The sequence below is a fragment of the Aminobacter sp. P9b genome, from assembly GCF_045345995.1.
In the GTDB taxonomy this organism is placed as follows: domain Bacteria; phylum Pseudomonadota; class Alphaproteobacteria; order Rhizobiales; family Rhizobiaceae; genus Aminobacter; species Aminobacter niigataensis.
Map to the genome: position 1 here is coordinate 1 of NZ_CP150083.1, position 115,343 is coordinate 115,343.

Below are 115,343 nucleotides of genomic sequence, written 5' to 3' on the forward strand. Positions count from 1 at the left end.
CAACCTGCGCTTGTGGAGGACCGGCTCGGTGTAGCCGTTGGGCTGGGCGCGGCCTTCGAAGACGAGGTCGCAGGCGGCACGGAAGGCGGTCGACTGGTCGAACTCGGGCGCCATCGGCTTGTAGAGCGGATCGCCGACATTCTGCCGGTCGACGATCGCCGCCATGCGCTGGAGAGAGTCCATCACCTGGATGTGCGAGCAGACGTCGTGGCGCAGCCAGTTGGCGATGTGCTGGGAGGAGATGCGCAAGGTGGCGCGATCTTCCATCAGGCCGACGTCGTTGATGTCGGGCACCTTCGAGCAGCCGACGCCCTGGTCGATCCAGCGCACGACATAGCCCAGGATGCCTTGCGCGTTGTTGTCGAGCTCGCGCTGGATCTCGTCGGGCGTCCAGTTGGGACGGACCACCACCGGCACCGACAGGATGTCGTCGAGACGCGCCTTGGGACGGCTCTTCAGCTGGTCCTGGACCTGGTGCACGTCGACCTTGTGGTAGTGGGTGGCGTGCAGGGTCGCTGCCGTCGGCGACGGCACCCAGGCGGTGTTGGCGCCGGCTTTCGGATGCGCGATCTTCTGCTCCAGCATCGCCGCCATCAGATCGGGCATCGCCCACATGCCCTTGCCGATCTGGGCATGGCCCGACAGGCCACACTCCAGCCCGGTGTCGACGTTCCAGGCCTCGTAGGCATTGATCCACGGCGCCTGCTTCATGTCGCCCTTGCGCACCATCGGACCTGCTTCCATCGACGAGTGGATCTCGTCGCCGGTGCGGTCGAGGAAGCCGGTGTTGATGAACACCACGCGTTCCTTGGCGGCGCGGATGCACTCCTTGAGGTTGATGGTGGTGCGCCGCTCCTCGTCCATGATGCCCATCTTGATGGTTTTCCTGGGCATGCCGACGAGGCGTTCGACGCGGTCGAAGATCTCGACGGCAAAGGCGACTTCGTCGGGGCCATGCATCTTCGGCTTGACGACATACATCGAGCCAGCGCGGCTGTTCATGCGGCGGCCATTGGCGCCGACGTCGTGCAGGGCGATCAAGGCGGTGATCGCCGCATCCATGATGCCTTCCGGCACCTCGTGGCCGTCGCGGTCGCGGATCGCAGGGTTGGTCATCAGGTGCCCGACATTGCGCACCAGCATCAGCGAGCGGCCGGGCAGCGAGACCGAAGCGCCGTCCGGGCCGGTGTACTCACGGTCGCCATTGAGCTTGCGGGTGACCGGCTTGCCGCCCTTGTCGAAGGTCTCCGACAGGTCGCCCCGCATCAGGCCGAGCCAGTTGCGGTAGACCACAACCTTGTCTTCGGCGTCGACCGCTGCGACCGAATCCTCGCAGTCCTGGATGGTGGTCAGGGCCGATTCCAGCACCATGTCCGAAATACCGGCCGGATCGGTCTTGCCGATCGCACTCTCCCGATTGACCACGACCTCGACATGCAGGCCATTCTTCACAAGAACCACCGCATCCGGGTTTTCCGCCGCACCGCGATAGCCAGCGAACTGCTTTGGCTCGCGAAGCGAAACCGAGCCATCAGCTGTCGCCAGCTTCAGCACCCCGCCCTCGACCGAAAGCCCGGTCACATCAGACCAGCTGCCAGACGCCAGCGGCGCCGACTGATCCAAAAACGCCTTGGCCCAGGCGATGACCTTTTGGCCGCGCTTCGGATTGTAGCCCTTGGTCTTCTCGGCGCCGTCGGCATCGGAAATGGCATCGGTGCCGTAGAGCGCGTCGTAGAGCGAACCCCAGCGCGCGTTCGCCGCGTTCAGCGCATAACGCGCGTTCATCACCGGCACCACCAGCTGCGGCCCGGCGACGGTGGCGATCTCGGGGTCGACATTTTCCGTCGTCACCGCAAAGGCCGGGCCCTCCGGCACGAGATAGCCGATCTCGGACAAGAACGCCTTGTAGGCCGCCATGTCGTGCGGCGCGCCATGCTTGCGGTACCAGGCGTCCAACTTGAGCTGGAAGTCGTCGCGCTTTTCCAAAAGCGCCCGGTTCTTCGGCCCGAGATCGTGCACGATCGCGGCAAACCCCTCCCAGAACGCATCCGCCTCGACACCCGTGCCGACCAACGCCTCCGACACCACGAAGTCGTGCAGCTCACGCGATATCGAAAGGCCATGAAGGGAAACGGTATCAGTGACCCGGCTCATCATGTTCATTGTCTCAACTCCAAGGGTCAGGCCGCAATCGCGGCATCGGTGCAGAACTCGCCCGAAATGGTCTCGGCGACCATCTGGGCGGTCGCGGCGGACAGGGTCCAGCCAAGGTGTCCATGGCCGGTGTTGTAGAAGACGCCCGGCTGCCGGCCCTTGCCGACCCGTGGCATCATGTTGGGCATCATCGGCCTGAGGCCGGCCCAGGGCACGACGCGATTGGTGTCGACGTCAGGGAACAACATCCGCGTCCAGTCGACCAGCGGCCTGACGCGGTCGTCGCGGATGTCGCGGTTCATGCCGTTGAACTCGGCCGTGCCGGCGACCCGGAAGCGCCCGGCGCCCAGACGGCTGGTGACAATCTTGGCGCGGTCGTCGAGCAGGCTGACCCAGGGTGCCGCCTTCTGGCTGCGCTCGTCGTCGAGATGCACGGTGATCGAATAGCCCTTGACCGGATAGACATTGACGCGGTCGCCCAGCATCGCCGCGAAGTGGCGGCTGGCGGCACCGGCGCAGACGACGACGCCATCGGCCTCGACGATCTCTTGAGCTGCCTCCGCCACGGACCCGCCGTGGGAATAGCCGATGCAGAACACGCCATCGCGGGCAATGCGGTTGACCGTGGCGTCGAAGACGAAACGCGCCCCGCGCCTTTCGCAGGCCTGGGCGAGGCCATAGGTGAATTTGTGGATGTCGCCGGTCGAATCCGACGGGGTGTAGAAACCGGCGTGGAAATCGCCATGCAAGGCCGGTTCGATCGACTTCACTTCTGCAGCCGTCACCGGACGACGGTCGAGGCCGCCTTCGACCAGCATCGAATTAACCTTTAGCGCATGCTGGAAGCTCGGCTTGTCCCAATAGACATGCAAGATGCCGCGCTGGACATGGTCGAAATCGATGTTCTCGCGCTCGGCAATGGCAAACAGGTGCTTGCGCGCGGCAATCGCCAGCCGCGTCGTCTCCACCGTATTGTCGCGATAGTTCATGATGTTGGAGACGAACTCCGCCAGCCAGGCGTATTTGTGCCAGGTCGGCGCCGGGTTCATCAGCAGCGGCGCGTCGCGCCTGAGCATCCACTTCATGCCCTTGAGCACGGTCGACCAGTGGTTCCAGACCTCGGCATTGCTGGCCGAAAGCTGGCCGCCATTGGCAAACGACGTTTCCATGCCGGCATAGCGCTGGCGGTCGATGACGGTGACGGAATAGCCGCGCTCCAGAAGCGCATAGGCAGTGGTGACGCCGGTGATACCGGCGCCGATAACGGCAATATGGGGCATTTCACTCTCCGCGATCAAAGTTGGGGGCGGGCCTAAACCCGCTGTTTTTCCCCAATCTGTCGCTGTACCTGAGAGCTTAACCGCGACGGCCTTGCCGGCGCGGCTTTCCCCTTCGGTGGGCACTCGAGGTGCCTCTCTCCAGATCGTTCAGCTGCATGGTCACTTTTGCCTGAGAGTTTCCTGGGGGGTTGCTCCGTCGGCGCCGGCCGGTGCCTTCAAGGATACGGCCGATCTCTCCCATGCAGCCTCTGAACGCATTTCTTCTACAGGCTGGCCAGTGCTTCCGCAACGTTAGATGCGGAAGCACTGCGCGTCAGTTTCCTTCGTCGTAGAGCGTAGTCGTCGTCTCGACGCCGTGTTCGTGCAGGCCGGCGCGCACTACCGCAGCTGCGGCCAGCTCGCGTGCCTTGCGGCGGATGCCCGGCTCGTCGACGCCCTGCACCTTGCCGTCGGCATAAAGCACCTTGCCGTCCACCCAGGTCTGGGTGATGGACGCGGTCGACGCCGAGAACACCAGCGCCTGCAGCGGATCGTAGAACGGCGTCCATTCGACATGGTCGAGGTCGAACAGGATGAAGTCGGCCTTCTTGCCGATCTCCAGCGAACCGATCTCGTCGTCCCACATCAAGGCGCGTGCGCCTTCGATGGTGGCGGCGCGCAACGCCTGGCGCGCGGTGAAGATGTCGGGCTGCATGCGGGCGTCCTTGAACATGCCGGCGACGACCAGCATCTGGCGCATCAGGTTCATGTTGCCTGCAGCCGACACACCGTCGGTGCCGAGGCCGACCTTGACGCCTGCCTTGACCATCTCAGGGTACTTGCCGATGGCCGTCGCACCCTTGCCGAGCTTGAACGACGAGCATGGGCAGAAGGCGACGCTGGCGCCACGCTCGGCCAAAAGCTTGACCTCCTCGTCCGACACCGCTGCACCATGAGCGATGACCAGGTTCTTGCCGATGCCGCCGGCGCGGTCGATCCGGGTGATCGGCCAGCAGCCATATTTGCTTTCGCAGACCTTGGCTTCCTCGATCGAGGTTGCAAGGTGGTAGGTGGTACCAACACCAAGCTTTTCGGCCAGCTTAACCGCACCGACATGCAGCTCGAGGCTGCAGGGTTCCTTGCCCTCGATGTTGACCCAGCAGCGGGCGCGGCCGTCGAGCGTGTTGTTGTAGCGGAGAACGTTTTCCTCAAGCACCTTCAGCGCCGACTGCGCATCGGGGAAGAAGTGGTGATCGGCCATCTCCTCGGTCCAGCCGCGCGGCAGCTCCGCCGGCCGGTTGTCGGCTGCGTGACGGCCGGTGATGCCGCGGATGCCGGTCTTGTCCATCGCCCGGATGACGATGCCGGGATCGTATTGCGAGCCCATGTCGAGGAAGCAGGTGGTGCCGCAGCGCAGCATCTCGGTGATGCCGAGCAACGCGCCCCAATACTCGTCTTCCTCGGTGATGTGGGCATAGAAGGGCTTGGCCCAGTGGAACACCCAGGCGCGGGTGTTGAGGTTATCCGGGAAGACCGCACGCGACAGCGTCTCCGACAGATGCACGTGGCTGTCGACGAAGCCGGGGCAGATGCCCAGCATCGTGCCATCGATCACCTTGTCGAAGCTCTTGCCATTGTGGCGCGCCGCCACCTCGCTCGCCGTGCCGATGTCGGCAATGCGGTCGTTTTCCACCACCATGCTGGCGTTGCGCAGCACCGTGTCGTTCTTGTCGACCGTAAAGGCGAAATTCAAATTCTCGATCAGCGTGCGCATGTGTCTCCACCCCATACTTCACTCACGGACCTTCAATCTCGTCCGGCCGGTCCGTGGCGGCGGGCGATATCTAGCTGTGCAGCCGGGCCACAAAGCACCCCGGCTGCCATTTCACAAGTCAAGTTCGCTCAGGCTACGGCCTTGACCTTGCTGCCCTGCTTGGCGGTGCCGCAAAGGATCAGCTTGTCGGTGTCGGCATAGTCGGACAACAGTTCCGAGCCGTTCGACGTCACCAGCAGCATGTCCTTGTTCTGCATGCCGTAACCGTAGCCGGTGTCGTAGCAGAGCGGCTCGAAGCCGAGCACCATGTTCTCTTCCAGCGGCGCGTCGCTGCCCGGCTTGCCGAGCACCGGCGTCAGGCCGAGATAGGGATCCTCGTGCAGGTGCAGGCCGATGCCGTGGCCGACGAACGAGATCGGCGGCAGGTTCAGCTTGGCGAGCTTGGCGATGAAGGCATCGTAGATTTCGCGGCAGCTGGCGCCCGGCTTGACCTTCTCCATGATCTCATACTTGCATTCGACCAGGTGCGCCCAGATCTTGTCGGCCATGGGCGGCGCCTCGCCGACGATGGCGGTGCGGCAAACACCGGCCTGGTAGCCGTTGATGACCGAGAATATCTCGACACGGCAGACGTCGCCGCGCTTCAGAACGCGTTCGGACGGGCCGACATTTGGCAGCACCGAACGCTCGCCGGTGGCCACGATCAGAAGCTTGAAGTGCTCGGCGCCGAGCGAATAGACGTTACGGGTCAGGTGACCGGCAATGTCCATCTCGGAGTCGCCGGCGTCGACAATGGCCAGCGTGTCGGTGATCGCCTGGTCGGCGATGCGCGACAGCTTGCGCAATAGGGCCACTTCTTCGGCCGTCTTGATCTGGCGCAGCCGCGCCAGGATCGGCTCGGCATGCTCGAAGCGCGCACCTGGCATCGCCGCGATCAGGCGGGCAAGATCGCCAGCCGGCAAATAGTCCATTTCGAGGCCGATGCGAGCTCCGGCAAGGCCGAGTTCGGAAAGCTGGTCGGCAAGCACCAGCATCGGATCGTCGGAGAATTCGGCCCAGATGCGCGTCGCCACGTTTGGCTGCTTCCGCTTGATGGTCGACGCCTCCATGTCGACGCCGAAGATCGCGGTGCGACCGTCAGCGGTGACGATGGTCATCGCATGGCGATGACGGATCAGCGGCTGCGACGGCACCACGAAGCCGGTGGTGTAGGCGAAGTTTTCTGGCGACGAGCAGATGATGGCATCGAGCCCGTGCTGGGCCATTGCCTTGACCTGCTTTGCGACGATTTCAGTCCGCATTCTTGTAGTTCTCCCCTAGATGGCTCGCGTCAGGCTCAATCGCGGACGCGGTATTTTTCGATCTTTGCGAGGTCGACATCAATGCCCATGCCGGGCCCGGTCGGAACGGCGATGGCGCCTTCGGAGAAGCGCATCGGCTCGACCAAAAGGTCGTCCTTGTAGTAGATGCCGCCGACCTGGCCGTGCTGCGCTTCGGCCGGCGTCGAGATCGGAATGACGCAGGACAGCGTCACCGCTGGCGAAGCCGCCGCGACCTGGACGTTTGCGAGGTTGCCAATGCCGGTCTCGATCGAACCGTTGACGTTGCAGATGATGCCAGCCGCACGGCAGACCGCGCCGACCTCCATCGCCTTGTAGAGGCCGCCTGCCTTGGTGGTGTAGATCGACACGATCTGCACCTGGCCGGCAGCAATGATCTGGATCGCATCATGGGCGTTCCAGGCCGACTCGTCGGCCATGACAGGGGCATCGATACGGCGCGCCACCTCGGAGATGCGCTCGATGCCCATCACCGGCTGCTCGACATATTTGAGCCGGTACTTTTCCATCTGGCGAACCGTCTGCACCGCCTCGCCCGGCGTCTTGTAGCCTTCGTTGGCGTCGACGCAGATTTCCATCGCTTCGCCGGCAGCCTCGCGCACGGCAGCGACCATCTTGATGTCGCGTGCGGGATCGACGCCGATCTTGACCTTGATCGTCTTGATGCCTTCCGCAGCCAGCTTGGCCGCCTCGACCTTGGCTTCGTCGATCGAAATCAGGCCGATCGAATGCGTAATGCCGACCTTGTCGCGCGCCTTGCCGCCCAGCAGGGTGTGAACCGGAACGTTGAGCCAGCGGCCCGTGAGATCGTAGGCCGCGAATTCGACGGCCGCCTTGGAATAGGGATAGCCGCGGATGATGGCATCCATGCGAGCATGCAGCTCGGCGAAATTGCCGAGTTCGAGGCCTATGACTGCGGGCGCCAGATAGGTTTCGATGACGCTGCGGGTGATTATGGCGGACTCGCCAAAGTAGCGGCCGAACTCGCCGCCCCAGTCCTTGAGTGCCGGCGCCTCGCCCCAGCCGACCCGGCCGTCGCTGTCGGTCATCTTGACCATGACATAGCGGCCGATGACCTCAGTGAGGCCGGCCCACTTGTGCTCGCGCCGCGTCGGCAATTGGACAATCAGCGTTTCAATGGACTTGATAGTAGGCAACGTTTTTCACCTTCTTCATTGTCACCGGCGATGCGTCGCGCTACATTTGCGATCATCTAGTGTGATCACACTTTATGATCATATTTTTGGAGCGTCAAGCACCCTGCCACATCGAATTTTCCGGACACGTCGACTGCATCGGAAATCATCGCAGGAGAGGAGAAAAAATGATCGTCGAAGCGACCAACTACTTCGCCAAGGACGGGCACGCTGGTGCTGTTCTCGAACAGCGCCGCAAGGCGACCGAGATCAGGAAGCAGCTGGGGCTCGATCCCGGGCGCATCCTCGTCAGGCTAGAGGGAGACGGGCCTGATGTACGCTGGGAATGCAGCTTCGTCTCGCGTCAGGCATATGACGCCGACATGAAGGCCAGGGGCGGCTCGCAGGCCTTCGCCGACGCCCGCAAGGCCATGCACACGCTGCTCGAACGCTTCGAGCGCCATATCTACCAAACAGGAGACTGACGCCCGTCAGTTGCCTCTCGTCCAGAAGCGCGGCAGGGAGGTCCTCGATCTTGCCATGCCGCACCTACACCCCGTGCCGGGAGTGGCTTGCCATGGAAGCCTCGCAGTCAAGCGCTTGGGCGTCGCGGCCGATGGCAGCAACGGCGACGATCTTGCCGTCCTTCCTGTAGCCGACCAGACAGTCGCGGTCGGCAATGCTCCCGTCGATTTCGATGGCGTCCCACGTCCTGGCATAGCCGACATAGCGGATCGACACGTCGTAGTGCTCGCTCCAGAAGAACGGAACGCTCAGGAATGGCTGTCGCCGGCCGAGCATGTTTTCCGCCGCGATCTGACCCTGCCGTTGCGCCACGACCCAGTGCTCGACGCGCCGTGCTTCGGCTGTGTCGAGGTCATGCCATTGCGCGATATCGCCGGCCGCAAAGATGCCGGCCACGCTGCTTTCCAGGAATTCGTTCACCAATACGCCGCGATCAACGGCAATTCCGGCGTCCGCTGCCAGCGAGATGCGCGGCTTCACTCCAACCCCGACGACGACAAGATCGGCATCGAGCACCTGGCCGTTGTTCAGCGTAACCGTCTGCGCGGCAATGCGTACAACCGTCGCGCCCATGTGAAAGACAACACCGTGTTGTTCATGCAGCGAGCGGATGAACGCGCCGAGTTCGGACCCGAGAACCGCGCCGAGCGGATAGGCCTCGGGCGCCACGACATGAACCGCGAGGCCACGGCTGCGAAGGGCAGCAGCAACTTCCAATCCGATGAAACCTGCTCCCAGCACGACGGCGGTCTGGGAGTTCCGGGCACGCTCGATGATGGCGCGGCTGTCGGCCAGCGATCGCAATGTGAACACTTGCTCGCGATCAGCGCCCTCGATCGGCAGGCGGACCGGTTCTGCTCCCGTCGCCACAAGAAGCCGGTCGAATGGGAATACCCTTCCGTCGGCTGCTATCACTGCGCGACCATCGACGTCGATACGTTCGACTGTCGTCCGCAGTTGGAGATCGATCTTGTTCCTGGCATAGAATTTAGGGCCGCGTAGCGGAATCCACGCCTCCGGAGCGTTTCCGGCGAGATAGTCCTTGGACAGGTTGGGGCGGTCGCAGGGCCCATCCTGGTCCGCGCTCAGCATGGTGATTTCGCCGGCAAACTGGCGGCGGCGGAGCATTTCAGCCGCAGCAAAGCCAGCGGCACCGCCACCAACAATGACAATGCGGCCTTGCTGGCCGGACGCGTCGTGCTGCGGGGCGGTTGCAGGCTGTTCGTCGGCGGCCATCTTGCCGGTCACGAACATCCGGTCCCCTCGGCGCTCCACTCTCCACCTCTGCAGCGGGTCGAAGGCGGGCGCGCCGAGCGCCTCGCCGGTGCGGAGACTGAAGCAGGCATGGTGCCAAGGGCATCGAACAGTATCGCCGACAACGATCCCGTGGGCCAGCTCTGCGCCATAGTGCGTGCACAACCCGCCGACGGCCAGCACCTCGTCGCCGACACGCGCCAGGAGCACCGCCTCGTCGCCGACATGCCCCTGAAGCAGCCCTTTGCCGTCAAACGTGGCCATCGGCACGCCAACTTCGAAATCGGGGCCTGTAACAGGATTTTTCTGCGCAGCCATCTTGGCTCTCCTTCACGACCTTTCCCGATCAGGCGTCGGATACAGAATAGATGTGTCACCCCTCCAAAGGTTCCCAGGGTCGTGCGCCGTCGACGGCCGGAACCATTTCATTCCTGCCGCATCCAATGGATCTCATACGAACGCCAGGAGAGACCCATGGACACGCGTGCGGAATTGCCGACCAGAGAATACACCCCCACCGACGCAACGCATACGGCATCTGGGCAATGCCTGTCCGGGTTGCTGCTTGCCGGCCGCCCCACCCGGCTGGAAGCCGAGGCCGCGGTTCGAACGCTGATCCGCTGGGCCGGCGACAATCCCGCCCGGCCCGGCCTCCTGGATACACCCGCACGCGTCGCACGCGCCTACGAGGAATGGTTCGGCGGTTACGATCAGGATCCCGTCGCCCTGCTCGAACGAACATTCGATGAAATCGGCGGATACAATCACGCAGTCGAACTTCGCGATATCCCGTTCAATTCGTTCTGCGAACACCACATGGCGGCCATTCGCGGCAAGGCGCATATCGCCTACATGCCCGTCAACCGGGTGGTCGGCATCTCCAAGCTGGCAAGGGTGGTCGACGCCTGCGCGCGTCGCCTGCAGATCCAGGAACGCCTGACCGACGACATCGCCATCGCGATCGAGGACGCCTTGCAGCCGGCTGGTGTCGCCGTGATCATCGAGGCGGAACACGGCTGTATGACCTCACGCGGTGTCCATGCCCACGGTACGCGCATGGTCACCAAACGCATGCTGGGTGTTTTCGAGACGGACGCAGACCTCAGGCGCGAATTCCTCTCCTCGCTCGGCCTGTGACGATTGTCGGCGCGCAACCGCGGCGAAAGCCATCGAGCACAGCTGAACACCGTTCAATTTCTCGGGAACGTTTTTCCCGGCGCCGCATCCAATGACTGTCAACTCAATCAAGTCCCGGCACCATTGGCGTCCCGGGCAGGAGGTTTCCCATGCGTATTCGCTCGACTGCCGCCCTGGCTGCGCTTTCCCTGCTGCTTGCCGCCCCCCTGGCCAGCGCCGCCGACAAGCCGACCGACCCTCAGATCGCTCACATCGCCTACACGGCCGGCGTGATCGACGTCGAAGCGGCAAAGCTTGCCATCTCGAAATCCAAGAACAAGGATGTCGTGGCCTTCGCCGAGGACATGGTGCGCGACCACGAGGCCGTGAACACCCAGGCGCTGGACCTCGTCAAGAAGCTCAATGTGACGCCGGAGGACAACGACACCAGCCGCGCCTTGACCAAGGCAGCGGCCGACGAACGCGCCAAGCTCGAGAAGCTGGACGGCGCAGCCTTCGACAAGGCTTATGTCGACAACGAGGTGGCCTACCACAAGCAGGTCAACGGCGCGCTTGAGAGCCTGCTGATCCCGTCTGCGAGCAACGCCGACCTCAAGGCCTTGCTTGAAACCGGCCTGAAGATCTTCCAGGGCCACCAGCAGCATGCCGAACACGTCGCGGCTACCGTCAAGTAAGGGTCAACAGATGTTGTCGAAAAGGCGTTTGTGGATCGCTGCAGCACTTTTTGTGGCGGCGTTTCCCGCACAAGCGGAAACCATCCAGGTCACGATCGAGAAGCTGGTATTCTCCCCAGTCGAGGTCAATGCAAAGGTCGGCGACACGATCGAATGGATCAACAAGGACGTCTTCGTTCACACCGCGACCGTGAAGGGCGGCTGGGAGGTGATGATCCCGGCGAAGAAGTCAGCAAGCATGGTCGTGGAGAAGGCGGGGCCTGTTGAATATTACTGCCGCTTTCACCCCAACATGAAAGGCCGCCTGACGGTCTCGCCCTGACAGCCCTCAGAACTCGGGGCCGCGGAACGCCCTTGCCGCGGCCTCGGACTTTTCAGTCGGCAGTCCAGCCGCCATCAACCAACAGCGACGAGCCAGTCACCAGCGACGACGCGTCCGATGCCAGGAACAGTATTGCGCCCATGAGGTCTTCCACCTGACCGATCCTGCCCAGCTTGATCTTTGCCGTGACGGCAGCCAAGGCGTCCGAGTTGAGACCATAGGAGCGCGTCATCGGCGTGTCGGTGAAAGTAGGCGCAATTGTATTGAAGCGAATGCCCTTCGGGCCGAGTTCGGTGGCAAGCGCCTTGGTCAAGCCTTCGATCGCGAATTTCGATGCGACATAGATCGACCGATTTGGCGCACCGACGTGCCCCAGCTGCGAAGAAATATGGATGATGGAACCCTTGCGACCTGCAGAGACGAGTGCATTCGTGACCGTCTGCGCCAGGAAGAAGGCAGCCCTGACATTGACGCCGAAAACGGCATCGAAATCGTCGGCACTGACATCGGCGAACGCAGCAGGACGATTGGCCCCGGCATTGCTGACGAGGATGTCGTATGGCTCCCTGCCGTCCAAAGCCCGATGGACAGCGTCAAGATCGGCGACATCCAACACCAAGGCTTCGGCTTTCCCTCCCGCCGTTCGGATGGCTTCTGCCGCTGCCTCGACCTCCGATGCCGTTCGTGCACACAAGGTGACGTTGGCGCCGGCTTCCGCCAGGCAAGCCGCGGCAGCAAGACCGATGCCGCGTCCGGCACCTGTGACCAGGGCGCGGCGTCCGTCGAGACGAAATGACGGCGTCGAAGGAAGCGCGAACGCACTCATCGTGAGCTTCAGCCCCCGAGCTTGTCGCGGAGCTGGCCAAGGGCCGTTGCGGCGTCCTCGACCTCGGCGACATCAAAACCTTCCGCGAGAGTACGGCTGTAGGTGGCGAGTGCCTTGCGAGCTGGTTCGGAATAGCTCACGCGCCCTGTTTCGGAAATGCTGACGCCGTCGGCGTTTTCGAACCCTCGGTTCCAGAGAATTGCTTCGTCACGAGAGACGCTCTTGGGAAGGTCAAGGGATACCTGGCCTTCCACCACCCGCACGGGGTATCCGCCCGGCAGTCCGCCCGGACCCGGCACATGCGCCCGGACATCGCCAAGTCCGGCCAGGGCGAGAAGCACCGGCACGGCGGATGCGCCGGAGATGACATTGAGGTCCCTGTAGGGAAGCACGATATGACGTGTCCGCTCGTCGACATCCGCCATTTCGTCATCGCCGATCCAGGCGCGGACCGGAGCGCCTGAGCGCTCGTTGCCGATCTTACGCCACTGCACGAGATGCTGATGATGCGCCAGAACGCGCACCGACGCGCGCTGTTCAGGCTCCAGCATGCCGGCAATCACGGCAGAGAAGATACCGACGTTGCCCACGCCGGTCGTGATCGGCAAGCCGGCCGCATGCAGGACCTGGTTCACACCGTCGGGGTAGCACGTGTTGACGAAGGAAATGCCGCTGTCCACCTGCCGGATTGCAGCGGCTGTTCGCCTCGGAAGTACGGAATGGAGGGCGAGTGTCAGGCCGAATCCACCCTCCGCGACCAGACGCGACCATTGCGAGTCCGCGCGGTCGACTTTCCAGGGCGACTGCAATGACGCGGAATGGACGACAACCCGTGGACGTATCGCATCGAGATTTTCGGCGATTCCCGAAGACGAGGTGAAATCGACCTTCACGATCTCGAACGTCACGGGCCTCCCGAAGATGGCTGCCCGGGCACGGCCAGCCTCGGCCAGCCACTGAAGCCGCTCTTCATTGCGGCCCCCGATCGCGACACGAAGCCGTCCTGTTGCGGTGGAAGCCAGGTCACCGATCATGACCTCGGCGTAGTAGCCGGTGCCAATGATGAAAATGTCGGCTGTAGTCATGTCTGACCCCACATCAACGGCCCGGGAGGCCACTATTTCAGGAACTGATTTGTGAACGCCTTGGACACGTCGATGCTGGTCTTCAAAAGCCCCATCTCGACGAGCTGCTTTTGGAGTTCGTCCCAACCTGCGAGCGTAGACGAGCCCAATCCGTTGGCACTGACGTCCGGCGACTGGGTGAGCTTCAGCACTTCCGGCAGCTTCAGCTTGGCATAGACCTTGTCCGTGCTGGGATTGGCCTTCACGAAGGCTTCGTAGGCCTCGTCGGGGTTCGCAACGGAGTATTCCCAGCCGCGCACAAATGCCTTGGTAAAGCGCGCCACCAGATCGGGATTCTCCGCGATCAGCTCGGCATTGGTCAGCAGCGTCGTGGAGTACATTTTCATGCCGAGTTCTTCGAGGAGGATCCAGCTGACATCCTCGCCGGTGGCCTTCAGCTTCAGCGCGTCGTTGAAATAGAAGCCGACGCCGACATCGATGCGATCGGCAGCGATAAGGGACACCAACGCGCCATCCGCCGGCACCTCGGTCAGCTTGGCTGGATCGAGATTAAGCGTCTTCTTGATCGCGTCCCACTGGCGGCCGGTGCTGCTCTTGAGCTGGATGCCGAGCGTCTTGCCGTAGAGATCCGTCTCCACGTTCTTGATGTTCTGCGACGTCTTGAAAATGAACGCCGTCGGGTTCTGCTGGAGCAGCACCGCCGTCGCAACGACGGGCAGGTCGCGCGAGGCACCGAGCAGCACCTGATCGGCCGACGCGTAGCCGAAGTCGGCATCCCGGTTGCCGACCAGTTTCGTGGTGACCGACGAACCCTCGCCCGGGAGGAGTTCGACCTCGATGCCCTCTTCCTTGAAGAACCCCTTCTCAAGCGCCAGGAAAATAGGCGCATGTTCCGATCCGAACACCCAGTCGAGGCGCAGCTTGACCGAATCCGCCGCATCGGCCGAGGTGCCGATAGCCACGAAGCCCAACGCCGCGATCGCAGTACGACAAATCCACGACCCAAAACTGTTTGACATCTTCATCTCCCTTTTTGCGTAACCCATTCCAAAAGCAGTCATCGCTCACCCGTCTCCTTACATGGTCGCTGATGCCCCTGAGGCGTCGTCCTGAGCGTTGACCACGATCAACCGCTCGGCTGCAACGATGACGAGAAAGAGCAGGATACCGAGCACGCTCATGCAGACGATGGCCGCAAACATGAGTTCGGTATCGAGCGAGATGTTCGAGGCATTGATGATGTAGCCGAGGCCTTCACCGGCAGCGACGAACTCGCCGACCACGGCACCGACGATGGCCAGGGTGATGGAAATCTTGAGCGCTGCGAAGAAGTAGGGCATGGCCCATGGCAGGCTGATCTTGGTGAATTTCTCCCAGCCACTGGCGCCGAGCGAATCCATGTACTGCAGCAGTTCCTTGTCGACCGAAGTCAGGCCCTTGGCCGTGTTGATCACGACCGGAAAGAAGGCGATCAGTGCGGCAATGACGATCTTCGGCGTCAAACCGAAGCCGAACCAGATGAGGAACAGCGGCGCAAACGCGATCTTCGGCAGAATTTGCGCGGCGACGAGGAACGGATAGGTCAGTTCACGGATGATCCTCGAATAGGCGATGCCAATCGCAATGACGAAGCCCGTTGCGACCGCATAGAGGAAGCCAAGCGTGATGGCGACGAAGGTCGGCCATGTGTTGACCAGCAGCAACTCGCGGTTTTCCCATGCCGATACAGCGATGCGGCTTGGGGGCGGCAAGATCACCGGCTTGATCTGGAGGAGGTGCACGAGCACCTCCCAAGCGGCAAAAAACACGATGAAGACCATAGCTTGGCCGGCGGCGACACTGAGGCGGTACATGTGTGGTCCCCTATCAAGCGGTTACTGGATCGCGGTGACGCAGGAGACCGCGGATATGGCTGGCGAGCGCCAGGAACTCGGGTCGCTCGCGGGTCTCTTCGGTACGCGGCCGCTCGAACGGCACCGGAATGCGTTCAAGAACACGGCCGGGACGGGCCGACATGACCACGATCTGTTCCGACAACAGCACGGCTTCGGGAATCGAATGCGTGATGAAAACCACAGTGGTTTCGGTCTGCGCCCACAGCAGCAGCAGCTCTTCCTGCAACGTCTCCCGCGTGATCTCATCGAGAGCGGCGAAAGGTTCATCCATCAGGAGAATTCGCGGCTGAAACGCCAGGGCGCGGCAGATCGAGACTCGCTGCTGCATGCCACCCGACAATTCGTGCGGAAAACGCTCCTCGAAGCCTTGAAGGCCGGCGATCTTGAGCCAGCGCCGTGCCTCGGCCTCACGCTCGGCGCGGCTCATGCCGCGGCGGGCCACTTCCATCGTCAGCATGACGTTGTCGAGAGTGGTTCGCCATGGAAGCAACAGCGGTCGCTGAAAGACGTAGCCGACCTGGCCCTGGGTCTTGAGCCGGCTGAGCGGCTCGCCATCAAACAGCACCGTGCCACTTGTGGGCTGAAGGACACCTGAGAGAATCTTGAGCAGCGTGGTCTTGCCGCAGCCCGAAGGCCCGACGATGCTCAGGAACGATCCCGGTGCAATGTCGAACGAAACATCATCGAGAGCCGTGACTGTGCTGGTCTTTGTCCTGAATGAAACCGAGAGATTCTTGATCGAAATGCCGGGGGCCTTGCTCATGACTGGTCGAACCGACCTGTCTGGCTGCGATCCGAACGTTCCGACAAAAGCTCCGCACTGGCGACGACAACTCTTCGCATTCACTCCCCCACTTTGTGACAACAATATGTGATCACGTACTGTGATCTGTGTCAATTGAGCCAAGCGAAAGTCAGCTTGAGAACCAGCGGGAGATGCACACCAGGCGATCGGCAAATCTAGATGTACGCACCGCCCGCCCCAACCTTCGAGCGAACTGAGGCCACGCCGCGTCAAATGGCGAAGCGACTACAAACATCTTGGCGGGACCTGCTCCGGCGGAGCTCGCAAGCATGACCCGGGAAGCAGCTATTCGCGCTGAGCCCGCGAAACGCCGCCCCTAAAGATGCTGCCGGCGCTGGTTTGCGCGAAGGCCTCGTCACGCGACAATCTCTCGGGGCTTCCGATGCCGCCGCGCCGCGTCGAACTCGCCTGTCATCTCGTCGAGCGCTCTTCGACCGGTCCAGCTCGCTTGGTGACCTGAAGCCGAACCCGACACGCGCCGAAAATCAAACCGGTTCCAGGTGGAGGCCTTCAACCCCAGGCGGCACCGTCAAGGGCGCCGAGGGGGAATTTCAGATAACGTGTGCCGTTGGCTTCCGGCTCCGGAAGCTGTCCGCCATTGATGTTGATCTGCAGCGCATGCAGGATCAGCTTCGGCATCGGCAAGGTGCTGTCGCGCTCGTTGCGGAAAGCCACGAATTCATCTTCCCGGCCATAGCGCGTCAGGTGAATGTTCTCGGCCTTCTGCCGGGCGACGGTGCTTTCCCAGCGCGGTTCGCGGCCGCCCGGCTGGTAGTCGTGGCCGACGAAGATGCGCGTGTCGCCGGGCAGAGCGACGATGTCCTGGATCGTCGACCACAATGCCCTGGCGCTGCCGCCGGGAAAATCCGCCCGCGCGGTCCCGCCATCCGGCATGAAGACGGTGTCATGCACGAAGGCGGCGTCACCCACGACATAGGTGATCGAGGCGAGCGTATGGCCGGGCGAGAACATCACGCCGGACTTGATGCCACCGATGTCGAAGCTGTCGCCTTGCTCGAACAGCCTGTCCCATTGCGAGCCATCGGTACGCAGGCTCGGCCAGTTGTAGATGCAGGCCCAGAGTTTCTGCACATCGACGATGCGCGCACCGATGGCGGTCGGTGCGCCGGTCCTGGCCTTCAGATAGGAGGCCGCCGAGAAATGGTCGGCATGCGGGTGCGTGTCGAGGATCCACTGCACCTCAAGGTTCTGGTCGCGGACGAAGTCGAGCAGCCGGTCGGCATTGGCTGTCGCTGTGGCACCCGACTTTTCGTCGAAATCAAGAACCGGATCGATGATGGCGCACAGCTTCGTCTGCGGATCGCTGACCACATATTGCACCGACCAGGTGCGGGGATCGAAGAAGGCGGCGACGTCGGGCCTTGCCATGATTTACGCCTCGGCCAGTTCGGCAATGCGCGGATAGAAGATCGCGCGGCTGGCATCGAAATCATATTGCGGCACGTATTGGGCCGCGTCGGCGGCGATCCGTGCAACCGAATCCAGGATGAACTTCACCTTCTCCTCGGGCAGCAGGACGCTGAAATTGAGCCTGATAAAGCCAGGCTTCTTCATTTCCTCGCCGGCCTTGATCGCCGCGCGCATCTGCTCGGATTCCTCCGCGCCGATGCCGAGCAGCCGGTGGACATAGGGCCCGGCGCAGGCACAGCCGCCGCGCGCCTGGATGCCGAAGCGGTCGCTCAGCATGCGCGTGACGAGTTGCTGATGCACATGGCCGCCCTTGCCGTCGCGGACCCGGAACGAGAAGATCGGCAGCCGCTGCGCTTCGAGCGACCCCAGAAGCTCCAGCCGGTCAATACCGCGCCAGGCAGCCATCGCCCGAAGTGTGAGTTCGGCATTCCGCGCCTGCATGGCCTCGGCACCCAGCGCATCCTTGACCAGGAAGGCGAGCGCCGCACGAATATCGCCGACGACGTTGGGTGTACCTGCCTCCTCCCGCGCCTCGATGTTGTCGCTGTAGTCGTGGCCGGTCGGAGAGACGAACTTGACCGTGCCGCCGCCCGGCCATGACGGCTTGGTCGTGACCACGGCATCGCGGCGAACGATCAGCACGCCCGAGGCGCCCGGACCGCCAATGAACTTGTGCGGCGACACCACCAGCGCGTCGGTCTCGACGCCTTCCGCCGGCGTCATGGCGATGGGAAGATACGGACCGGCGCCGGCATAGTCCCAGACGGCCTTGGCGCCCGCAGAGTTGATGCGGCGGGTGACGGTGGCGACATCAGTGACGATGCCGGTAACGTTGGAGGCAGCCGAGAAGGCACAGACGGTGAGGTCGGCCGGAACCGCGAGCGCCGCATCGAGCGCTGCGAGATCGGGACCGCCTGCTGCACATTCGGCGATCTCGACCATCTCGGCGCCGCTCTCGCGCCAGGGCAGGATGTTGGAATGATGCTCGTAGGGGCCGATGATGACGCGGACGCGCTTGCCGGCGGCCACTGCGTCGGTGACGCCGAGCAGCTTGACCAGCCGGTTGAGGCCGGCGGTGGCGCCCGACCCGGCGAAGATCACCGCATGGTCCCCGGTGGCACCGCAACAAGTGGCGATTGCGGCGCGCGCCTCGCGGCGCAGCCGGGTCATGAAGCCGCCGCAGTAGGACGCCTCGGTGTGGCTGTTGGCGTAGTAAGGCAGGACTTCCTCGAGGATGAAGCGCTCGATCTGCATCAGCGCGCGGCCCGAAGCGACATAGTCGGCATAGACCAGAGCCTTGCTGCCGAACGGGCCCTCGATCCTGGCGTTCTGGCCGACCAGCCCGGCCTGCAGCGCAGCGACCGTGTCGCCGGCGAGGCCCCGCCTGAAACCCTGCAGCAAACCGGCGTTGGCGGACATCTTCGCGCTCCTCTGACAGCAAAACTTTTCCAGATCGGAATAGGCGAAGAGTCTAATCGCGTTTCGGTGGAGAAACCTCATCGTTTTCTCGCGACAGCAGCGCCAAATTGGGTCATATGATCCCGATCATGGAAAAGATCGACGAAATTGATCGCAAGATCCTGGCATGCCTTCAGAAGGACGGCTCGATCTCGCAGCGTGATTTGGCCGAACGTGTCGGGCTGTCGCAGAACGCCTGCTGGCGCAGGCTGCAACGGCTGAACACCACCGGCCTGATCCGTGGCACCCACGCCGACATCGACGTGGCAGCCCTTGGCTACGACCTCACCGTCTTCGTGATGATCCGCACCCGCCACCACTCCAAGGAATGGGCCGACGATTTCCGCAAGCATGTCGATCGCCTGCCCGAGGTCATCGACTTCTACCGCATCGGCGGCGACTGGGACTACCTGATCAAGGTGGTGACCAGGGGCATGTCGGGCTACGACGCCTTCTACCAGAAGCTCATCACCAATTTCGACCTGGCGACGGTGACCGGCTTCTTCTCCATGGAGGCGATCATCGACAACAGGGCCGCGGATCTAAGCCGCCTGCGTTGACCAGTTGACCAAAGGGGCTTTCGCCGCCCTGGCGACCCGGTGGCAATCCTTCACGCCAGGCCGAGATAGCCGGCAAGTTCCCTTGCCGCCGCCCCGCCGGCCCGGTTGGCTCCCACCGTGGAGGCGGAAGGGCCGTAGCCGACGAGGTGGATGCGCGGGTCCTTGGCAACTTGCGTCGCCAGCTTGCCGGACATGACGATGCCGCCATTGTCCTCGCGGATTTGCAGCGGCGCCAAGTGGTCGAGCGAACTGCGAAAGCCGGTGCACCACAAGATGACATCGGCCTTTTGTTCCGTCCCATCAGCCCAACGGACGCCATGCTCGGTGATCTCGCTGAACATCGGCAGGCGATTGAGCACGCCGCGTGCGCGTGCGGCCTCGAGCGCGGGGGTCATCGGAATGCCCGTGACCGAGACCACAGACCCCGGGATGAGTCCGCGCCTGACCCTGTCCTCGACGAGGGCAACCGCGGCGCGCCCGTCCTCAGGCGTGAACGGGCCTTCGCGGAACTGCGGCTCACGGCGCGTCACCCAGGTCGTGGAGGTAACCTTCGAGACCTCGTCGAGCAATTGCAGGGCGGAGACGCCGCCACCGACGACGATGACATGCTTGCCCGTGAATTCGTCGGCCGTGCGATAGTCGCGCGTATGCAACTGCCGGCCCTCGAACCGCCCAGCGCCGGGATATTCGGGCACAAAAGGCGTTTCCCAAGTTCCCGTCGCGTTGATGAGGCCGCGGGCGGAAAAAGTTTCCCTGTCGGTCTCTATGCGGAACCTCTCGTTGCGCGCGCAGACGACCTTGACCGTCACCGGACGGTAGACAGGCAAACCGAACTTCTGCTCGTAGGCCGCATAATATTGCGGCACAGCCGACGACGCTCTCACTTCCGTAGCGCTGGTATCGACCGCGTCGGCAAACTGCATGCCGGGAAGGTCGTGGATACGATTGACCGTGCTCAATGTCAGGGACGGCCACCGATGTTGCCATGCGCCCCCTGCTCCCGTGTTCTTGTCCAGCACGAGATAGTTCCTGCCGGGCGTCAGGCCAAGTTTGTGCAGATGATAGGCCGAGGAGAGCCCGGCCTGACCGCCGCCGATGACGACGATATCTACCTTGAATGCCGCGCGGACATCGTTCCGGCTGGTGTGATTTTCGGCCTGCGAAGCAGGCAAGTTAGGGGACGTGTTTTCAGCGGTCATTTCCAAGCCTGAAATATCGAACTGCTGAATTCAAGTCGTGTCGTTGCTCCCGCGGTGCAAGCTCGAGAAGCCAAGGCGACGCGCCGCGATGATCCAAGACGGTACTACTGGCAGCGCATGCGGGAGGCCTAACTGGCCGGCATAGCCGACCGTTTCCGGCCTTGAGGCCACGCTTTGCATCAGTCATCGAGGATAGGGCCCGTATTGGTCCGCTTCGAGCAACCACACGCGAGGCGAATACATATCCATGGGGCGGAGTCATCTCGCATGCCGGAAAAGCACGAAGTCCAAAAGTCACTCCGGCCAGCTTGGACACGCGGCCTGTATAGGGTGCCAAGAGCGACACAAGGGCGCCTAAAACTGCCCCATATGTCCTCCATCTGACCTGGGTCCCACAGAATCTAGAAAAGCACAGAAGCGCTGCAAGTCCTGTTTGCGTCTCATTCAAACAATTTTATCCCGCTCCCTCGCGCAGCCGTGTGGATCAAGGGGCTTGAAGGCCCTAGGTTCGAGCATATCGACGACTTGGACTCAACCTAAGCTGCCAATTAACCAATTGTTAACAATTGCCTACATCTTCCATCAGCATTTGCTACACGTGACCTGAAATGTACTGGCTCAAGCTACGGGACGCAGGAGATGGCTGATACGGAGGTGGACGTGACCGAACGGAAAAGCTCGGGGCGCGCGGACCCATACGCCAACCGGAACAGTCGGGAGAGCCAGTTCCGGGCCAACCGGTTCAAGCTTGTCCAGGAGATCATACAGTCCATATTGCGTGCCAAGGGGAGTTGCAGAATTCTCGATTTGGGCGGCACCGAAAAATATTGGGATATCGGCGCAGAATTCATTCAGGATCATGCCGGCGTTCTGCATATCACGCTGGTCAACACCGACCCCGTCGATGTCAAGAATACCCGTCTGTTTGCCGCGATTGAAGGCAGCGCCACCGACGAGGCCCTGCTCCGGGGCCAGAAGTTCGACTTCGTACACTCAAATTCGGTGATCGAACACGTCGGCCAGATCCCCGACATGCGGTTGTTCGCCGAGAACGTACGACGCCTGGGCGAACGTCACTACGTCCAGACACCAAACTACTGGTTTCCCTACGAGCCGCACTTCCGGTTTATCGGCTTCCAGTACCTGCCGGAACGACTGCGCGTCGAGTTGCTACACCGGTTTGCGCTTGGTTTCTTCAGCCGTCAGGACGACCGAAACAACGCGGCTTCGCTGGTGCGTGGCAGCCGCCTGCTCTCGACAGCAGAAATGAGGCGCCTGTTTCCAGATTCTGAAATAAGATTTGAGAAATTCCTTCTTTTCAATAAATCTATAATTGCTTTCCGATAGTCGTGCTTGCGAGCAAGACATGGAGCCAACCGGTGAAGATCTCATATCTTCTCAACACCTACCCGATACCGAGTACGACCTTCATCCGAGGTGAAATCGAAGCCTTGGAAGAACTCGGCCTCAAAATTGGGAGGCTTTCCGTTCGCCGTTTTGGCGGGACGCTTGTTGACCGGTCCGATCAGGCAGAGATGGTGTCGACCCGCTACCTCCTCACCGGCAATGCTGCGGGGCTCATCGTTGCCTTTGGGCGGGAAATCCTGACAAACCCGCGCGGTCTGATTCATGCTCTCCCCGTGTTCCAGCAGATGCGCCGCAATGCCTATGCCGGACTTGTGCATCACATCGCCTATCTGATGCAGGCATGTTATCTGCGCCAGGAAGCCCGCAGACAGGGCATTGCTCATGTCCATGCGCATTTCGGCACGAATCCTGCCGCCGTCGCGATGCTGTCGAAACTGCTTGGCGGGCCGAGCTACAGCTTCACCGCGCACGGTCCCGATGAATTCACTGACGCTGCGCATATGAGCTTCGACCTCAAGATCAAGCATGCCGCTTTTGTCGTGGCGATCTCCGATTATTGCAGCGGCCTGCTCGCATCGCTCGCCAATCACGGGGACGCACACAAAATTGTCATTTCCCGATGCGGCCTCAAGTTGGAGGACTTCGAACCGACCCCTATCCCAGGCGAGAACCGCACACTGGTGTGCATCGGCAGGCTCTGTCCCCAGAAGGGCCAGGTCCACGTTCCCGCTGCTGTCGCGGCATTGCGGGCGGAATTTCCCGATATGAAGGTCGTTCTGGTCGGCGACGGTGAAAGCCGGGCGGAAATCGAGGCCGAAATCGAGCGTCACGATGTCGGCGCACAGGTCATCCTGCCGGGATGGGCATCCAACGATGAGGTTCGGAAAATCCTGAAGGAGAGCCGCGCCATGCTGCTGCCGAGCTACGCCGAAGGCCTGCCGGTGGCGATCATGGAATCGCTGGCACTGTCTCGCCCAGTCATCTCCACGACGATCGCCGGCATCCCTGAACTCGTGGATGAAGAGTGCGGATGGCTGGTCGAACCAGGCAACCACCAGCAACTGGTCGACGCTATGCGGTCAGCCCTGGCAGCACCGGCAGACGTCCTGGCTCGCATGGGCAAGGTCGGGCGCGAACGTGTCGAACGCCTTCATGACCGGAAACGTCTGGCGCTCGAGTTGCAGCGGCTTTTCACGGAAGCTACCAGCACTGGCCACAACAGCAATTCGGCACAGAGCCCGCTTCAAGGCGGAGCGAACTTCCAGCCCGCCGCCGAGTAGAATACTTACTTGTATTCTATCAACCCCTGGCGTCGGCCCATCAGGCGGTTCAGCGCATATTGCGCAACGCCCTGCATCTCGGGGAACTTTGCCAGCAACGCGAAGGCCGCGTAGAGCCAGGCGAGCCGGTCCCCGCCCTCGCGCAACGCGATGCGGGCGATCTGCAGCGGATATGCGGCAAGCAGAAGCAGGAACGCGGGGTGCAATATCACCGCGCCCAGCACTGCTCCCAGCGGCAGCACGCAGCCCCAGAACACGGCACGCAACACGTTGCGCCGCCAGATTTCGTGGGGCGATCCTAGGTGACGATGTGCAACCTCCGCGAAGGCATGGCCGGCGCGTTTCGACCTGCTCCACCATTGGCCAAGACGCGTGATGTTCGCATCGTGCAGCGTCATCTCCGCTTCCAGCCGATAGATCTTCCAGCCCGCTGCACGCAGGCGCACGCACATTTCCGGTTCCTCGCCGGCAATCAGGTCTGCCGCATAGGCACCGATTGAGGCAAGTGCATCGACACGCGCCAGGCAATCGCCGCCACAGGCGAGCGCGTCGCCAATCGGCGTGTCCCATTCGCGATCACACAGGGCATTGTAGATGGTCGCATCCGGAAAGCGTTCCCGACGGCGGCCGCAGACGATCGCGTAGGCTCGGTTTTCGGCGAGAAATCCGGCAGCTTCAGCCAGCCAGCCCGCGTCGATCCGACAGTCGCCATCGACGAACTGCACCAATTCGACAGTCGGGACCAGTCGCCGGAGTTGGGCAAGTCCGGCATTGCGGGCCCGCGCCGCAGTGAAGGCAACAGCCATGTCGAGCCTCACGACCGCCACCCCCATCCTTTCCGCGACCTCCGCGCTGCCGTCGGTCGAGCCGGAATCGACGTAGGCCGTGTTGACGATCAGCTCGCCGAGGCTTTCCAGGCAGGCAACCAGGCGGGGCCCCTCGTTGCGGCCTATCACCACCACGCCAACGGTCGGGACTGCAGCATTCATGAGCGGAACGCCTCCAGCGCGCCGTCGAATGCCGTCCCGTAGCCGGCCTCATAACGAACGAAGGAAAACATCAGGATGAACAGCACGAGCAATGCGGTCGTTGCCACATCTTGCCGGAAGAAGGCGATCCGCTCGCGATACTGGCCGATCAGGATGGGAAAATAACGGCAAAGTTCGCTGGCGGTGATCATCAAGACGGCGCCGGCAATGCCATAAAATTGCAAGCCGAGTGGGATCGCGACGACCATGAACAGCAGCTTCGTCATGTTGCCCGCCGCACCGTACACGGGACGTCCAAGCCCCAGCAGCGAATATTCCGATATGGTGCAAAGGAGAGAGCACCAGACGCCGAGAAGGAGAACCGGCAGGATCCAGCCTGCATCCTGATAGCGTGGGTCGTAGACGAGCCAGACCGCAAAATCCGAAACCGAAACCACAAAGCCGATGCACGCGGCGAAAGCAAGCAGGAGCCGCAGTCGCAGCGGCCGCATCTCGGCGCGGAGCACGCCCATCTCTTGGCCCCTGCGCGAGGAAACCACTGGAAAGATCAAGGAATGGCTGAGCCGGCCCACCAGTACCGAGGGAAGGTCGGCAATCGTCCGCGCTATGCCGTAGACGCCAAGCACGGCAAGCGGCACCGCATGGCCGAGATAGAGCTTGTCGAAACTGGCGCAGAGGAAGGAGAGCAGGGAAGACAGGAATATCCACTTGCCGAACGACATGATCTCGCGGGCATAGGATGCCTGCCATGCGAACCACGCGCGGCCATAGGGCAAGAAGTAACTTGCGAGCGTTCGCACGCCCATCGCCAAGATATTGGCAGCGAGAAGCGACCAGATCGTCGGACTGTAGAGCGCCAGCGCAATCACTAGGCCGACATTCACAAACTCGACCATGAGATCGAACAGGTTCAGCTTCACGAACTGAAGCTGGCGCTGCAGCATGTAGATCGAGACCGAGGTGCCTCCCCCAAGCAAGAGGACGACCGCAGACAGCTGAATCGCCGAAGACGGAAGGGAATAGAGCTGCCCCAGCGGTGCAGCCAGAAGGAACATCAGGCTGGAAAGAAGGAAGCCTCGGATGAGTTGGATGGTCCAGGCCGTGTCCCGGAACCTGAGTTCCTCGCCCTTGCTGTTGTGGACAATATTCTGGCCAATGCCAACGTCAGAGATCAGTTCGATACCATTGCGCAAGGTGCCGATGATCAGCAGCGCGCCAAAGACTTCCGGCATGACCAGTCGTGACAGGATTACGTTCGACCCGAACCGCAGCGCGACCGAGACGAAATAGACGCCGGTGGTCCAGATTGCCCCGTGAAGGAGGCGTTTCGCAGAAATAGCCATCAGGCCCGTGCCCTGTCCTGTTTTGCCTGAGAGCTGAAATTGTATCTAGCGCCCGAAAGTCGGCAGCCACTTGAATACCGGTTGGGGATCGCAGCGATTGAGGATCGACCCAACTAGTTTTTCCCAAACGGGCGGCGTTGCCGACAATGCCACAGACAGCGCCTCGTCGGAAACACGACCGGCTTCGACGACCAGGACGAAGGAATCGATGAAACGAGCCGATGCGCGAAGATCACCGGCGGCGTCGAGCGCAGGCAGGTCGAAAACCACCAGATCATAGGCCGCTGCCTGGTTCAGGAGGTGCTCCATGCGGCCTGCCCACAACATCCCCGGCGCCTTGCCGGCCTGGCCGTAGGGCAAGGTGTCCAGCCCCGTTCTCGTATCCTGGACGATCAGGGCTTTCAGGTCGCTCTCGCGTCCCTCGATATAGTCGACGAGGCCGCGGCGATTGCATACTCCATGGATTTCGACAGTTCCGGCCGATAGGATTGGGCATCGACGAGCAGAGCGCGTTTGCCCATCTGGGCAATATGAAGCGCAAGATTGGCGGCGAGCACGGTCTTGCCCTCGCCCGGGAGTGCCGAGGTCACGCCAAGTGACCGCATATGCGGAGTGGCGGCCAAGGGAAGAATTGCTACGCTAGCCAGCCGCAGCGTCTGCCATTCCGGCGTTCCGGGGGCGGCGGGCAATCTCCGACAAAAGCGCAGGACTGCCCTGCTTCGAAGAAGCGTGATCGTGCTGCACATTCGGAATCACACCGAAGCACTCTACACCCACGGCGGAGGTTAGTTGGTCTGTTCGGCGGAAACTGCGATCGAGAAACGCCAACGTCAGTGCAGCCACGAAGCCAGCCGCGCCACCGACAATCCCCGCCAGGGCTATGATGACAAGGCCACGCGGATTGCTCTTGTCGACCGGCGGCGTGGCAGCAGACATCACCTGCGCCTTCGGACCTGCCTCGCGAAGCCGGTCCCGCAGCCACCCGCTGGCCGATTGAACGGCTTCCGCACGGTCCGATTCCTGCTTTGCCATGTAGGCACGCGCCACCTCGTTGGCGACGGTCGCGGCATGCTGGGGGGTCCCTGATGTATAGCGTATCTCGACCAGATTGCTCTGGCCGAGGCGCTGGATAGCGAGGCCACCGCGCAACGCCTTGAGGGCACCCTGCTGATCCAATGCGTCAGGCTCGCCGAGCTTCAGCGTCTGAATGACATTGGAAAGAACCGGCGTGGAGCCGATGGTCTCGATCTGCGTCTCGAGGAAGGTCGGATCGAACTGCGACTCGGTGAAGAACGCGTCCTCGCCGCTGGTGGTCAGCCGCAGATTGGTGATGTTGAGCACGGCCGACGCCGTATACAGCGCTGGACGAAGCGAGACATAGGCAACCGCAAGCGCTCCGCACAGCACGCCACCCGCAAGGATAAGCCAGAACCCCTTCAGGGCCGATCTTATCATCCAGCGCCAGTCATAGAGACTGGCGTCCGACGCCACGCCCTGCTGGATTGGCAATTCCTTCGGGTGTCGCGATTCAAGCATGGTGGTGCCTACAGTAAGCCAGTGCTGCGGTGGTCAGGGCCGGGTCGTCGGCGTTTCGACCTGCAGCGCACCGGTCATCTCCGTTGCCACGCGGAAGACCTTGACGATGTCTCCGGGCTGCACGCGCGTCGTTTCGGTGGCGTCGAACTCGGACGTCCCGTTGTCGTCGGTCCGCACGATCCTGAAGCGCAACTGCGGGGCAGTCTCGGACTCGGCCAAGCGGGAGAGGTTCGATGAATAGTACGCAGCGCTGTCCAGGATCCGGGTCGAGGTGTCGTTCTGCTCGGCGATAGCGCGCAGGTCGATGGCAATGCGCTGGACGCCAGACAGAGCCGCGGCCCGGCGATGCTCGTCCAGTGTGGCGATCTCGCGCGTCGCGATGTTGATTTCCTGGCGCGCCCGCAGTTTGCCGATCTCCAGATCCTGCTGCTCGCGCTGAACGTCGCTCAGGCTGCGCTCCAGCGGCCCAAGGCGATGAACGGCGAGATCCTGCTTGGCCAGTCGACGTATCGTCTCAAGTTCGCCTTTCGTTGAACCCAACTTCACGGCGACGTCGGCAAGCTGCTGGTCAAGCGCCCCGATTTCCTGCTGTCGCATGGCAATCGACGCTTCAAGGCTGCGTCGTTCGGCACGATGGCGCCCAAGTTCCGTAGCGAAAATACGACGCTGCTCCTCGACAGCTTTTGCATGTTCGGGAGTTGCACCGCCGGGTGCTGCGCCTATGTCCTCGGCACCATCGAGCTGTGCCTGCCAGCGTTGCTGCTCGGCCAGCAGATCCCAGCGCCGCGCTTCGTTGAGTTTCAGCTCGCCCCGGCTCGAAATCGCCACGCGTTCGAGGTCCCATTGCGAGCCTTGCTCCGGCCGATAGGCGCCGCCACCGAGGCTCAGGGCATTGAGAATCATCATGCCGGGCCGATAGGCATACTCGCCAGGGGTGGTCACGCTGCCGAGGATATAGAAGGGACGATACGCAACGATATCGACCGTCGCGTCTGGCATCTGCTGGAGATTGGCCTTCTCCTGGAGGCGCGCCGCGATCGAGGCCGCAAGTTCAGGCGTGCTCAGCCCCTCTGCCGGAATCTGACCGAGCATCGGCATCAATATGTCGCCGCCGGCACCAACAGTCAGCTCGCCGGTCAGCGCCGGCCATTCGGAAACATGGATGCGCAATCGGTCCTGGGGACCAAGCTCGTACTCGGCCGTCTCGGCCAGGGCATTGCCGGGCAAGCCAAGCAAGCTCAGCAGCGCCAGGCTGGCGACGATGGCGTCGCGTGCCGCGTACAGCTTTCTCCGTCCATCAAGCAACTTCATCGAATCGCTCCCAACAATATCTGGCAACAACCCAAAGCTGCTATCGTGCAACCCCTGACATATGCTGAAGATGTTCGATGATGCCGGACGAAATGGCCGTATCGGTGCCACTTTCGTTGTTCATGGTTAATACTGTCCTCATACTGCATTGATCGGCATCACCTTCGTTGGCACCGCTTGCCGTGCGTTCGTGCCCGGCGCCTTCAGGCGCAAGGCGATGCCGAAGACCATGCCCATCGTCATGCCCAGCAGATATTGGATTTCCTTGATGAAGATCACCCACTCGTAGAAGGAATGGAGATAAGCGATCAGAAGGGTCACGCCGAAGCCGAGAAGCAAATTGCCCTCCAGCGTGCCCCGCGAGCGCCAGCCGGTCCACCACGCGACGAACATGGGCACGATCAGCATGATGCAGAACGCGATCACACCCGGATATCCGGCCTCGGCGGCGGTCAGCCAATAAGCGTTGTGGACAATGTTATTGCGGTTACCCTCGAAGCCGATGACGCCAGCTCGCTCCGAATAGCCAAAGTCCCGGGCCATATGAACGTAGTGGTTGATGCCGACGCCGAGCGGATAGTCATCAAGGATGAGCGATGCCGCACGATTGAAGGCCGCGCGCTCGTCATATTGGCTTTCTCCCAGCGGATTGAGTTCGAAGCGGTTGGAGAATGTGGAAATTGCCAGGGGTGCCACGATGAGAAGCGAGGCGAGCGCGGCAAAGCCGACTGCCATCTTGCGCTGCGTCAAGCCGGCAAGCGCCTGCGTCACGAACAGCGTCCCCAATCCGATCACCGAAAACCCGACCGTCGCACGCGATGCCGTGAAGACGACCACGACGATCGTCGCCACAACCATGCCGACCAGATAACGGACGTGGCGATAGCCGGCCAGAAGAAGGGCAAGGTGCGGGAAGAGGACGAAGTGGGCCGCCATGCCGAGCGTGTTCTGATGGATGAAGAGACCCATCGTCTGCGGCAATTGAAGCTGGAATCGCTGGTACAGGACGGCAACGAAATGCGCCGCCATGCCAATCGCCATTCCTTTCAGGATCAGGAAGGGCACATCCGGATCAGCGCTGGCACGAGCCACCACCACCATGACGAAGAAGATGCGGACGAATTGCAGCAGGCCGAAACTCGCGGCGACCGGCTCATCGGCTTGCAACAGCGAAAGCGCGGCAGCGAAAATGTAGAGAAGGAACGGCAGCTTGCACCACATGGGCAGCCTGCCGCGGGGCAAGGTGAAGAGAACCGCAGCAGCGAGCAAGTCGATGATCGTCACCTGCAGGCCGTATACGAAGCCAATCCAATAGCCGGACCAGGAAAGCAATCCGATGTCGAACATCGGGATGGCGGCGGCAAAAAATGGCAGGGCGCCGAAAACTATCCAGAATGGCTTGCGCAGCGCGGGCGTGCTTCTTAACAGCAAGCCGAGCGGAAAAATCGCAAGCAAAGCGAGAAAAAGCACCCCGAACTTCAAAGAACGATAACCCTTATGGCTCGACATGGGTGCAATAACATGGCGCCTGGGAACTCCGGGTTAACGTCCGAGAACAACCCGACGGAAGGTTAACGACAACGTGGTCTTCGCATTTCGTGTGTTTCTCATGGCGTTGCTGGTCTTGCCGGCGAGTGCTCGCGCCAATCCACCCGCGATCGAAATCGCGGAGATCGCCATGGCTGCGCCTGATATCATCGCTGTCGAACTGCGCGATCCGTCGTTCGTGCGTGGGCGGATCGTGACCTTGCCCGAGCCGATGCCGGCGATGCGCGGGCGGTGGACTGCCGTCGATGGGGTGCCGGGCCTGGTCATCGGGCCGAAAGCCGACCATGTCCGGCTCTCGGACACGCCACCCGGCACATTCCTCGACCGAGCCAGCGTCGATGCTGCCGGCCTCTACGGTACGATTGGCGGACGTCGCGTCATCTCGGTTCATCGCAAATCCATGCCCTACGATTCCGGGCTCTATCCCGGCCCGAATGGCGACACGCGGACAGGCGCCGCCTTCAAGCACCAGATCTATCTCAAGCTCGACGGTCCCCTGCCGCAGGGCACACATGTCATCCGCTGGCCGAACGGCATGCTGGCCGACCGAAGCTTCACCTTCGACGACCGGACGACCCGCGCGGTGGCGATCCGTTCGACGCAACTTGGACATGCGACAAAGGACACGGCGAAGGCCGGTTTTCTTGCGCTCTGGCTGCCGGGCGGCAAGGACGACGGCGCGGTCGATTTCAGGGACTACGGCACTACCGCCTTCGACATCATCGATCCCGAAGGCAAGACGGTCTTCGCTGGCGCCATCAACCTGCGCAAAGATCCTGGTGACGCCGAACCGGGCAATGGCCTGCCCAAGCCGCTGATCGACTACACCTCGGCAACCGCACCGCGCATCGTGATCCGGTCACTCGACACGAATGCCCGGCGCGTGACGACGGTTGCGCCACACGGCTTGACCGATGGTCAGCGTGTAGGTCTCGAACGACTGGGCGGCGAACAGGACCCCAGTGCGGTCTTCGGCACCGTGTTCGAGTCCACGGCCAACGCATTCACGCTGGACGATCCAAACGGGCGGCTTCCGGCAACCCTCTCCCCCCAGGCAACAGCCACCCTAGCATACAGCGCCAACCGCGCCGGAACCTTCGTCTTCGAGCTCGACTACTCCGCCTGGATGCCGCAGTCAGGCGGACCATTCCGACTGCGTGTTCCGGGCCTCGGCGTTTCGGACCCATTTCAGGTCGAACCGGATACCTGGCTGAGCGCAGCGCGGGTTTCCATGACGGGACTCTACCACCAGCGCAGCGGCATCGAGATTGACGGGCGCTTCGGCTACAGCCGACCTGTCGCCTTCCGGCCCGGCCCCGACATGTCCATCGTCGAAAGCAGGCTGCCACTGGCCTGGTCGTCTAATTTCGACACGGGTTTCATTGCCTTCGAGGAAGGTGTGAAGCCGCGCTGGCGCACCGAAAGAAAAGCGCCGGACAGCTATTGGGGCGGCTACATGGATGCAGGCGACTGGGATCGTCGCATCCAGCATGTCGAGGTCGCGGCCCTTCTGCTCGAAGCCTTCGAGGCCCTGCCTGAGGCACAGCGCGGGACCAGCTTCGATCTGCCGAAGTCGAGCGCCCTGCTCACCAACCCCACCTATCGCGATACCGACGATCTGCCGGACCTTCTCCATGAAGCGATCTGGGTCATGGATTTCTTCCGCAGGCTGCAGACCGACGACGGAGGCATTCGCGGCGGGATCGAGAGCGCAGCGCATCCCATGCTGGGCGAACCAAGCTATCTCGAGCGGCAGGAGGTCTATGCCTACGCGCCCGACCATATCTCGACCTACAAATACGCCGCTGTTGCCGCAAAACTTGCGCGCATTCTGAAAACACGGGGCAAAGCGGGCGCCGCCGTGCTTTTCGAAAACAGCGCCCGCGCAGCGTGGGCGGCCGCGGAACGCGGCTTCGCCGACCCAGACACCTTTTATCGCGACGCGATTGTCGTCGCTGCGGAGACCGGCGCGTTCGGACCGGGCGGCTGGCCTGCACGACGCGAGCAGTTGCAAGGTATCGCTCGCGAATATCGCGGCGGCGCGGCGGCAGCACTCTACCGGCTCCTCGGCAGCACCGAACATCGCGATATCTTCGAAGCGTCCTGGCGCGATGACCAGGGACTTTTTGCACACAAGGGCGATGCTGCCTGGGACTATCTCAAGACAGCCGGCTCGGATGCGGGGATAGGCGAGGAGATTGCGGCGCGATTCGCCGCGGAAGCCGCAATCATCACCAACGCGCAGCAACATGCCGCCTACCCAAACATGAAGCATCCTTATGCCCCTGCCGGGTGGGGAGAAGGAGGCGCGCCCGACTACAACCAGACGCAGACGCTGATCCGCGCGCATCTTCTGTCGGGCGACCCACAGATCCTGCAGGTCATGGAACAGGGATTTCAGGCCATGGTCGGGGTCAATCAGGTAGGCCTGAGTTTCGTGACCGGGATCGGGGCTCGACAGATCCTGCATCCATTGCACGAGGATCACCGTGCCATGGGCGTCGCCGCGCCGAGCGGCATCACCATCTTTGGCTTCGCTTCACAGAACGCGACCGCCTACAGCTGGGTGTTCGGCCCGGCATGGTCGCCGCTGGCAGAGTCGGGCACGACCGAAAACGCGCCGCAGCGCCGCATCGAACCGCCACGCTTTTCCCTGCCCTATCACGAATATCTGGTCGAGCACCCCGCGGTCATCATGCAGCAGGAATACACGGTGCATCAGTCCATCGGAACCATGGCCGCGCTGGCGCTCTACCTGCACGGCCGGCAGTAACGCGGCAGGTCAATCGCTGTAGGCATTGCGCAGGTTCCAGCCGAACCGTGCCGTATCCCGCAGGCGCTGAATCGCCACGCGCGGCCAGGAGAAGTCGGCGCGATAGGTCTTGCCGACATAGCCGGAATAAGCCCAGGCAAACGAGAGTGAAATACCGCCGGAGCATTGATCAAGAGGCTCGGCACGGTACCGGCTGAGGAAATCCGCCGCGAAGCTCTTCAGCGTCTGCGCTTGCGCGTCGCTTACTCCCGCCGGCATGCGCACCGTCTGCGCGTCCAGCCCCTCGATCGTCGCCAGGACGATCAGCGCGATATAGGCCTCGCCAAGTTCCGTCGAATGGACGGTGTCGGTAAACAGCGCCCGTACGATGTCTTCAGGTGACATATCTTCAAAGCCAGCGCGGGGAGCGCTGGTGAGATGGTCGACCAGTTCGGCCAGGGCGAGGCTCGCCGGGATGAAGCCGATGCCTGACGTGCTCTTGCCAGATGCCGCGGCACCACTGGCGGCTTGCACCGCGCATCGCCAGACCGGCAAGGCAAGCCGCTCATAGGCGATCCAGTCGCGCGGATCCTCCTTGTCTGACACGTCCAGCCACGGCGCCATGAACCAAATCGCCCCCGAGGGATTGGTCTCGAGGAATCGGCCCTGGTATTCGGCGAGATAGCGCACCGTGCCTTGCCGCATGATCGTGTCGAGCAGGGAGTGCAGTTCCGTCACGAGCAGAACGTCATAGGCCGCACCCCCAACGGACGGTTGGCGAAATTCAGCGAGGACGTCGACGGAGCCGCCATTGCGATCCATGCCAGCTTTGAAGCCCGACCAAGGGCGCTCGGGATCGGATCCCATGGAGCGCTGTTCGAGCGACGAGCCGCCGATGTTCTGCATGTTCCAGACAACGGGCCGGCCTGTGCCCGCGGCCATTTCCGCCAGCTTGTCGAGCATCGGCCGGTCCGTGAGGCTGTGGCCGGAAACAAACAATCTCATCGGCGCAACCCGCTCCAGGGTTTGCTCCGCGGCGGAAAGGACGCTTGCCGCCGGAGCAATGAACAATCCCGCGCACAGCACCAGCAGTCGTCGCAAGCCCCACATCACGCGTAGGATGCAATCAGTTCGGCGCGTTGACGATAGACCGTCGCCTCATCGAAACGACGACCGCATGAGGCAGCATCACGCACCAGTTTGACAAGGCGGCCGCGATCCCGATCCAGTTCGGTAATGAGCTTTGCCAGGCCCGCGAAATCATCCATGGCGCTGAACAGGCCACCGCCGGCACCTTCGACCAGGCCCACCGGATAGTGGGTACCATATCCCACGATCGGACACCCCGAGACCAATGCCTCGATCAGGCAGCGCGGCGATTCAGGCGTCTTGTGGCAGAACAGGAAGAGATGGCTTTCGCGTAAGGCATCTAGCACCTTGTCACGGTCGCCTACATAGCCGGCCAGTTCGACATGGTTTCCAAGGCCAAGCTGCTTTACCGTCAACTGCATCTGGTCCAGCAGCGGACCGTCACCGAGCCAGGTCGCCCGAACATCGACGCCAGCCTGTACGATGCCGTGTATGACACGCAGCCAGTCTTCCGGCCCTTTCATTGCAACCGCACGCCCAACATAGACGATGCGCAGCGGTGCAGCCGCCCCAATCCCCACCAGTTTTTGCTCGATCTGTTCGGCATTGATGAAATCCTCCGGCTGCGTGTGGACGTCATAGACGCAGGCAGGATTGGACGAATACTTCTCGTAGGCTTTGAAAGTATCCATGCCCTGGAAAAGGCCAAGCGAGGACTTGCGCACCAAATGTCGATGATAGGCTATCATCACCGGCAGCGTCATTCTTTCCTTGACGCGCCGTCGAAACCGCAAAGCATGCAACGTGTTGCGCAGGACGTCATGTTCGACGCGGTCAAACCATGTCGCGAAACGGCGCCCTTGTTTGATCGCTTCGAGGGCAGCAACACCACCCCAATCACCAAAGACGTACCCAAGCGTGAAGCACAGCTTGTCGGCTTTGCCGATCTCCTTCGCCAGTTGCCGACGCGTTGCCCGATATGCACGGGCAAATGCTCCGATCTTGTAGGCAAAGGGCAGCGGCACGATGCGCATGCGGTCCCGATTGGGCAGGCTATCTATGTCGACCCAGGTCACGGACGCGTCGTCGCAGTCATCGCTCTCCTGCAACAGACCGCAATAGACGACACGCTCGAAATGCTCGGTCCAGCGTACTAGCCCGGCACATGTCTGGTCATCCAGTTGCAGACCGCGTGGTCCCCGACGCAGACGCACCATGGTGACCAGGAGCAACGTTTGGCCGCGCGCGGTAGCTTCCATGGCCGCGCCCATGTGCCTTTGTTCGTCGTATTGCACCAGGCTCATGCCGACAATTCCCTTTGCGCGGCTTTTTCCTTGACGTTTTTCAGCGCAACACCAGTGGCAATGAATTCGGATGTAATCGCGATGCGGCCACTGGCTTGGTAGCCGGACAGGAACGGCTCGGCGTCTACGCGAAACCTGACAAGGAAGCTGCCGCTGACCATATCCAACGCTACCGAAACGGCATGAAAATCGATGATTTGTCGCGATAGCGGGTATTGAGCCTTGTAGACGCTTTCCTTGGCGGAAAAGATGGCCTTCGCCAGGAGCCCTCGCCCAGGCTCAGCCTGCCTCGCCAGCCACCGTAGCTCGTCGTCATCGCATATCGTGTCGAGGAGGTCTTCGTCCAGCGGCGTTGCCGGTTCGACATCTATGCCGAGCGCGCTACAATCTTGGCTTTCGCGCGCCACGGCAGCCACGCACCAGTCGGAGCAATGGCTGATGCTTCCGACGATGCCGGCCGGCCAGATCGGCGCTCGGTCGGCCGCGGCGGGGATCGCTGTCGGCGGCACGCCCAGCGACACCATGGCCTGGCGTGCCAGCGATCGGCCTGCTGCAAACTCGCGGCGGCGGGATTCCGTCGCGCGCGACACATATGACTGCTCGATGGGATACATCACTGCGGCCAGCGAGCGGGGATCCCCCTGCGCTGTCGCCACATGCCCATCGAATAGCCCGGCGAGGAGGCCCATCAGCTTTCTCGCATGCGCTGCATCGCGGCGCGCCGGTCGCCGAGCGCGGCTCGGCGCATGGCGGCGCGGTCTGCAACCTGGCTGAGCCGCTCATCGGACTTGCCGCGGTCGGCAAGATGCCCGGAAAGCGCTGCCACCGTCGGGAAGCGGAACAGATCGGTGATGGCGATGTCGGGTGCGACCGATGCCTTCAGTTCCCGGTGCGCCTGCACGGCCAGCAGCGAATGACCTCCGAGCGCAAAGAAGCTGTCGTTGAGCCCGACACGCTCGACGCCGAGGATCCGGCGGAAGGTTTCAGCGATTTCCCTCTGCACGTTGTCGACCGGTGCGACGTAGATCTCGGCTTCCGCCTCGCGTTTGGCCTCAGGCTTCGGCAGGGCCTTGCGATCGACCTTGGCATTTGGCGTCAGCGGGAAGGCGTTGAGCGTCACGAAATGCGCCGGCACCATGTATTCCGGCAGCGACTTCGCCAAATGGGCGCGCAAGGCACTCTCGTCGAATTTCTTCTCCTTGAGGCGCAGATAGGCGACAATGCGCACGTCGTCGGCGCGATCCTCGCGGGCCATCACGACGCTCTCGGCGATACTGGGGAACTCGGCGATCCGCGATTCGATCTCGCCGAGCTCGATGCGATAACCCCGCACCTTGACCTGATGGTCGGTGCGGCCGAGGAATTGCAGGACGCCGTCGGTGGTGTAGCGCACCAGATCGCCGGTGCGGTACATCCTGCCGTCGGCAAAGGGATTGGCCACGAAGCGCTCGCGGGTCAGGTCGTCGCGGCCGAAATAACCGCGCGCCACGCCCTCGCCGCCGATGACGAGTTCGCCGGCCATGCCGGGCGCGACCGGACGAAGGGAAGCATCGAGCACATAGAGCTGAGTGTTGGCGATCGGCTTGCCGAGCGGCACGACGCCCTCGCCGATGTCGGCCATCATCGTCGAGGACCAGATGGTCGTCTCCGTCGGGCCATACATGTTTTCGACCGGCGCCGAGGTCACCTTGCGCAGTTCGGCCAGCAAGGACGCCGGCAGTGCCTCACCGCCGATGAGCAGATGACGGACCTGCTTGAGGGCCTTGCGGTCCTCCTCGTTGACAAGGAACATGCGCGCCATCGACGGCGTGCACTGCAGGTGCGTCACTCCATGAGCTGCGATGTCGGCTGCAAGCGCGCTTTGTGGCATGGCCTCGTCCGCTTCGGCCCCACGCGACCGTGCAACCACCTCGGCCAGCGGCTTCAGACGCTCCAGCACGATGTCGCTCGGAATGCCATAGTCGATCAGGCAGGCGACCTCGTCGACGCCGATGGTCGCGATCTGGTCGACGCGGTCGAGCGCATCGTCGACGGTGCCGAACAGGCCGCTGTCTTCGAAATAGCGCAGGAAGGCGAATTCCAGGATGGCATCGAGTTCGTCCGGCTGCAGCGACTGCAGGTCGATGTCCATCGGCTGGACCACGCCCTGCGGCTTCTTGAAGGCCGGGAAGGCCCAGGCATATTGCTTGATCAGTGCCGCAGCGCTGCGCAGATAGTCCTTCATCGGGCCGCGCGCACGCTCCCGCACCTCCTCGCGATCCGCACCGAGCAGCGTGTGCAGCATCAGCGTGACCTTGTGCGCGCTCGGGTCGTGGCCAGCCTCGGCCAGCGCCTCGCGATAGACGCGGATCTTGCCGGCGAGCTCGTCGATCGACTGGCCGAGCAGATGGGTCAGCACATTCGCGCCCAGGCGACCGGCTTCGCGGTAGGTGTCGGTATTGCCGGCCGTGGTGATCCAGACCGGCAGCTCCTTTTGCACCGGCCGCGGCTGGGTCACGACACCCAGCTTGCCACCGCCGAAATCGAACTCGACCTTCTCGCCGCGCCACAGGCGGCGCACGGTCTCGATGTCACGCAGCATAGCCGCCTTGTTGTGCGGCGGCGCGTTCTCCGGCCGCAGTACGAAATCCTCGGGCATCCATCCCGACGCGAAGGCCAGGCCGACGCGGCCGTTGCTGATGTTGTCGAGGATGGCCCACTCCTCGGCGACCCGCGCCGGGTGATGCAGCGGCAGGACGCAGGAGCCTGCGCGGATAGCCAGGTTCTTCGTCACGGCAGCGACCGCAGCTCCTGTCACCGCGGGGTTCGGATAGGGACCGCCGAAGGCATGGAAATGCCGCTCCGGCGTCCACAGCGCCTGGAAGCCATGCTCGTCGGCGAATTTCGCCCCTTCCAGCAGCAGCCGGTACTTTGCCGGCCCGGCGCCGTCGTCATTGCCCCAGTAGAACAGACCGAAATCCATCGGCGCCTTGCCGCCTGCGCGGCGGCGCGGCACTGCATCGTTCTTGTGCTCATGCACGTCGCTTGCATGGATCACCACCTTGAAGCCACGCGCCAGCGTCCAGAACAGCTCCAGCACCGAGATGTCGAAAGACAGGCTGGTGACGGCGAGCCATACGGGCTGCCCGGCTTCATCGATCGTGATGCGATCATCCATGCCGACGAAGAAATTCGCGACATTGCGATGCTCGACCATCACGCCCTTCGGCCGCCCTGTCGAGCCCGACGTATAGATCATGTAGGCCAGGTTGGCCGGGGTGACACCGCTGCGCGGCCGGTCAGCACTGCCTGGCGTCGCGAAGACGTCCTCAATGTTCACGCGCCGGGCGCCGTCCACGGCAAGCGATCCATCGAGCGAACGCTCGCTGAGCACCACCGGCGCGCCGCTGTCCTCGACCATCAGAGCAAGCCGGTCGGCCGGGAACGTCGGGTCGAGCGGCACATAAGCACCGCCCGCCTTCTGGATCGCCAGCGCCCCGATCACGAGCTCCGGCGAACGCGAGACATGGAGGCCGACCAGCGTGTCGGGTTTCACCCCGAGTTCGATCAGGCGGTTGGCGACGCGATTGGCCTTTTCGTCGAGTTCGCGATAGCTCAGCGACCGCTCGCGGAAGGCGACCGCGATGGCGTCCGGCGTCAGTTCGGCCTGGCGTTCGATCAGCGTATGCACACAAGCCGTGCGGTCATGGTCGCGGGCGGTCTCGTTCCAGCCATAGAGCACGCGCTGGCGCTCTTCCTGGGACATCAGCGGCAGGTCGGAAACCGCCTTGTCGCCAGCGGCAAATGCAGCGGCGAATGTGCCCAGCCGGGACAGCATGTCGGCAAGGTCGCCCGCGCCAATCCGCGCCTGATCGGCCAATACCAGGGCCTCGTCCGCACCGAGCACAAATGTCAGACCCGCCCCCTCGACAAGGCGATCCTGGGACGGCGACGCGGCTTCCACCAGCCCGACGGTCAGGCGCGGAACAACCAGTCCGGGAACGCGCTCCACGAGATCGGACACGTAGGTGCCGCGCTCGCGCTGCTTGCCCAGGGCTTCATTGGTCCGGGCTGCGAAAGCCTCGGCCGTTTCACCGTCCGGAGCCTCGAAGCGGAACGGAACTGACTTTGCGAAATACCCGGGGAACTGATTGTTCTGCGCTGCGACGGCATCCGTCGCATAGGCGATGTCGAGGGAATCCTGGCCGGAGAAACGAGCCAGGAAAGCGGCAATGGCGGCGGCGCGGGCTCCTGCCGGAACCGGCAATTGCAACGGCTGCGCGATCACCCGTGGGTCACAGTCCGGCGACCATGCCCTCACGTCGGGCAAATCGACATCGCGCGCGGCGGCAAGCGCCTTGCGGAAGCGCCCCTCATGGCTGGCGGCCCGAGCAACTGCCTCGTCCAGCGCCTGTGCTTCGGCGTCGCTCATCGCAGGCAGGCGCATCCCCTGGCTGAGGCAGGAACTCAGCGTCTTGCCGGCATTCCGCCCGAGCCCAATCCCCTGCACCAGCACATGCTGGTCTGCCGCTGCAATGACGGCGCCGTCATCCGAAACCGAAATCACCGTGCCTGCGGGCTGGCCGTCGGCGTGCCCGATTGCCTCGAACTTCGTGACCGCGAACAGGCCGGCTTCGGTGCGCACCTTCGCCCGGGCCAGCGGGTTGGCATAGCCCGAGCCGAAATCGAGCCCGCGCGCCACGCGCGACAATGTCTGCGCATCGCGGTCGAAACGCAGCGTTCCAGCGGCCGCCGGGCGGCGGTCCCTGGCGTAGTAGGTGCGCTGCGACAGATCCTGCGCCTGCGGCGCTAGCGCGCCTGCTTCGATGGCGGTCAGCATTTCCTCGAAGGTCGCGATGCCCGCTTCGAAGCATCTGGTGTTGAGGGTGAGTGCCGTCTCGTCCGGACCGATCTCGACCATGCGCTGGGCATAGATCTCGCCCTCGTCGACCCGCCCCGTCAGCGCATGCCAGGTGACGCCATGGCCTGCCTCGCCCTCCATGATCGCCCAGGCCGGCGCATTGAGGCCGGCATAGCGCGGCAATGGACCGTCATGAAAATTCGCCGCACCCTGCCGTGCGTTGCGCCAGAGTGCATCCGGGATGATGCGCAGGTTGGCCGCGCTGAAAAGCCAGTCATAGGCGACCGTCGCGAGCCGCACCTCGACGTCGCCGTCGAAGGCGCAGACCGGGAGGCCAAGGCCTTCCGCCCAGTTTCGGATCGACGCATTGTCCGTGACGATCATCGCGACGGCATGGCCATGGGCCCGCACGATCTCGGCGCATTGCACCAGAAGCGACTCGTCCCCGATCAGAACGCATTCCAATTGCCCTGATGGCATGTGCCCGACCCCATGAACTGCGATTGCTGCCGTATCTATATACGAATTGATCTAAACAAGAATGAGAATACCCTCCTTGTTTTCCATCAGGACTTCAATGTTTGGTTAAGGCTGTAGCGCGACAGTGGCATCAATATCGTCGCAGGGGCTGCGGGTCTGACCTGACAGCGGAAAGCTTAACGCCGTTTTCATTCTAGATGTTTCTTAGAATGAGCCTATCGGCAGGACGATTGGATATCGGCTACTGTGTTACCCGTATCCAGGCTTGGCTTGCCAAAGGAATGATAGGCTCTCGGGGCACTATGCGATGTATGAAACCGATCAGGTGTCTCCGAATGACATCGCCATTGTCGGCATGGCGCTTCGCGTGCCGGGTGCGCGCAATGTCCGCGAATTCTGGGAAAACCTGCGCGGCGGCGTGGAGTCGATCCGCGACCTGACGGAAGAAGAGTTGCTGGCCGCGGGCGAGTCCGCCGCGCGCATGCATCTGCCCAACTACGTGCGCCGCACCTCCGAGCTTCCCGGCATGGAGATGTTCGATGCCGACTTCTTCGGGCTGAGCCCCAAGGAAGCGGCGATCATGGACCCGCAGCACCGCCATTTCCTGGAATGTGCCTGGGAGGCGATGGAGGACGCCGGACGCACGCCCGATTCGAGCGCCGGTCCCGTTGGCGTCTTCGCCGGCTGCGGCATGGGCTCCTATTTCTACTTCAACGTCTGCAGCAATCGCCAGCTTGTCGACCAGGTCGGCATGTTCCTTTTGCGTCACACCGGCAACGACAAGGACTTCCTCGCCACGCGCGCCTCGTTCGCCTTCGACCTGCGTGGCCCGAGCGTCAACATCCAGACGGCATGCTCTACCTCGCTCGTCGCGATCCACACCGCCTGCCAGAGCCTGCTTGCCGGCGAATGCGAAATGGCGCTGGCCGGCGGCGTCACCATCGAATTGCCGCACCGGCGCGGCTATCTGTTCCAGGACGGCGAGATTCTCTCGACCGACGGCCATTGCCGCGCCTTCGACCATCGTGCCGACGGCACGGTGTTCGGCAGCGGTGCCGGCGTGGTCGTGTTACGCCGCCTGTCCGACGCCATCGCCGATGGCGACATCATCCACGCCGTCATCAAGGCGACCGCCGTCAACAATGACGGCAGCAGCAAGGCCGGCTATCTCGCGCCGAGCGTCACCGGCCAGGCCGAGGCCATCATCGAGGCGCAAGGTCTCGCAGGTGTTTCCGCCGACGACATCCAGTATGTCGAGTGCCACGGAACCGGCACCTATCTCGGCGATCCGATCGAGATCGAGGCCCTGACGCAGGCTTTCCGGCAAAGCACCGCGCGCACCGGCTTCTGCCGCGTCGGTTCTGTGAAGTCGAACATCGGCCACCTCGATACCGCTGCCGGCGTGGTCAGCCTGATCAAGACGACCTTGGCGCTCAAACATGGCGAGATGCCGCCGACGCTGAATTTCGAGAAGCCCAACCCGGCCATCGACTTCGCCCGCAGTCCGTTCGTCGTCAACGACAAGCTGACACCGTGGCCGGCAGTTCCCGGACCGCGGCGCGCGGCAGTGAACTCGCTGGGCGTCGGCGGAACGAACGCCCATGCGATCCTCGAGGTTGCGCCCAAGCCCATAGCCGCCGCTGCAGGCAAGGGCGACGGGGAGCCGCAGCTTTTCCTTTTTGCCACCAAGAACCGCAAGGCGCTGGACCGCGCCATGGAGCAGATCGGCGAAGAAATCGCGCGCCAGCCGGGGCTGCCGCTCGCTGATGTCTCCCACACCTTGTTTGCCGGGCGAAAGCACTTCGAGCACCGGCGCGCCATAGCGGCACGCGGGCGCGACGAGGCCATCGCCCTTCTCTCCGGTTCGGAACCAAGGCGCGTCCACACCCACAGCACGATCGAGGCCGCTAACGCAGTGTTCCTGTTTCCGGGCGGCGGTGCACAGCATGTTGGCATGACCCGCAGCCTGTATGCCGAAGACGCCGGTTTTCGTGCGACGGTCGACGAGGGCTTGAACTATCTCAAGCCGGAAGCCGCAACCGAGATCCGCCGCGTCTGGCTGGCAGCCGATACCGACCCATCCTTGGCGGCGAGCGATTTCCTCCGGCCTTCGGTGCAGCTCCCCGCGATCCTGATCGTGGAAATCGCCATTGCACGGCTTTGGATGCGCTGGGGCATCAAGCCATCGGCGCTGATCGGCCACTCCATGGGCGAGAATGCCGCCGCCTGCATCGCAGGCGTCATGAGCTTCCGCGACGTCGTCAATCTCGTCCGCCTGCGCGGCGAACTGTTCGACACGGTCGAGGCCGGCGGCATGCTGTCCGTCCCGCTGTCGCCCGAAGCCCTTTCCGAGCATATGAACCCGGCGCTCGACCTCGCCTCGGTGAATGCGCCCGAGCTCTGCGTGGTTTCGGGTCGCAATGGGGATCTCGAGGCGCTGCGCCTCAGGCTAGCCGAGCGCGGCATCGATGCATCGCGCATCGCCATCGATATCGCTGCGCATTCGCAGATGCTGGACCCGATTCTCGGACAGTTCGAAGCGTTCCTGCGCGGCATCGACCTGCGGGCGCCGACCATCCCGATCGTTTCCAACCTCACTGGCGAATGGCTCAGCGAGGCTCAGGCACGCGACCCGCTCTACTGGGTCCGGCATCTCCGCTCGACCGTCCACTTCGCCAAGGGTCTCGCCGCGGTTTCGGCGCAGCCGGGGCGGGTCTATGTCGAAGTGGGCCCGAGCCGGGCTCTGTCGTCACTGGTCAAGCTTCAGCCGGGCATCGAGGCAAACCAGGTCATCAACAGCCTGCCGCATCCCGACGAGGCTACCGACGACCGCGTGCATTTCCTCGCCGCGATGGGCCGCGCCTGGGCGACCGGTCTCGACGCGAGCATCGCCAAGCTGTGGGAGGGAAGCGGCGCGCGGCGCGTGTCATTGCCAACCTATCCGTTCCAGCACCAGCGCTACTTCATCGAGCGCAGCGTCGCAGCGGTAGCCAACGAGAACGAGCAGGACTTCATCGGCAAGCTGCCCGACATGACGGACTGGGGTTTCCGGCCAAGCTGGAAACAGGCATTGGCCGATGTGACGATCGACGCCGATGCCCAGCCGGCATCCTGGCTGGTCTTCATGGACGATACTGGCCTGGGTGCGGCATTGGTCGAACGGCTTCGCGCCAAGGGCCATCGCGTTGCCACGGTCAAGGCCGGCGACGGTTTCGTAAGGCACGACAGCGGCGACTACACCCTGTGCGCCGAACAGGAACGGCCAGGCTATGACGCGCTGTTTTCAGGGCTCGCCGGCGACGGCGGCGTCCCCGAGCACATCGTGCACCTCTGGCTGGTGACAGGCGAGGAAACCTTCCGCCCGGGCTCCAACTTCTTCAACCGCAACCAGGAACGCGGCTTCCAGAGCCTGTTCTTCATCGCCCAGGCGCTTGGCGACATCGAGGGCCTCGAGCCGCAGATCACCGTCGTGACCAACGGCATGCAGCGGGTCGGCAGCGAAGCCCTGCCCTATCCGGAAAAGGCAACCATCCTCGGCCCCGCGCTCGTCATGCCGAAGGAAATGCCGGGCGTTACGGTTCGCCTCGTCGACCTTGAATTTTCGGCGCCGTCTCGGCCGGACAAGGGCGGCTTCTTACGGACGCGCACGGCAGCGAGCGACTTTGCGGCATCATTGCGTGGCCAGCAGCTCGACCAATTGTGGGACGACATCTTCGCTGCGCCCGCGTCGGAAACCGTTGCCCACCGCAAGGGCAAACGCTGGATTCGCAGCTACGAGAAGCTGGCGCTTGCCGAAGCCAATGCCGATAACGGCTTGCTGCGCACAGGCGGAGTCTATCTGATCACCGGCGGCCTTGGCGATCTCGCTCAGGTCGTCGCCGGCGAACTTGCATCACGTTTCCAGGCAAAGCTGGTCCTGACCGGACGGCACGCACTGCCGCCTCGGGAGGAATGGGAAAAACTGGCCATTCCGCTCTCGCGCAACGACCGGATACGCCGCGCCATCGAGGCAATCCAGAGCCTGGAGGCCAAGGGGGCCGAGGTGCTCTACGTCACCGCCGACGTAAGCAACGTCGAAGACATGACAGCGGTTGCCGACGAGGCGCGCGCCACTTTCGGCGACATCAATGGCGTGTTCCACGCCGCCGGTCTCGTCGACGACAACCTGATCCAGCTGAAGTCGCTGGAGGGGATGGAGGCTGTGCTGTCGCCGAAGCTGCGTGGCACCGTGGTTCTCGACCAGGTCTTCCGTGACAGCCCACTCGATCTCTTTGTGCTGTTTTCGTCGACCAGCACCGACACGGCTCCCGCCGGACAGGTCGACTACGTCGCCGCCAATGCCTATCTCAACGCCTATGCCGACAGCTGTTTCGCAGACAGCTCACGCAAGACCGTCGCGCTCCACTGGGGCGTCTGGAACGCTGTCGGGCTGGCGGCGCGCGCCACCGGCCAGACCGGGCAAGCCGACGCGCCAAACCCGCATCGTGGCAAGGCACAAGGACCGTTCTTCACCGACTGGGTGGAGGACACGTCGGGCGATGTTTGGCTCGAGACGCGCATTTCACCGCGCAGCCACTGGATGCTCGACGAGCATCGCCTGGTCTCGGGACAGGCCATCCTGCCGGGTACCGGCACGATTGAAATCATCGCCCAGGCGATGAAGGAGTACGGCGTCGATCAGGGCGGGGAGCTTGCTGATCTCTTCTTCCTGCGCCCGCTCGAAGTCGATGACGGGCGCGACAAGATCCTGCGCGTGCGGCTTGCCGCCGACGGCGATCGACAACGGGTGCTTGTCACCGCCGCCGATGCCGAACTCATGTCGGAAGGCTTCACCCTCCACGCCGAAGCGACGCTGCGCAAGCGCCTCGCCAAGCCACACGCTGCCTCCGATGTCGCTGCCGCCTCGGCGCGCCTGACCGTGGGCCAGCGCGCCGAAGGCGAAGCTGCGCTGCGCTCGGTACAGGAAGATCATATCCACTTCGGACCACGCTGGAAGGTGTTGCGCTCCCTTGCCCGCGGGGATCGGGAAGCCTTTGCCGAGCTCAGGATCGATGAGGCCTATCGCGGCGACATCGCCACCGGCTTCATCGCCCATCCAGCGCTGCTCGACATCGCCACCGGATTTGCTCTCGACCTGGCGCCCGGCCATGCGACATCCCACGCCCTGTGGGCGCCGATGTCCTACGGCAGCATCGCGCTCTACATGAAGTTGCCCGAGGCGATCGTCAGCTGGGCGCGGCTGAGCGAGGCATCGGATCTCGGTGACGGATTCGCGACCTTCGACATCACAATCGCCACACCGGACGGCAGCATCGTCGTGGAAATCGAGCGTTTCGTCATGAAGCGGCTGGACGACGACCTCGCCTTGGCTGCAACGCAGCGCGTTGATCGCGCACGCAAGCCTGCGGGCGACGACAAGGAACCGCTGTCGCCGGCGGCACTGCAACTTGCTGCGCAGGTCAGCCAGGGCATCCTGCCGGCCGAGGGCTTCGAAGCCCTGATGCGTGCGCTCGGCACCGGCCAGCCGCAGCCGATCGTGAGCTCGATGGATCTTGGAGCGCTGCGCAAACGTGTGTCCCAACCGCGCGCCGAAGCGCAGGGCGCGGGCGAGGTCTTCGAACGTCCCGATCTCGACAATGACTATGTCGCGCCGCGAGACGAAATCGAACGCACGCTTGCCGGATTCTGGAGCGAATTGCTCGGCGTCGAGAAGATCGGCGTCCACGACAGCTTCTTCGACATTGGCGGCCATTCGCTGATCGCGGTGCGCCTGTTCCGGATGATCCGGAAGCAATTCGCAATCGACCTGCCGATCTCCGTGCTGTTTGAGGCGCCGACAATCGCCGAGTGCGCGGCGCTGATCGGCGAGCAGGCAGCGCCGCTGTCAGCCAAGACGGAAGAAGCCGCCGCTCCGAACGACAACAAGATCGAGAAGGCGACCCACCTTGTCACGATGAGCGCAGGGCGCTCAAGCGGTGGAACGCCGTTCTTCCTCTGCGCCGGCATGTTCGGCAATGTACTCAATCTGCGCCAGTTGGCCATGCAGCTCGGCACCGACCGCCCGGTCTACGGGCTCCAGGCGCGCGGCCTCTATGGCGACCAGGAGCCCCACGACAACTTCGTCGAGATGGCACGCGACAATCTCAAGGAGGTTCGCGCCGTCCAGCCGCACGGACCCTATCTGCTGGGCGGGTTCTCCGGTGGCGGCCTCGTTGCCTACGAGATGGCGCAGCAGCTGCTCGCCGAAGGCGAGGAAGTCGCGCAAGTGATCCTGCTGGACACGCCGCTGCCGACACAGCCGCCGTTGTCATTGCTCGACCGGCTCTCGATGAAGCTTCAGGATCTGCGCCGGGAGCGGCATAATTTCGTCGCCAGATGGATCGACGATCGCCGCCGGTGGAAAGAAAGAGTCGCAGGCCGCGCGGATGCCGAACAGGCCGAGCAGTCTTCCGAGCAGTTCCACGATTTGGCGATTGAAAACGCCTTCCGCGCCGCATTGCCACGCTACGAGCTCAAGCCCTACGCGGGCAGCGTGCTGCTACTCCGGCCGAAGCTCAACGTCATCTATCGTTTGAGCGGCGGGCGCATGTTGCAGGACGGCCGCAACGTCGCGATGGAAGACAATGGCTGGACGCCCTTTGCCGCCGGCTTGACCGTGCAGGAAGTGCCCGGCGACCACGACAGCATGGTTCTGGAGCCGTTCGTGCGCATTCTCGCCGACCGTATCCGCAAGCGGCTCAAGGAACCGGCGCGCGGGCTCGCCTACGGCATGGCGGCGGAATAGCTATTCGGCAACCGCAGTCTGCTGGACGCCTGGTACGCCGAAGAGTTCGCCGATCAGGCCCGTTTCCGCCGCGATCGTATACTCGGCGGCGATCAGGTCGTAGCGCGCATTGTTGAGATTGATTTCCGAATTGGCGAGGTCGGCAATCGCCCTGATCTCGTCAAAGGTCGAGCGCTCGCCGACCTTGCGTTCGGCGCGTACGCCCTCGAGGGCCGAGGCGGCGTTGCGCCGTTCCGCCTGGGCCAGGGTCTGCATGCGCCTTGCCAGCACGCGGCGGTCGAATGCGGACCGAATCGCGGCAGTCACGCCAATTCGCGCGGCATCGGCTTCGAACACCGCGGCGCGGTTTTCATCGTTGCGCTGTCTGATACCGGCACTGACACGGCCACCCGTGTAGATCGGCATCGAGAACCGCACCTCACCACGACCTGCGACATGGCGATCGACGCCGGGAAGCGTATCCTCGCCGCCCCGCACGCTCAGCCCCGCGGACACGGTCGGCAGCAGATCGCCCTTTGCCTGATTGACCCGGGCCTTTGCCGCATCGGCGCGGGCATCGCGTTCCTTGACGCGCGGATTGTTTTTCACAGCCAGTTCGATGAGGTCTTGTTCTTCGCTCGGCAGATAGAGCTTCGAGACCTCCGGCAGTTTGGTCTCGGGCTCGATCCCGAGCCGCAGCGCGGTGCGACTTGCCTGGGCAATCAGCAGCCTGGCGCGCTCACGATCGACCGACAAGCGCGACAACTGGCGCCCGACGTCGTCCACGTCGACGCGGCTTGCTGCCCCAGCCTTCAATTCAGTCTCCAGGCCGCCTTTCAGGCTTGCGAGAATAGCTGCCTGCTTGCCCAGGATCACCACGGCGCCCTTCTGGCGGTGGACCTCGATCAGCGCCAGCGCCAGTTCATAGGCGGCAGAGACACGCCTGTCGTTGGCCACCTCGCCGCTGGCGCGGTAATCCGCCTTGGCAGCAGCCACGGCGGACTGTCCCCTGCCGCCCTGATAGAGCGGGATGTCGACCGTCAGCGCATAGGAATAGGCATTGCCGGTCGTGCGGCTGTCGAATTCGTCGCCGTCGCCGGCTGCAACACCCGCGCTCGCCTCTATGCCGGCACTTGGCAGCAGGGTCGACCGCGCGCGCGCAATCTCCTCGCCGGCCGCATCGCGCCGTGCATCAGCGGCCAGTATTTCCGGATGGGTATTGATCGACGCAAGGTTGCTGCCGACGCTGCCGGTCACGACCTTGCCGGTCGCTGGAGCGGAAACCTGGCGGACAGCGCCGTTGGCGCACCCTGCAAGCGCAACGCAGGCACTCAACACCGCTACAGCCGTTCTGCAGTAAGACATCAGCGATCGCCAACCCGTTTTCTTAGACCAGTTTATGCGTGGCGGGTCGCAGGACCACGCCGTAATAATAACCAGGTGGTAAACAAACACGGTTAAGGCATGGTAAACACTTGATGCCCAGCGTCAACGACAGCTTGCATTAATCCTTTGGCTGCACACCGGGAGTTGACAACTTCTTGAGGTAGTTTCAGGGCCGCAAGAACGGCGCACCTCTATTGTTCGTCCCCCACGCAGCATGCAAGGAACCAGTTTCGCGTGCAAACGCCCGGTGTTCGGCTTGCCCGTTGCAGGAAATAGGGTTGAGGAAGGGGCTGACCGAGGCATACCTGAAGTGTCCATCCTAACATCACCAGGAAACGGGCGATAAATCTGAAATCCTTCGGATCGCATGGGCGTCATTTTTATCGATCTTCTCTTCAATTCTTCTTTATCGAAAACCCCGATGAACCCCGCGCCTTGATTATTGAATTTAAACAGCTACCAATAAGACATGGAATTCGTGCTTATTGTCCGCAGTGAGCCGAGGAGGCTCAAAACAGGAATCTAGCCCGGACGTCGACGAAGCCCTGGCCGGGCGTCCGGGAGAGCCAGGCTCCCCAACCTGTACCTTTTGAGTCCGTCCGCGCTGCAGGTCGCTTGCTGCGTGCGACACCAGCAGGCACGCACGGAGGCAGCCATGCAACTCCACGAGGTCCTTGCAGAAGACGGCATCGACTTGAACTTTATCGCCAAGGAAAAGCACTCTGCATTGGCCAAGCTTGCGGCCATGCTCGCAACCCAGGCCGGCATCGACGACAAGATCATTCGCCGCGAACTCCTCGCACGCGAACGCCTGGGCGCAACGGGAGTCGGGTGGGGAATCGCAATTCCACACGCATTGATGGATGAGCTTACCAAGCCAGTCGCGTGTATGGCGCGCCTGAAAGAGCCCATCGACTTTGGCGCGATCGACGACGCTCCCGTGGACATTCTGTTCGGCTTGCTTTGGCCGCGCAGCAAGGTGGGTACCTTCCTGCCGGCCCTGTCCTACCTGGCTCGCACGTTCCGCAACCAGACAACGCGACACCTGATCCGGCAGGCGACAACGCCCGCCGCCGTTCTGAGCTGTCTCGATCATTGCGAACAATTGCCTGTCGCCGCGCACGACTGGCCTTCACTGATACCGGACAGCGAGTTGCAGCACTCCAGGGAGCCAGGCAGCCCGGACCGAGCCGGCGGCAGGTGACGGCGCACCGGCTCCTCGCGTGACAACGGCAGCCTCGCCAAGAGGCTGCCGTCATCTCATGGCTCAGGAACTGAACAGCAGGACGCTGAATACTGCAAACAGCATGAGGTGCATCAAGCCCTGCACCGCAGAAGTCCGCTGACCCAGGAATGTAAGGGCTGTCAGGCCGATCGTCAGAAGCAGCAACACCGTCTCCGTCGGTGTAATTCCCAGTACGACGGTCTTTCCGGTGACAAGCCCGACCACCAGCACTGCCGGAACCGTAAGGCCGACGGTCGAGACGAACGCGCCGAGGCAAAGATTGACCGCACGCTGCATCTCGTTGCGCAGTGCAGCCTTGACCGCGGTGATCGACTCGGGCGTGAAGACGATGATCGCAATCAACACCCCGCCCAGGGCAACCGGGGCACCAGCAAGCTCAATTCCATGGTCGATCAGAATCGCCAGATCATGGGCCAGCAGGATGATCGGAAGCATCATGCCGACCAGGGTGATCGAGCGGATTGTGTTACCTCTGGTGTCCAGACTTGCCTTTGGATGCGTTGTATCGCCATCCGGGGCCGCCCGGGCCGGAATCGAAAGCGACCCTGGCTCGGGCTGCATGAAGAGCCGGCGATAGCCGCGCATCTGCATCAGCAGGAATGCCCCATAGAGCACGACTGTGAACGCCGCGAAGGCGATTGCCTGCGCCGGCCAAAAGGTGCCGTTACCAGTGCTCATCGTATTCGGCAGCACGAGCGCGGTTCCGGTCAGCAAGACCGTCATCGAGATATAGGCCAGCGCACCCTGGGCGTTGTATTCCTGCTCGCCATAGCGAATCCCGCCGACGAGCAGGCAGATGCCCGTCACCAGGTTCAGGATGATCATCATCACGGCGAAGATCGAATCCCGGCCGATCGTGGGAGCCTCGCCTGGCCCCAGCATTACGGCTGCGATCAGGATCACTTCGATCGACACGATCGACAAGGTCAGGATCAACGTGCCATAGGGCTCGCCAAGCTGATGGGCGAGGTGATCGGCCTCGCGCACGACACCGAAAGCCGCTGTCAGGATCGTGGCAAACAGCACCACGAAACAGACGATGGCTGTGACCGGCGAGATGGGCTCGGAGAGCCAGGAACTGCCGCCGAGCTGAAATGCGACCACGACCGCCCAGGCAACCACAAGCCGCGCTACGGTGACCTTGGGAAACAGCTCTCCGAGTGAAGCGGTCGAAGGCGCGGTGTTGGATATTGCAGGAGAAGACATCACGTTGACCCCTGGTGGGGTCGTCCCCTCAATACTAGGTCGCAACGGGTCGTCCCTGCTGCGTCAGCAACCGACACCCGGCTGCTGCGCAGGGAGATAGCACCGGGCTCTCGCAGTGTCCAGCCACGGGCTTGCCACCGCCGGACCGGTTCTCCAATATCGAAACTGCCTTCCGCCTGCCGTCATTGCGCAGCGTGCTGAAGCACGCTCAAGCCACCATCGATGACAAGGCTGGCGGCGTTCATGAACGGGCACTCGTCGGAGATCATGAACACGGCGGCCTTGGCGATCTCGGTCGTGGAAGCGATGCGCTTGCCCGGATGCAGCGCCAGCGTCTCGGCCTTTGCCTTGGCGGGATCGGGGAAACTGTTCCAGTAGTCGACGTTCTTCTGCGTCTCGACATAGCCAGGCGCCAGCGCATTCACCCGTATGCCCGCAGCCGCATATTCCAGCGCCAGCGACTTGGTCAGCCCAAGCAGCGCATGCTTGGCCAGCGGATAGGGGAAGGTATGCGGGATGATGGTGAAAGCGTGCGTCGAGGCTATGTTGAGGATCGCCCCTCCGCCAGCCGCAATCATGCCCGGCAGAGCCGCCTTGCAACAGTTCCACGCGCCCTTGAGGTTGATGTCGAAGCAGCGCTGCCATTCGTCGTCGGTGGTTTCCAACGGCGTGTTGAAGACGTTGATGCCGGCATTGTTGATCAGCGCATTGACCGGCCCGATCGTATTTCCGGCCGCGGCCATGGCGGCTGCGATTGCCCCGGCATCCGCAATATCCGCCTCCGCATGGGCCAGCGTGCCCTCGCCTGCGCCGAGCCGAGCCATGGCCTCGCGCAACAGGGCGCCATCGCGGTCGACCACGAAAAGTCTCGCGCCTTCCTTCAGGCACTCCTCGGCGATGGCAAGGCCGATGCCTTGCGCCGCGCCGGTAAGAAAGATGCGCTTGCCGGCGAGACGTTCGCTCATGGGATGTCCTCTAGGTTCGAAACTGTGATCGAGAAGCCTCCGGATAGCGTTTCACCGGAGGCAAGCATGTGCAGCGCCGCCGGTCCGGCGAGCATCAGCGCATTGGGAGCGTGGGTCATCGGCTCCAGACAGAAGAAGCCGCGATCTTCCTCCGGCGCGTAGAGCATGTATCTGGAAAAGACCGGATCGGCCGCAATATCGGCAGCAAGGCCAGCCTCCGGCCAGACGATCCTGGCCAAGCCGCTCCAGCCTTCGAAGCAATTGTTCAGCCTGCGGCGAGGAAGGCGGCGCGAGGCCGAGAAGTCGGCACTGTCGGGGATCGGCGTGCGCACGCCGGGCAGGCAGCCGTCGCGCTCGGTCCACCATGTCTGCGCCGGAGCCATGAGCCTCGTGCCCTCGGTGCGTGGAAAATAAGGATGGAAGCCGATGCCGAAGGGCAGCGCCTCCTGGCCCCGGTTTGTCACCGAAAGCTCCAGCCGCACCGTCGCCCCATCGATGGCGACGGTTTGGACCGCACGATAGGCATGAGGCGAGCTGGCCGGCCGCAATTGCTCGAAGGCGAGCTTCACATGCGCAGGCGACACCTCCTCGACGTTCCAGCCCACCAGCCAGCCGTCGCCATGGATGTAGTTTGGCTCGTCGGTATTGGGCTCGAAGCGATAATGCTTGCCGCGAAGTTCGAACCCGTTGCCTTCGACACGGTTGCCGATCGGCACCAGCGGAAAGCAGGACGAGCGCAGCACGTCGAACGCACCATCCCCGTGGGGCCGCAGAAACGGACGGCCGTCTTGCGTCACCCCGTCGATGATCGCGCCGCCTTGCGCACTGAGACGCAAGGACAGGCGCTCATTTTCGAGTGTGATGAAGCCGGGCATCGATCAACTTAACGCCGTCCGAGCGCATTCGAGCGTAGGTTGTCGAGCAGCACTGCCAGCAGCAGGATCACGCCGCGGACGATGTACTGGTAGAAGGCCGGAATGTTGAGCAGGTTCATGACATTCTCGGCGATACCCATGATCATCACGCCGACGATGACGCCGGCAATCGCCGCCCGGCCGCCGGCCAGCGACACGCCGCCGAGCACGCAGGCCGAGATGACCGACAATTCGAGGCCGACGGCCGCATTGGGCTGGCCGGAGGTGATGCGCGAGGCAAGCAGGATGCCGGCGATGGCACAGACGGCGCCCTGCAGCGTGAATATCCAGATGCGCGTGCGATCGACGTTAACGCCGGCGAGACGCGAAGCCTCAGGATTGCCGCCGATGGCGAGCGTGTTCTTGCCGAAGACAGTGCGATTGAGCACGAAGCCGAAAACCACGAACAGGACCAGCAATACCCAGATCGGCGTCGGCACGCCGATCAGCTTCGACAGTGCGAGCTGATAAAAGTTGGGATCGTTGATACCGACAGCGCGACCGTCCGACGAGATCAGCGCCAGACCTCGAACGATCTGCATGGTCGCAAGCGTGGTGATCAGCGCATTGATGCGGAATTTGGCAATGACGACACCGTTGATCAGTCCGACGGTGGCGCCGCAAAGGAGCGCGGCCAGGATGCCTATGGTGATCGATCCTGTCGCGTTCGACGCCATCACAGCGACCATGCCCGCGAAGGCGACGATCGAGCCGACCGACAGGTCGAAGTCGCGTGCCGCCAGGCAGAACATCATGGTGCAGGCGACGATGCCGACGGTGACGACCGACTGCAGCAGGCCCAGCATGTTGCGTTCGGTCAGGAAGTTGGGGACGAAGATCGACACCAGAGCGAAGGCGAGCACGAAGATGACGACCAGCCCCTGGTCGCCGAGCAAGATCTTCTTGAAGGAATTTGTCATGCCGCGGTCCCTCTAGGATGCAATTGCGTCTGGCGTTTTCTTGTCGGGCAGGGCGGCGGCCAGAATGGCCCGCTCGCTGAACTGCTCGCGGTCGATATGCGCCGAGATGCGACCGCCGCACATCACCAGGATGCGGTCGCAGATGCCCATCACCTCGGGCAGTTCGCTCGAGACGACGACGATCGCCATGCCGTCTTCCGCAAGCCGGTAAAGGATCTCGTAGATCTCGGACTTGGCGCCGACGTCGATGCCGCGGGTCGGCTCGTCGATGATCAGGACGCGCACGCCCTGCTCGGAAAGCCAGCGGCCGAGAATGACCTTCTGCTGGTTGCCGCCCGACAGGTTGACGATATCCTGCTTGCGCGAAGGCGTCCGCACCTTGAGCTTCTTGATGAAGGTTTCGGCGATCTCGACTTCCTTGCGCAGGTCGAGGATGCCGAACCACGAATGATGTCGGCGCGAGGAGATATTGATGTTCTCCTCCAGCGAACGGCCCTGGACAATGCCGTCGTGCTTGCGGTCTTCCGAGCACAGCACGACCCCGGCGCGGATCGCCTGGCGCGGGTCGGCTATCTCGGCTCGCTCGCCATCTATCGTCATCGAGCCGCCACGACGGGCATCAGCGCCATAGACCAGGCGCATCAGTTCCGAGCGCCCGGCCCCGATCAGGCCAAAGAAACCGAGGATCTCGCCGGCGTGCGCTTCGAAACTGGCCGGCACGGGCAGCTTCTCGCCCGACATGTCCTCGATCTTCAGGCGCACCTTGCCCAGTTCGCGCGGACGCCAGCCCCAGACGTTGGAGATCTCGCGACCGACCATCTCGGCTACAACCTGTTCGCGGGTAACGTCCTTGAGGCTCGGGTGATGTGCGGCAAGCTTGCCGTCGCGCAGCACGGTCAGGCTGTCGCAAAGGCGGAACACCTCGTCGAGCCGGTGAGATATATAGAGGATGACCTTGCCCTCGGCGCGCAGGCGCTCGATCAGGGCAAACAGGATTTCGCTTTCGCGCGACGACAGCGACGAGGTCGGCTCGTCGAGCGCGATCACCCTGGCGTCCAGCATGATCGCCTTGGCGATCTCGACCATCTGGCGTTCACCGATCGACAAAGTCTTGACCTTGCGACGCGGGTCGATGTCGATGCCGGCCGATTTCAGCTTGTCGCCGACTTCGGCGAACATCTGCCTGGCCTGGATGACACCGGCATTGGCAGGAAAGCGGCCAAGCCGCAAATTCTCGGCGACCGTCAGTTCCGGGACGAGTTGCAGTTCCTGGTGGATGACGATGACGCCGGCGTGAAAGGCATCGCGCGTCGATGAGTATTTCTGGACCTGGCCATCGATATTGATCTCGCCGGTGTCGGAGTGCTGGTCGCCCGACAGGATGCGGATCAGGGTCGACTTGCCGGCACCATTCTCCCCCATCAGGCCGTGCACGGCGCCCTTTGCGACACCGAACGACACGTCCGACAGGGCCTGGACGCCGGGATAGGATTTCGAGATCTGCGAAAATTCGAGAAACGACATCGACGGTCCTCCAGCATGTCCGGCGGCAGTGAACCCGCCGCCGGACACCGTTCAATGATGCGATTTACTCGATGCCGAGTTCCGCACGAACCTTCTCGAAGTCGTCGCGCTTGGCAAGGGCGCCAGCGGTCAGGATGAGCTTTTCCGGCTCCTTGTTGTTGGCGACCCAGTCAAACATGTTGAGAGCCGTCTCGTAGCCGTGCCGCTTCGGCGAAATGATCACCGAGCCGATGAACCCGGTGGCCGCCGGCTTCTTGAACTCGTTGATCGCCGAGTCCGCGCCGCCGATGCCGACGCCGATCACGCCGTCAGCCGGGATGCCGACGCTTTCGGACGCACGCACGGCACCCAGGACCGCCTCGTCGTTGAGGCCGAAGGCGACCCACTTCTTGATGCCGGCGTTCTTGTTGAGGACGACGGTCGCGGCATTGAGCGCGGCTTCCGTGTCGGTCTTGGCCTGCGGGGCGTCGAAAATGTTCTCGGCCTTGAAGCCATTCGCCTTCAGCACCGAAATCGCACCCTCGACACGGTCGACGGCCGTCGGAAGCTGGTCGTAGGAGACGCGGATGGCACCGACCTCCTCGGCCTTCCAGCCGCGCGCCTTCATCTCGTCGACGATGGCCTGGCCGACCGCCTCGCCGATCTTGGTCGCCGAAATGCCCATGTGAGGCACGTCTTCGAGCGGCTTGCCGTCGGCGCTGACCAGTCGGTCGTCCACGGTCATCAGCTTGAGGTTGTTGGCGGCAGCCTTGGCGACGATGCCAGGTCCGAGCTTGACGTCAGGCGTGCAGACGATGAAGCCCTGGGCGCCTTGCGCGCCGAGATTGTCGATGGCCGACATCAGCTTTTCGCCGTCCTCGGCGCCGATCTTCACCAGCGTGAAGCCTTTTTCCTTGGCTGCCTGATCGGCAAACTTCCACTCGTCCTGGAACCAGGGTTCCTCGGGCTGCTTCACGATGAAGCCGATCTTGGTCTCCTGCGCATAGGCAGAAGTAATGGTGGTGGCGGACAAGACGGCAAGGGCGCCCGCAAGGAGCGCCTTCTTCAAAAATCGCATGGTTTCCTCCCAAAAACGCGCCGGGCAAGCAGCCCGGATGACAAAAGCTAGCGTCATTCATCATACCAGTCAATTGCCTTGGTATGATGAATGAGATAGTTTCTTTCCGGAGGAGATGTCTGCATGCCGTGACGGAGGATTGTCCGGCATACGGGGCACACGTAAGAACGACAGACTGACGGCAGGGGAGGAATGCATGGATAGTGCCAGGGCTGGTACGATGGACACCGCTTCAAAGGCGCGCCGTCCGCGTGTGATGCCGGACGTGGTGCGGGCAATTGCCTCCGACATCCTGGCCGGCCGTTATCCCTCCGGCGCCAACCTGCCGAGCGAAAACGACCTGGGCGTCGAACACGGCGTCAGTCGCACGGTCATTCGCGAAGCCCTGAAGATATTGGCCGCCAAGGGTCTTGTGCTCAGCCGCTCGCGGATCGGCACCGTCGTCTGCGAAAAGGAAAACTGGAACATCATCGACCCCCAGGTCCTGGAGTGGCACCGGCCGAATACGCTCGATCCCAAGCTGTTCGATTCCATCCTCGAGACACGGCGCGCCATCGAGCCGCTGGTCGCAGAGCTCGCTGCGGAGCGCGCTTCGCTGCACGAGATCGCCGATCTGGAATTGGCCTGGAAAGGCATGGAGGCGGCCGGCAGCGACGTTGCAAGTTTTGCCCGCTCGGACGCCGCCTTCCACCAGGTTCTCTATGGCGCCTGCCACAATCCGATCTTCCGGCAGATCGGCGGCCTGATCGAGACCGCGCTGAACTTCGCCCTCGAGGCGACGGCGAACTCCGTCGACCGGCGCGATGAAGCCGTCAAGGTCCATTACGGCGTCGTCGAGGCACTGCGCATGCGCGACGGCCCGGCAGCGCGCAAGGCCGCCAACGAGATCCTGGACCTCGCCGCGCGCGACCTCGCGCGGGCCAAGGCCCAGAAGAACCAGAGCTGACACCGCGCGAGCATTTGGAAAGAAGCGTCGAGCCATGAAGATCACCGCGTTCAAGACCTACATCGTTCCGCCCCGCTGGATGTTCCTCAAGATCGAGACCGACGAGGGCGTCAGCGGCTGGGGCGAGCCGGTCGTCGAGGGCCGCGCCCACACCGTCGAAGCGGCGGTGCACGAACTTTCCGACTATCTGATCGGCAAGGATCCCAGGCTCATCGAGGATCACTGGAACGTCATGTATCGCGGCGGATTCTATCGCGGCGGCCCAATCCTGATGAGCGCCATCGCCGGCATCGACCAGGCGTTATGGGACATCAAGGGCCGGGCGCTCGGCGTACCGGTGCACGAACTGCTCGGCGGCAAGTGCCGCGACCGCATCAAGGTCTATTCCTGGATCGGCGGCGACCGGCCCTCCGACGTCGCCGACGGCGCCCGGGACGTGGTGGCGCGCGGCTTCACCGCGCTCAAGATGAACGGCACCGAGGAACTGCAGATCGTCGACAGCCACGACAAGATCGACGCCGCCGTCGAGCGCGTCGCCATGGTGCGCGAGGCAGTCGGCCCGCATGTCGGCATCGCCGTCGACTTCCATGGCCGCGTCCACCGGCCCATGGCGCGCATGCTGGTCAAGGAGCTCGAGCCCTACCGGCTGATGTTCATCGAGGAACCGGTGCTCAGCGAGAACCGCGAGGCGCTCAAGGAGATCGCGGCGATGTCGTCGGCACCGATCGCGCTCGGCGAGCGGCTCTACAGCCGCTGGGACTTCAAGAGCGTGCTGCAGGAGGGCGTGGTCGACATCATCCAGCCCGATCTGTCGCATGCCGGCGGCATCACCGAATGCCGCAAGATTGCAGCGATGGCCGAAGCCTACGACGTGGCCGTGGCGCCCCACTGCCCTCTCGGGCCGATAGCGCTCGCCGCCTGCCTGCAGCTCGACGCCGTCAGCTACAACGCCTTCATCCAAGAGCAGAGCCTTGGCATCCACTACAACAAGTCCAACGACCTGATCGACTACGCCAAGAACAAGGACGTGTTCCGCTACGAGGACGGCTACGTCACCATCCCCGATGGCCCCGGCCTCGGCGTCGATGTCGACGAGGACTATGTCAAGGAACGCGCCAAGGAAGGCCACCGCTGGCGCAACCCCGTCTGGCGCCATGCCGACGGGTCCTTCGCCGAGTGGTGACTGCCGGCGGGTTGGGTAGCGTTGCGCCCGCCCGCAAGGCGTTTCGTCGGTGCTGCCTCCGCCGCGCTGCTCAAAAAAGAGCCAGACATCGACGATGTCTGGCTCTTTTTGATTTAGCCCGCGCGTTCAGATCCGAACCGCGATGGCAGTCAGGCGGCGGTTGCAAACCCGTCGCGGCACAGCCCGTTGAGCTGATCGAGCGACATCGTGTCGAGATCGAGCGCGGTGAGAAGGTCGTTCTCGGCGTTGAAGTCTCGGCCATACATGGCCGAGAAGATACGCACGCCGGCTTCGTGCAGCTCGGCGGGCTGGCCGGCAAGCTGGCCGATCTTGGCGGTCATGACCAGGCCGAACGGCACGTCCTCGGTGACATAGCGGCTGTCGGCGGTGGTCGGGCCCGTGCCGCCGTTACCGGCTTCGTGCATTTCCTGGTTCATCTGCGAGATCGAGTTCATCGGCACGTGGAACGACAGATGGAAGTGCTGGAAGATGTTGCGCACTTCGAGGCCGAGCCTGGTGGCGATGGCGATACGCTCCTCGTCGAGCCGCTCGAGCAGCCGCCCGACATTCGGCGTCACGTTCTGGCCCTGGCTCCAGTTCTCGCCGCGCTCCATGCGCGTCATATTGCCGAGCGCGATGCCCATGTGATTCTGCGGGTTGAGGTTGGAAAGCGCGATCGCCATCAGGCTGCCGCGGTCGACGAAGCGGTCGCCAAACAGCGCCTGGCAGACGGCGAAGCCCTCGACGCTACGCGAAGCCGGCACCGTGGCGAGGTCGACCTTCTTGCGCACGGTGTTGACGTTGACCAGCGTCGGGCTGAGCTGTCGTCCCGACACCACGGTGGTGCCCCAGCCGACGATAGGCGCAACGACGCCACGAGCCGCGAGCAGGCGCGACAGGTAGAGCGCGCCGAAGGACGCGTGCGAGCTGATGATGATCGTCTGGGCCGGCGTGATGTAGGGTGCGATGGCGTCGAGCACGGTTTTGTGGCCATAGGCCGGCAGTGCGATCACGATCGCCTCCGAACCGGCGACAAGCGCTTCGGCGCTGGCCGCAGCCGATGGATGGAAAGTGCCTTCGACCGCGCCCTGGGCGACCAGTGCCTCACCCTTGGCCAGCGCCTTGGTGCGCTCGCCCGACGGCGACCACAGCGTCGCGTGGTGGCCCTGCTGTTCGAGAAACGCCGCCGTTCCAAAGGCGATCGAACCCGCGCCGACAATACCTACCTGCATTCCACTAATTCCTTTCTGGTAAATCATCATCCCGGCCCCGAGAGGCCGGTCGTCATTTCGGGCGTATCGACGCCCTGAGTGTGTTGGTTCCCACATCGGCCGAAGCCACGACCAGGAACGCCCTCGCCCCGACCGAGCCGGCGCCCACGCTGGTCAGGGAGTGCGGCACATCCGCTGCGTAACGCGCCGTCTCTCCCGCCCGCACGATCATTTCATTGCCGGCACTGCGCACCACGATCTCGCCTTGCGTGCAATGCAGGTGCTCGATGGTCCCGGCGCCATGCGGATCGCTGACCAGCTTGCCCTCGCGCTCGAAGCTCAGGAGATACCATTCGATCATCGACACCATGCCGGCGGGCGACAATATCTGCATCGTGCAGCTGCCATCCGCACTTCGGATGGTGGGCGTCATGTTGCCGGGCTGCAGGTCGATACGGTCGCTGCGCTCTTCGCTGGCGCCGCTGACCAGGCTGTTGAGGTCGATGTTGAGCGCGCGCGTCAGATGCCACAGCGTGCCGTAAGTCGGGTTGGCGTTGCCACGTTCGATCTCCGACAACATGGAGCGCGACACGCCCGACATTGTCGCGAGATCGTTGAGCGTGAGCTTCAGCTCCTTGCGGTGTGCCTGCAGGCGCGGCCCAATTTCGGGCGGATTGATCGAATTCATGCTTCTCCTCCCGCTTGACCGATCTACTTTGCGTGCCGGCCGGTCATTCTCCGACCGGCTCGCCGAGCGTGTGCATGAGCCGGTTGGCCCAGCCGAACAGCGACGAGGACAGGATCAGGTCGAGAATCTCGTCTTTGCCCAAGCCGGCATCGACAAGCGACTGCATGTCCGAAGCATCCGCATCGGAGGGGCATTTCGACAGCTTGACCGCGAAATCGAAGATCGCCTTGAGGCGGGGCTCGATCTCGGCATCGACGCCATCGGCGAAGATCGCCGCAATGACGGTTTCGTCCTTGGTGATCTGGTTGTAGCGCCCGGCGTGCACCGCAGCGCAGTAAATGCAGCGATTGACGATCGAGGCGCCGACAGCACCAATCTCACGCTCGGCGCGCGAAAGGCCGCCACGGTTGTACATCACGCCGTTGAACAGCGGCGAGCGGTGCGTCAGCGTCTCGACGTCATGCGCGAGCACCAGCACGTAGTCCGACACCTTGGTGTTGGAAGGCGTGACCTTGAGCGCTTCGAGTTGCTCGGCGCTGGCCTCCGCCAGATCGAGCGGCTTCACATAGGGCTTCCACTCGGGAATGGTGGTGGTGAATTCGTGAACGACCTTGCTCATGCCAGCCCCCGCATCAGCCGCAGCCCGGCGGCAACCCTGATCTGATAGCTGACGAAGGCAACGAGTTCCGACAGTCGCACGATGTCGGCATCGGTGAGCCCGGCTTCCTGCAGCAGCTCGATATCACGCCGCGTCGCATCCTTCGGGGCATGCGCCACGAGGTCGACATGCCGGATCAGTGCCTTGATGCGGATGTCGCTGCCACCGTCGAACCAGATGTCGGCAATGCGTGCGGTGGCGCCGGAACCGCCAGCCTTGTCGAGCAGCGCCTCGAAGTGCTCCTCGAAATCCTTGTCGTCATTGATCTTGGCGATTCGGCAGGCAAGTGCTGCACGCTCGGCATGCGACAGCCCGCCTGGTTCGACCGGCGTCAACGCCCCGTCATGGGTCTGCTGGGTCAGTGCCATGATGTCGGCACGTCCCGCCACGACTTCGGCCAGCGCGCTGCCGGGTTCGATGCCGACGATTGCGGCGATCACGTCCTTGTTGTCGGCCATGCCGTCCTCCTATGCCTGCTGGCGGACGGCCGTCCGCGCCTCGTCCGGCAAGGGCGATGCCGTCCACTCGTCGCCACGCAGTTCGGGCGTGTCGTAGTCGAGCAGGCGCTGCCAGTACTGGCCGAAATTCTCGGTGTAGAGCTTGGCGGCGATCTCGCGCGCTAGCCATGCCGCACCCTCGCTGATGCCGGGAATATCGCCGCTCATCTTGCCGAGGCTGGCGGCAGCACCGGAGTTGAAGCTGTGGATGTTGGCAAGCCACGGCGCCTGCCCTGGCTCGCGCTCCAGGAAGGTGAAGTCGTTGGCGAGGTAAGGGTAATTGCCGAGTTCGGTGTTTTCCTGGCCTTCGGGCGGCGTGAAACGGTCCTGCCACAGAAGGATCTTGTCGGCGTAGCCGTCGAGTTCCTTTCGCGCCAGCGGATCGACGCCGAAGCCGGTGCCGAGGATCAGGAAGTCGGCGCGCACCGTCTTGCCCTGCGATGTCGAAATGACGATCTCGTCGCCATCGAGCTCGGACTTTTCGACGGCTGCATCGAAATGGAACCAGGCATTCGGATGCCGGCTGACGCGCATCGTCGAGCCACGCGGTGCCGGGGTCTGGGTGCGCAGCGAGTAGTTCATGATCTGCCAGCGCCTGGCATCGCCCAGTTGCGGGAAGGCAGCGGTGAAGCCGAACGAGCCGATGCCCATCAGCTTGTTGATGCAGGGCATCTCCTTGCGTCGGATGAGGTGGCGGACTTCCGCGGCACCTGCCTCCAGCGCCTCGGCCGCATTGTCGACGGCAGATGCGCCGACGCCGACCACCACCACGCGCTTGCCGCGCAGGGCGGCAAAATCGATATCATGGGACGAATGCGCCCAGTATTTCGCGGGCAGGTTTTCGACGAAGCCGGGAATGCTGGGATGACCCATTCCGTCGCGGCCGGTCGCCATCACCACCTTGCGGGCCAGCACCGATTTTTCGCGCGCGCCATCGCCGCTGAGCGTCAGCCGCATCAGCTCGCCTTCCGGCAGGATGGTCTTGACCTCGACGCCATTCTCGACCGGCAGGTCGAGCACCTTGCGGTACCAGCGCAGATATTCCATCCACATCGGGCGCGGAATCTTGTCGAGTTCAGCCCAGGTGTCGTTGCCGAACTGCGCGACATACCAGGCGCGGAAGGTCAGCGACGCCATGCCGTAGGCCGGGCCGGTCAGCTGCTTGGGAGAGCGCAGCGTTTCCATACGCGCATAGGTCAGCCACGGGCCCTCGAAACCTACCGGGCTGCGGTCGAAGATGCGGATGTTCTGGATGCCGGCGCCGATCAGCGCGAAGCTGGCAACCAGGCCGCACATACCGCCGCCGATGACGACGACGTCGTTGACCTGTTCCTCCCCCTCGACTGCGGTCGGCACCACCCAGTTTGACGGCGGGTAGCACAGGCATGCGAGATCGTCGCGAACACGCTGCTCGAGTTCGGCCAGGCCGCCGGCGGCCGATCGAAGCGGCGCCTGTACGTCATACGCCATGGGTCGCCTCCGCTGTCCGCTCGAAATCGTCATTTCGCATGTCCTGCCCTGCCTGCTGTCGGCCCGCATCCTTCACCGGCGCGGGCCGTTGTCGTCTCAGTTGTGTGCGTGGCGGTCGGGGATGACCGTCGTGGTCTCGGGCTTCCAGCCGACCCAGATGTCCTCGCCATTGAGCTGGGCAACGTCGGAAGGGTGGACCAGCGCATTGAGAACCGCCCCGTCGGCAACCTCGACCGAAAGCGAAGTGTGATTGCCCTTGAACACGCGCTGGCGGACCTTGCCCTTGATGCGGTTGCCGCTCGTCGGTTCGTCGGCCGAGCAGTGGATCGCCTCGGGGCGCAGCACGACATAAAGGTGATCGCCGGCCTTGGGCGCGAGCCCGCCCTGTGCCGCCTTGATGGTGACACCGTTCCAGTTCAGCGCCGTCGTATCGCCTTCGGTGCCGACAACGGTGCTGCGCAGGAGGTTGGTCTCGCCGATGAAGTTGGCGACGAAGACGCTGCCCGGACGGCCATAGAGCGTGTTCGGATCGCCCATCTGCTCGATCTTGCCCTTGTTCATGACCACGATCGTGTCCGACATGGTCAGCGCCTCTTCCTGGTCGTGTGTCACGAACATGAAGGTCTTGCCGGTCTTTTCCTGGATCGACTTGAGCTCGATCTGCATCTGCTGGCGCAGCTTGGCATCGAGCGCCGATAGCGGCTCGTCGAGCAGCAGCACGTCCGGATCGGGCGCAAGCGCACGCATCAGTGCAACGCGCTGGCGCTGGCCACCGGACAGTTCCGACGGGAGACGCTTGGCGTAGTCCTGCAACTGGACGAGTTCGAGCAGTTCCGATACCCGGCGGTGGATCTGCTGGTTGTCGAGCCCCTTGAGCTCAAGGCCGAAGGCGATGTTCTTGGCAACGCTCATATGCGGGAACAGCGCATAGTCCTGGAACACGATGTTGACGTTGCGCTTGTTGGGCGGAACGCGCGTCACGTCCTTGCCGCCGAGCAGGATGCGCCCGGAATTCGGCATTTCGAAACCACCGAGCATGCGCAGCGAGGTCGACTTGCCGCAGCCGGAGGGGCCGAGCAGGGTGACGAACTTGCCCGCCTCGATGCTGAGGTTCAGGTTTTCGACGGCAACGTGCTTGCCATAGCTCTTGGTGACGTTGTCGAACTGGACGACGGGTTGCATCAGCGGGTCCTCGCGCGGCGGGTCAGGTATTCGGCGTAAAGTCCGACGGCGGCGGTAACCACCAGGACGAGTGTCGCCATTGCGTTGATTTCGGGAGACATGCCGCCCTGCACTTTGGCGAAGATCAGCATGGGAAGGGTCGGACGATAGCCGCCCAGGAAGAAGGTGCGGACAAAGTCGTCGATCGACAGCAGCACACAGAAGATCATGCCGCCGACCAGCGCCGGCTTCAGGTAGGGCAGCGTCACGCGGAAGAAGGCAACGACGCTGTCGGCGCCGAGGTCACGCGCCGCGTCGACCAGATTGCCCGGCATCGAGCGCAGCCGCGTCAGCGCCATCACCACCACGAAGGGCACCGCGTGCACCGTGTGGCCAAGGATGATGGCGGCCGTTCCCGTCGGCATGTCGATGGTCGAGATGAAGATGCGCAGCGAGATCGCCGAGATCATGCCGGGCACGACGGCAGGCAGGCAGGCGAGCGCGAAGATGATGACTTGGCCCTTGATGCCTTCGGCAACGATCAGCATGGCGATCCAGGTGCCGAGCGTCGTCGCCGCCAGCGTCGAAGCGGCGGCGATCATCACCGAATACAGGCAGGCCTCCAGGAACTGCTTGTCCTGCATCACCTTGGCGTACCAGTCGAGCGTCCAGTCGCCGATCGGGAAGGCGACGAAGTTGGCGTCCTTGAAGCTCATCGCCATCATCAGCGTCAGCGGCAGGAGCAGATAGAGCAGGAAGGCCCAGTAGAACGCGGTCAGCGTCGTGCGCGGAGCGTCTGCAAACATGTTGCGCATCAGAATGCACTCCTTTTCTTGCCGCCGACGAGGCGCATGAAGATGCCGGCCGTGATCAGGGCCGTGACCAGCATGATCAGTGCGAAGGCGGCACCGACGGGCCACTTGTCGCTGGCGCCGTGGAAGAAGCCGCTGATCGTCTCGGGGAACAGCACGGTGGTCGGGCCGCCGAGCAGCATGGGCGTGGCGAACACGCCGATGCAGGTCAGGAACACCAGCGAGCAGCCTGACACGATGCCGTCCTTGGACAGCGGCAGGATGATCCTGCGGAAGCGCGTGAACGGACCGGCGCCGAGATCGGCCGCCGCGTCGAGATACTGGGAAGGATCTTCTCAATCGCCGAATAGAGCGGCAGCAGCATGTAGAGGCATATGAGATAGACAAGGCCGAAGCCGAGCGAGAAGGAGGTGTAGAGCATCGGGATCGGGCGGTCGATCAGCCCGATTTCGCGCAGCAGCACGTTGACCGCGCCGCGGTTGGCCAGAAGCATGATGACCGAGAAGGTGCGGATCAGTTCGCCGGCCCAGAACGGCACCAGCAGCAGCAGCAGCGCCTTGGAACGCCCCTCCGGCTTGACGATCTTGGCGACGTAGTAGGCGACCGGATAGACGACCACCAGGGTGACCGCGGTCGCTGTCGTGGCGAAGATGAAGCTCTTGATCAGCGGCGTGAAATAGAGCGATTCTTTGAAGAAGATCGCGTAGTTATCGAGGGTGAAACGCGACTCCACGCCCGGCTGGACCGGGTAGTGGGACAACAGGCTGATCTTCAGCATCTGATAGATCGGCCCGACATGCATCATGACCAGCCAGATCAGCGGCACACCAGTCAGAAGCATGACCCGGCCGATGCGCGACTCCACCGCAGCCCCCAGCGTATGCCGGTAGAGCGCGGAGTTTACCACCTTGGCAATGCCGGTCGAATATTTGGGCACGGACGCGTCGCGCCCTCCCGCATAGCCGGCTGTCGTGTTGCTACTCACCATCAAACAATCTCGGTTGGCGCAACCCGACCGGTGCCGCATGACATGATCGGCCGTCGGTCATTGCGCGTTGTTGGATTACAGCGCCGCATCCGCCCCCGGATGCGCAATGGGACGCAGTAAAACTGTGAACGGTGCATGCCCTTTGGTAGCTCGGGTCATGCACTGAACAGGCCTGCGAAAGCGGGCTGCCTGCCCCGGAGATCGTCGCAGCGCTCCGGGACAGGTCGAGAGGCTTCGTTGCCTCGTCAGGCCGCTTTGACCTCTGCGGTGGCGCGGTCGATCATCTCGTTCTTCATGTCGCGGTTGACCGACGAGAAGAAGACGACGCGCTCCAGCTCTTCCTGCGGCAGCGTCGCGGCGAGCTTTTCGCGATCGTTGAGCAGGTCGCCGACGCCGTTGATGGTCGAGCTGTAGCCCGACTGGCGGGTCATCGCAGCGCCCACTTCCGGGCTTGCCAGCACAGCGTCGAGCAGCTTGTAGGCGTTCTCGGCGTTCGGCGCATTGTTGACTACGTTGAGCGTGTAGCAGAAGCCGAACGTGCCTTCCTTCGGCACCGACAGCTGGATCGGATGACCATCCATGATCAGCTTGGCGGCAGGGCCAGACCACGAATGGGCGAGGTAGATGTCCTCGTTGATGAACATCTGCTGCACTTCCGAGCCCGCGTCATAGTACTTGCGCACCATGTCCTTGTTCTTGATCAGGAAGTCGCGCGCTTCGTTGGTCGCCTTCTGCGCCACGTCGGCCTTGTCGACATAGCTGACGAAGTCGCCGTCATGGCCGAGATACTGCATGACGATGGTCATGAAATCGCTGACGATATAGGAGGTCTGACCCTTGTACTGCGGGTCGAACATGATCTCCCAGCTGGGCGCGTCCTTCACGTAGTCGACGTTGCGGGCGAGGCCCTCGTAACCGGCGAGGATCGGCAGGCCCCAGAGGTTGTTGTCGACACGCGCCCAGGGCGCATCCTGGTAAGCGGTGTTGAGGTTCTTCCAGTTTGCGATCTTGCCGGTGTCGAGCGGCTGCAGCAGCTTCGAGCTGATGAACTGCGAATAGCGGTGGCCGGCAACGGTGACGATGTCGGTCGAGGGATTGGCGCCTTCGGCGGTGAGCAGGTTGTACTGCTTGCCCTGGTCGTCGGTCAGGCGGATGTTGACCTGAATGCCGGTGTCCTTCTGGAACTTGTCCAGGAATTCCTGTGGCAGGAACTTGTCGTAGGTGGTGATGTTCAGCACGCCTGCGGCGGCAGCCGGACGCGGACGGATGATGTACGGAACGGCAAGCGCGCCCACGCCACCGCCCAGCAGCTTCAGCGCGTTTCTCCGGTTCGTCATAAGAGTTTTACTCACTGTCATTCCCCTTCTTTGTAATTACCCACTAACCGAGCAAGCAAATCAGCGCACAATACTTCCCGATCCGGCGGCATTGCTGCTTGCCGGCTCAAAACTGAAGAAATTGTGGCGCCTCCCACCTGGAAATCCGCTGGCTTGTTGAACAACCGCCTTGCGATCATCCAGTATGCCGCTATAAATTTCCAATAAACTGGAACTTTTCTCTAAACCGGACGAATGTCAAGCTGCCTCTTGGAAAAATGACAATTGATCCGCAGGGATCATTGGGATCAGCGGCCCTTCTGGCATTCGATTTGTCCGAATAGCCACTACCGCGATACCGCTTCCCGTCGCACAGGGAGACGCTGCGGCGCCGTCATTTCACCTCGCGGCGCCGGGCATGAGCAAGGATGGAAAGTACTCGGACAGGCGCCGGCAATTCAACCGACAACCACGGGCCAGACACCTGAGGCTATCGGGACATCAATACTCAACTTCGCTGCCCACTTCGATTTCGGGCCTGCACGGACATTTGCACACAATGAACATTTCCGCCCCTCTCGAACTCCAGGAAAACTGGAACCGCCGGATGATCATGCTGGCGTTTCCGATCATCCTGGCCAACCTGGCCCAGCCGGTACTGTCCCTGGTCGACACCATGGTCGCCGGACACCTGCCCGGCTCGTGGTACCTCGGCGGCGTCGCTCTCAGCGGCGTGCTGTTCAATTTCCTGTTCTGGAGTTTCAGCTTCCTGCGCATGGCCACCACCGGTCTCGTCGCCCAGGCCTGGGGTGCCGACGACGCCGTCCTGATGCGCAAGCACCTGCTAAGGGCGCTTCTTGTTGCGGCCACCGGCGGCATGATCATCGTCATATTGCAACAGCCGATCATCGAAATCGGCCTCTCCCTCCTTGGCGGCAGCGAAGCAGTCTACGAGAGTGCTGTCGCCTATTCCTCGGCGCGGATCTGGTCGGCGCCGGCCGCACTGGGCAATTTCGTCCTGCTTGGCTACCTGCTCGGCCGCCAGCGGGTAATAGTGTCGCTGGCGCTGCAAGTCGCGCTCAACGTGATCAACCTGGCCGCGACGCTGACGCTCGTCTTCGTCTTCGACTGGGGCGTTGCCGGCATCGGCGCCGGCACGGCGCTAGCCGAATGGATTGCATTCGGCGCCGGCCTGATGATCGTCCGGCCGTTCAGCGCCGTCGGCCCGCTGCCCTGGCGCGACATCCTGGATGGGGCAGCGCTGCGCCAGCTGTTTGCGGTCAACCGCGATATATTCCTGCGCAGCCTGTTCCTGCTGGTCTGCTTCGGCTGGTTCGCCCGCAGCGGCGCCGTCGAGGGCGACGCGATCCTCGCTGCCAACGCCGTCCTGCTCAACCTGCACGGCATCATGTCCTACGGGCTGGACGGCTTTGCCCATGCCACCGAAACGCTCGTCGGCTCGGTCATCGGGGCGCGCCGCAAGGACGCGCTCTACCGTGTCATCAAGGCAGCGTTCATCTGGTCGGGATTGGTCGCAGCACTGTTTTCGGTCTGTTACTGGCTGGGCGGTCCAACCATCGTCTCGCTCCTGACCAACCAGCAGGATGTCCGCCTGGCGGCCGAAACGTTCCTGCCCTACGTCATCGCCCTGCCGCTGATCTCGGTGAGCAGCTACATGCTCGACGGCGTCTTCATCGGCGCGATCCGGACGCGCGAACTGCGCAACAGCATGTTCGTGTCCACGGTGGTCTTCCTGGTCGCGGCCTACGCCCTCCAGCACTTCTGGGGCAACCACGGTTTGTGGCTGGCGATGATCGTGCTGATGCTTGCCAGAACCCTGACGCTCGGACTTTACCTCCGACGGATATTCGCCGCGCTCTGAGCCATGCGAATTCGTCGCGAGGACCGCGTTTTCGATGCGGTCCTCGCGACGCCATCAGCGGAACCCGAGAAGGCTATTTGAGCGCGGAATCTACAAAGTTCTTGAGCCAGCCGATATCGTCGCCCGACAGGGTGTCTATGAGACCGCCCTTCAGCCAGGCCGCCAGGTTCTCATCCCAACCAAGGCCGGCGCGCCGGGCCTCCTCCCACGCGCTTGGCTTGTAGGCATGGCAGCGGATGGCAATGCCGGCATCGTGGAGCGCTGCGGCATCGGCGGGATCGAAGACGTCGAGATCGATGCAGAGTTCATCGAGGTCGGACATCCGTGCCACGGCGACCGGGTCCGAGTAGCGCTCATGTGCGATACCGCCAGTTCGCAGCCCCGGAATACGAGCCTTGACGGCCTTGAGGCTGGCGTGGTCGAACGAAATCATCATCACCCGGTCGCGATCCGCCGGATTTGCAACGACGGCTTCCAGCGCCTGGTAATAGGCGTCGAGATCCACCTTCTCCTTGATCTCGACCTCGAGCACCAGGTCGAGCTCGTGCGCCAGGGCGATCGTCTCGGCCAGCGTGGGTATCTTCTCCCCGGCGAAACGCGGGTCGAACCACGAACCGGCGTCCAGTGCTGCGATCTCGGCCGCCGTCATTTCCCGGGCGGCACCGCTGCCGTTGCTGGTGCGGTCGACGAGCAGGTCGTGCAGGACGATGATCTGGCGATCGGCCGTCAGCACGGTATCGATCTCGATGCTGGTGGCGCCGAGTTCATGCGCTGCTCGGAAGGCGGCGAATGTGTTTTCGGGCGCCGTCATGTTGTGGCCGCGGTGGCCACAGAGGCGAATGAACCCGGTTTCGCGGGCAAGGAAGGGATTGGGCATTATAGACTCCTGGGGGACTAAAGTTTTCCGAGGCCGGCGGCCATGACGTCGTCCTTGCCGATACGTTCGGCGAGCACGAAGATGACCAGCATCGGGGTGAGAAGGATAAGGGTGACGACGGCTGCGGTCGGCAGCACCAGCACCTCGCCGCCGAGATAGCTCCAGAGCTGGACGGCAAGCGTGCGCACTTTCGGCGCCCCGACCATGAAGCTCTTTTCGAACTCCTCGAACGAGGCGATGAAGGTCAGAAGGCCTCCGGCGGCGAAACCCGGCCAAGCAAGCGGCAAGGCGATGCGGGTGACCGCAACGAAAGGCGACGCTCCGAGCGTACGCGCGGCGTAGATCAACTCGCGCGGAATCCCTTCGATGGTGGCGGTCAGGATGCGGATCATGAACGGCAGCGTGCCGACGATCTGCACCAGGATGACGCCGAGCACCGTCCCGGCCAGGCCGAAGCGGAAGAATATCTCGCCAAGGCTGACCGCTACGACGATGCCGGGGACGATCACCGGCGCCAGCACGAAAATCTCGACCAGTCGCTTGAGCCGGAACGGAAACTGCGCCAGCGCCCAGGCGGTCGGGAAGGCCAGGGCCCCGGTCAGCACCGTGACGACCACCGAAACAAACAGGCTGAGCGCTGCTGCGGGCAGCACGTTGCGGTCAGCCAGCACCTCTCGCCAGGCCGAAAGCGAGAACGAGCGCGGAATGATGTCGGGTGGAAACCAACCGACCGCGGGGTCGTAAAAAGCCCAGAGGGCAACAATCGCCACAGGGAAGGCCAGGGTCAGCGCCAGGTAGGCATACAGGCCGAAGCCGACCAGCGCCTGGTTGCGCCTGGCACGAGGAGATCCGCTCATGGCCTAGCCCCTCGCGGTGTCGTTGCGGCTCAACGAGCCGATGATGGCGTAGTAGGCGAGCAGCACGGCGATCGCCATGGCACTGAGCAGCGTGCCCATGGCGTAGACCATCGGCCAATTCCCTTGCTGGAAGCCTTCGGAGAACATGTGGACGCTGAGCGGCAGCGGGTAGCTGGGGCCAAGCAGGCTCGGGATGACGTAGGAGCCAAGCGAGCCGATGAAGCTCAGCAGGACGGCTGCGGTGACGCCGGGTTGCGCCAACGGCAGCTGGATACGCCGCAGCACGGTCAGGTGGTTTGCGCCCAGCGTCCGGGCGGCCGACAGCACGTCCTTGCTGATCGCCGCCATCGAGCCGGCGATGATCAGCGTCATGAACGGTACCGTTTTCCACGACGATGCGATGATTGCGCCTGCTCCCCAATCATCGCGCACCAGGCGGGGCATCGTCACGCCAAGCGGTGCCAGCATGCGCCCGGCCATCCCGCCGCGATCGAGGATGACGAGGACGAGGAAGCCGGCAACGATCCCCGGCACCACCAGCGGGATCTTGTAGAGCGTGCCGAACAGCTTGCGGCTCGTCTCGTTGGCCTGCATCAGCGCCGACAGCGGCAGGCTGATGCACAGACTGACGATCGTCGGCGCGATGCCTAGCCAGAGCGAGAACCAAAGCCCGTCCATGTAGACCGGATTGCCGAACAGCTCGGCCCAGGTCGCCAGCGTCGGCCCCTCGGCGCCGCGCTCGGTGAAGCTGCCAGACAGAACCCGCACCAGAGGCAGGCCGAACAGCGCCAGGAGATAGCCGACGCCGGGAAGCAGGCAAAGTAGCAGCGTCGCGGTCTTGACTTTGCTCCCGCTCATGCCGCCACCTCTTGCAGGGGATGGTGCGCCCGCAACAGATGCAGCATCGGCGGCGGAACCAGTCGGACCTTCTGGCCGACGGGCAGGATTGCAGTGCGTCCGCCCGATGTGATCGCCCTTAAGGTCTTGCCGGCCGCTTTGATCCAATAATGGGTCGCCGCACCCATGAACATTGCCTGCTCGACCACGCCATGATGATCCGTCTCGACGGCCTCGATGGCGAGGTCTTCGGGCCGTATCGCGACACCCTCGACATCGCGCTCTGATGGGTTCTCCACCTCGCGCACGTCGCCCCAGGGCAACTGGCAGGCACGGTCGCGCAGCTTGGCTTCGATGACATTGGTCATGCCGAGGAACTCGGCCGTGAAACGGTAGGCCGGACGACGGTAGAGGTCGATCGGCGTTCCGCGCTCGACGATCTCGCCATTCTTCATGACCACGATCTCGTCTCCCAGCGCCATTGCCTCGGATTGGTCGTGGGTGACGTAGATCGAAGTGACGCCGAGCTTCTGCTGCAGCGCGCGCAGGTCGTCGCGCAGTGTGTCGCGCAGCTTGGCGTCGAGATTGGAGAGCGGCTCGTCGAAGAGCAGCACATCCGGCTCGATGACGATTGCGCGAGCGAGCGCGACACGCTGTTGCTGTCCGCCCGACAATTGCTTGGGCAGGCGCTTGGCATAGTCGGCGAGGCCGACGAGTTCCAAGGCTGCCGCGACACGGCGCGCGATGTCGCGCTTGTTCACGCGCCGCATTTCCAGGCCGAAGGCGACGTTCTTCTCGACGCTCATGTGGGGGAAGAGCGCATAGGTCTGGAACACCAGTCCGAAATTGCGCTGCTCCGGCGGCATGGCGTCGATGCGGCGATCCTTCAGCCAGATGCCGCCGGAACTCGGGTCGGAAATCCCGGCTATCGTGCGGAGCAGCGTGCTCTTGCCGCAACCGGAAGGGCCAAGCAGAACGACAAAGCGTCCGGCCGCAACTTCGAGGTCGATGCCCTTCAGCACCAGGTTGGAATCGAACTGCTTCGTGAGCTGTCGGATGGAGAGCGAGGGTTTCATCTTCAATCCGTTTCCATTGGCGGCGGCACCCAAAGGCACCACCGCCGCTGTCTTTGGGGAGGGGGAGAGTTATTTGCGCAGGACGTTGGCGGTGAAGTAGGCAGCCAACTGGTCGTTGAGGACCGCCGGCATGCGCGCCAGGGCCCGCTCCTTGAACTGCTCGGTGGGGATCAGCCGTGCGACCTGCTCTGGCGTGAAGCTCTGGGCGGGGTCGATGTCGGTGCGGGCGGAACGCGATCCCACTGCCGACAGCTTCTCGAGCTGGATCTCTTTGCTCATCAGGAAATCGAGCATCAGGAGCCCGGCCGCCGGGTTGCTTCCGTTGACCGGCAGGAACAGGCCGTCACCGCCGCCAACCTGGCCTTCCTCCAGCAGTTGCTGGCGCACCGTTGGTGGCAGCAGGCCCCGACCGGTGAAATCATAGGCCATGTCTTCCCAGGCGGTGCCGATGGCGCCGGCGCCGTTGGCGATAAGGTTGAGCGTGTCGGAATTGCCGTTGGTCACTTCGATCGAGGGCAGGATATCCTTGTAGTAGTCCCAGACCGGCGTCATGCAGTCGCTGGCGGCGAAGGCATCGGCTTCCGTCTTGGTGATGTTCCACTGGACGAAGGTTTCGCGGCAAGCGGCGTCGGTTACCTTGGCAAAGGCAATCGCCTGCATCAGGCCGCTGCCCGAACCACCTCCGGCCGGCGAGGTGACGACGAATTTTCCCGGATTGGCTTTGGCCCAGGCGGCAAGCGAATCGAGATTGGTCGGCACCGTATCCGCCGGCACCGTGCGGGTATCGAAGATGATGCCGGTCTGGTTGCGGTGGAACGGCAGGAAGGTGCCGCCGTGGTCGATGCCGCTGGTAACGGTGGCGATAGCCGGATCGAGGGCTGCACCGCTCGGCAGCAGCTTGTGCAGCGGCACGTTGGCGACCACGCCTTCGCCCCCGAGCAGCGGCAGGCTGCCCGAGCTCACGAAATAGGCGTCGGCGGGAGCCTTGGAACCCGAATTGTGGGCGGCGATCAGCTGCTGGTTGGCAGCCTTGTCCTCGCCCCGGACATACTCGACCTTGATGCCGTACTTGGCCTCGAATTCGGGGATGAAACGGTCGTTGAACAGCGGGCCGAACGAGTCGGTGAAGTCGTAGAACGTGACCGTTCCCTCTTTTTTCGCCAGCGGAACGATGACATCATAGAAATTGTCTGCACTCAGTGTGCCGAGATCGAAACCCGGATCGGTGTTGAACTTGTCCGAGCCTGTGGGTTCGACCGCGTAGGCGGCAGTGCTCAGCAGGATGGCGATGGACGCCGTCACCAAGGCTTTCATTGTCTAGTCTCCACGTTGGGGTGAGGCATTGCGATCAGTTCGCAACCTTTCCGGTGCTCCGCGGCTCATTTTCCCGATGAAGCGGAGTGCCGGAAAACGGAGCTGGCAGCGCGGCCAGCAATTGCTCGGACAGCAGTGGTGCCACGGCATAGACCGGGGCACCGGCGGCAAGCCCGTCGGCTTCGAGATAGTGGCCGGTCACCGCGCCGGCACAGGTGGCGAGATAGAGCCCGCCCACCGCGTCCCAGGGGTTCATGTGCGGTTCGAGGTAGCCCTCGAGCCTCCCGGCCGCGACATGAGCGAGGCAAAGCGCACCGGCTCCCAGGCGGCGATGCTCGGTCCCCACTGCCGTGAGGCCTGCGATGACATTGGCGGCAACTTCCGAGCCATGGCGTGACGAGAAGCCAAGGCCGATCACGGCTTCGAGGAGATCGGTTTCCTGCGAACATGAGACCTCGGCCTCGTTGACGCGGACGACGCCATCCGGGCCGGCGTGAAACAGCTCGTTCTGAACCGGATCGAGGATCCAGGCTGCAACAGGCCGGCCATCCGACAACAGCGCCAGCGAGATGCAGAAATAGCCAAGCCTTCGAGCGAAATTGACCGTGCCGTCGATGGGATCGATCAACCAGGTGTAGCCGGCCGACGACGCTCCGCCGCCCAGCTCTTCGCCGATGATGTTGTCGTGCGGAAAGGCATTGCCAACTTCCGTCCGGATCATGCGTTCGATGGCGAAGTCGGTTTCGCTGACGAGGTCGCCGGGAGATTTGCTCGACACTTCGATAGACGGAGCCGCATAGGCGGCAAGAGCCAGCCTGCCGGCTTCGGCGACAAGAGTGTTAGCCAGCGAAAGACGTTGTTCGAGGTTCATTTCTGCCCCCTTGTGGTGTTGCGGATGATCAGCTGTGGTGGGCAGTAGATGACGCCGTCGGCGCTCGGGGTCGGCACCGAACTCGCCGTATGCAGCTCGGATTGCCGGTGATTTTCGATATGGCCGACAACGGCGGCCACCATTGTATCGAGAGGCTGCTCGAACGTGGTCAGCCGATAAGGCGCCCAGGCCGACGCCGGCAGATTGTCGAAGCCGACCAGCGACAGGTCCGAGGGAATTCCAAGCGCGCTCGACCTGAGTCCGTCGATAAACCCCAGCCCCAGCGCGTCGTTTGTCGCAAACACCGCGTCGGGACGCCCGGCTGCAGGCAATTCGAGCAGCCGCCGCGCGCAGGCACCTCCTGCGTCGGTGGACATCGCGTCGTTGCACCAGATTTCGGGCTCGATACCGCGATCACGTGCCGCGGCGACAAAACCCTCGGTGCGGCTGCGGCTGGCCCAGCTGTCGGCGGGTCCGGCGAGGACGAGAAGGCGTTGCCGTCCCTCGTCGGCCAGCACCGTCGCCGCATGGCGGCCGCCGAGCCTGTTGTCTGTTGCGATGGCAAAGGCCCGCTCGTGATTTGCCGGGCGGTTGAGCGCTGCCAGGAACTGGCCGCGCGACAGGATCGCCTCGGCCCGCGCCTTCTGCACCACGCCGGCCGTCACGACGACGCCGCGCGTGCGCCAGCTGATGGTCTCGGCCAGCAGGCGATCGACCTCCTCGTCGCGTTCGGCGTGAAAAAGCAGTGGCTGCAGGTGGCGCTCCTCGAACGCCTTCAACAGATGCGAGAGCACCTGGGCGCGCCAGTCGAAGCTCAGCCGGGTGGTGATCACCGCGACCAGCGGTGCATCGCCCGTCACCATGCTCGCCGCCAGCGCATTGGGCTGCCATCCGATCTCTGCGGCTGCCTTGAGGATTCTTTCCCGCGTGTCTGCCGCAATCCGGCCATTGCCGCTGAAAGCGCGGCTGACCAGCGCTTGGGACACGTTGGCCGCCCGGGCAACATCGCGCGACGTGATGGTGTTGAGCTTGTCGGAACGGGGTCGGGTCATAGCCCCAGCTCCCCTATCCGGGTAATACGTATTACCAGCCTTGTTGTGATTTCGTCGGTGACCATTGCGCTTGCCAACTGTTTGGATGCGCGACTCCTAGCCGGCCATTGTGACAGGCAGATTACGTCCGAGGAAAACGTGGGATGCCGTTGCGTTGCGCACGACCCGCCCGCTGCGCCACTGCGAATGAAGTGCGCAACGCTGGAAAAGACCATCCGTTGATGATAGTCGCCACGAGATCAGGATTTTCGCAGGCGAGCGTTGGCGCCACGGGCGCGACCGAGCGTTCCAACCGCACCAGTTATTGGATCGTCAGGCCAGTCAAATTTTGCTGCACCACGCCCCAGGCGCGGCACCTGCCCCGGCCGGTACTCTCGCGCCGCTCGAGTTCGTCGACCAGCCTTGGCGAACCGGCTTACCCAGTCTGTGTCAGCTCGTGAGAGCCTGTTCTATGCGGCGCGCCGTTGCCAGTATGCTCTCGCCCAGCTTGGCCAAATGCGCTTCCGACGCAGCGTCCGAGGGCAATCCAAAGCTGATGGCTGCTTCAATGTCGCTATGGCCCTGCGCTATCTTCGCGCCGACAGTGACAACTCCCGGAAAGAGTTCGCTCCTGATCAGGGCATAACCATTCTTTCGCGCGAACTCTATCTGAGCATCGAATTCAGCAAGAAAGGTTTCGCCCACGGCATTGTCTTGAAATACGCGATCCTTGAACTCTTTGAGACGTGCTTCGGACAAGTCCGCCAGAATCGACAGCCCCATCGCCGTAGCGACCAGGGGCACCTCCGTACCGGGTGCCAGCCTGATGCTGCTCCGGCGCGCCGCGGAGAAGTCATAGAGGTAGACGATGCTCGTATCCTTGCGGACGCCCAGGAAGCAGTTGACGCCTAGCCGTTGACCAGCCTCCTGCAGGATCGGCTTGGCCACGGCCTCGGTCTTCATTGTTTCGGTGTAGCTCTGGCCGACACGGTAGCTTTCGATTCCGATGATGTACTTGCCGGTCGCGGGGTTCTTTTCGAGAAAGTTGCGATGGCGAAGGGTGGCTACGAGCCTGTGCGTAACCGTGGAGCTGAGGCCGAGAATATGCCCGATCTCGCGCAGGCTCAGCTCACCGTTCGTCTTGGCCACGAGCGACAGGACATCCAGGCCGTTCGCGAGAACAAGACTGGTGCTGGTGTCCTGCTTGCGCTCGGCGGGACCGGTCTCTTGCAGAAATGTTTCGCTTTCGCTGTCCTTCGACACTTTGACCTTGCCTGTTCATGCGTCATGCGGAGAGTCCGGCGGCCAAAGATCATGGTCGCGCCTGAACGACAAGTCTCGGAAACAAATATCTTTTTGAGCGCCGTTCAGAGCGGATTCGGAGATGACTATCTCGCGCGCCGTGTGCGCCGGCAATAGCGACGCCGGGCACGCGGTACCCGCCACCGTCGCCGTCAGGACCGGAGCTCGCGTCCGTACTGACGATACGGATCGTCCAAACCGTCGGGCATCTCGACCACTTCGCGCGTGCGACAGTAGCTGCGGCCGGCGATGCGCCCGAGCGGCTTGAGCTTCCGATGATCGACCCGATGCCCGGATACCAGACCGGCTCGCGCATGCACCGCCACCACCTCGCCGGCAATCAGGGTAGCCGTTTCCCCGAACCTTTCCGTGCGCTGCAACCGGCACTCGAACGACATCGGCGAGGCAGCAAGGCGTCGTCCGTCGATCGTCGTGCAATCCAGCGTGTCCAGACCGACGATCTCGGCTTCGCTCTGGTCTGAGCGGAACGGAAATGCACACGCCTGCGTCGCCTGCGCGAGATCCTCGTCCACCACGTTAATCACGAATTGCTGCGTGCGAAGAATGTGCGCATGGGTATCCTTGATACCGTCGCTGTACTGGCCCGACACGATGCCGAGGATCGGGGGCGTCGCCGACAGGATGATGAACTGGCTGAACGGGGCGACGTTGACTAGACCCGTCGGTCCTATTGTCGACACCAAGGCGATGGGCCGCGGCACGACCGACGCGGTCAGGAACTTGTAGCGGTTAAGCGGCGTCAACGGATTGAGATTCACCTGCTCGAAAGCGGCTTCGCCGAATGCGGAAGACATGTCACTCATGGTTGAAGAAGCGCCTCGATGAATGGGGATAGCGTTTGCTGCAGAAGGCGCGCGCCGTCAGCCTCGTATTCCGGCGCGCCATAGTCGTTCTCGTCGCGGACGAGAAGGTAAGCGTTCATGGCGATTTCGATCTGAACGGAATCAATTCCGGCCTTTGGGTTGCCGAAATGACGCGTGATCCATCCCCCTTTGAAGCGGCCGTTCGATACCCAGGTGAAGGGCGACTGTTCGGCAACAGCCTCGAGCTTCGCCTGCACCCGCGGCAAACAGGATCGGCCGTCATCGGTGCCGATGTTGAGGCCTGGCAACGTGCCGTCAAAAAGGCGCGGAATGCGCGGTCGGATCGAATGGCAATCCAGCACCGCGACCCGCCCGTGCCTTGCGCGCAGGCGTTCGATCTGCTCGCCCAACGCTCGGGCATAGGGCTCATGGAACAGGCGACGACGGCACTCGATCTCGTTGGGCGCAGGTTCGGAGCCGGGTCGGTAAAGTGGCGTCCCGTCGAAGTCCGTGGTCGGGCATAGCCCCGTGGTGGCCTGACCTGGATAAAGGGATTGCCCGTCCGGGGGACGGTTCACATCGATGATGCTTCGGGAGATATCTGTCCGGACCACCGTGGTGCCGGCGGGCAGGATCGGCCGGAAGACCTGATTCAGATGCCAGTCCGCGTCGCGTGTCGTGAGCTTTGTGTTGGCGAACCCTGCCGCAAACTCGTCCGGAACCGTGGTTCCGGTATGAGGCAGGCTGACGATGAAAGGGAGATTGCCTTCGACGACCTCCAGCCAATCCCCACCTCCGCGCAAGGCGGCCTTACCCATGGGTAACGCCGCCGCTGAAGGTTTCGAAGATCGCCACCACTTCGTCGAGTTGATCGGCGCCGGTGAAGAAGTGGTCGGCGCGCAGGCCGCACACGGGCGCGGCCTTCAGCCTGCGAGCGTTGACCGGCTCGAGCGCCGTGCGGATGAAGCCGGGCACGTCGAACGGCAGCTCGGAATTCGTCGAAAGCACCTTGAGCGGGCCGAAATGCTTGCGTTCGAGCGACGCAATGCCGAGCGCGCGCCATGTCTCGACGTCGATCACCAGCGAGAAGCCGAACTGGTCGCGCGTCACGGTGCAATATTTCGCGGTCGACTTCTCGAGGGCCGAAACGGCCACGGCCAGGTGTTCGACGGGAAGGTCAACGAGATAGTACTCTTCCGGCCAGACTTTGACCTGCATTGTCTTCCAGGTTTCGATCGGATCGTATGCCATTGCTTTCGCTCGCAGTTTTCTTCAACCGATGACGGCGGTCGAACGTGTGAAAAATCGAATGCTTTCGTCGCCGAGTTCGCCGACGCCGGCGCCGGAGCCCTTCCAACCGCCCGCGGGCAGGCCGACGGACAGGCCGGGGGTCGAGTCGTTTATCTTGACGGTGCCGACCTCCGCCTCTGCCGCGAAGCGGCGGGCCTTGGCCCGGTCGGTGGTAAAGATGCACGCAGCCAGCCCATAGTCGCTATCGTTGACGCAGGCGATCGCATCCGTCAGATCGGACACCTGCGTCACGGCGAGGATGGGGCCGAAGAATTCCTTGCGCATGAGGTCGTCGTCACGCGGGACGTCGTGAAACACAGTCGGCGCGAAGAAGGCGCCGCCCGTGCTGTCGCCGACCGTCGTCAGTTCCAAACGGAGCTGGGGGATGCCGCGTGCCAGCGCGGCCTCGCGAACACTGTCGAGTTCCCGCCTTTTGTCACTGGAGATCACCGGACCGGCGACTGTCCGTTCGCTCTGGGGATCGCCGAACCCGAGGGCGGACACCGCCTCAGACAACAGACCCAGGAACGCGTCGGCGACCGCACGCTCGACATAGACGCGCGAAACCGCCGTGCACTTCTGCCCCGCGAAACCGAAGGCGCCATAGGCGATCCGCCGGGCAGCGTGCCGAAGATCCGCGTCCGCCGCTACGACAGCTGCGTTCTTGCCGCCCATTTCGCACTGGATCGCGCCTTGCCGCTGCAGCACCGTTTGGCGGATCTGCTGTCCGACGGCGGTCGAACCGGTGAAGCTGACCGCCTGGACACGCGGGTCGGCCACGAGGCGGCGTGCCAAGTCCGAGCCTTGTTCGTAGAGCGGCGTCAAGACGTGGTCGGGAAGGCCAGCCCGCACCGCGAGATCGGTAACCAGAGCCGACGTCTCCTGGCAGAGCGGCGACGGACGCCATATGACGACGTTGCCAGTCACCAGGGCACCCGCGATCTTCTGGGCCGGACTGGACAGCGGGTAGTTCCAAGGGGTGATCAGCCCGACCAGCCCCTGCGGCTTCAAAAAGACTCCCCCTTCAGGAAGGCTTGAAACCGCACCGACTTGAGCGGTCCGACCCCAAAGAGGCCAGCCCGCAAAGTATTCCAGCATCCGCACCGAAGCGTCGACTTCCGCTCGGGCTTCCCCAAAAGGCTTGCCGACCTCGCGGATCAGCAACTGGGCGAACCGCTCCTTCTCGACGCTGATCAGTTCGGCGAGACGGGTGAGTATCCTGGCGCGGGCCTCGACAGGCATGCCGCGCCATTCGGGCCGAGCCTTGCGGCCGTTCTCGATGATCCGGTCGAAGATCGCCGGATCGGTCTGCAGGTTGGCACCCGTTCGCGCTGAGGACAGGGCGACCGTCATGCCGAGTTCCTCGGCACCGTTCCGGCGCGGTCCGGCTGGGGATGGCCCAGGAACGGAAGCGGTCGGTATGCCGAGACGGCAATCACGAAGTGACGCAGCGCCTCGACATATCGTGGATTGCCGGCGAGATGCTGCTTCAGCGTCCCCCCTCCGGCACGGTCAGGTCGGCGGGATTGAAGAAGGCGCTTTGGATGATGTGGCGGGCGCCCATCGACTGCAGGATGGGACGCACGCCGTAGTCGAGCGCCAGCGCGTGGGCCAGCGATCCCCCCGTTCCGACGGGCCAGACGACCTTGTCGGCCATGCCGTACTGGGGAAGCGTGTCGATGAACGACTTCATCAGACCAGACAGCGAAGCCTTGTAGATCGGGGTTCCGATGACGACGCCATCGGCGGCCTCGACAGCCTCGATGGCCGCCTGCAAGGTCGGTTCGTTCAAGTCCCCCGACAAGAGCGCTTCGGCGGGGATGTCGTTCAGAGAAACCAGCGTCCTGCCGATGCTGTCGGGGAGTTCGTTGAGTATCTGCGAGACGACTGCGGCTGTGGAAGATGGTCGCGAAGGACTTCCGACCAGGGCGACGACGCGGAGAGGCATGCCCATTAGCTGTCTCCCTTGGTTGCGGTGCGCTGCCAGAAGACGACGCGCCTGTATGTGAAACGGACCAGGGCTGTCATCACGGCACCCAGGCAGGACAGCGAGATGATGCAGGCAAAGACGATCGGAAGGTTGAACGACACGGAGGCTGCCTGGATGACGCTTCCCAGGCCCTTTTGGGACGCGATGAACTCGCCCACGACCGCGCCCAGCAGTGCAAAGACCACCGCGATCTGCAATCCGGCGAAGAACGAGGGCAGCGCCGTCGGGATCTTGATCTCGAAGAACATCCGCCAGCGGCTTGCGGAGAAGGCACGGTAGAGGTCGACAAGTTCGATCGGCACGCTTCGCAGTCCGGTCACCGCGTTGACGAACATCGGAAAGAAGCAGATCAGCGCCACCAGCACGACCTTGCTCGCCATGCCGAAGCCGAACCAGACAATCAGCAGCGGGGCGAGCGCGACCTTGGGCATCGACTGCAGCGCGATGATGTAGGGGTAGATGCTGCGATCGACGATCTCGAATTCGACGACCAGGGCCGCCAGGACCACCGCGACCACGCAGCCAATGATGAAGCCGACAATCGTCTGGAAAAGCGTCGTGAAGAGATGCTCCCAGAGTGTGCCGCGAACGATGTAACCGTCGATCAGCGACTGCACCACTGCCCAGGGCCTGGGAAGGATGAATGCCGCGTCCGGCCCCCGGGAAGCGAACTCCCAGGCGGCGATGATCAATATGAACGTCACCAAAGGCGGAAGGTATCGTCTGATTGCGCTCATGGCCTTGCGTCCGTCTGGTTCTTGTGATCCCCGAGAAAGTGCGCGCGCAGATGGCTGCTGAGCTGCCCGAACTCCGGCAGGGACTGGGTGTCGGCGTTGCGAGGACGAGGCAGGTTCACGTCGATAATCTCGACCACCCGGGCCGGACGGGCGGAGAGAACGACGATGCGGTCGGCGAGGAAGATCGCCTCCTGGATCGAATGGGTGATGAAGAATACCGACTTGCGCGTGTTCATCCAGATCCGCTGGAGCTCAGCACCCATATGCTCACGCGTCATGGCGTCCAGCGCCGCGAAAGGCTCGTCCATGAGCAGCAGCTTCGGCTTGTGTATCAGGCCGCGGCAGATGCCTACGCGCTGTTGCATGCCGCCCGACAGTTCATGCGGATAGGCCAGCGCGAAGTCTGTCAGGCCTGCGATCTCCAGGAGTTCGTCGCACCAGTCCTTGTACTTCTCCGCGGGGAGCTTCAGCGCCCGGATCGGCATCATCACATTGTCCCGAACCGTCTTCCAAGGCAGGAGCGTCGGGTTCTGGAACACGATCCCGACTTCCTTGTTCGGACCGTCCAGTTCCTGCCCCTTGAAAAGGAGCTGGCCAAGGGTCGGCTTCAGCAAGCCTGCTATGAGCCGAAGCATCGTCGACTTGCCGCAACCGGAAGGACCCAGCACGGCGACGAACTGCCCGTCCTCGACCTCCAGGGTGAGGTTGTCGATGGCGCGGGTTTCCCCGCGCCTCGTGGAATAGGTGACGCCGACGTTGGAAAGGCTAAGAAACGAGCCGGCAAGGTTGGGGTTTTCGGTCAAGGCCGTTGGCACTACTTTACCTCTTTGGCGAGCTTGACGATGTCGTCCTTGTTGAAGTCGTTGAAGGCGGGAACCAGCTCGTTGGTATAGTAGAGATCCAACGATACGTTGGGGTCCGACACGAGACGGCCCAGTTCAAGAGCCTCAACTAGGCTCGTCCAGTCGCCCTTCGAGAATTCACCGTACTGACCCGGGATATCGAGCAGCTTGGCCAGGCGCGCTTCGAGAACCTTCTTCTCGGTCTCGAGGGCCGCGTTTTCCTTGTCCGCAGTCGGCGCAAGTTCGGGATAAGCCTCCCAGTAAGCCCGAATGCAGCCCTCGATGTTTGCCTGGCAGGCAACGTTCGACTCGGCCAACACGCGGCCGAAACGCGTCCAGTAGTCCTTGCGCTCGGCATAGCCGGACTTCAGGATGGAAATCCCATGGCTGGACCCGGCGAAGTTTCCAGGCATTTCCAGCAAGCGGATCGGCGTTCCTGCAAGCTCGAGCCGCTTATGTGCGGTGTCGAAAAGGTTCAGAACGTCGATCTGGCCGCTCTTCAAAGCCTCGTATGCCGCGGCGCCGACGCCCACGGCCTGAAAGCTGACGTCGTCGGGAGAAATCCCCGCCCCTTGCAAGATTGCCTTTGTGGTCAGCACGTTGGACGAGCCTAGCGCAAGAACACCGATCGTTTTCCCCTTCAAATCGGCGAGCGACTTGATGTCCGAATCCTCACGAACCGCCAGCTCCCAGATCGAGTTCGGAATGTAGTTGTAGATGAAGAAGACACCGAGATCGGCTGCGTTCGGCTGATGGGACAGGATGGCGGGTTCAAGCCCGGAATAGGCGGCGTCGATGGCTCCGGCATGCAGTTGCGGGACGATCACGCCCGAACCCGTCAAGACGACAATGTCCAGTTCCAGGCCCTCTCGCTCGAAAAGACCAAGCTTTTCGGCGAAGACGAGCGGCGCGACGCCGGAATTGATAGCCGACGGCCAGGCAAAGCGCACCGGCTCGGCGCTTGCGGCTGATGCGAAGCCAAAGAATGTGGCCGCCATCAAACTGGTCGATAGCACACGTGAGATCGTCATTTTTCCTCCTCAGTTTGTATCGGTCGTGCTGTGGTTCAGTTCATGTCTCTTGCAGCGCACGCCGCGCTCCAGGGCGTCATTACATCCGGCTGGCCTGTCGCGACATGATTTGTGATCTTCAGGACGGATGGGCATCCAAAGTTGAGCGGCGCCGCGGCGTGTTCGCAAACCGTGACGTTGTTGATCTCCGCAAGCCTTCGTTTGACATCCTCGGCGATGCGTCGGTCGACGACAATCTGTTCGGTCGCGGAAACGTCGATCCGCGGAAGGTGCGCTGCTTCCTCCGGGGTAAGGGAGAAAACCGCGAGATCCGCCAGGTGGCTCAGCACGGCCGGCAGAATCCGCCGCCCACCCGAGGCACCGAGGCTGAGAATGTCGCCCGCGGCGGTTCGACAGATCACTGGCAACATGTTCGATTGGGGGCGAACGCCGGCACCGATCGAATTCGGTTTGCCAGGTACCGGATCGAACCACATCATGCCGTTGTTCATGAGGACGCCAGTCTTGGGCAGGACAACTGCGCTGCCCATCAAACCGAGCAAGGAAGTCGTGAAGGCGATCGTCAGCCCGTCTGAATCGCACGCGTTCAGGTGCGTCGTGCAGGTTTGACGCTCGTTTTCCGCCTTGATCCCCTCGATCCGCCGGCGTGAAGCCTGCGTGAGGACACCAGCCAGATCGGAAAACCATTCGGCATTCCGGGCCGAGGGAACCGTCAATTCCGGTAGAACCTCACGCAACATGCCGCCGCCGCAATCGGAGGATGGCAGGAAGAGGCGATGGCCTCCCCAGTCCATGTGTTCGGCAGCGTCAAACGAAGCGTCGGCCGCCTGCAGATCCGCGGACGACATCCGTGATCCCACGGCTGCCAGATCGTCAACGAAAAGAGAGGCCAGTTCCCCCTCGTAGAAGCTGCGCCACCCGTCTCGCGCAAGCATCTCCAGGGTGCTGGCAAGAGCGCCTTGCGGGAGAAACGACGGGTTGCCCTTTTCAGCACCGACAGGTGGCAAGCCGTTCGGAAGATAGATCCGTGCGGCCTCCTCGTACTGCCGCAACAGGTGTCCCATCTGGGCGATCTTGACCGTCGAGAACCAATCCTTCGGCATGCCCCTTTTGGCGCAGGCGACGGCTGGAGCGACGACATCCGCCCAAGGCAGACGTCCGAAGCGATCATGAAGCCGTCCCAGGCCGGCAACGGCCTTCGGCACGCAAAAGCTCAGTGGACCGTGGACATTCCGGTCGCCCTCGACTTTTGGCCAGCCGAAAATCTCCGGAGACGAGCCCCCGCTCAGAGGGTAGTCGGCGATTTCCACCGCGGCCGGGGCCACCGGCCCAAAGTCGAGCGACCAGGCGGCATCGTCGGGTTCTCGTATCACTGCATAGCCGATACCGCCGAGCCCGCTGTTCCATGGCTCCACGACCGCCAGAACGAGCGCGGCGGCAACCACGGCGTCGGCAGCGCTTCCGCCCATCTCGAGCATGGCGCAACCAGCGAGGCTCGCCTCCCGGGATTGGGAGACGACGACGCCATTCGAGCCAGACGCAGACGGCTTGGTGACGTTCCAGTTCTGCGTCAGATGCTGCGAAGGACCTGCCACGGCGAACCGATTCATCAGAGCGCAGCTCCGAAGCGTTGTTCTGGGCGACGATCCGGCCAGGTCTCCATGACGGGAATGACGTGCTTGCCGAGCGCCTCGATGGTCGCCTTGTTGGTTTCGTGACCCATTCCATCAACGCGCCAGATAAGATCGTCGACGCCCATATCGTAGAGCCTGCGGGCCGTCTTCAGGATCTCGTCCGGGCTGCCGGCCATGATGTAGGGCGACGTCTCGATCAGGAAGTCGATGTTTTCCGCATTCTCCTTAACCTCCTGAATGCGGCTCATATACTCGTAACCCTCGGCGGTCTGACCGAGCTTGGTCATCCAGCCGATGATCACCTTGAAGAAGTCGATCGTGTTCTTGCGCGTCAATTCGCGGGCACGCTTGGAATCCTCGTGGCAACTTGTGCCGACGGAGAAGGTCGCGAAACGCGACGTGATGGAACCCACCACCGGCTCCGCCTTCGCCATCCCGCGCTCATAAGCCTCCAGACAGTTGCGGACATAGTCCCAGCCCAGGATGCCGAGACCTGACATCACGCCACAGCCGGCAGCACCTGCCTGCTCATGGGACTCGGAGCTCGTTGCCGAGAGGTGGACGGGAATGGGACGGCGCGAGGGCGTCCACGGCGAAATCCGCCGCTTGGGAATGTCGTACAGATCCGATTTGTACTCAAACCATTCCTCCGTCAGCGCTTTTCCGATGATGTTCAGGAACTCATCGCGGTATTCACGCGTGCGGGACGGGTCGATGCGGAAAGCCTCGAGCGTGTACGGATTGTTCGACCGGGCGCCGCCAAGCTCGAAGCGTCCGCCCGACAGGATATCGAGCGTGGCCGCCTGCTCCACGACACGCAGAGGGTGGTTGAATGGCAGAAAATTGACGGAGGAAATGCGCAACTTGATCTTGCTCGTGCGCGCCGCGACGTAGGCCAGGCAGACCTCCGGCGCTGAAATGATCGCTTCACCCTTGGCGAAATGATGCTCGGATTGGGCATAAGCGTGGAAGCCGTTCTCCTCCGCGAGAACCACCTCGTCGCTGATCTCGCCCAAGCGTTGGTCCCAGCTTGTCCCCGCCGGACAGATAGCCTCGTGAAACAGGATCGCCTTCATCGATAAATTCCTTATATAGGGATTTGTATTTCGATATACGGAACTTTTGAGAATTCTGTCAAGGTCAGAATTCAAAGCGCGGCGGTTTACGTCATGAACTTTCGGCATGACTCGGTCCGCTGTCGGCTGTGGGAAAGAAGTTCTGGGCCGCCTACGCCCGTCGCAGCCATTTCAAATCGCAGGTCAGCGATCGCGCCGGCCTCGCCGGGCCGAGCTCCCACCACAATTTAGCCATGGCAAGCTTCACCCAAAGCGGCTAGGTCATGCGCCGGCGAACCGGGACAGCGGTGGCGACAGATCCCGACTGATTGTCCCCCAAGTGCCAGGGAGAACGACAAGGTGGCGATCCGACCGATCGTGAAATTCCCGGATCAGCTGCTGAAATCGGTGGCAGCACCGGTGAGCGTCTTCGACGAGAACCTGCGCGGGCTCGCGGATAACTTGCTCGACACGATGCGCGCGGCGCCGGGCATCGGCATCACCGCGCCGCACATCGGCATCCCGCTGCGAGTGGTCGTGCTCGAGCTTGCACCGGGCAACGGCGTGCGTGTCTACGTCAATCCCAGGATCACCTGGGCTTCACCCGACAAAATTCAGCATCAGGAAGGTAGCGTTTCGATGCCGGGCGTCGTCGAGCAGGTCGAACGCCATGCCAGCGTCAAAATCAGCTACCAGGATCTGGACGGAAACGAGAAAACGGAAGAGGCGGATGGCCTGCTGGCCGTCTGTCATCAGCACGAGATCGACCAGCTCGACGGCACCTTCTGGCTCCAGCGCCTTTCCCGACTGAAGCGCGACCGCCTGATCAAGCGCTATGAAAAGCTGCGCGCTCGCCAGCCTTGAGGTGGGGGACCCTGAACTCGCCAACGCGAGGCGATTGTCACCGGCCCTAAGCACCTCGCGCTGCGCTTCCTTCGATGGCGCGGTGCACTGTATCGGCATCTGCCGGATCGAGCCCTGAAGAGGCATCCGAGAATCGGCTTTCAGGATCATCGGGCACGGCCGAAAGCAGGAGCTAGTCTAAGGGGTGCTGCGGCTCGTCTTCATCTCTTTGAGAGGTTGAGGACGCAGAACCAGCAGCAGCTAAATCACGCCCCAGGCCCTGTACCGGCCCCGGCCGGTGATCTCGCGCAGCTCGAGCTCGCCGATCAGGTTGAGCGCGCCGGCGGTGGTCACGCCGAGTTCCTTCTCGATCATGCCGCTGCTGACCAGCGGCCGCGACAGCACCAGCGCGATCACCTCGGGCAGACGCGACGTCGAGCGCCGGCCCTTGAGCCGCCGGTCCATCTGCGCCTTGGCGAGCACCAGCCGGTCATGCTCCTTCATGCCGGCCGCGGCGGTCTCGTGGACCCCATCGAGGAACGCCACCAGCCGCGTCGTCCGGTCGCGCGCAAACCGCCGCTCGCGCGCAATCGTCCGTGCGCCGACATGCAGGGCCGCAAGATGCGCAGTCGTCGTCGCCGACTGGCGCAGCAGCGCCGCAACCAGCAGGCGCCCTAGCCACGGCGCATGCTGCAGCGGCGCGATCGCCGTCCACGCATCGTAGGCGATGGCGGCGCGTACAAGCGCCGGCAGGCCCTCGCTTGCGGCGAGCGCCGCCTGCCACTCGGCAAGCCGCGCCGGCTCATCCCAATCGGCATCGTAGATCAGAGGGTTCTTCTCATCCGCGGTCGTGCTGCGACGAGAGGTGTCGTCGTTCGACGCCTGCGGAGTGGCGAGCGCCTGGTCGAGAACGGCCTGCGCACGGCCGAGCGCGGCATCGAGCGCGGCCAGTTCGGCACTCAGGCGATCGTCGCCATCGTCGTCCTCCTCCGCATCGCCGCCTTCGTGTGTTGCCACCTGCCCTTGCGGTTTCGGCACGACCGGCGCGGCGCCGCGCCCGCACAGCACGGCAAAACCCTCGCGGCCGAGCGCCCAGTCCGGCCTGTTGCTGAGGATCTGGCGCCTGAGGCGCAGGATTTCATGGGCACGCGTGAGTTCGTGCGTCGGTGCGCGCAAATCCATATGCGCATCGTGCAGCACGAGGTCCTCGACATGGACCAGCTCGCCATCGAGCCAAAGCGACGAGGCCGCATCGGCAAAATGGCTGCGCTCGACAAAGCCCTTGGCCACCGGCGAGCGGGCGATGCGCTCGTCGAGCCGGACCAGCGCCTCGGTCGCCCGCATGGCCGGGCCGAACAGCTGTTCCGTGACCAAGGATTCGATCCGGTAACTCATTGCCAACGCTATAATCGAATATTTTTCCTAAAGCTATCTGCTCCCTAGCTTCACCCGAATGACCGCCCATCGGCGCCGACCTACGACTCGAACGTCCTGCGCCGCATCGTCGCTGATGCCGGCGCGGAGGTAGTCATTGTGCGCCTTCATGCCGGCCGCGGCGGGCTCACGGACACTGTCGAGGAAAGCGACAAGCCGTATCGTCTGGACGCGCGCAATCGTCCGCGCCCTGACATCAAGGGCTGCAAACCACTAGCCGCATCTGAGCACGATCTTGCCCATGTTCGCGTTTTCGTCCAACAGGCGATGCGCCTGGGCGGCCTCATGTAGCGGGTAGGTCCTGAAGATGGGCGGTGCCACCTTCCCCTTCGCGACCAGCGGCCAGACATGCCGCTCAACCGCTCGCGCCAGCCGGCTCTTCTCGTCTATGGATTTGGGTCTCATTGTAGAGGACGTCAAAGTGAGGCCCTTCATCATGATGGCGGTCAAGTCGACCTCCACGACAGCGCCTTCCATGAAGGCAATACTGACATGACGGCCACCGGGCGCCAGAACCGCGAGGTTGCGCTTTATGTAGCTGCCGCCGACAATGTCCAGCACGACATCCACGCCGCGGCCACCGGTCATGCTTCGGCCGATCTCGACAAAATCCTCGCTGCGATAATCTATGGCTACGTCGGCCCCCAATTCGCGCACGAAATGCGTCTTTTCCGGACCACCGGCAGTGGCCAGGACGGTTGCTCCCGCAGCGCGCGCAAGCTGAATGGCCAAGCTTCCGATGCCGCTGGCACCACCGTGGATGAGCACCGTGTCGCCCGGAGCGACTCCGCCGCGTTCGAAAAGATTGTGCCAGACCGTGAAGGCCGCCTCAGGTAGGGCCGCGCTGGCGACGTGGTCCAGGCCCGCTGGAAGCGGCAGGCAATGCCCCGCCTGGGCGAGGCAATATTCGGCGTAGCCTCCGCCGGATACCAGTGCTGCAACCGATGTCCCCACCATCGACGGCGCGACGCCGGGACCCACGGCAACGATCTCACCGGAGATTTCCAGGCCGAGAACGTCGGTGACACCCGCCGGCACAGGAATCGCGCCGCGGCGCTGCATGATGTCTGGCCTGTTGACGCCGGCGGCCTCGACGCGGACCAGGACTTCGCCCGCCCCCGGCTGAGGCAGCGGCCGTTCGACCAGCGTCAGAACCTCCGGACCGCCGGGATGGGACGCCACTACCGCTTTCATCGTCTTCGGCAAAACTGTCACTGCAAATCCCTGCTGTTGTTGATTTAGGTGCAGGGACCGACAGCCTCACCATCCTGGCGCCTGAGGATCACATCCTGCGATTTCCTGCCGTGCAGTTGTGACAAGGCTATTGGCTTCAGTACATTCGTGAATATCGGGCCCCGGCATCGGATAAACTGATCAACGGCGCCAAAGGGCCAATCACGCTGGAAAGGCCAAGCTCATCGGGTCAAGCATCGAGGCTGCCTGTTCGCTGCTGACCAGACCGCGCTCCACCGCAAGCTCGGCCACCTTTCTATCGAGCCGAAGCGCGTCGTTGGCCAATTCGGCGCTGCGGCGATAGCCGATCAGCGGCACCAGGGCAGTAACTGAACCTACGCTCGCTTCGAGATGCGTCCAGCAGCGCGCGCTGTCGGCTTCGATGCCCCGCACACACTGCTCGTCCAGCGTGCGGATCGCGGCCTCGAGCATTTGCATGGAGAAATGCAGGTTGAACGTTATGAGCGGCTCCATGGCGTTGAGCTGAAGCTGGCCAGCCTCAGACGCCATGGTGACGGCGATGTCATTGCCGATGATCTGGAAGCAGACCTGATTGACGACTTCCGGAATGACGGGATTGACCTTGCCCGGCATGATCGACGAGCCGGGCTGGACTGCCGGCAACCGAATTTCGCCAAGACCGCCGCGAGGACCGCTCGACAGCAGGCGCAGGTCGTTCGAAATCTTGGAGAGCTTTGTCGCCAGCCGCTTCAGCATGGCGGAGAACAGGACGAAGGCGCCCATGTCCCAGCTGGCTTCGACCAGATTAGCGGCCGGCGTCAACTTGTGACCACTGATTGCCGACAGCTCGCCCAGCGCGATCTCGGAATACCCCCTGGGCGCGTTCAGGCCGGTGCCGATGGCCGTACCGCCGAGGTTTACCTCCGCCACAAGCGGCAGCATCTCGCGGAGCCGGGCGACATCCTCGTTCAACGCCGTGGCGAACGCCGAGAACTCCTGACCGAGCGTCATCGGCACCGCGTCTTGCAGCTGGGTGCGTCCCAGCTTGGCAATCTTTGCGAAAGCGGCTGACCGCTCCTCGAACGAGCCGACCAGCGAGCGCAGCGCCCGTTCGAGGTCGCCATGAGCCAGAAGCAGCGACAGGCGCACGGCGGTCGGATAGGCATCGTTGGTTGATTGTGAACGGTTGACGTCGTCATTGGCGTGAACCGGCTCGTTGGCGCCGCGCGCACCACCAAGCTTCTCATTGGCAAGATTGGCGATGACCTCGTTGGCATTCATGTTCACCGACGTGCCAGCACCGCCCTGAATGGGATCGAGCGGAAAGGCATCGAAATGTCGGCCGGCAATGATCTCATCGCAAGCGCTTTCGATTGCGTCGCACTTTTGCTGTGACAGAAAACCAAGACGTGCATTCGCACGAGCCGCAGCCTGCTTGGTCATGGCGAGCGCCACGATGACATGCGGAAAGCGGCTGAGTGTCATGCCGGAGATGCGGAAATTTGCGCGTGCGCGTTCCGTTTGAGGCCCCCACAAGGCATCGCAAGGCACATCTACATGCCCAAGGCTGTCATGCTCACGTCGAAACCGAATTTCCATTTCCCGCCCCTCGCCGCACCCCGAAGCAATATTTGAGGTGCTGGAATGAGGCTAAGGGGGCGTCCGCGAGAGTGCCATTCGCAAAAGACTAAGCTGAAGAACGGCGAATACGATCAGATGCCGCCCGCAGCCCCCGGCCGGTGGACTTTACGATCTTCTGCTTCGGAAAAACCAAATGGCGCCGATGCGGGCCGGTCGGTTAGCTAGGGCCAACTTCAACGAGCCATAGCTCGGGATCAATGTCCATTCAGCGCGCCACGGAAATACTTGATCGGCTTATCGCCTTCCCGACCATCAGCCGAGCCTCCAATCTCGACCTGATCCACTTCGTCAGGGACTTCCTGGCCAGGCTCGGCATCACGGCCGACATCGTGCACAATCAGGAAGGGACCAAAGCCAACATCTATGCGACGCTCGGACCGGCCGAGGTTGCAGGCGTGCTTTTGTCGGGCCATACCGATGTCGTGCCTACGGAAGGCCAGGCGTGGAGCAACGATCCGTTCCGGATGGCTAAGCGGGGCGAGCTTCTTTACGGGCGCGGAACCGCCGACATGAAGGGTTTCATCGCCTGCGTGTTGGTGCTGTTCGAGGAATATGCGGCCCGCAGCTTCAGCCGTCCGCTGCATCTGGCCTTCAGCTATGACGAGGAAATCGGCTGCGTCGGCGTGCGCCGGCTGATCGACCTTCTGGCCAACAGATCCTATCGCCCTTCGATGTGCGTGATCGGTGAGCCGACCAGCATGCAGACCGTGGTCGCGCACAAGGGCAAGGTCGCGGGCCGGATCAACTGCACCGGGCGCGAGTGCCATTCCAGCCATGCACCGGAAGGGCTGAACGCCATTCATCTTGCCACCGACATGGTGGGTACGCTGCGCGCGCTGCAGGACGAACTGCTCGCAAGTGGCGCACGCGACCCGGACTTCACGGTACCGTTCACGACGGTTCACGTCGGCATGATCAACGGCGGAACCGCGCTCAACATCGTGCCCAACCATTGCAGCGTCGACTTCGAGATCCGCAACATTCCAACCGACAATGCGCAGCCGCTGCTCGACCGCCTGGCCGAGCGCGCCATGGAACTCACAAGCCATGCGCAGTCGCGCTTTCGCGACACCGGTGTCGCGCTTGAAATCGTCAACGCCTACCCCGGCCTGGATACCCAGCCTGACGCCGCGGTGGTTCGGGAAATCCAGAAACACACCAATGGCGGCAAACTCGGGAAAATAGCCTTCGGCACCGAGGGCGGGCTGTTTCACGAACGGCTTGGCATCCCGACAGTCGTTTGCGGACCCGGCGACATTCGCCAGGCCCACCAGCCCGACGAATTCATCAGCCTCGATCAGATGACCCAGTGCATGTCGATGCTTCGCAGGCTGGCCGACGACCTGGCCGCATAGCGCCTCAGCGCATCGGCGCCATCCCCGGCAGATTGACCGTGGTCATGAGCTCGCGGCAATGCTCTTCGAATCTCTCGGTGGCTCGCGTCTTGCGCAAGCCCTTGAGCGTGGCAATGCCGAGCACCATCGGGGGATGGTCTCCCGCCAGTGGTACGTAAGCGAGCTGCTTTCCGTTGACGGCTGCCATGTTCATGGGACGCGCCGTCATGAGCGAATAGCCAAAGCCGCATGCCACGAAACTGCGAACCGTTTCAGGAGAGACCGATCGCGCGGTTATGTTCGGGGTAATGCCATGCGTCACGAACAGATTGAGGAAGTATTCCTTGCTCAGCGGCATGTCCAACAGGATGAAAGGCTTCTCCGCCAGCACGGACAGCTCGATCGATTTTTCGTTGGCAAGCGGATCATCGGCCGGCAGCAGAATGTAGGTGGGCAATTCGGCCAGGGGCTCGAAGGCGATGTCGTCGGTCAAATGGATCGCATAGGTCAGCGCCAGGTTGATCTCGGCACGTCGCAGCTTGGCGATCAGCGCTGCCTCATCGTCTTCGCTGACTTGCAGCTTCACGGCGGGGTATTGCGCAAGAAACCCCTTGCACAACTCGGGAATGAGCATCGGCGCCAGGGTACGGAACGAGCCGACCTGCAGCGGGCCAGAAACCGATTTGGCCACTTCGTCGGCAATGCCGTGAAGGTCCTCCGCCTGCTGCAGAAGCGCCTTGGCCGCGTGCAACAGACGTTGACCGGCCGGCGTCAGGGACAATCCCTGCGCATGATGGCGGACGAAGAGCTGGAGACCGAACTCGGCCTCCAGCTGCGAAATCGCAGCCGAGATCGAAGGCTGTGAGACATTGATGCGTTCCGACGCAAGGGTAACCCCGCCCACCTCGCCCGCAGCCACGAAGTAGGCGAGTTGCCGCAACGTAAATCGCATTGAAAAGGTACGCAAATCGAGATCGTTCACGAGGCCCTGAGCTAGGTTAGTATTCAAGCTAGGTATTCCTCGCGGCGTCGGTCGGACGATTGCGTAAGGAACCATCGCGGACGATGGCGGCTGCGAATTTTGCTGTCAAGGCGTCTTCGGCACCTTACAGATCTCCCGGAACTCCATAAGACGGCGCGACCGACGGGTTGATCCCGCGCGACACGTAAGCGTCAAGTTGCGGCTCCCACAGCTCCCACAACCTGGAGAGCTCACCGATGGGATCGGTTTCATGCCAATCCACGCGCAGGTCGGCAACTGGCCAGGCAACCTCACGCACCAGCAGCATGCCAACCGAATGGACCGGGCCTTCTTCACCCCCGGCCGCCAGTGCTGCCCGCATGGCCTTGATCAGGCGGCTGCCGAGCGACCCGCCCTCGGCCATCAGGAACGCTTCGACCATTTTTTCGGGCACCGCCGCGTTCGACAGCAGATTGCCGGCGGCCACGACGTTGGGCTCGATCACGGTCCGATGCGTGCCGAGCGTGTTGCGCCCGGAAAAAGCAGCACCGCCGCCATTGCCATCGACCAGCGCAAGCTGGCGATACTCAAGGTGACTGGCTTGCGATTTGATGCGCTCCATCGCGTCGGCGGCACTTAGTCCGGATTCCATCAAATCGAGACCAAGTGGCCCGAGTGTGGGGTCGGTGATGTTCTGGGTCGCCACCACACCGACGCCTGCCCGAGCATGGGCGCAGCGCGCGGCGACGCACGGGCTGGACGACGAAACCGCAATGCCGAACATTCCGGTCTTTGCGCAGCGCGCCGAAATCGAGAAGGTCAACTGTTCAACCTCCGGTCAGGCGGCGTCGGGGATGACTGCGGTCACCTCGATTTCAACGACCCATTCGGGCCGGGCGAGCGCCGGGACGACGATGCCGGTGGAGCAAGGGAAAACGCCCTTCAGCCACTTGCCCATTTCCTGGTAGACCGCTTCGCGATAGCGGATGTCGGTGACATAGACGACGATGCGGCAGATGTGCGCCATCTCGCTGCCCGCTTCCTCAAGCAGCATCTTGATGTTCTGCATCGTCTTGGCTGTTTGCGCGCCTGGATCGCCGACATGCAGGCATTCACGGGTGTCGAGGTCCTGGGAAACCTGGCCACGAAGAAAGACCGTGGTGCCGCGGGCGACGACGCCCTGCGAAAGATCGTTGTCGAGCTTCTGTTCTGGATAAGTGACGCGGGTATTGAACGGGCGCAGGCGCTGGTGGATCATGATTGAGGTTCTTTCACAATATCGGGGGACGCCTGCGCCAACCGGGGGGACCGGCTGGCGCGAAGCGAGTTGAAACGGTGCTACTTCGCCGCCGCCGCAAAGCTCTGCGGACCGTAGACGCGGTCCGACAATCCGGCCGCTTCCTTGGTGAAGCGCAGTGGCTCCTTCCAGTCGAAGTTATTGTAGACAGCCGCCAGGTGCGCGAAGGGTGGGGCCTGCGCGAAGAGCTGGAAGGTCAGGCGATGACCGGCATAGTCGGAATTCAGCAAATCGCGTGCGAAGGCGAGAAGCTTGCGCCGATCCTCGGCATACCAGTTGTCGTTTAACGTGTAGAACTTCTCGAGCCATTGGCCGGCTTCAGGATCGCGGAAGCTGGCGTAGTCCGGCGTGATGCAGATCTGACCGCCGCAAAGCTCGCGGGCGATGTGCATCATGTGGTGGAGTTGCGAGCAGGCGAGCACGCGGCCAGCCATCAGCAACGACTGGTTCGGCATAAGCAACCCTGCAGGGCTACGCTCGGCAGTGGCAATTGCCGCCGTCAGGTGTGCATTGATACCCTCGCGGTAGCAGGCCAGCGTGGCGAGCTTTTCCTGAACCGCCTGCTGCTTTTCAAGGCCGGTCTGGCGCACGTTCCACAACGCCGCACCGATCATCAGGTCGGCAAGCTTCTGGTTGCGCTGGACAAAAGCGAACGCCGAATAGCGATGCAATGTCGAGCGGATGAACTGCGCCGCTTTCGTGTACTGGTAGAACAGCACATTTTCCCACGGGATCAGCACGTTGTCGTAGATGACCAGCGTATCGACCTCGTCGACGCGGTTGGACAGAGGATAGTCCTCGGCCGGCGCGCGTCCGGCAAAGCCGGTGCGGGCAATGAAGCGAAGATTCGGCGAGGAGAAGTCGCAAACGAAGCCGACCGCATAGTCCGACAGCTTTTCGTCGCCCCAGTTCGCAATCGTCGGCTTGGTGAATGCCTGGTTGGCATAGGCTGCGGCCGTCTCGTATTTCGCGCCGCGGACAATGATGCCGGCGTCCGTCTCCTTGACCACATGCAGAAGCATGTCGGGGTCCTGATCCTGCGGGCGCTTCGAGCGGTCGCCCTTGGGATCGGTATTGGCCGAGACGTGGAACGGATCGTTCCTCAGAACCGTGTTGATATGGCGCTCGATGTTGACCGCAAAGCGCGGATCCACATCGTTGAGCATTTCGCGGCCGTCGAACAGCGACCACATTTCACCGACGGTCTCGTCGCCGACACGGGTGACAATTCCCCGTGCCTCATCAAGGACGGTATCGGTGGAGCGGCGCTTGTCGTGCCAATCCTGCTGCGTGTACGGCAGCTTCAGGCCGACCGCGAAACGCTCGCCGCCTTCTTCGTAGGACATGACCGAGCTGTGCTTCGGGTCATGCGCCATATCGTAGATGCGAGCCCGGATATCGACGATAGGCTTGAACATGGGGTGCGACGTGACGTCTTTGACACGCTCACCATTGATCCAAACCCGCCGGCCATCCCGGATCGAATCCCGATATTGATTACCGGTTCTGATCATTGATACGCCTTTCTCTTGGGTACTTTCTTGCTTCCGGCCGACCGCTAGCTGTTCAGCGGCAAGGTGGACGGATGGCAATATGCGCGCCGGCAATGCGCCAGGGGGGCGCTTTCGGTGGCGGTTACATCCACCACACGGCCGACAAAAATCGTATGGGTTCCAACGTCGTGGCCGCTATCGACAACGCAGTCGAAGGTGCTTGCGGCATCCGGAAGGCGCGCCGATCCGGTGACGGTCGGCTGCCATTCGGCGCAGCGGAAATCGAATGCCTCGCCTTCGCGCGGATGCCCGGCAAAGACGTCGGAAATGTCACCCTGGTGAACCGCCAGGAGATTGACGCAGAATACGCCGTTTTCCTTGATGGCCGCGCATGCCGGACTGCGACGGTTGACGCAGACAAGCAGCATTGGCGGGTCAGCCGACACTGACGCCATCGCACTGACGGTGACGCCAAATGTGCCGGCAGGACCGTCCGTGGTGATGACATTGACGCCGGTTACAGCGCCGCTCATTGCGCCAACGAATGCCCCGCGATCGACCGTCGGAAACTCCTGGCCGACAGCCTTGAACTCACGACTTGTACTAAGCGATGCTTGGAGGGTCGACATTTTGGGTGTCTCTCGAAGTTTTCATTGCCTTGTTCGATGGGTAAATATTGGCGCAGAAGACATCTTTTTGAAAATAGAGCTTAAATATCTCTTGGTTCGGTATTCCTGATGCAGCCATCCTTGGCTGGCGTCAGTGACCGCGCAATTTCTGCACGATCGCTTCAATGGCGATTTCGTAGCCGGCCGGGCCGAGTCCGATCAGGCACCCGGTGACGGCCTGGGAAATGAAGGAGTGATGACGGATCGCCTCCCGCTTGAAGACATTGCTGACATGGACCTGGAAGCTCGGGCCTCCGAAGCTCGCCATGGCGTCCATGAGTCCGATGGAGGTGTAAGACAGGCTGCCACCGTTGATGACGATGCCATCGGCCTTGCCGCGCGCCTCGTGAATCCAGTCGATGAGCATGCTTTCGGAACTGGACTGGTTGAAGCGGACCGTGGCCCCGAGCAGCTCGGCCTTGTGGCGGCAGCGCGCCTCGATATCGGCGAGGGTCAGTCGGCCATAGGGGCCTTCGGGGTCGAGACCATACAGGTTCGTATTGGGTCCATTGAGGACCTCGATATGCAAAATGTCGGACATCACGCGCTCACAGTCATGCTTTGATCTTGGTGTGATCGACCGCCGCCAGGCGGTCATAGGGCTTGGTCGCGACCATCGAAGCACGCGCATCAAAGTCGGCGAACCATCGCTCCGCCACCGGGCGTTGCGCCCGCCAATTCAGCTCGGGAAACCGGAAGTCGAGATAACCGAGAGCGCAGCCGAAGCTGATCGCGCCTATCGTCACCTCGCCGCCGATGTCCGGCAGCAGAGCCTCGATCTTGTCCAATGCGGCTTCGACCTTGCGCAGCTGTGCGGCGCGCCATTGAGGCGAACGCGCGCCCTCAGGCCGCATCAGCATTTCGTAGCGGGCCAGCAGCGCCGCATCGAGCAGCCCGTCCCCCAGCGCCTGCTGCATGAGCGCTGCCCAACGGCGCGGACCCCGCGGCTCGAAAATCGTGGTGTCCCCGGCCAGTTCTGCCAGGTATTCGCAGATGACCCGGCTGTCGAACAAACACATGCCATCATCGGTCAGCAGGGCTGGAATCTTGCCGAGCGGATTGAACGCGAGAAGGTCCCGGTCTCCCTCGAGCGGCGTGGTGCCGCTCGGTATCAATTCAATCCTGCTGACCAGCCCGACTTCATGGGCCACCGTCATGACCTTGCGGACATAGGGAGAAGTCGGAGCGTAAAAGAGTTTCAAGACGCGAACCCGCCATTGCAAGTGTTCTGATTTGGACGACAGCTGTCGACTTGATCGGATCAAGTCGCCAATGCCGATCGGGACGATCGGGCGAGCCGGCGGCTAGGGCTTCTGGTCTTCGGCGCCCACGCCACTGAGTGCGGCACGCGCCACCTCGACGTCCTGGGCGCCTGTCCCGGAACCGACACCGACCGCGCCAACGCAGTGCCCGTCGATGAATATGGGCAAACCGCCCTCTAGATTGGTAAGGCGACCGCCGCCCGCGATGGCGAGCTTGATTTCGTAGTTCGGATCGAGGCGTGACGTCGGCTGGCGATGCGAGGCGGCGGTGATCGCCTTGGACATCGAGGTTTCACGCGACAAGAGTTTTGCCCCGTCCATCCGCACGAACGCCAGCAAATTGCCGCCGTCGTCGACGATCGTGATGTTTTGGGGAACGTTGAGCGACTCAGCCTTGGCAACTGCACTGGCGAGGGCCTTGAGCGCCCCGGCGTGCGTCAGCTTCAATGCAGGCTTGGTTGTCATGTCTACCTCCAAGGATGAGGCCGGCCATGACGATCTCGCTGGCAAGCCATATTCCTTGCTAGGTATCCACCCAAGGTCTTGGATCTGTAAAATAGTATAGCTCGTGCCTATGGATCACATTTTGCGATCTTTCGGCGAGACGGAACTAACCGGCGCGCCGACGGATGAAATCGACGAACAATATGGCCTGCGGTCCAGGCTCTATGGCACGCCAACACTCCAGCGCCAGGGTTGCCACCCCCGAAGCATCGATGGTGATGCAGCCGTGTGACAGCGGTCCAGATGCATTTGGCAGCCGTACCGTAACATCATATGCGCCGCAGGCGGGTTTGAGCACGCTGCCGTGCCAAGCCACGATCTTCTCTCCCGATCGCAACACCGCAGCCGGCTCTACTCCCAGCTCGACGCTCCACGCATGGCCGAGCAATGAGTTGGCTGCCTCGATGTCACCCGACATGAGCAGATTGCGCACGCGCGTCGAGGAACAGGTGGCGTCGTCCCAGTGAACGTCCTCGACCACCGTCACCGCGAACCCGCGCTGTTGTCCAAGGCGCCGCAACAGATCCACGTCGCCGCGTCGCTGCCGCCCGAAACGAAAATTGTGGCCGACAACCAACCGCGAGACCTTGAACCCGCCGACCAGGATTTCATCGATGAAATCCTCCGGCTCCTGTCCGGCGAAGGCGTGGTCAAAACGCGGGCTGTACAGGAAGTCGACGCCGAGCCGACCGAAAGTTTCCGCTTTGGTGGCGGGCGTGCCGAGACGGAACGCCTTGGCTTGCGGCGCAAAAAGCTGGCGCGGGTGCGGTTCGACCGACATGACGCCGATCGGGCTGTTAACGACGAGCGCGGCCGCCTGGGCCGCCGCCATCAGCGCCTGGTGGCCGCGATGGAAGCCATCGAAACTTCCAAGCATCATGACGCTTGCCTGCAAGTCGGCCGGCAGCGTCGCTGCGTCAGTCACCAGCTGCAACGGGCTACCGCATGGCCCAACAAAGGGGACGCCCATGCCCTGATGCAGATCTCGCGGTGCAATGGATTGGTGGCGCTGGCCAAGATCGCCAATGCGGCCGCGATACGGCGAGAAGAGTGTATTTCGGGTATCGACCATCGTGTTCATGATCGAAAAAATAGCTCAACTTCATGCCTCGGGAAAATATGAAAGTGCAAGCAACAGGATCAGCAATTCTGATCCACCAGCCGGTGGCTAGGCACGCGTCTCCGGTTCGAAAGCAGCAACCAGGCACACGCTGTCCCGGCCTGGAGCAATATCGACCCGGGCAACGTCCCGCACGATCAGCGTTTCGCCTGCATCGATGCGGCCTGGGGATGCGATGCATTCGCCGCGCACGGCATGCACGACAAGCAGCCCACCTGGAGGAACGGACATGCTGCCTCCGTCGGAATTGCCGACCACGGCGACCCGTGCAGACCAGCGTCCGCGGCGCGTCATGACGTTCATGACCTGTGATGCGCCGCCTGGCAGCTGCGAACAAGGCGCCGATGCACTGTCGAAGCGATAGGGCGACAAGTGCCCTAGCGCGACCTCCTCCCCGTCATCGAAGCGAAGGACCAGGGGATTTTCGCCAAGGCGCGTGATCGTCCGGTCGATGCCCGGAAACGGAGAGAACTGAGATTCGTCGACGATCGGCGCCCGGCTGATGCGAATATCGAAGTTCTCATGCGTTGCGCCTTGCGGCAGCAGGAGAACGTCTTCGGTGACGCCCCGGCCATTTTTCCAGGGCGTCGTTCGATAGTCCTGCTCGGTCAAGAATTCCAACATCAGGATTGCCCTTCCTGCCAGCCAGGGCCTCGGCGCCGGCCGGCAATACGTCTGCACCGGCGCCCGAGGTTCAGCTCGACTTGTCGGCCAAGAGAATGACCTGCGACAAGTCGAAGGCGATCTGCGTCGGCATTCCCACGGGAACCCTGCCGACAACGTCGCCGCCAGGGAGCCGCATCTCGATCGGACCGAGGCCGTCAACGCGCAGGCGCGTGATCGTGTGCGAACCCTGATAGATGTGGGTCAGCACTTCGCCCGTGACGACGTTGCAGCCGGCGTCGGCGGACGTCGCTATCCGGATGTGCTCAGGTCGCACGAACGCCTGCACCATCTCTCCCTGGCCGAACTGCCATTCCGCACGCCGTGGCGCGGTCATGCGGATATTTCCGATTGCCAGCGAGATCTCGCGGTCGGATGCCTGATAGATTGCCGCCGGCAAGGCGTTGATTTCACCGATGAAGGAGGCAACGAAACCGTTGGCCGGATTGCGGTAGAGATCGATCGGCTCCGCCACCTGCTGAATTTGACCGCGGTTCATCACCACGATGCGATCGGAAAGGCTGAGCGCCTCGCCCTGGTCGTGTGTCACGAAGATCGTTGTCAGGCCGGTATTACGATGCATTTCGATCAACTCGACCTGCATCTGGGCACGCAGGCTCTTGTCGAGCGCCGACAAGGGTTCGTCGAGCAGCAGAACCTTGGGCTGGATGGCGATAGCGCGGGCCAGGGCGACACGCTGCTGCTGGCCTCCCGACAGTTGCGAGATGCGCCGGCCTTCCATGCCCGACAGCTTCATCATCTCGATGGTCTGCATGACCTTGTGCGTAACTTCGCTCTTGGAGAATTTCCGCTGGCGCAGGCCGAAGGCCACGTTGTCGAAGACGTTCATGTGCGGAAACAGCGCATAGCTCTGGAAAACCATGCCGGTGTCGCGCAGATGAACGGGAACATCGGTGACGTCGACGCCACCGATGTGGATCGCTCCGGCGCTGGGGTCGATGAAGCCCGCCACCATGTTCAACAAGGTGGTCTTGCCGCACCCGCTGGGCCCGAGCAGGGTGACGAATTCCCCGGTACGGATCGGCAGCGATACGTTGTTGACTGCGTGGAACGAGCCGAACGTCTTGCTTACGGCCTTGATCTCGACCGAGTGTTCGAGAGCTGTGATGGCGGTCATTTTTTGATGCATCATGGTGCTAAACCTCTAGCGCTTCAGCCGTTGTCGATTCCAAGGATCTGACGGAGGCCGAGGAAATGATTGGCAATGATCATGATCGCTGTCGTCGAAAGGATCAGCAGCGCCGATATCGCCGAAATGGTGGGGTCCGCATATTCCCGGATGTAATTGTACATCGCGACCGGCAGCGTTTGGGTGCGGCTTGCGGTGACATAGAGCGAAGCCGTGAACTCGGTCAGCGACAAGATCGATGCGATGAGCCAGCCGCCTATCATGCCGGGCAAAATCAAGGGAACCGTGATCTTGAACATCACCCTGGTGGGCGTGGCGCCCAGATTGGCTGCTGCGCGGGCGTAGTTCGGATCGACATTGCTCAGCGAGACGAAAACTGCGCGAGTCACGAATGGTGTCACAAGCAGCAGATGGGCCATGACGATGACAGCAAAGCCCTGCGTCAGGTTGAGATGGCTGCCGAGCAGAAGGAAGCCAAATCCAGTGGTGAAATGCGGCACGATCAGCGGCGACCACAGCGCGGCTTCAAGAAGACCGCGACCACGGAAATTATAGTGGAAGATCAGATAGGCGAAGCTTGATCCAAGCAGCATGGCGAGTGTCGAAGACACCCCCATGACGATCAGGCTGTTTTTGAACGCCACCTGAAAGTCCGGATATGTCAGCGCCTTTTCATACCAGCGCAGCGAAAAGCCGTTTGGCGGAAACGCCATGACTTCCGTGGGGTTGAACGAAGTTGCCACGACGACCACGGCAGGCAGCGTCATATAGACCAGGATCGCCACCACGGCCGTCCAGAACAGAGTGCTTCGCATGTTCGTACCCTTGCTCATGACGTCGCCATGTTCTGCTCGAGGCGGGCCGTGAGGAGTTTCATCAATGCCAGGCTTCCAAGTGCGGCAACCAGCGCGACAAGGCTAAGCACCGCCGCGAAGGGCAGGTTGAATGACGAGAAGCCCTGGAGATAGACTACATTTGAAATCATCAGCACCTTGCCTCCGCCGATCAGCTGAGGTGTCGAGAAGGCGCTCATCGTCCAGGCGAAGACCACGACGAAGCCGGAGAGAATGCCCGGCAGGGTAAGTGGAATGGTCACCCACCAGAAAACCGTGTTCGGTGTGGCGCCAAGATTGGCGGCCGCCTTTTCACAGTCGCGGTTGATCTGGCTGATCGCGGTCGCCAGCAGGATGATCATGACCGGCATTGCAAATTGCACCAGGGCGATGACGACGCCCACCCGCGTGTACATGATCGGCACGGACCGATCGATGATGCCCAACGACTTCAGCGCCGTGTTGACGACACCGTCCGAGCCGAGCACGAGCATCCAGGAATAGGTGCGCACGATTTCGCCGGTGAATAGCGGCGTGATCGCCAGGACCACAAGTACCGAGCGCACCCAGTTCCGCTCGGCGCGTACCAATGCAAACGAAATCGGATAGCTCAGCAGCAGTGCGAAGAACGCCGTCGCAAAGCTTAGGATGAAGGTGTCGAGCAAGACCCAATAGTAGATTGGCCGATTGATGCGGGTGAAGTTTTCCAGCGTGAAGCCACCGACATTCAGCGATCCGGGAACGAATTCGAGGAAGCTGTACTTCAGGACATTGAACATCGCTGCGGCGAAAATCACCGCGACGAGTACCGCTGGCACGAGAAACTGAACGAAAAAGGGGCGCTGTCTGGTCATGGCCGTTGGGCAGCGCATAAGGCGCTGCCCATCCTCTCGACTGGTTACTGCATCATGTTTTCGGTGAACCAGATCTTCCACTGCGGAAGAAGCTTGGCGTAGGTCGCATCGTCAAGCACGATCGCCTGGGTCTTCCACTGCTCGTCGGTCGTGAAGATCCCTGGCAGTTTCGCAAGCTCTTCCGAAATCTTGGCCTTGCGGTTCATCGGCGAACATTTGTGGAATTCGCAGATCTCCTGCTGAACGATGGGGTCCAGCGCGACGTTGATGAACTCGTGCGCGGCATCGAGCTTCTTGGTTCCCGTGTTGATGCCCAGGGCGCCGATGCCAACCACGGCACCTTCCTTCGGGATGGCAATCTCGATCGGCAAGCCCTGCTCGATCAAATGGTAGCCATTGATCGACAGCAGGACCTGCACAGGCGTTTCACCGGTGCGGATGAGATCCTGGCTGGTCGCGTCCGACTGATAGAAGGCCTTGATGTTGGGCTTCAGCGCAGTCAGCTTGTCGGTGATGCTTTCCCAATCCGCCGGGCTTTTGCCTTCCATGACCGAAGCGGCGATGACGACATGGCTGGGATCGAAATCCGGGAGACCCAGGCTGCTCTTCATGGATTCGTCCCACAGAACTTTCCATGAATCGATCTTGAAGCCTTCAGGCATGAGATCGGTGCGGAAGGCCGGCGAATAGACGTAGGAGTAAACGCCCATCTCGTAGCCGCCGCGATCGCCTGCAGGGTAGAGGTCGGCGGCATTCGGAACCTTGCTCATGTCAAGCTTCTCGAAAAGGCCATCCGATTGATAGAGGGCCCCCACATGCGATGTCGTGTAGGTCACGTCGGACTCGGGATTTCCCTTGGCGACCTTGGCCTTGGCCAGACGGTCGAGCGTGCCACCGGTGATGAATTCGACTTCCATCCCTGTACGCTTGGTGAATTCCTTGGCGATAATGGCCGTTCCGTCCTTCCAGTTTCCGCCCCAGGTGCTGACGATCAGCTTCTCCTGTGCGCCCGACTGCGTCGCGAACGATGCCAGCGCCATGGCGCCGATGCCAATCCAATAATTCTTCATTTGCATGCTCCTCACTTTTTCATTGTTGTTTATTGACACCAACGTTGCCAAGCATCGCGTTCCCCAGCGATGCGAGACAGCGCAAACCTCAGGGATTTCCCTGAACCTAGTAGCCCCTTTGCGGATCGACTTGATGAAGGGGCGCTTCACCGCGGCGCACGCGCCTTATGCTCTCGGCTACATCGCGAACCGCCAGAGCGGGCACGGTAATGCTGGCCAGATGTGGCGTTATGAAAACGTTGTCCAAGGCCCAGTATGGATGGCTCGGTGGCAACGGCTCGGCGCCGAACACGTCAAGCGTTGCTTCGCCGATCGCTCCCGATCTAAGTGCCGCCACCAGGGCTGCTTCATCGACCACAGCACTACGCGAAACGTTGATGAACTTGGCGCCAGCGGGCATCAGCGCCAGTTCACGCGCGCCAAGGAGGGCATGCGTGTCGTTTGTCGCCGGAAGCATCGATACAAAGATCTCGCATTCTCCGAGCAGGGCATCGAGCGAGCTACGTCCGGCGTGACATGCGACCCCGGGAATGGTCTTCAATGAGCGCGACCATCCACGGACGTCATAGCCCATATCGGCAAGCGATTTGGCCGCATGGGCACCGAGCTCGCCGAGACCGAGGACGCAGACCTTGATTTCGGACAAGGCGCGCGGGTGGACATAGTGCCACTCCCCTCGCCGCTTGGCGCGCTCGAAGATATGCATGTCACGGGCGTAGCGGGTCACTGCAAAGATGACATAGCTCGTCATGAGCGACACCATCCCGGGATCCGAAAGGCGGGTAATAGGAACAGGCACGAGATCGTCGCGGTTCAACAGCGCGTCCACCCCAGCGCCAAGGTTGGTCAAAAGCTTGAGATTGCGGAACCTCTGGAAGAAGCCTTTCGGAGGCAGCCAGCACAAGGCGTAACTGACTTCCGCAGGATCGCCACCGTCTTCGTCAACGCGAAAATCCAGATCCGGCAATTCGCTGGCGAGAGCATCCCGCCATGCCGCGGGATCATCCACGGGACTGTAGAAGACAAGAGCATCACGCTTCATGCTAAACCCTTCTGCCGAGACTGATCGCGGCCTGTCACCGCCGCCGATTGGTCTTTTGTCCAGGCCCCTCGAGACCTGATCCTCGAACCAAGATATGGAAGTTCGCTGGTTAACGATGTGACGCCGGGGGACCATTGAAAAGAACTTTTAGTCGTTCCTCTGCATTGGATATTCCGATCCTATCGCAGGCCAGCCTAGCGGCTCGCATCTTGCCCTGAGCGCACTGTCGAAGGCTCACTGCAGCGAAAAACTGCAATGCCAGTTGCTCGAATGTATGCGCTGCAATTTGGACGGCTAAATGCCCCCGGGCGAATTCTTGCGGCAAAGCCTCGGGCCGGAACTCGCTCAAGCCAATCAAGATATGATCTGCTTGCCAATGTGGAAGCGGGCACGAGACTTGGTCTGGCGTCCTACGCCGTTTCACCGGCGTTGGATATTCGACGCCCCTTCATCATCAACTATGGGCCATCGCACCAGCGTTATTGGTTTTATTATTAAAGTAGTACCGCACTATTTCAAACCAACCTTGATTTCCGACAACAAGACTCTGATGCGCCGAAATACATCGTCAATCATACCCCACCCGAACCGCATCTCGCTGCGATTTGATGGACCCTGTTGGCAAGCACGCTTGCCGGCGGACGCCAAAATCTCGTCATCACCGGATTTCATGGAAATCATGGCCATCCTCCAAGTTATGTGCTGGTCACAAGTGTAAGAATCTAGAACCCGAGGTAATTTGGCGTAACTGAATCAAATCTATCTGGTTCGACATCATATAATTTTCGCCTAGACACATTTCCTATTACGCTGTGTGCATAATCAAATTGATACCTCATTCCGAACACTCGAACTATAAAACCAGATATTCCATGCTTAGGTAAATTTGCAACTTTACTGACATAGGCATTCTCTATCTCATCAGCTGTTGCATTCATTTTTACGCCTAGCACTTCGTATAGAGCTGATTTTGCCATTTCTGGAGACTCCAACGCATTCGGTGAGGCTGATTGACGTTGAGGCTGAACCTCCTGCATAAAATTACAAAACACCTTTTCCGAACCAGTAACTCAAGAATTCTGATGCAGTCCCGATTGCGAGATTGTTCAACGGGCGACGCCTGATCATTGAAGATCTCGCTGAGTTGCGAGCCGGGTGCCTGCCGGTTGTCGCAAAACACCGAGAAGCGCCCGTCAGCAGTTGAGCCTCTCGCCGAATAGCTTCGGGGTGCGCAAAGGTCGCTGCACCCTTTAAGGTCAGGCTACCTGCCAAATTGCGCGAACAGGGCAGCGATCTCTTGTTCAGCCATGTTAGCGAGCGCCAGGCACAGCAGAATTCGTGCCTTCGGGCCCTTGAGGCGTCCGGCAAAAATCGCCCCCGCCTCCTCGAGGTCCCGTCCGCCGCCGTCGCCGTAAAGTGGAAGCACCCGGCCTTGGGGACAACGCGAGGTAACGATGGTGACAAGGCCCTTTTGCGTGGCCCGCCTTACTGCAGCAACCACCTCAGGCGTCGCGTTGCCGCGACCGAAGGTTTCAAGCACGATTCCGCGGGCACCAGAGGCTACCGCGGCTTCATACAGGCGCTCGTCTGCCCCCATTGCAAGGGTGATCAAGTCGACGCGCGTCTCGAGGTGTTGTGCCTTGATGGCCGGATACCCCGAAAGCCGCCTGGTGATCAGAACCGCGCCATGATCGACCTCGCCCAGTAGCCCCAGGCCACTTGAATCGTATGCCGCCAGACGCGAGGTATGAACCTTGGTGGCGTCGATGGCGGACAGCACCTTGCCGGCGAATACAACCAGCGTGCCGAGATTGGCGGCATCGGCGGACGCAGCAACGGCAATGGCATCGGCGAGGTTGCGCGGCCCATCCGCGTCGGGCTGGTCTGCTCCTCGTTGAGCACCGGTGAAGACGACCGGCTTGGACGATGAAATGACGAGATTTGCCAGGAAGGCACTCTCTTCGAGCGTATCGGTGCCGTGGGTGACGACACAGCCGCAGATCGTGTCATCCTTGAGCAACTCGTCGATGTAGCAGGCAAGTCGAAATGAAGTTTCGAGGTCGGTACGGTTGCTGCCGAGATTGCTGAATTCCTCAAGGAGGACATCCACGGCAGGCGCAAGCGGGCCGAGCGTCGACAGCAATTCCGCGCCGGTCGCAACACTCATCAAGGCTTTCGCAACAGGATCATAACGCGAGGCAATGGTGCCGCCGGTCGAAACGACGAGAACCTTTTTCGTACCGGCCTCTTCCGTGTTCATAGCCGCTGCCTAGTGCAGGATCTGACTGAGGAAGAGCCGCGTCCGGTCATGCTTCGGTGCATCGAAGAACGCCGAAGGTTCCGCGCTTTCGACGATCTGGCCACGATCCATGAAGATGACGCGATCGGCCACCCGGCGCGCAAAACCCATTTCGTGGGTGACGCAGATCATGGTCATGCCTTCTTCGGCCAAACCCACCATCGTGTCGAGAACCTCCGTCACCATTTCCGGGTCGAGCGCGGATGTCGGCTCATCGAAGAGCATGATCTTCGGGTTCATGCAAAGCGATCGCGCAATCGCGGCGCGCTGCTGCTGCCCGCCGGAAATCTGCGAGGGGTACTTATGCGCGTGATCCGAAATCCTGACGCGCGACAGGTAGCGCATGGCGGTTTCGTTGGCGGCCTTTCGGCTCATGCCTCGCACCGACATCGGCGCAAGGGTGCAGTTTTCCAGGATGGTCAAATGCGGAAACAGGTTGAAGTGTTGGAACACCATGCCGACCTCCCGGCGCACCTCGTCCACCGACCGTGTGTCGTCGGTAAGGGCGATGCCGTCGACAGTCACCTGGCCGCTTTGAAACTGCTCGAGGCGGTTGAGGCAGCGGATCAATGTCGATTTTCCGGACCCAGAGGGCCCGCAGATGACCACGCGCTCGCCCTTGGCCACATCGAAATCGATGTCCTTGAGTACCTGGAATTGTCCATACCATTTGCTGACGGAACGCATGACGACAGCAGCATCGGATGTCTTAGCCGGCATGGGCATCGATCGGCTCCTTGCTTGGGGTTCTCTGCGGAATTGCCATTTCCAACGGGTCGAGCAGGACCTGCAGCGCCTGCTCATCCAAACCCAGCGACACCGCGACCTCCATGACGGTCCGTCCCGATGCGAGCGCTTGCTTGGCGATATCTGCGGCCTTGGTGTAGCCGACGACAGGCACGAGTGCGGTGGCCAGCGAGATGCTGCCCTCGGCGCCGGCGCGACAACGTTCGACGTCGGCCTCGATGCCCGCCACGCAACGCTCGGCGAGGTTGGTCATGGCCCGGCCAAGCAGCCGCATCGAGGTCAGGAGATTGTAGACGATCAGCGGCTCGAACGCGTTGAGCTGCAGCTGTCCACCCTCTGCTGCCATGGTGACAGCCAGGTCGTTGCCAATCACCTGATAGCAAACCTGGTTGACGGATTCCGGAATGACCGGATTGACCTTGCCGGGCATGATCGAAGATCCGGGCTGGACCGGAGGCAACCGGATTTCGCCCAGTCCGCTGCGCGGTCCGCTGGACAGCAGCCTGAGGTCGTTGGCGATCTTGGAAAGCTTGACCGCGATCCGCCGAAGGATGCCGGAGAATGTAACAAAGGCGCCGGTGTCCCAGCTCGCCTCCAAAAGGTTGCTGGCGGCTTTCAGCTCAAGGCCAGATATCCTCGACAGTTCGACGATGGCACGCTCGGCATAAGCGTGCGAGGCGTTGATGCGGGTTCCTACGGCGGTGCCGCCCAAATTCACTTCCTGGAAAAACGAGGCGACCTCTTCCAGCCGCGCGGTATCTTCCTGAGCGTTGCGGCGAAAGCTTCGAATTCCTGGCCCAGTGTGATCGGCACCGCATCCTGCAGCTGCGTGCGGCCAATCTTGACCGTGGTCGAGAACTCGCGCCCCTTTGCCTCGAAAGCCGAGATCAGCTTGGCAAGTGCGGTCTGCAAGTCGGAACGCGAGAGCAGCAGCGCCAGCCGAACCGCCGTCGGATAGACGTCGTTGGTTGACTGGGACATGTTCACGTCGTCGTTGGGATGAACCGTCTGGTAATCGCCCTTCTGGCGCCCCAGATGCTCAAGGGCACGATTGGCGATGACCTCGTTGGCATTCATGTTGCTCGACGTGCCCGCCCCGCCCTGGAAGACGTCGACGACGAACGGCTCCATCAGCAGTCCGTCGATGACGTCGTCGCATGCCTTGACGATGGCTCCGAATTTCGGTTCGGGAAGTTGCCCTGCAGCATGGTTGGAAATGGCGGCTGCCTTCTTGACCATGGCGAGAGCGCGGACCAGCGTCGGAAAATGGCTGAGCGCAATGTCGGAAAGCGAGAAGTTCTCGACTGCCCGCAGCGTCTGGATGCCGAAATAGGCCTCCACGGGAACATCCCGCTCGCCCAGTGAATCGCGCTCGCGCCGTGTGCGCGAGCGATTGTCTTCGTGCCCGGTCATGATGGATCTCAGGCCGCTGCGTAAGTCTGATTTCCGGCCTTTGCGGCGCTCGCTTCGAGCTCCGACTTGGTGCCGAAATAGTCCGCCCGCACCGCAGCGCCGATCAGGTTGACGAAGAACCGCCCGGCCGAGATCGCGGTGAGCTGGTTGACGTCCTTGGACGGCGTGATCTCGACGATGTCCATGCCGACGACGCGACCCTTCTTGACCAGGCCGTGAAGGAGCTTGCGGGTCTGGGCGTAGGTCACGCCGGCCAGCGCAGGACCGGCGACGGCCGGCATCACCGAAGGATCGATGCCGTCGGCGTCGATGGTGATGTAATAGCGGCCACCATCGGGGATGCGGTCGAGGATGGCGTCCATGCCGACATCGTGCAGTTCATATGCGGTGATGATGTTGGAGCCGTAGGCCTTGGCAGCCTCGTATTCCTCCGGACGCGCCGTACCCTGGGCGCGGATGCCGATCTGGAAGATGTCCTTGACATGAGACATCTCGGAGGCACGGCGGATCGGGCTCGACAGGCCGTCATGCACGCCGTTGATCTGGTCGCGCCAATCGAGATGCGCGTCGATCTGGATCAGCGTGATCGGACCCTGGTCGTCATAGGCACGCAGGACCGGAATCGGAATGCCGTGGTCGCCACCGATGATCAGGGGCAGAGCGCCGGCGGCCAGGATCTTGCGAACCGCAGCTTCCGCATTGCGGTAGTGAGCGCCGGGGTCCTTGGGGTCGCCGACGACGTCGCCGCAATCCACCGCCTTGATCGCGCGGTCGTCATAGAGCGGACCCCCGACGTCGAAATCGTACCTGTCGAGGTTGCGGACGGCGCGGTCCGTTGCCTGGCGCACGGCGGTCGGCGCCCGCGTCTGGTCGTTGGTCACTTCGTCGATCGTGTAGGCCGAGCCGTAGGGAATGCCCAGGAAGGCGATGTGAGCATCCAGCGTGTCGAGATCGGTATGCACCTTGGAGTAGAGCATGCTCGTGTGGCCATGCTTGGGGGCGGAGGTGAGCTGTGTGGTCATTTCGCTGTCCTTCTTAGTGGATTGGCTGTTCGGCTGCAGGGGACGAACCTTTGCCTGCAGCTGGTTGGTCGGATGTGATCTGCGAGAGGAATTCGCGCAGACGAGGATTGGTGGGGTTGGAAAGCACATCGTTCGACGGACCGGCTTCGGCCACGTAGCCTCGGTCGAGGAAAACGACCCGGTCCGCGACATGGCGCGCAAAGCCGATTTCATGGGTGACGATGACCATCGTCATGCCGGAGTCGGCGAGCTCCCGAAGAAACAACAGGACTTCCTTGACGATTTCAGGATCAAGCGCCGAGGTCGGCTCGTCGAACAGCATCAGCTCCGGGCCCATGGCCAGCGCACGAGCGATCGCGACGCGCTGCTTCTGGCCACCTGAGAGCGAAGAGGGAAACATATGAGCCTTGTCGCGCAGCCCAAATCGTTGCAACAGCGCGAGCGCTTGTTCTTCGGCTTCCGCGCGGGGTCGTTTCTGGACTTTGATGGGGCCCTTGACGATGTTCTCCAGAACGCTGAGATGCGGCCACAAATTGAACTGCTGAAAGACGAAGCCCATCTTCGGACGCATGCGGTCGATCTCGCGATGCGACTGCATCCGCAGCTTTCCGTCCGCCTTCCGCTCGCGGCCGATATAGGAGCCGGCAACTTCAACAAATCCGCTGTCGGGAGCGGTCAGGTGGTTGATGCAGCGCAGTAGCGTGCTCTTTCCGCAACCGCTTGGGCCGATGATGCAGACAACCTCGCCTGCCGCCACGTCGAAGCTGATATCGCGAAGCGCCGTCGCGCCGCCGAAGCTTTTGGCCAGATTGGAAACCTTGAGCAGGGTCATGGTCATGCCGGCCTCCGTGCGCCGATCAACAGATACTTGTCCGCCAGACTGGTCCGCGCCTGATGAGCGCCTTGAGCAGCGCCAAACGCCTTTTCCGCGCGGTGCATGAAATGGGCAAAGATCGCGGTGAAGACCCAGTAGACGGCAGCGGTGGTCAGGAAGACTTCGAACGGCGCGAAGGTTTCGCCCTGGACGACGAGCCCCTGGTAGGTCAGCTCGGCAACGGTAATCGTGCTGAGCACCGAGGTTTCCTTGACCATCGAGATGCTGGTGTTGGTCGAAGGCGGCACCAACAGGCGCACGGTCTGTGGAGCCACGATTTCCCACAGACCCTGGAAGTAGGACATGCCGATCGCCCGAGCCGCCTCCATCTGCCCCTTCGGCACAGCGAGGATCGCGCCGCGGATGATCTCGGCAAAATACGAACTGGCGAAGAAAGCGAGCGCGATCGTGCCGACGATGGCTTCGGGCAGGCGAAGGTTGAAGAACGGCAGCCCGTAGAAGAACAGGTAGAGCACGACGATGAAGGGGATGTTGCGGAACCACTCGACATAGGCGGTGGCGATCCAGCGCAAGGTCCGGCGATGCGACAGCGCCATCAGCGCGATCGGTATGGAGATCAGGAACCCCACTGCGACGGCAGCGACGGCGATGATGATCGTCAGCCATGTGCCGCGCGCGAAAAGCGCCCAGTTGTCGAGAATGACGTTAAAGTCGAAGGCCATGACCTTATCCTCTGCGCGCGGCGAAGCGCGTCTCCAGAATCCTGCCGCTCTGGCTGATGACGAAGTTCACCGCAAACAGGATGATCGCTGCGGCCAGCAGGGTTTCGAGCGGCCTGAAGGAGGCGTTCGCCACCTGCTGCGCGGTTCGCAACACTTCTACGACCGTGATCACCGACAGCAGGGCTGTGCCCTTGACGATGGTGGTGAGTTCGTTGACCAGCGGCGGCATGATGCGGATGTAGAGCTGCGGCAGGATTACCTTGGTCCAGATGACCTTGCCCTTGATGCCGAGGGCGATCGCGGCTTCGACCGGACCGGAATCCATGCCGGACAATCCCCCGCGCATGATCTCGGTGATGAATATCGAGCTGTTGAATGCGATGGCCAGGATGCCTGCCTGGATCGGCGACAGGTCGAGGCCGAGAGCCGGCAGGCCGTAGTAGAACAGGAAGATCTGCACGAGGATCGGTGTTCCCCGTATGAAGCTGATCACGACGCCGATCACTGCGTTGAGCGGCATGATGCCAAGCGTGCGCAGGATCGTAAGTGCCGTGCCGCCGATCAGCGCCAGCACCATGGCGACAAGAGAGATCGCCAGATTGATGCCCATGGCCGGCAGGAGCTGGGGAAAGGCGCCGCCCAGGGCGGCAACGCTGAAGTCCATCGTCGTTTCCTTCGATGTCGGGGGTGGATGGCTCGCCTACAGCGCCGCTCGTCCTGTTGAGCACACAAGGACGCTGTAGGATCTTGAAATTGCGCATGGTCCCGTTCGAAGATCGTTTCCGATTTTCGTGGTCATGCCGGTCCCGGGCCCTTGGCGTCGGGACCGCCAGGGAGGTGTTAGCGAGCGCCCTCTGGCAGGTAGCCCTTCTCGGGCAGATCGTAGGTCATGCCGAGCCACTTCTGCTGCAATTCGGCCAGCTTGCCGCTCTTCTTGAGTTCGAGGATCGCTGCATTGACCGCATCGCGCAGGTCCTGGTCCTCGGGACGTACGACCCATGCATTGTAGCTCGGCACCACCGCAGCCTTGCCGACCAGCTCGAAGATGCCGGGGCGCTCGTTCATCAGGTTCTGCAAGACCGGCAGGCCGGCAAGTGCAGCGTCTGACGTGCCATTTGCGACGGCAAGGAATGAGTCATTGAATGTCGGGAACAGCTTGAGATCGGCAAAGCCTTCCCCGCTGGCCTTCAGGCGCTCATCCAGGGCCTTGGCAACCGGATCGACCGCCGAAGCAAGCTGCGTCGACACAACCTTGCCCTTCAGGTCTTCGACCGTCTTGATGTCGGCATTGCCGACCTTCTTCATGGCGTAGGCGGTGCTGTCGGCAATAGGCAAGGTGTAGGCGTAGCGCTTGGCCCGCTCCGGGTTGATGCCAACCGAGGTGGCCACGAAATCGAACTTGCCGGCAATGAGGCCCGGCAGGATGCCCTGGAAGGGCAGGTCGAGTTGCTCGACCTCTACGCCCCACTGCTTGGCGATCTCATCGAGCAGATCCTTGCCGAAGCCGACGATCTGGCCGTCCTTGACGAATTCGAAGGGCGGATAGGCAGCCTCGGTTCCAACGGTAACCTTCTTTGTCCGCTGGATCTTCTCGAGCGTGGTCTCAGCCCAGCTGGGGGCGGCATAGGAAACTGCGCAGGCCAGGCCAAGCGCTGCAATTCCGAACATGCGTCTGGTAAGCATTTGGTTCATTCCTCCAAAAAAACCGATGGCGTTGGAATATTGGAGACGGGCGTTGGGCGCAAACATAATGAATCTGCCGCATCTCCTGGAATCCGCAACCGTTCCGGCTCGGGCATTGGCCGGACGTTGTCCTGGCGCTCGCAAAGATGCAGAAATGTGCTGTAATTACAGCAATTTACGTCACCATTCGCGAAATATGTCGCAAAATGTTTCGCGTTGGGGCG

General features: G+C 62.4%; 101 protein-coding genes, 2 pseudogenes and 1 riboswitch. Of the genes and pseudogenes, 16 read left to right on the forward strand and 87 right to left on the reverse strand.

Going from position 1 to position 115,343, the window contains the following annotated elements:
* From WHT83_RS24195 to WHT83_RS24215, 5 genes are all read right to left on the reverse strand, one after another.
* The coding region (locus WHT83_RS24195; RefSeq protein ID WP_341878498.1) for a malate synthase G at positions 1 to 2,163 on the reverse strand (2,163 nt) is incomplete at its 3' end.
* Between the two features lie 17 nt (positions 2,164 to 2,180).
* On the reverse strand, positions 2,181 to 3,434 hold the full coding sequence (locus WHT83_RS24200) for a D-amino acid dehydrogenase (RefSeq protein ID WP_341878499.1): 1,254 nt from the start codon (positions 3,432 to 3,434) through the stop codon (positions 2,181 to 2,183).
* Positions 3,435 to 3,580: 146 nt separating this feature from the next.
* A riboswitch (glycine riboswitch) is annotated at positions 3,581 to 3,684 on the reverse strand.
* A 63-nt stretch (positions 3,685 to 3,747) separates the two neighbouring features.
* Positions 3,748 to 5,187 carry an amidohydrolase family protein gene (locus WHT83_RS24205; protein ID WP_341878500.1) on the reverse strand — a complete coding sequence of 480 codons (1,440 nt, stop codon included), beginning with the start codon at positions 5,185 to 5,187 and terminating at the stop codon, positions 3,748 to 3,750.
* A gap of 128 nt (positions 5,188 to 5,315) precedes the next feature.
* Positions 5,316 to 6,488, reverse strand: coding sequence for a Xaa-Pro peptidase family protein (locus WHT83_RS24210; protein WP_341878501.1), 1,173 nt, complete (start codon positions 6,486 to 6,488; stop codon positions 5,316 to 5,318).
* 35 nt (positions 6,489 to 6,523) lie between these two features.
* Complete coding sequence (locus WHT83_RS24215) at positions 6,524 to 7,684, reverse strand: enolase C-terminal domain-like protein (protein ID WP_341878502.1); 1,161 nt, start codon at positions 7,682 to 7,684, stop codon at positions 6,524 to 6,526.
* Between the two features lie 167 nt (positions 7,685 to 7,851).
* Between WHT83_RS24215 and WHT83_RS24220 the strand changes: the two genes are divergently transcribed.
* Positions 7,852 to 8,148: a hypothetical protein gene (locus tag WHT83_RS24220; protein WP_406874067.1), complete on the forward strand. Its 297-nt coding sequence runs from the start codon at positions 7,852 to 7,854 to the stop codon at positions 8,146 to 8,148.
* 64 nt (positions 8,149 to 8,212) lie between these two features.
* Here WHT83_RS24220 and WHT83_RS24225 read toward each other — a convergent pair whose 3' ends face one another.
* Positions 8,213 to 9,760, reverse strand: coding sequence for an FAD-dependent oxidoreductase (locus tag WHT83_RS24225; protein ID WP_341878504.1), 1,548 nt, complete (start codon positions 9,758 to 9,760; stop codon positions 8,213 to 8,215).
* A gap of 156 nt (positions 9,761 to 9,916) precedes the next feature.
* Here WHT83_RS24225 and folE point away from each other — a divergent pair, with 156 nt between their 5' ends.
* The 3 genes from folE to WHT83_RS24240 all read left to right on the forward strand — a co-directional run bounded on the left by folE (position 9,917) and on the right by WHT83_RS24240 (position 11,575).
* Positions 9,917 to 10,579, forward strand: a complete 663-nt coding sequence (folE, locus tag WHT83_RS24230) for a GTP cyclohydrolase I FolE (protein ID WP_341878505.1) — start codon at positions 9,917 to 9,919, stop codon at positions 10,577 to 10,579.
* A gap of 149 nt (positions 10,580 to 10,728) precedes the next feature.
* Positions 10,729 to 11,253: a DUF4142 domain-containing protein gene (locus WHT83_RS24235; RefSeq protein WP_341878506.1), complete on the forward strand. Its 525-nt coding sequence runs from the start codon at positions 10,729 to 10,731 to the stop codon at positions 11,251 to 11,253.
* Positions 11,254 to 11,263: 10 nt separating this feature from the next.
* Positions 11,264 to 11,575: a cupredoxin family copper-binding protein gene (locus WHT83_RS24240; RefSeq protein ID WP_341878507.1), complete on the forward strand. Its 312-nt coding sequence runs from the start codon at positions 11,264 to 11,266 to the stop codon at positions 11,573 to 11,575.
* Positions 11,576 to 11,627: 52 nt separating this feature from the next.
* On the opposite strand, the gene WHT83_RS24245 is transcribed toward WHT83_RS24240, so the two are convergent.
* From WHT83_RS24245 to WHT83_RS24275, 7 genes are all read right to left on the reverse strand, one after another.
* On the reverse strand, positions 11,628 to 12,401 hold the full coding sequence (locus WHT83_RS24245; RefSeq protein ID WP_341878508.1) for an SDR family NAD(P)-dependent oxidoreductase: 774 nt from the start codon (positions 12,399 to 12,401) through the stop codon (positions 11,628 to 11,630).
* Between the two features lie 8 nt (positions 12,402 to 12,409).
* Positions 12,410 to 13,486, reverse strand: a complete 1,077-nt coding sequence (locus WHT83_RS24250) for a hypothetical protein (protein WP_341878509.1) — start codon at positions 13,484 to 13,486, stop codon at positions 12,410 to 12,412.
* A 32-nt stretch (positions 13,487 to 13,518) separates the two neighbouring features.
* Entirely contained in the window at positions 13,519 to 14,505 is a 987-nt protein-coding gene (locus WHT83_RS24255) for an ABC transporter substrate-binding protein (RefSeq protein WP_159091746.1), read from the reverse strand.
* 57 nt (positions 14,506 to 14,562) lie between these two features.
* On the reverse strand, positions 14,563 to 15,339 hold the full coding sequence (locus tag WHT83_RS24260) for an ABC transporter permease (protein ID WP_183263785.1): 777 nt from the start codon (positions 15,337 to 15,339) through the stop codon (positions 14,563 to 14,565).
* Positions 15,340 to 15,352: 13 nt separating this feature from the next.
* Positions 15,353 to 16,288, reverse strand: coding sequence for an ABC transporter ATP-binding protein (locus WHT83_RS24265; RefSeq protein ID WP_246389670.1), 936 nt, complete (start codon positions 16,286 to 16,288; stop codon positions 15,353 to 15,355).
* A gap of 408 nt (positions 16,289 to 16,696) precedes the next feature.
* Positions 16,697 to 17,575, reverse strand: coding sequence for an MBL fold metallo-hydrolase (locus WHT83_RS24270; RefSeq protein WP_341878510.1), 879 nt, complete (start codon positions 17,573 to 17,575; stop codon positions 16,697 to 16,699).
* 3 nt (positions 17,576 to 17,578) lie between these two features.
* The gene (locus tag WHT83_RS24275; protein ID WP_341878511.1) at positions 17,579 to 19,036 is read right to left on the reverse strand and encodes an aminotransferase class V-fold PLP-dependent enzyme; all 1,458 of its coding nucleotides are present in this window, start codon (positions 19,034 to 19,036) and stop codon (positions 17,579 to 17,581) included.
* A 116-nt stretch (positions 19,037 to 19,152) separates the two neighbouring features.
* Here WHT83_RS24275 and WHT83_RS24280 point away from each other — a divergent pair, with 116 nt between their 5' ends.
* Positions 19,153 to 19,635, forward strand: coding sequence for an Lrp/AsnC family transcriptional regulator (locus WHT83_RS24280; RefSeq protein ID WP_183264000.1), 483 nt, complete (start codon positions 19,153 to 19,155; stop codon positions 19,633 to 19,635).
* Positions 19,636 to 19,685: 50 nt separating this feature from the next.
* Here the strand turns inward: WHT83_RS24280 and WHT83_RS24285 are convergent, their stop codons facing one another.
* Positions 19,686 to 20,834 carry an NAD(P)-binding domain-containing protein gene (locus WHT83_RS24285; RefSeq protein ID WP_341878512.1) on the reverse strand — a complete coding sequence of 383 codons (1,149 nt, stop codon included), beginning with the start codon at positions 20,832 to 20,834 and terminating at the stop codon, positions 19,686 to 19,688.
* A 639-nt stretch (positions 20,835 to 21,473) separates the two neighbouring features.
* Between WHT83_RS24285 and WHT83_RS24290 the strand changes: the two genes are divergently transcribed.
* Both WHT83_RS24290 and WHT83_RS24295 read left to right on the forward strand, forming a co-directional pair.
* Entirely contained in the window at positions 21,474 to 22,181 is a 708-nt protein-coding gene (locus WHT83_RS24290; RefSeq protein WP_341878513.1) for an SAM-dependent methyltransferase, read from the forward strand.
* Positions 22,182 to 22,213: 32 nt separating this feature from the next.
* Entirely contained in the window at positions 22,214 to 23,482 is a 1,269-nt protein-coding gene (locus WHT83_RS24295) for a glycosyltransferase family 4 protein (protein WP_406874068.1), read from the forward strand.
* A gap of 5 nt (positions 23,483 to 23,487) precedes the next feature.
* On the opposite strand, the gene WHT83_RS24300 is transcribed toward WHT83_RS24295, so the two are convergent.
* The 7 genes from WHT83_RS24300 to WHT83_RS24330 form a co-directional block, all read right to left on the reverse strand.
* The gene (locus tag WHT83_RS24300; RefSeq protein ID WP_341878515.1) at positions 23,488 to 24,471 is read right to left on the reverse strand and encodes a glycosyltransferase family A protein; all 984 of its coding nucleotides are present in this window, start codon (positions 24,469 to 24,471) and stop codon (positions 23,488 to 23,490) included.
* Positions 24,468 to 25,814 (reverse strand): oligosaccharide flippase family protein, encoded by a 1,347-nt coding sequence (locus WHT83_RS24305; RefSeq protein ID WP_183263791.1) that lies wholly within the window; start codon positions 25,812 to 25,814, stop codon positions 24,468 to 24,470. The genes WHT83_RS24300 and WHT83_RS24305 overlap by 4 nt, the downstream gene beginning before the upstream one ends.
* A gap of 45 nt (positions 25,815 to 25,859) precedes the next feature.
* Entirely contained in the window at positions 25,860 to 26,123 is a 264-nt protein-coding gene (locus WHT83_RS24310) for a hypothetical protein (protein ID WP_341878516.1), read from the reverse strand.
* Positions 26,124 to 26,215: 92 nt separating this feature from the next.
* Entirely contained in the window at positions 26,216 to 26,404 is a 189-nt protein-coding gene (locus WHT83_RS24315; protein ID WP_406874069.1) for a hypothetical protein, read from the reverse strand.
* A gap of 49 nt (positions 26,405 to 26,453) precedes the next feature.
* Positions 26,454 to 27,305 carry a Wzz/FepE/Etk N-terminal domain-containing protein gene (locus WHT83_RS24320; protein ID WP_406874070.1) on the reverse strand — a complete coding sequence of 284 codons (852 nt, stop codon included), beginning with the start codon at positions 27,303 to 27,305 and terminating at the stop codon, positions 26,454 to 26,456.
* A 78-nt stretch (positions 27,306 to 27,383) separates the two neighbouring features.
* Positions 27,384 to 28,712 (reverse strand): polysaccharide biosynthesis/export family protein, encoded by a 1,329-nt coding sequence (locus tag WHT83_RS24325; protein ID WP_406874071.1) that lies wholly within the window; start codon positions 28,710 to 28,712, stop codon positions 27,384 to 27,386.
* A gap of 87 nt (positions 28,713 to 28,799) precedes the next feature.
* Entirely contained in the window at positions 28,800 to 30,170 is a 1,371-nt protein-coding gene (locus tag WHT83_RS24330; RefSeq protein WP_341878519.1) for an O-antigen ligase family protein, read from the reverse strand.
* A 169-nt stretch (positions 30,171 to 30,339) separates the two neighbouring features.
* Between WHT83_RS24330 and WHT83_RS24335 the strand changes: the two genes are divergently transcribed.
* Entirely contained in the window at positions 30,340 to 32,982 is a 2,643-nt protein-coding gene (locus tag WHT83_RS24335) for a glycoside hydrolase family 9 protein (RefSeq protein ID WP_341878520.1), read from the forward strand.
* A 9-nt stretch (positions 32,983 to 32,991) separates the two neighbouring features.
* Here the strand turns inward: WHT83_RS24335 and WHT83_RS24340 are convergent, their stop codons facing one another.
* The 4 genes from WHT83_RS24340 to WHT83_RS24355 are packed head-to-tail and all read right to left on the reverse strand — an operon-like array spanning position 32,992 to position 40,674.
* Positions 32,992 to 34,062 (reverse strand): hypothetical protein, encoded by a 1,071-nt coding sequence (locus WHT83_RS24340; RefSeq protein ID WP_406874072.1) that lies wholly within the window; start codon positions 34,060 to 34,062, stop codon positions 32,992 to 32,994.
* An 8-nt stretch (positions 34,063 to 34,070) separates the two neighbouring features.
* The gene (locus tag WHT83_RS24345) at positions 34,071 to 35,354 is read right to left on the reverse strand and encodes a glycosyltransferase (RefSeq protein ID WP_341878522.1); all 1,284 of its coding nucleotides are present in this window, start codon (positions 35,352 to 35,354) and stop codon (positions 34,071 to 34,073) included.
* Entirely contained in the window at positions 35,351 to 36,043 is a 693-nt protein-coding gene (locus tag WHT83_RS24350; RefSeq protein WP_341878523.1) for a 4'-phosphopantetheinyl transferase superfamily protein, read from the reverse strand. The genes WHT83_RS24345 and WHT83_RS24350 overlap by 4 nt, the downstream gene beginning before the upstream one ends.
* Positions 36,043 to 40,674 carry a MupA/Atu3671 family FMN-dependent luciferase-like monooxygenase gene (locus WHT83_RS24355; RefSeq protein ID WP_341878524.1) on the reverse strand — a complete coding sequence of 1,544 codons (4,632 nt, stop codon included), beginning with the start codon at positions 40,672 to 40,674 and terminating at the stop codon, positions 36,043 to 36,045. The genes WHT83_RS24350 and WHT83_RS24355 overlap by 1 nt, the downstream gene beginning before the upstream one ends.
* Before the next feature lie 307 nt (positions 40,675 to 40,981).
* Between WHT83_RS24355 and WHT83_RS24360 the strand changes: the two genes are divergently transcribed.
* Positions 40,982 to 47,458, forward strand: a complete 6,477-nt coding sequence (locus tag WHT83_RS24360) for a beta-ketoacyl synthase N-terminal-like domain-containing protein (RefSeq protein WP_341878525.1) — start codon at positions 40,982 to 40,984, stop codon at positions 47,456 to 47,458.
* Here the strand turns inward: WHT83_RS24360 and WHT83_RS24365 are convergent, their stop codons facing one another.
* Complete coding sequence (locus tag WHT83_RS24365) at positions 47,459 to 48,802, reverse strand: TolC family protein (RefSeq protein WP_341878526.1); 1,344 nt, start codon at positions 48,800 to 48,802, stop codon at positions 47,459 to 47,461. It abuts the gene before it with no gap.
* Between the two features lie 676 nt (positions 48,803 to 49,478).
* Between WHT83_RS24365 and WHT83_RS24370 the strand changes: the two genes are divergently transcribed.
* Positions 49,479 to 50,027 carry a PTS sugar transporter subunit IIA gene (locus WHT83_RS24370; RefSeq protein ID WP_341878527.1) on the forward strand — a complete coding sequence of 183 codons (549 nt, stop codon included), beginning with the start codon at positions 49,479 to 49,481 and terminating at the stop codon, positions 50,025 to 50,027.
* 63 nt (positions 50,028 to 50,090) lie between these two features.
* Here WHT83_RS24370 and WHT83_RS24375 read toward each other — a convergent pair whose 3' ends face one another.
* From WHT83_RS24375 to WHT83_RS24400, 6 genes are all read right to left on the reverse strand, one after another.
* Entirely contained in the window at positions 50,091 to 51,275 is a 1,185-nt protein-coding gene (locus WHT83_RS24375) for a calcium:proton antiporter (protein WP_341878528.1), read from the reverse strand.
* 182 nt (positions 51,276 to 51,457) lie between these two features.
* Complete coding sequence (locus WHT83_RS24380; RefSeq protein WP_183263804.1) at positions 51,458 to 52,240, reverse strand: SDR family oxidoreductase; 783 nt, start codon at positions 52,238 to 52,240, stop codon at positions 51,458 to 51,460.
* A complete protein-coding gene (locus WHT83_RS24385; protein ID WP_341878529.1) occupies positions 52,237 to 53,115 on the reverse strand; it encodes an aldose 1-epimerase in 879 nt (292 codons plus the stop codon). The genes WHT83_RS24380 and WHT83_RS24385 overlap by 4 nt, the downstream gene beginning before the upstream one ends.
* 8 nt (positions 53,116 to 53,123) lie before the next feature.
* Positions 53,124 to 54,074 (reverse strand): L-arabinose ABC transporter permease AraH, encoded by a 951-nt coding sequence (araH, locus tag WHT83_RS24390; RefSeq protein ID WP_341878530.1) that lies wholly within the window; start codon positions 54,072 to 54,074, stop codon positions 53,124 to 53,126.
* A gap of 12 nt (positions 54,075 to 54,086) precedes the next feature.
* Positions 54,087 to 55,598, reverse strand: a complete 1,512-nt coding sequence (gene araG, locus WHT83_RS24395) for an L-arabinose ABC transporter ATP-binding protein AraG (RefSeq protein ID WP_341878531.1) — start codon at positions 55,596 to 55,598, stop codon at positions 54,087 to 54,089.
* A gap of 64 nt (positions 55,599 to 55,662) precedes the next feature.
* Positions 55,663 to 56,655 (reverse strand): arabinose ABC transporter substrate-binding protein, encoded by a 993-nt coding sequence (locus WHT83_RS24400; protein ID WP_108610371.1) that lies wholly within the window; start codon positions 56,653 to 56,655, stop codon positions 55,663 to 55,665.
* A gap of 196 nt (positions 56,656 to 56,851) precedes the next feature.
* Here WHT83_RS24400 and WHT83_RS24405 point away from each other — a divergent pair, with 196 nt between their 5' ends.
* Together WHT83_RS24405 and dgoD are read left to right on the forward strand one after the other, a co-directional pair.
* Positions 56,852 to 57,601 carry a FadR/GntR family transcriptional regulator gene (locus WHT83_RS24405; RefSeq protein ID WP_108610154.1) on the forward strand — a complete coding sequence of 250 codons (750 nt, stop codon included), beginning with the start codon at positions 56,852 to 56,854 and terminating at the stop codon, positions 57,599 to 57,601.
* Between the two features lie 34 nt (positions 57,602 to 57,635).
* Positions 57,636 to 58,784, forward strand: a complete 1,149-nt coding sequence (gene dgoD, locus WHT83_RS24410) for a galactonate dehydratase (protein ID WP_341878532.1) — start codon at positions 57,636 to 57,638, stop codon at positions 58,782 to 58,784.
* Positions 58,785 to 58,933: 149 nt separating this feature from the next.
* Here the strand turns inward: dgoD and WHT83_RS24415 are convergent, their stop codons facing one another.
* The 9 genes and pseudogenes from WHT83_RS24415 to WHT83_RS24455 all read right to left on the reverse strand — a co-directional run bounded on the left by WHT83_RS24415 (position 58,934) and on the right by WHT83_RS24455 (position 67,606).
* A complete protein-coding gene (locus tag WHT83_RS24415; RefSeq protein WP_406874073.1) occupies positions 58,934 to 60,016 on the reverse strand; it encodes an NAD/NADP octopine/nopaline dehydrogenase family protein in 1,083 nt (360 codons plus the stop codon).
* Between the two features lie 52 nt (positions 60,017 to 60,068).
* Positions 60,069 to 60,683, reverse strand: a complete 615-nt coding sequence (locus WHT83_RS24420) for an XRE family transcriptional regulator (protein ID WP_341878534.1) — start codon at positions 60,681 to 60,683, stop codon at positions 60,069 to 60,071.
* 43 nt (positions 60,684 to 60,726) lie between these two features.
* A complete protein-coding gene (locus WHT83_RS24425) occupies positions 60,727 to 61,302 on the reverse strand; it encodes a peroxidase-related enzyme (RefSeq protein WP_341878535.1) in 576 nt (191 codons plus the stop codon).
* Positions 61,299 to 61,799, reverse strand: coding sequence for a hypothetical protein (locus tag WHT83_RS24430; RefSeq protein ID WP_341878536.1), 501 nt, complete (start codon positions 61,797 to 61,799; stop codon positions 61,299 to 61,301). The genes WHT83_RS24425 and WHT83_RS24430 overlap by 4 nt, the downstream gene beginning before the upstream one ends.
* Positions 61,800 to 61,808: 9 nt before the next feature.
* The gene (locus tag WHT83_RS24435) at positions 61,809 to 63,308 is read right to left on the reverse strand and encodes an NAD(P)/FAD-dependent oxidoreductase (RefSeq protein ID WP_341878537.1); all 1,500 of its coding nucleotides are present in this window, start codon (positions 63,306 to 63,308) and stop codon (positions 61,809 to 61,811) included.
* A 96-nt stretch (positions 63,309 to 63,404) separates the two neighbouring features.
* Positions 63,405 to 64,490 (reverse strand): ABC transporter ATP-binding protein, encoded by a 1,086-nt coding sequence (locus tag WHT83_RS24440; RefSeq protein ID WP_108610147.1) that lies wholly within the window; start codon positions 64,488 to 64,490, stop codon positions 63,405 to 63,407.
* Positions 64,490 to 65,284 carry an ABC transporter permease gene (locus WHT83_RS24445; protein ID WP_108610146.1) on the reverse strand — a complete coding sequence of 265 codons (795 nt, stop codon included), beginning with the start codon at positions 65,282 to 65,284 and terminating at the stop codon, positions 64,490 to 64,492. The genes WHT83_RS24440 and WHT83_RS24445 overlap by 1 nt, the downstream gene beginning before the upstream one ends.
* Positions 65,284 to 66,269: pseudogene (locus tag WHT83_RS24450) on the reverse strand (ABC transporter permease). Before WHT83_RS24450 ends, WHT83_RS24445 begins: the two are co-directional and overlap by 1 nt.
* A gap of 245 nt (positions 66,270 to 66,514) precedes the next feature.
* Positions 66,515 to 67,606, reverse strand: a complete 1,092-nt coding sequence (locus tag WHT83_RS24455) for an extracellular solute-binding protein (protein ID WP_318764297.1) — start codon at positions 67,604 to 67,606, stop codon at positions 66,515 to 66,517.
* 538 nt (positions 67,607 to 68,144) lie between these two features.
* On the opposite strand from WHT83_RS24455, the gene WHT83_RS24460 reads away from it, so the two are divergent.
* Positions 68,145 to 69,467 carry an MATE family efflux transporter gene (locus WHT83_RS24460; RefSeq protein WP_341878539.1) on the forward strand — a complete coding sequence of 441 codons (1,323 nt, stop codon included), beginning with the start codon at positions 68,145 to 68,147 and terminating at the stop codon, positions 69,465 to 69,467.
* Positions 69,468 to 69,540: 73 nt separating this feature from the next.
* On the opposite strand, the gene WHT83_RS24465 is transcribed toward WHT83_RS24460, so the two are convergent.
* From WHT83_RS24465 to WHT83_RS24555, 19 genes are all read right to left on the reverse strand, one after another.
* Complete coding sequence (locus tag WHT83_RS24465) at positions 69,541 to 70,344, reverse strand: glycerophosphodiester phosphodiesterase family protein (RefSeq protein WP_341878540.1); 804 nt, start codon at positions 70,342 to 70,344, stop codon at positions 69,541 to 69,543.
* Between the two features lie 17 nt (positions 70,345 to 70,361).
* The gene (locus WHT83_RS24470) at positions 70,362 to 71,201 is read right to left on the reverse strand and encodes an ABC transporter permease (RefSeq protein ID WP_341878541.1); all 840 of its coding nucleotides are present in this window, start codon (positions 71,199 to 71,201) and stop codon (positions 70,362 to 70,364) included.
* A 3-nt stretch (positions 71,202 to 71,204) separates the two neighbouring features.
* On the reverse strand, positions 71,205 to 72,059 hold the full coding sequence (locus WHT83_RS24475) for an ABC transporter permease (RefSeq protein ID WP_341878542.1): 855 nt from the start codon (positions 72,057 to 72,059) through the stop codon (positions 71,205 to 71,207).
* Positions 72,056 to 73,114 (reverse strand): ABC transporter ATP-binding protein, encoded by a 1,059-nt coding sequence (locus tag WHT83_RS24480; protein ID WP_341878595.1) that lies wholly within the window; start codon positions 73,112 to 73,114, stop codon positions 72,056 to 72,058. The genes WHT83_RS24475 and WHT83_RS24480 overlap by 4 nt, the downstream gene beginning before the upstream one ends.
* Positions 73,115 to 73,183: 69 nt before the next feature.
* Positions 73,184 to 74,428, reverse strand: coding sequence for an extracellular solute-binding protein (locus WHT83_RS24485; protein WP_341878543.1), 1,245 nt, complete (start codon positions 74,426 to 74,428; stop codon positions 73,184 to 73,186).
* A 34-nt stretch (positions 74,429 to 74,462) separates the two neighbouring features.
* Entirely contained in the window at positions 74,463 to 75,299 is an 837-nt protein-coding gene (locus WHT83_RS24490; RefSeq protein ID WP_341878544.1) for an inositol monophosphatase family protein, read from the reverse strand.
* Entirely contained in the window at positions 75,296 to 76,351 is a 1,056-nt protein-coding gene (locus tag WHT83_RS24495) for a LacI family DNA-binding transcriptional regulator (RefSeq protein ID WP_341878545.1), read from the reverse strand. The genes WHT83_RS24490 and WHT83_RS24495 overlap by 4 nt, the downstream gene beginning before the upstream one ends.
* A gap of 301 nt (positions 76,352 to 76,652) precedes the next feature.
* On the reverse strand, positions 76,653 to 76,751 hold the full coding sequence (locus tag WHT83_RS24500) for a helix-turn-helix domain-containing protein (protein ID WP_183264001.1): 99 nt from the start codon (positions 76,749 to 76,751) through the stop codon (positions 76,653 to 76,655).
* A 29-nt stretch (positions 76,752 to 76,780) separates the two neighbouring features.
* Entirely contained in the window at positions 76,781 to 77,593 is an 813-nt protein-coding gene (locus tag WHT83_RS24505) for an IclR family transcriptional regulator (RefSeq protein WP_183263823.1), read from the reverse strand.
* 191 nt (positions 77,594 to 77,784) lie between these two features.
* Positions 77,785 to 78,456, reverse strand: a complete 672-nt coding sequence (locus tag WHT83_RS24510) for a flavin reductase family protein (protein WP_183263824.1) — start codon at positions 78,454 to 78,456, stop codon at positions 77,785 to 77,787.
* On the reverse strand, positions 78,453 to 79,274 hold the full coding sequence (gene hutG, locus WHT83_RS24515) for an N-formylglutamate deformylase (protein WP_341878547.1): 822 nt from the start codon (positions 79,272 to 79,274) through the stop codon (positions 78,453 to 78,455). Before hutG ends, WHT83_RS24510 begins: the two co-directional genes overlap by 4 nt.
* Positions 79,267 to 79,707 carry a hypothetical protein gene (locus WHT83_RS24520; protein WP_341878548.1) on the reverse strand — a complete coding sequence of 147 codons (441 nt, stop codon included), beginning with the start codon at positions 79,705 to 79,707 and terminating at the stop codon, positions 79,267 to 79,269. The genes hutG and WHT83_RS24520 overlap by 8 nt, the downstream gene beginning before the upstream one ends.
* Before the next feature lie 21 nt (positions 79,708 to 79,728).
* Positions 79,729 to 81,099, reverse strand: a complete 1,371-nt coding sequence (locus tag WHT83_RS24525; protein ID WP_341878549.1) for an aldehyde dehydrogenase family protein — start codon at positions 81,097 to 81,099, stop codon at positions 79,729 to 79,731.
* 136 nt (positions 81,100 to 81,235) lie between these two features.
* The gene (locus WHT83_RS24530) at positions 81,236 to 81,700 is read right to left on the reverse strand and encodes an NAD(P)H-dependent oxidoreductase (RefSeq protein ID WP_341878550.1); all 465 of its coding nucleotides are present in this window, start codon (positions 81,698 to 81,700) and stop codon (positions 81,236 to 81,238) included.
* Positions 81,700 to 82,473, reverse strand: a complete 774-nt coding sequence (locus WHT83_RS24535) for an ABC transporter permease (protein ID WP_318764299.1) — start codon at positions 82,471 to 82,473, stop codon at positions 81,700 to 81,702. Before WHT83_RS24535 ends, WHT83_RS24530 begins: the two co-directional genes overlap by 1 nt.
* Complete coding sequence (locus WHT83_RS24540) at positions 82,470 to 83,276, reverse strand: ABC transporter ATP-binding protein (RefSeq protein WP_404801313.1); 807 nt, start codon at positions 83,274 to 83,276, stop codon at positions 82,470 to 82,472. Before WHT83_RS24540 ends, WHT83_RS24535 begins: the two co-directional genes overlap by 4 nt.
* 11 nt (positions 83,277 to 83,287) lie before the next feature.
* Positions 83,288 to 84,265 (reverse strand): ABC transporter substrate-binding protein, encoded by a 978-nt coding sequence (locus tag WHT83_RS24545; protein ID WP_406874074.1) that lies wholly within the window; start codon positions 84,263 to 84,265, stop codon positions 83,288 to 83,290.
* A 116-nt stretch (positions 84,266 to 84,381) separates the two neighbouring features.
* Positions 84,382 to 85,956 (reverse strand): gamma-glutamyltransferase, encoded by a 1,575-nt coding sequence (locus WHT83_RS24550; RefSeq protein ID WP_341878552.1) that lies wholly within the window; start codon positions 85,954 to 85,956, stop codon positions 84,382 to 84,384.
* Positions 85,956 to 87,056 (reverse strand): LLM class flavin-dependent oxidoreductase, encoded by a 1,101-nt coding sequence (locus WHT83_RS24555; protein WP_268738220.1) that lies wholly within the window; start codon positions 87,054 to 87,056, stop codon positions 85,956 to 85,958. The genes WHT83_RS24550 and WHT83_RS24555 overlap by 1 nt, the downstream gene beginning before the upstream one ends.
* A 339-nt stretch (positions 87,057 to 87,395) precedes the next feature.
* Between WHT83_RS24555 and WHT83_RS24560 the strand changes: the two genes are divergently transcribed.
* Positions 87,396 to 87,899: a peptide deformylase gene (locus WHT83_RS24560; RefSeq protein WP_341878553.1), complete on the forward strand. Its 504-nt coding sequence runs from the start codon at positions 87,396 to 87,398 to the stop codon at positions 87,897 to 87,899.
* Between the two features lie 240 nt (positions 87,900 to 88,139).
* Here WHT83_RS24560 and WHT83_RS24565 read toward each other — a convergent pair whose 3' ends face one another.
* From WHT83_RS24565 to WHT83_RS24575, 3 genes are all read right to left on the reverse strand, one after another.
* Positions 88,140 to 89,273 carry an RHE_PE00001 family protein gene (locus tag WHT83_RS24565; protein ID WP_341878554.1) on the reverse strand — a complete coding sequence of 378 codons (1,134 nt, stop codon included), beginning with the start codon at positions 89,271 to 89,273 and terminating at the stop codon, positions 88,140 to 88,142.
* A gap of 252 nt (positions 89,274 to 89,525) precedes the next feature.
* Positions 89,526 to 90,506 (reverse strand): NAD(P)H-quinone oxidoreductase, encoded by a 981-nt coding sequence (locus WHT83_RS24570; RefSeq protein WP_341878555.1) that lies wholly within the window; start codon positions 90,504 to 90,506, stop codon positions 89,526 to 89,528.
* 201 nt (positions 90,507 to 90,707) lie between these two features.
* Positions 90,708 to 92,105 (reverse strand): aspartate ammonia-lyase, encoded by a 1,398-nt coding sequence (locus WHT83_RS24575; RefSeq protein WP_341878556.1) that lies wholly within the window; start codon positions 92,103 to 92,105, stop codon positions 90,708 to 90,710.
* Between the two features lie 239 nt (positions 92,106 to 92,344).
* On the opposite strand from WHT83_RS24575, the gene argE reads away from it, so the two are divergent.
* Positions 92,345 to 93,502: an acetylornithine deacetylase gene (gene argE / locus WHT83_RS24580; protein WP_341878557.1), complete on the forward strand. Its 1,158-nt coding sequence runs from the start codon at positions 92,345 to 92,347 to the stop codon at positions 93,500 to 93,502.
* Between the two features lie 4 nt (positions 93,503 to 93,506).
* Here the strand turns inward: argE and WHT83_RS24585 are convergent, their stop codons facing one another.
* The 15 genes from WHT83_RS24585 to WHT83_RS24655 form a co-directional block, all read right to left on the reverse strand.
* Entirely contained in the window at positions 93,507 to 94,463 is a 957-nt protein-coding gene (locus tag WHT83_RS24585; protein ID WP_268738225.1) for a LysR family transcriptional regulator, read from the reverse strand.
* A 124-nt stretch (positions 94,464 to 94,587) separates the two neighbouring features.
* Entirely contained in the window at positions 94,588 to 95,265 is a 678-nt protein-coding gene (locus tag WHT83_RS24590; RefSeq protein ID WP_341878559.1) for a DUF1028 domain-containing protein, read from the reverse strand.
* A gap of 15 nt (positions 95,266 to 95,280) precedes the next feature.
* Entirely contained in the window at positions 95,281 to 95,700 is a 420-nt protein-coding gene (locus WHT83_RS24595) for a RidA family protein (RefSeq protein ID WP_055973758.1), read from the reverse strand.
* 80 nt (positions 95,701 to 95,780) lie between these two features.
* The gene (locus WHT83_RS24600; protein WP_108610120.1) at positions 95,781 to 97,253 is read right to left on the reverse strand and encodes a 4-hydroxyphenylacetate 3-hydroxylase family protein; all 1,473 of its coding nucleotides are present in this window, start codon (positions 97,251 to 97,253) and stop codon (positions 95,781 to 95,783) included.
* A gap of 44 nt (positions 97,254 to 97,297) precedes the next feature.
* Positions 97,298 to 97,861, reverse strand: a complete 564-nt coding sequence (locus WHT83_RS24605; RefSeq protein ID WP_159091741.1) for a flavin reductase family protein — start codon at positions 97,859 to 97,861, stop codon at positions 97,298 to 97,300.
* 130 nt (positions 97,862 to 97,991) lie between these two features.
* Positions 97,992 to 98,441: a type II 3-dehydroquinate dehydratase gene (locus WHT83_RS24610; RefSeq protein ID WP_183263837.1), complete on the reverse strand. Its 450-nt coding sequence runs from the start codon at positions 98,439 to 98,441 to the stop codon at positions 97,992 to 97,994.
* A gap of 13 nt (positions 98,442 to 98,454) precedes the next feature.
* Entirely contained in the window at positions 98,455 to 99,102 is a 648-nt protein-coding gene (locus WHT83_RS24615) for a glutathione S-transferase (protein WP_268738227.1), read from the reverse strand.
* A gap of 102 nt (positions 99,103 to 99,204) precedes the next feature.
* Positions 99,205 to 99,627 carry a heme-binding protein gene (locus tag WHT83_RS24620; RefSeq protein WP_108610116.1) on the reverse strand — a complete coding sequence of 141 codons (423 nt, stop codon included), beginning with the start codon at positions 99,625 to 99,627 and terminating at the stop codon, positions 99,205 to 99,207.
* Between the two features lie 145 nt (positions 99,628 to 99,772).
* Entirely contained in the window at positions 99,773 to 100,747 is a 975-nt protein-coding gene (locus WHT83_RS24625) for a hypothetical protein (RefSeq protein ID WP_341878560.1), read from the reverse strand.
* An 87-nt stretch (positions 100,748 to 100,834) separates the two neighbouring features.
* Positions 100,835 to 101,410: a HutD family protein gene (locus WHT83_RS24630; RefSeq protein WP_341878561.1), complete on the reverse strand. Its 576-nt coding sequence runs from the start codon at positions 101,408 to 101,410 to the stop codon at positions 100,835 to 100,837.
* A gap of 70 nt (positions 101,411 to 101,480) precedes the next feature.
* Complete coding sequence (locus WHT83_RS24635) at positions 101,481 to 102,587, reverse strand: ABC transporter ATP-binding protein (protein ID WP_108610365.1); 1,107 nt, start codon at positions 102,585 to 102,587, stop codon at positions 101,481 to 101,483.
* Positions 102,588 to 102,622: 35 nt separating this feature from the next.
* Positions 102,623 to 103,432 (reverse strand): ABC transporter permease, encoded by an 810-nt coding sequence (locus WHT83_RS24640; protein WP_341878562.1) that lies wholly within the window; start codon positions 103,430 to 103,432, stop codon positions 102,623 to 102,625.
* Positions 103,429 to 104,367 (reverse strand): ABC transporter permease, encoded by a 939-nt coding sequence (locus WHT83_RS24645; RefSeq protein WP_406874075.1) that lies wholly within the window; start codon positions 104,365 to 104,367, stop codon positions 103,429 to 103,431. Before WHT83_RS24645 ends, WHT83_RS24640 begins: the two co-directional genes overlap by 4 nt.
* Positions 104,331 to 105,356, reverse strand: a complete 1,026-nt coding sequence (locus WHT83_RS24650) for an ABC transporter substrate-binding protein (protein ID WP_108610111.1) — start codon at positions 105,354 to 105,356, stop codon at positions 104,331 to 104,333. Before WHT83_RS24650 ends, WHT83_RS24645 begins: the two co-directional genes overlap by 37 nt.
* Before the next feature lie 106 nt (positions 105,357 to 105,462).
* A complete protein-coding gene (locus tag WHT83_RS24655) occupies positions 105,463 to 106,398 on the reverse strand; it encodes a glyoxylate/hydroxypyruvate reductase A (protein ID WP_183263842.1) in 936 nt (311 codons plus the stop codon).
* 298 nt (positions 106,399 to 106,696) lie between these two features.
* Between WHT83_RS24655 and WHT83_RS24660 the strand changes: the two genes are divergently transcribed.
* Positions 106,697 to 107,116, forward strand: coding sequence for a hypothetical protein (locus WHT83_RS24660; RefSeq protein WP_341878563.1), 420 nt, complete (start codon positions 106,697 to 106,699; stop codon positions 107,114 to 107,116).
* A gap of 4 nt (positions 107,117 to 107,120) precedes the next feature.
* Here WHT83_RS24660 and WHT83_RS24665 read toward each other — a convergent pair whose 3' ends face one another.
* The 9 genes and pseudogenes from WHT83_RS24665 to WHT83_RS24705 form a co-directional block, all read right to left on the reverse strand.
* Positions 107,121 to 107,375 carry a hypothetical protein gene (locus WHT83_RS24665; protein WP_406874076.1) on the reverse strand — a complete coding sequence of 85 codons (255 nt, stop codon included), beginning with the start codon at positions 107,373 to 107,375 and terminating at the stop codon, positions 107,121 to 107,123.
* Positions 107,376 to 107,659: 284 nt separating this feature from the next.
* A complete protein-coding gene (locus WHT83_RS24670) occupies positions 107,660 to 108,658 on the reverse strand; it encodes an asparaginase (RefSeq protein WP_341878564.1) in 999 nt (332 codons plus the stop codon).
* Between the two features lie 9 nt (positions 108,659 to 108,667).
* Positions 108,668 to 109,423 carry an amino acid ABC transporter ATP-binding protein gene (locus WHT83_RS24675; protein ID WP_341878565.1) on the reverse strand — a complete coding sequence of 252 codons (756 nt, stop codon included), beginning with the start codon at positions 109,421 to 109,423 and terminating at the stop codon, positions 108,668 to 108,670.
* Positions 109,407 to 110,857 (reverse strand): annotated as a pseudogene (locus WHT83_RS24680) (aspartate ammonia-lyase). The gene WHT83_RS24675 and the pseudogene WHT83_RS24680 overlap by 17 nt, the downstream one beginning before the upstream one ends.
* Before the next feature lie 8 nt (positions 110,858 to 110,865).
* Entirely contained in the window at positions 110,866 to 111,879 is a 1,014-nt protein-coding gene (locus WHT83_RS24685) for an agmatinase (protein WP_108610106.1), read from the reverse strand.
* Between the two features lie 13 nt (positions 111,880 to 111,892).
* Entirely contained in the window at positions 111,893 to 112,717 is an 825-nt protein-coding gene (locus WHT83_RS24690) for an amino acid ABC transporter ATP-binding protein (RefSeq protein ID WP_341878566.1), read from the reverse strand.
* Entirely contained in the window at positions 112,714 to 113,436 is a 723-nt protein-coding gene (locus WHT83_RS24695) for an amino acid ABC transporter permease (RefSeq protein WP_341878567.1), read from the reverse strand. The genes WHT83_RS24690 and WHT83_RS24695 overlap by 4 nt, the downstream gene beginning before the upstream one ends.
* A gap of 4 nt (positions 113,437 to 113,440) precedes the next feature.
* A complete protein-coding gene (locus WHT83_RS24700; RefSeq protein ID WP_183263848.1) occupies positions 113,441 to 114,100 on the reverse strand; it encodes an amino acid ABC transporter permease in 660 nt (219 codons plus the stop codon).
* 176 nt (positions 114,101 to 114,276) lie between these two features.
* Entirely contained in the window at positions 114,277 to 115,119 is an 843-nt protein-coding gene (locus WHT83_RS24705) for a transporter substrate-binding domain-containing protein (RefSeq protein ID WP_108610364.1), read from the reverse strand.
* Positions 115,120 to 115,343: the final 224 nt, after the last annotated feature.

Bases quoted from the DNA above. Each gene is read 5' to 3' on its own strand.
- WHT83_RS24200 (WP_341878499.1), bottom strand. From the start codon at position 3,434: ATGCCCCATATTGCCGTTATCGGCGCCGGTATCACCGGCGTCACCACT.
- WHT83_RS24205 (WP_341878500.1), bottom strand. From the start codon at position 5,187: ATGCGCACGCTGATCGAGAATTTGAATTTCGCCTTTACGGTCGACAAG.
- WHT83_RS24210 (WP_341878501.1), bottom strand. From the start codon at position 6,488: ATGCGGACTGAAATCGTCGCAAAGCAGGTCAAGGCAATGGCCCAGCAC.
- WHT83_RS24220 (WP_406874067.1), top strand. From the start codon at position 7,852: ATGATCGTCGAAGCGACCAACTACTTCGCCAAGGACGGGCACGCTGGT.
- WHT83_RS24225 (WP_341878504.1), bottom strand. From the start codon at position 9,760: ATGGCTGCGCAGAAAAATCCTGTTACAGGCCCCGATTTCGAAGTTGGC.
- folE (WP_341878505.1), top strand. From the start codon at position 9,917: ATGGACACGCGTGCGGAATTGCCGACCAGAGAATACACCCCCACCGAC.
- WHT83_RS24235 (WP_341878506.1), top strand. From the start codon at position 10,729: ATGCGTATTCGCTCGACTGCCGCCCTGGCTGCGCTTTCCCTGCTGCTT.
- WHT83_RS24240 (WP_341878507.1), top strand. From the start codon at position 11,264: ATGTTGTCGAAAAGGCGTTTGTGGATCGCTGCAGCACTTTTTGTGGCG.
- WHT83_RS24245 (WP_341878508.1), bottom strand. From the start codon at position 12,401: ATGAGTGCGTTCGCGCTTCCTTCGACGCCGTCATTTCGTCTCGACGGA.
- WHT83_RS24250 (WP_341878509.1), bottom strand. From the start codon at position 13,486: ATGACTACAGCCGACATTTTCATCATTGGCACCGGCTACTACGCCGAG.
- WHT83_RS24255 (WP_159091746.1), bottom strand. From the start codon at position 14,505: ATGTCAAACAGTTTTGGGTCGTGGATTTGTCGTACTGCGATCGCGGCG.
- WHT83_RS24260 (WP_183263785.1), bottom strand. From the start codon at position 15,339: ATGTACCGCCTCAGTGTCGCCGCCGGCCAAGCTATGGTCTTCATCGTG.
- WHT83_RS24270 (WP_341878510.1), bottom strand. From the start codon at position 17,575: ATGGCAAGGCCCGACGTCGCCGCCTTCTTCGATCCCCGCACCTGGTCG.
- WHT83_RS24275 (WP_341878511.1), bottom strand. From the start codon at position 19,036: ATGTCCGCCAACGCCGGTTTGCTGCAGGGTTTCAGGCGGGGCCTCGCC.
- WHT83_RS24280 (WP_183264000.1), top strand. From the start codon at position 19,153: ATGATCCCGATCATGGAAAAGATCGACGAAATTGATCGCAAGATCCTG.
- WHT83_RS24285 (WP_341878512.1), bottom strand. From the start codon at position 20,834: ATGACCGCTGAAAACACGTCCCCTAACTTGCCTGCTTCGCAGGCCGAA.
- WHT83_RS24290 (WP_341878513.1), top strand. From the start codon at position 21,474: ATGGCTGATACGGAGGTGGACGTGACCGAACGGAAAAGCTCGGGGCGC.
- WHT83_RS24300 (WP_341878515.1), bottom strand. From the start codon at position 24,471: ATGAATGCTGCAGTCCCGACCGTTGGCGTGGTGGTGATAGGCCGCAAC.
- WHT83_RS24305 (WP_183263791.1), bottom strand. From the start codon at position 25,814: ATGGCTATTTCTGCGAAACGCCTCCTTCACGGGGCAATCTGGACCACC.
- WHT83_RS24310 (WP_341878516.1), bottom strand. From the start codon at position 26,123: ATGGAGCACCTCCTGAACCAGGCAGCGGCCTATGATCTGGTGGTTTTC.
- WHT83_RS24330 (WP_341878519.1), bottom strand. From the start codon at position 30,170: ATGTCGAGCCATAAGGGTTATCGTTCTTTGAAGTTCGGGGTGCTTTTT.
- WHT83_RS24335 (WP_341878520.1), top strand. From the start codon at position 30,340: ATGGCTGCGCCTGATATCATCGCTGTCGAACTGCGCGATCCGTCGTTC.
- WHT83_RS24345 (WP_341878522.1), bottom strand. From the start codon at position 35,354: ATGAGCCTGGTGCAATACGACGAACAAAGGCACATGGGCGCGGCCATG.
- WHT83_RS24350 (WP_341878523.1), bottom strand. From the start codon at position 36,043: ATGGGCCTCCTCGCCGGGCTATTCGATGGGCATGTGGCGACAGCGCAG.
- WHT83_RS24355 (WP_341878524.1), bottom strand. From the start codon at position 40,674: ATGCCATCAGGGCAATTGGAATGCGTTCTGATCGGGGACGAGTCGCTT.
- WHT83_RS24360 (WP_341878525.1), top strand. From the start codon at position 40,982: ATGTATGAAACCGATCAGGTGTCTCCGAATGACATCGCCATTGTCGGC.
- WHT83_RS24365 (WP_341878526.1), bottom strand. From the start codon at position 48,802: ATGTCTTACTGCAGAACGGCTGTAGCGGTGTTGAGTGCCTGCGTTGCG.
- WHT83_RS24370 (WP_341878527.1), top strand. From the start codon at position 49,479: ATGCAACTCCACGAGGTCCTTGCAGAAGACGGCATCGACTTGAACTTT.
- WHT83_RS24375 (WP_341878528.1), bottom strand. From the start codon at position 51,275: ATGTCTTCTCCTGCAATATCCAACACCGCGCCTTCGACCGCTTCACTC.
- WHT83_RS24380 (WP_183263804.1), bottom strand. From the start codon at position 52,240: ATGAGCGAACGTCTCGCCGGCAAGCGCATCTTTCTTACCGGCGCGGCG.
- WHT83_RS24385 (WP_341878529.1), bottom strand. From the start codon at position 53,115: ATGCCCGGCTTCATCACACTCGAAAATGAGCGCCTGTCCTTGCGTCTC.
- araH (WP_341878530.1), bottom strand. From the start codon at position 54,074: ATGACAAATTCCTTCAAGAAGATCTTGCTCGGCGACCAGGGGCTGGTC.
- araG (WP_341878531.1), bottom strand. From the start codon at position 55,598: ATGTCGTTTCTCGAATTTTCGCAGATCTCGAAATCCTATCCCGGCGTC.
- WHT83_RS24400 (WP_108610371.1), bottom strand. From the start codon at position 56,655: ATGCGATTTTTGAAGAAGGCGCTCCTTGCGGGCGCCCTTGCCGTCTTG.
- WHT83_RS24405 (WP_108610154.1), top strand. From the start codon at position 56,852: ATGGATAGTGCCAGGGCTGGTACGATGGACACCGCTTCAAAGGCGCGC.
- dgoD (WP_341878532.1), top strand. From the start codon at position 57,636: ATGAAGATCACCGCGTTCAAGACCTACATCGTTCCGCCCCGCTGGATG.
- WHT83_RS24415 (WP_406874073.1), bottom strand. From the start codon at position 60,016: ATGCAGGTAGGTATTGTCGGCGCGGGTTCGATCGCCTTTGGAACGGCG.
- WHT83_RS24420 (WP_341878534.1), bottom strand. From the start codon at position 60,683: ATGAATTCGATCAATCCGCCCGAAATTGGGCCGCGCCTGCAGGCACAC.
- WHT83_RS24425 (WP_341878535.1), bottom strand. From the start codon at position 61,302: ATGAGCAAGGTCGTTCACGAATTCACCACCACCATTCCCGAGTGGAAG.
- WHT83_RS24430 (WP_341878536.1), bottom strand. From the start codon at position 61,799: ATGGCCGACAACAAGGACGTGATCGCCGCAATCGTCGGCATCGAACCC.
- WHT83_RS24435 (WP_341878537.1), bottom strand. From the start codon at position 63,308: ATGGCGTATGACGTACAGGCGCCGCTTCGATCGGCCGCCGGCGGCCTG.
- WHT83_RS24440 (WP_108610147.1), bottom strand. From the start codon at position 64,490: ATGCAACCCGTCGTCCAGTTCGACAACGTCACCAAGAGCTATGGCAAG.
- WHT83_RS24445 (WP_108610146.1), bottom strand. From the start codon at position 65,284: ATGCGCAACATGTTTGCAGACGCTCCGCGCACGACGCTGACCGCGTTC.
- WHT83_RS24455 (WP_318764297.1), bottom strand. From the start codon at position 67,606: ATGACGAACCGGAGAAACGCGCTGAAGCTGCTGGGCGGTGGCGTGGGC.
- WHT83_RS24460 (WP_341878539.1), top strand. From the start codon at position 68,145: ATGAACATTTCCGCCCCTCTCGAACTCCAGGAAAACTGGAACCGCCGG.
- WHT83_RS24465 (WP_341878540.1), bottom strand. From the start codon at position 70,344: ATGCCCAATCCCTTCCTTGCCCGCGAAACCGGGTTCATTCGCCTCTGT.
- WHT83_RS24470 (WP_341878541.1), bottom strand. From the start codon at position 71,201: ATGAGCGGATCTCCTCGTGCCAGGCGCAACCAGGCGCTGGTCGGCTTC.
- WHT83_RS24475 (WP_341878542.1), bottom strand. From the start codon at position 72,059: ATGAGCGGGAGCAAAGTCAAGACCGCGACGCTGCTACTTTGCCTGCTT.
- WHT83_RS24480 (WP_341878595.1), bottom strand. From the start codon at position 73,114: ATGAAACCCTCGCTCTCCATCCGACAGCTCACGAAGCAGTTCGATTCC.
- WHT83_RS24485 (WP_341878543.1), bottom strand. From the start codon at position 74,428: ATGAAAGCCTTGGTGACGGCGTCCATCGCCATCCTGCTGAGCACTGCC.
- WHT83_RS24490 (WP_341878544.1), bottom strand. From the start codon at position 75,299: ATGAACCTCGAACAACGTCTTTCGCTGGCTAACACTCTTGTCGCCGAA.
- WHT83_RS24495 (WP_341878545.1), bottom strand. From the start codon at position 76,351: ATGACCCGACCCCGTTCCGACAAGCTCAACACCATCACGTCGCGCGAT.
- WHT83_RS24510 (WP_183263824.1), bottom strand. From the start codon at position 78,456: ATGAGTGACATGTCTTCCGCATTCGGCGAAGCCGCTTTCGAGCAGGTG.
- hutG (WP_341878547.1), bottom strand. From the start codon at position 79,274: ATGGGTAAGGCCGCCTTGCGCGGAGGTGGGGATTGGCTGGAGGTCGTC.
- WHT83_RS24520 (WP_341878548.1), bottom strand. From the start codon at position 79,707: ATGGCATACGATCCGATCGAAACCTGGAAGACAATGCAGGTCAAAGTC.
- WHT83_RS24525 (WP_341878549.1), bottom strand. From the start codon at position 81,099: ATGACGGTCGCCCTGTCCTCAGCGCGAACGGGTGCCAACCTGCAGACC.
- WHT83_RS24530 (WP_341878550.1), bottom strand. From the start codon at position 81,700: ATGGGCATGCCTCTCCGCGTCGTCGCCCTGGTCGGAAGTCCTTCGCGA.
- WHT83_RS24535 (WP_318764299.1), bottom strand. From the start codon at position 82,473: ATGAGCGCAATCAGACGATACCTTCCGCCTTTGGTGACGTTCATATTG.
- WHT83_RS24550 (WP_341878552.1), bottom strand. From the start codon at position 85,956: ATGAATCGGTTCGCCGTGGCAGGTCCTTCGCAGCATCTGACGCAGAAC.
- WHT83_RS24555 (WP_268738220.1), bottom strand. From the start codon at position 87,056: ATGAAGGCGATCCTGTTTCACGAGGCTATCTGTCCGGCGGGGACAAGC.
- WHT83_RS24565 (WP_341878554.1), bottom strand. From the start codon at position 89,273: ATGAGTTACCGGATCGAATCCTTGGTCACGGAACAGCTGTTCGGCCCG.
- WHT83_RS24570 (WP_341878555.1), bottom strand. From the start codon at position 90,506: ATGAAAGCGGTAGTGGCGTCCCATCCCGGCGGTCCGGAGGTTCTGACG.
- WHT83_RS24575 (WP_341878556.1), bottom strand. From the start codon at position 92,105: ATGGAAATTCGGTTTCGACGTGAGCATGACAGCCTTGGGCATGTAGAT.
- argE (WP_341878557.1), top strand. From the start codon at position 92,345: ATGTCCATTCAGCGCGCCACGGAAATACTTGATCGGCTTATCGCCTTC.
- WHT83_RS24595 (WP_055973758.1), bottom strand. From the start codon at position 95,700: ATGATCCACCAGCGCCTGCGCCCGTTCAATACCCGCGTCACTTATCCA.
- WHT83_RS24600 (WP_108610120.1), bottom strand. From the start codon at position 97,253: ATGATCAGAACCGGTAATCAATATCGGGATTCGATCCGGGATGGCCGG.
- WHT83_RS24605 (WP_159091741.1), bottom strand. From the start codon at position 97,861: ATGTCGACCCTCCAAGCATCGCTTAGTACAAGTCGTGAGTTCAAGGCT.
- WHT83_RS24610 (WP_183263837.1), bottom strand. From the start codon at position 98,441: ATGTCCGACATTTTGCATATCGAGGTCCTCAATGGACCCAATACGAAC.
- WHT83_RS24620 (WP_108610116.1), bottom strand. From the start codon at position 99,627: ATGACAACCAAGCCTGCATTGAAGCTGACGCACGCCGGGGCGCTCAAG.
- WHT83_RS24625 (WP_341878560.1), bottom strand. From the start codon at position 100,747: ATGAACACGATGGTCGATACCCGAAATACACTCTTCTCGCCGTATCGC.
- WHT83_RS24630 (WP_341878561.1), bottom strand. From the start codon at position 101,410: ATGTTGGAATTCTTGACCGAGCAGGACTATCGAACGACGCCCTGGAAA.
- WHT83_RS24635 (WP_108610365.1), bottom strand. From the start codon at position 102,587: ATGACCGCCATCACAGCTCTCGAACACTCGGTCGAGATCAAGGCCGTA.
- WHT83_RS24640 (WP_341878562.1), bottom strand. From the start codon at position 103,432: ATGAGCAAGGGTACGAACATGCGAAGCACTCTGTTCTGGACGGCCGTG.
- WHT83_RS24650 (WP_108610111.1), bottom strand. From the start codon at position 105,356: ATGAAGAATTATTGGATTGGCATCGGCGCCATGGCGCTGGCATCGTTC.
- WHT83_RS24655 (WP_183263842.1), bottom strand. From the start codon at position 106,398: ATGAAGCGTGATGCTCTTGTCTTCTACAGTCCCGTGGATGATCCCGCG.
- WHT83_RS24660 (WP_341878563.1), top strand. From the start codon at position 106,697: ATGCCCCCGGGCGAATTCTTGCGGCAAAGCCTCGGGCCGGAACTCGCT.
- WHT83_RS24665 (WP_406874076.1), bottom strand. From the start codon at position 107,375: ATGGCAAAATCAGCTCTATACGAAGTGCTAGGCGTAAAAATGAATGCA.
- WHT83_RS24670 (WP_341878564.1), bottom strand. From the start codon at position 108,658: ATGAACACGGAAGAGGCCGGTACGAAAAAGGTTCTCGTCGTTTCGACC.
- WHT83_RS24675 (WP_341878565.1), bottom strand. From the start codon at position 109,423: ATGCCCATGCCGGCTAAGACATCCGATGCTGCTGTCGTCATGCGTTCC.
- WHT83_RS24685 (WP_108610106.1), bottom strand. From the start codon at position 111,879: ATGACCACACAGCTCACCTCCGCCCCCAAGCATGGCCACACGAGCATG.
- WHT83_RS24690 (WP_341878566.1), bottom strand. From the start codon at position 112,717: ATGACCATGACCCTGCTCAAGGTTTCCAATCTGGCCAAAAGCTTCGGC.
- WHT83_RS24695 (WP_341878567.1), bottom strand. From the start codon at position 113,436: ATGGCCTTCGACTTTAACGTCATTCTCGACAACTGGGCGCTTTTCGCG.
- WHT83_RS24700 (WP_183263848.1), bottom strand. From the start codon at position 114,100: ATGGACTTCAGCGTTGCCGCCCTGGGCGGCGCCTTTCCCCAGCTCCTG.
- WHT83_RS24705 (WP_108610364.1), bottom strand. From the start codon at position 115,119: ATGCTTACCAGACGCATGTTCGGAATTGCAGCGCTTGGCCTGGCCTGC.